Source organism: Pseudomonas sp. RIT-PI-r, from assembly GCF_001297015.1.
GTDB lineage: Bacteria > Pseudomonadota > Gammaproteobacteria > Pseudomonadales > Pseudomonadaceae > Aquipseudomonas.
Genome location: NZ_LIGE01000025.1, coordinates 865,072 through 978,429, shown reverse-complemented (window position 1 = coordinate 978,429; position 113,358 = coordinate 865,072). Strand labels below are relative to the sequence as shown.

Annotated in this window: 102 protein-coding genes and 1 pseudogene (1 of these 103 only partly in view); 39 read left to right on the top strand and 64 right to left on the bottom strand. The window is 60.4% G+C overall.

Annotation, left to right across the window (positions count from 1 at the left end; translation table 11 throughout):
* Nucleotides 1-87 precede the first annotated feature (87 nt).
* Nucleotides 88-1,332: an NAD(P)/FAD-dependent oxidoreductase gene (locus AK821_RS16050; protein ID WP_064390578.1), complete on the top strand. Its 1,245-nt coding sequence runs from the start codon at nucleotides 88-90 to the stop codon at nucleotides 1,330-1,332.
* Between the two features lie 9 nt (nucleotides 1,333-1,341).
* Nucleotides 1,342-2,142 carry a sulfite exporter TauE/SafE family protein gene (locus AK821_RS16045; RefSeq protein ID WP_064390577.1) on the top strand — a complete coding sequence of 267 codons (801 nt, stop codon included), beginning with the start codon at nucleotides 1,342-1,344 and terminating at the stop codon, nucleotides 2,140-2,142.
* 116 nt (nucleotides 2,143-2,258) lie between these two features.
* Here the strand turns inward: AK821_RS16045 and AK821_RS16040 are convergent, their stop codons facing one another.
* The 7 genes from AK821_RS16040 to AK821_RS16015 form a co-directional block, all read right to left on the bottom strand.
* On the bottom strand, nucleotides 2,259-3,539 hold the full coding sequence (locus AK821_RS16040) for a TRAP transporter large permease (protein WP_064390576.1): 1,281 nt from the start codon (nucleotides 3,537-3,539) through the stop codon (nucleotides 2,259-2,261).
* The gene (locus AK821_RS16035) at nucleotides 3,539-4,066 is read right to left on the bottom strand and encodes a TRAP transporter small permease (RefSeq protein ID WP_064390575.1); all 528 of its coding nucleotides are present in this window, start codon (nucleotides 4,064-4,066) and stop codon (nucleotides 3,539-3,541) included. Before AK821_RS16035 ends, AK821_RS16040 begins: the two co-directional genes overlap by 1 nt.
* 75 nt (nucleotides 4,067-4,141) lie before the next feature.
* Nucleotides 4,142-5,113 (bottom strand): TRAP transporter substrate-binding protein, encoded by a 972-nt coding sequence (locus tag AK821_RS16030; RefSeq protein WP_064390574.1) that lies wholly within the window; start codon nucleotides 5,111-5,113, stop codon nucleotides 4,142-4,144.
* A 60-nt stretch (nucleotides 5,114-5,173) separates the two neighbouring features.
* Nucleotides 5,174-6,067: an SMP-30/gluconolactonase/LRE family protein gene (locus tag AK821_RS16025; RefSeq protein WP_064390573.1), complete on the bottom strand. Its 894-nt coding sequence runs from the start codon at nucleotides 6,065-6,067 to the stop codon at nucleotides 5,174-5,176.
* A gap of 30 nt (nucleotides 6,068-6,097) precedes the next feature.
* The gene (locus AK821_RS16020; protein WP_064390572.1) at nucleotides 6,098-6,922 is read right to left on the bottom strand and encodes an NAD-dependent epimerase/dehydratase family protein; all 825 of its coding nucleotides are present in this window, start codon (nucleotides 6,920-6,922) and stop codon (nucleotides 6,098-6,100) included.
* 200 nt (nucleotides 6,923-7,122) lie between these two features.
* A complete protein-coding gene (locus tag AK821_RS30865) occupies nucleotides 7,123-7,272 on the bottom strand; it encodes a hypothetical protein (protein ID WP_162531853.1) in 150 nt (49 codons plus the stop codon).
* 65 nt (nucleotides 7,273-7,337) lie between these two features.
* Nucleotides 7,338-8,624, bottom strand: a complete 1,287-nt coding sequence (locus tag AK821_RS16015; RefSeq protein ID WP_064390571.1) for an OprD family porin — start codon at nucleotides 8,622-8,624, stop codon at nucleotides 7,338-7,340.
* 315 nt (nucleotides 8,625-8,939) lie between these two features.
* Between AK821_RS16015 and AK821_RS16010 the strand changes: the two genes are divergently transcribed.
* Nucleotides 8,940-10,595, top strand: a complete 1,656-nt coding sequence (locus AK821_RS16010; RefSeq protein ID WP_064390570.1) for an MFS transporter — start codon at nucleotides 8,940-8,942, stop codon at nucleotides 10,593-10,595.
* Entirely contained in the window at nucleotides 10,592-11,734 is a 1,143-nt protein-coding gene (locus AK821_RS16005; protein WP_064390569.1) for an HlyD family secretion protein, read from the top strand. The genes AK821_RS16010 and AK821_RS16005 overlap by 4 nt, the downstream gene beginning before the upstream one ends.
* 78 nt (nucleotides 11,735-11,812) lie before the next feature.
* Here AK821_RS16005 and copD read toward each other — a convergent pair whose 3' ends face one another.
* Nucleotides 11,813-12,670, bottom strand: a complete 858-nt coding sequence (copD, locus tag AK821_RS16000; protein WP_064390568.1) for a copper homeostasis membrane protein CopD — start codon at nucleotides 12,668-12,670, stop codon at nucleotides 11,813-11,815.
* Between the two features lie 3 nt (nucleotides 12,671-12,673).
* Complete coding sequence (gene copC, locus AK821_RS15995; protein WP_064390567.1) at nucleotides 12,674-13,036, bottom strand: copper homeostasis periplasmic binding protein CopC; 363 nt, start codon at nucleotides 13,034-13,036, stop codon at nucleotides 12,674-12,676.
* A 138-nt stretch (nucleotides 13,037-13,174) separates the two neighbouring features.
* Between copC and AK821_RS15990 the strand changes: the two genes are divergently transcribed.
* On the top strand, nucleotides 13,175-13,795 hold the full coding sequence (locus AK821_RS15990) for a TetR/AcrR family transcriptional regulator (RefSeq protein ID WP_038365564.1): 621 nt from the start codon (nucleotides 13,175-13,177) through the stop codon (nucleotides 13,793-13,795).
* Between the two features lie 289 nt (nucleotides 13,796-14,084).
* Here AK821_RS15990 and preA read toward each other — a convergent pair whose 3' ends face one another.
* From preA to hydA, 3 genes are all read right to left on the bottom strand, one after another.
* A complete protein-coding gene (gene preA, locus AK821_RS15985; protein ID WP_064390566.1) occupies nucleotides 14,085-15,359 on the bottom strand; it encodes an NAD-dependent dihydropyrimidine dehydrogenase subunit PreA in 1,275 nt (424 codons plus the stop codon).
* The gene (locus AK821_RS15980) at nucleotides 15,360-16,727 is read right to left on the bottom strand and encodes an NAD(P)-dependent oxidoreductase (RefSeq protein WP_064390565.1); all 1,368 of its coding nucleotides are present in this window, start codon (nucleotides 16,725-16,727) and stop codon (nucleotides 15,360-15,362) included. It lies immediately after the preceding gene.
* Between the two features lie 159 nt (nucleotides 16,728-16,886).
* A complete protein-coding gene (gene hydA / locus AK821_RS15975) occupies nucleotides 16,887-18,326 on the bottom strand; it encodes a dihydropyrimidinase (protein WP_064390564.1) in 1,440 nt (479 codons plus the stop codon).
* Nucleotides 18,327-18,952: 626 nt separating this feature from the next.
* On the opposite strand from hydA, the gene AK821_RS15970 reads away from it, so the two are divergent.
* Complete coding sequence (locus AK821_RS15970) at nucleotides 18,953-20,437, top strand: NCS1 family nucleobase:cation symporter-1 (protein ID WP_064390563.1); 1,485 nt, start codon at nucleotides 18,953-18,955, stop codon at nucleotides 20,435-20,437.
* A 134-nt stretch (nucleotides 20,438-20,571) separates the two neighbouring features.
* Nucleotides 20,572-21,855 carry a Zn-dependent hydrolase gene (locus AK821_RS15965; protein WP_064390562.1) on the top strand — a complete coding sequence of 428 codons (1,284 nt, stop codon included), beginning with the start codon at nucleotides 20,572-20,574 and terminating at the stop codon, nucleotides 21,853-21,855.
* Between the two features lie 83 nt (nucleotides 21,856-21,938).
* Here AK821_RS15965 and AK821_RS15960 read toward each other — a convergent pair whose 3' ends face one another.
* The 9 genes from AK821_RS15960 to AK821_RS15920 all read right to left on the bottom strand — a co-directional run bounded on the left by AK821_RS15960 (nucleotide 21,939) and on the right by AK821_RS15920 (nucleotide 31,845).
* A complete protein-coding gene (locus AK821_RS15960; protein WP_064390561.1) occupies nucleotides 21,939-22,148 on the bottom strand; it encodes a hypothetical protein in 210 nt (69 codons plus the stop codon).
* A gap of 205 nt (nucleotides 22,149-22,353) precedes the next feature.
* The gene (locus AK821_RS15955; RefSeq protein ID WP_064390560.1) at nucleotides 22,354-23,742 is read right to left on the bottom strand and encodes an amidohydrolase family protein; all 1,389 of its coding nucleotides are present in this window, start codon (nucleotides 23,740-23,742) and stop codon (nucleotides 22,354-22,356) included.
* Nucleotides 23,743-23,755: 13 nt separating this feature from the next.
* On the bottom strand, nucleotides 23,756-25,123 hold the full coding sequence (locus AK821_RS15950; RefSeq protein ID WP_064390559.1) for a nucleobase:cation symporter-2 family protein: 1,368 nt from the start codon (nucleotides 25,121-25,123) through the stop codon (nucleotides 23,756-23,758).
* 256 nt (nucleotides 25,124-25,379) lie between these two features.
* Nucleotides 25,380-26,441, bottom strand: a complete 1,062-nt coding sequence (locus AK821_RS15945) for a CobW family GTP-binding protein (protein WP_064390558.1) — start codon at nucleotides 26,439-26,441, stop codon at nucleotides 25,380-25,382.
* Between the two features lie 99 nt (nucleotides 26,442-26,540).
* Complete coding sequence (locus tag AK821_RS15940) at nucleotides 26,541-27,164, bottom strand: UbiX family flavin prenyltransferase (protein WP_064390557.1); 624 nt, start codon at nucleotides 27,162-27,164, stop codon at nucleotides 26,541-26,543.
* Nucleotides 27,161-28,546: a UbiD family decarboxylase gene (locus tag AK821_RS15935; protein WP_064390556.1), complete on the bottom strand. Its 1,386-nt coding sequence runs from the start codon at nucleotides 28,544-28,546 to the stop codon at nucleotides 27,161-27,163. The genes AK821_RS15940 and AK821_RS15935 overlap by 4 nt, the downstream gene beginning before the upstream one ends.
* 246 nt (nucleotides 28,547-28,792) lie before the next feature.
* The gene (locus AK821_RS15930; RefSeq protein WP_064390555.1) at nucleotides 28,793-29,698 is read right to left on the bottom strand and encodes an amidohydrolase family protein; all 906 of its coding nucleotides are present in this window, start codon (nucleotides 29,696-29,698) and stop codon (nucleotides 28,793-28,795) included.
* 4 nt (nucleotides 29,699-29,702) lie between these two features.
* Complete coding sequence (locus AK821_RS15925; RefSeq protein ID WP_008081962.1) at nucleotides 29,703-30,632, bottom strand: amidohydrolase family protein; 930 nt, start codon at nucleotides 30,630-30,632, stop codon at nucleotides 29,703-29,705.
* Between the two features lie 322 nt (nucleotides 30,633-30,954).
* Nucleotides 30,955-31,845, bottom strand: a complete 891-nt coding sequence (locus AK821_RS15920) for a LysR substrate-binding domain-containing protein (RefSeq protein WP_064390554.1) — start codon at nucleotides 31,843-31,845, stop codon at nucleotides 30,955-30,957.
* 118 nt (nucleotides 31,846-31,963) lie between these two features.
* Between AK821_RS15920 and AK821_RS15915 the strand changes: the two genes are divergently transcribed.
* The 7 genes from AK821_RS15915 to AK821_RS30925 all read left to right on the top strand — a co-directional run bounded on the left by AK821_RS15915 (nucleotide 31,964) and on the right by AK821_RS30925 (nucleotide 38,196).
* Entirely contained in the window at nucleotides 31,964-32,428 is a 465-nt protein-coding gene (locus AK821_RS15915; protein WP_064119992.1) for a (2Fe-2S)-binding protein, read from the top strand.
* Nucleotides 32,428-34,641, top strand: a complete 2,214-nt coding sequence (locus tag AK821_RS15910; protein ID WP_064390553.1) for a xanthine dehydrogenase family protein molybdopterin-binding subunit — start codon at nucleotides 32,428-32,430, stop codon at nucleotides 34,639-34,641. The genes AK821_RS15915 and AK821_RS15910 overlap by 1 nt, the downstream gene beginning before the upstream one ends.
* A gap of 6 nt (nucleotides 34,642-34,647) precedes the next feature.
* Entirely contained in the window at nucleotides 34,648-35,538 is an 891-nt protein-coding gene (locus tag AK821_RS15905) for a LysR substrate-binding domain-containing protein (protein WP_064390552.1), read from the top strand.
* Nucleotides 35,539-35,735: 197 nt separating this feature from the next.
* On the top strand, nucleotides 35,736-37,232 hold the full coding sequence (locus AK821_RS15900; RefSeq protein WP_064390551.1) for a helix-turn-helix transcriptional regulator: 1,497 nt from the start codon (nucleotides 35,736-35,738) through the stop codon (nucleotides 37,230-37,232).
* Between the two features lie 137 nt (nucleotides 37,233-37,369).
* Entirely contained in the window at nucleotides 37,370-37,627 is a 258-nt protein-coding gene (locus AK821_RS15895; RefSeq protein WP_064390550.1) for a DUF1652 domain-containing protein, read from the top strand.
* Between the two features lie 177 nt (nucleotides 37,628-37,804).
* On the top strand, nucleotides 37,805-38,017 hold the full coding sequence (locus tag AK821_RS30340; RefSeq protein ID WP_146117574.1) for a hypothetical protein: 213 nt from the start codon (nucleotides 37,805-37,807) through the stop codon (nucleotides 38,015-38,017).
* Between the two features lie 35 nt (nucleotides 38,018-38,052).
* On the top strand, nucleotides 38,053-38,196 hold the full coding sequence (locus AK821_RS30925) for a hypothetical protein (RefSeq protein ID WP_177330953.1): 144 nt from the start codon (nucleotides 38,053-38,055) through the stop codon (nucleotides 38,194-38,196).
* Between the two features lie 3 nt (nucleotides 38,197-38,199).
* Here AK821_RS30925 and AK821_RS15890 read toward each other — a convergent pair whose 3' ends face one another.
* From AK821_RS15890 to AK821_RS15880, 3 genes are all read right to left on the bottom strand, one after another.
* On the bottom strand, nucleotides 38,200-39,306 hold the full coding sequence (locus tag AK821_RS15890; RefSeq protein WP_064390549.1) for a Gfo/Idh/MocA family protein: 1,107 nt from the start codon (nucleotides 39,304-39,306) through the stop codon (nucleotides 38,200-38,202).
* Between the two features lie 218 nt (nucleotides 39,307-39,524).
* Nucleotides 39,525-40,292, bottom strand: coding sequence for an SDR family oxidoreductase (locus AK821_RS15885; RefSeq protein ID WP_064390548.1), 768 nt, complete (start codon nucleotides 40,290-40,292; stop codon nucleotides 39,525-39,527).
* A 22-nt stretch (nucleotides 40,293-40,314) separates the two neighbouring features.
* Nucleotides 40,315-41,382, bottom strand: coding sequence for a phosphotransferase family protein (locus AK821_RS15880; protein WP_064390547.1), 1,068 nt, complete (start codon nucleotides 41,380-41,382; stop codon nucleotides 40,315-40,317).
* 190 nt (nucleotides 41,383-41,572) lie between these two features.
* Here AK821_RS15880 and AK821_RS15875 point away from each other — a divergent pair, with 190 nt between their 5' ends.
* Nucleotides 41,573-41,968 carry a DUF4280 domain-containing protein gene (locus tag AK821_RS15875; RefSeq protein WP_064390546.1) on the top strand — a complete coding sequence of 132 codons (396 nt, stop codon included), beginning with the start codon at nucleotides 41,573-41,575 and terminating at the stop codon, nucleotides 41,966-41,968.
* Between the two features lie 233 nt (nucleotides 41,969-42,201).
* Here AK821_RS15875 and AK821_RS15870 read toward each other — a convergent pair whose 3' ends face one another.
* The 10 genes from AK821_RS15870 to tssB all read right to left on the bottom strand — a co-directional run bounded on the left by AK821_RS15870 (nucleotide 42,202) and on the right by tssB (nucleotide 53,865).
* Complete coding sequence (locus tag AK821_RS15870) at nucleotides 42,202-42,744, bottom strand: toxin-antitoxin system YwqK family antitoxin (RefSeq protein WP_064390545.1); 543 nt, start codon at nucleotides 42,742-42,744, stop codon at nucleotides 42,202-42,204.
* A 12-nt stretch (nucleotides 42,745-42,756) separates the two neighbouring features.
* Nucleotides 42,757-44,766 carry a type VI secretion system Vgr family protein gene (tssI, locus tag AK821_RS15865; RefSeq protein WP_064390544.1) on the bottom strand — a complete coding sequence of 670 codons (2,010 nt, stop codon included), beginning with the start codon at nucleotides 44,764-44,766 and terminating at the stop codon, nucleotides 42,757-42,759.
* A 55-nt stretch (nucleotides 44,767-44,821) separates the two neighbouring features.
* Nucleotides 44,822-45,385: a hypothetical protein gene (locus AK821_RS15860; RefSeq protein ID WP_064390543.1), complete on the bottom strand. Its 564-nt coding sequence runs from the start codon at nucleotides 45,383-45,385 to the stop codon at nucleotides 44,822-44,824.
* A gap of 58 nt (nucleotides 45,386-45,443) precedes the next feature.
* Nucleotides 45,444-47,984: a type VI secretion system ATPase TssH gene (gene tssH / locus AK821_RS15855; protein WP_064390542.1), complete on the bottom strand. Its 2,541-nt coding sequence runs from the start codon at nucleotides 47,982-47,984 to the stop codon at nucleotides 45,444-45,446.
* Between the two features lies 1 nt (nucleotide 47,985).
* The gene (gene tssG, locus AK821_RS15850; RefSeq protein WP_064390541.1) at nucleotides 47,986-49,011 is read right to left on the bottom strand and encodes a type VI secretion system baseplate subunit TssG; all 1,026 of its coding nucleotides are present in this window, start codon (nucleotides 49,009-49,011) and stop codon (nucleotides 47,986-47,988) included.
* Complete coding sequence (tssF, locus tag AK821_RS15845) at nucleotides 48,975-50,768, bottom strand: type VI secretion system baseplate subunit TssF (protein ID WP_064390540.1); 1,794 nt, start codon at nucleotides 50,766-50,768, stop codon at nucleotides 48,975-48,977. Before tssF ends, tssG begins: the two co-directional genes overlap by 37 nt.
* The gene (gene tssE, locus AK821_RS15840; RefSeq protein WP_064390539.1) at nucleotides 50,752-51,195 is read right to left on the bottom strand and encodes a type VI secretion system baseplate subunit TssE; all 444 of its coding nucleotides are present in this window, start codon (nucleotides 51,193-51,195) and stop codon (nucleotides 50,752-50,754) included. The genes tssF and tssE overlap by 17 nt, the downstream gene beginning before the upstream one ends.
* Nucleotides 51,196-51,210: 15 nt before the next feature.
* Nucleotides 51,211-51,708 carry an Hcp family type VI secretion system effector gene (locus AK821_RS15835; protein ID WP_064390538.1) on the bottom strand — a complete coding sequence of 166 codons (498 nt, stop codon included), beginning with the start codon at nucleotides 51,706-51,708 and terminating at the stop codon, nucleotides 51,211-51,213.
* A 102-nt stretch (nucleotides 51,709-51,810) separates the two neighbouring features.
* Entirely contained in the window at nucleotides 51,811-53,292 is a 1,482-nt protein-coding gene (tssC, locus tag AK821_RS15830; RefSeq protein ID WP_064390537.1) for a type VI secretion system contractile sheath large subunit, read from the bottom strand.
* A 30-nt stretch (nucleotides 53,293-53,322) separates the two neighbouring features.
* The gene (tssB, locus tag AK821_RS15825) at nucleotides 53,323-53,865 is read right to left on the bottom strand and encodes a type VI secretion system contractile sheath small subunit (protein ID WP_064390536.1); all 543 of its coding nucleotides are present in this window, start codon (nucleotides 53,863-53,865) and stop codon (nucleotides 53,323-53,325) included.
* A gap of 177 nt (nucleotides 53,866-54,042) precedes the next feature.
* On the opposite strand from tssB, the gene AK821_RS15820 reads away from it, so the two are divergent.
* Genes AK821_RS15820 through tssA form a run of 5 tightly spaced genes read left to right on the top strand, consistent with a single transcriptional unit; the run spans nucleotide 54,043 to nucleotide 61,598 of the window.
* Entirely contained in the window at nucleotides 54,043-54,540 is a 498-nt protein-coding gene (locus AK821_RS15820) for a hypothetical protein (RefSeq protein ID WP_064390535.1), read from the top strand.
* 46 nt (nucleotides 54,541-54,586) lie between these two features.
* Entirely contained in the window at nucleotides 54,587-55,918 is a 1,332-nt protein-coding gene (tssK, locus tag AK821_RS15815; RefSeq protein ID WP_064390723.1) for a type VI secretion system baseplate subunit TssK, read from the top strand.
* Between the two features lie 18 nt (nucleotides 55,919-55,936).
* Nucleotides 55,937-56,701 (top strand): DotU/TssL family secretion system protein, encoded by a 765-nt coding sequence (locus tag AK821_RS15810; RefSeq protein WP_064390534.1) that lies wholly within the window; start codon nucleotides 55,937-55,939, stop codon nucleotides 56,699-56,701.
* Nucleotides 56,698-60,519: a type VI secretion protein IcmF/TssM N-terminal domain-containing protein gene (locus AK821_RS15805; protein ID WP_064390533.1), complete on the top strand. Its 3,822-nt coding sequence runs from the start codon at nucleotides 56,698-56,700 to the stop codon at nucleotides 60,517-60,519. The genes AK821_RS15810 and AK821_RS15805 overlap by 4 nt, the downstream gene beginning before the upstream one ends.
* Entirely contained in the window at nucleotides 60,516-61,598 is a 1,083-nt protein-coding gene (tssA, locus tag AK821_RS15800; protein ID WP_064390532.1) for a type VI secretion system protein TssA, read from the top strand. Before AK821_RS15805 ends, tssA begins: the two co-directional genes overlap by 4 nt.
* On the opposite strand, the gene AK821_RS15795 is transcribed toward tssA, so the two are convergent.
* From AK821_RS15795 to AK821_RS15785, 3 genes are all read right to left on the bottom strand, one after another.
* A complete protein-coding gene (locus AK821_RS15795) occupies nucleotides 61,595-62,563 on the bottom strand; it encodes a 2-hydroxyacid dehydrogenase (RefSeq protein WP_064390531.1) in 969 nt (322 codons plus the stop codon). The two genes, tssA and AK821_RS15795, sit on opposite strands and share 4 nt — an antisense overlap.
* A gap of 139 nt (nucleotides 62,564-62,702) precedes the next feature.
* Nucleotides 62,703-63,227 (bottom strand): cysteine hydrolase family protein, encoded by a 525-nt coding sequence (locus AK821_RS15790; RefSeq protein WP_064390530.1) that lies wholly within the window; start codon nucleotides 63,225-63,227, stop codon nucleotides 62,703-62,705.
* A 222-nt stretch (nucleotides 63,228-63,449) separates the two neighbouring features.
* Nucleotides 63,450-63,833 (bottom strand): tautomerase family protein, encoded by a 384-nt coding sequence (locus AK821_RS15785; RefSeq protein WP_064390529.1) that lies wholly within the window; start codon nucleotides 63,831-63,833, stop codon nucleotides 63,450-63,452.
* Nucleotides 63,834-64,058: 225 nt separating this feature from the next.
* Between AK821_RS15785 and AK821_RS15780 the strand changes: the two genes are divergently transcribed.
* Both AK821_RS15780 and AK821_RS15770 read left to right on the top strand, forming a co-directional pair.
* Nucleotides 64,059-64,277 (top strand): hypothetical protein, encoded by a 219-nt coding sequence (locus tag AK821_RS15780; RefSeq protein WP_330219031.1) that lies wholly within the window; start codon nucleotides 64,059-64,061, stop codon nucleotides 64,275-64,277.
* A gap of 484 nt (nucleotides 64,278-64,761) precedes the next feature.
* Complete coding sequence (locus tag AK821_RS15770) at nucleotides 64,762-66,042, top strand: HAAAP family serine/threonine permease (protein WP_064390527.1); 1,281 nt, start codon at nucleotides 64,762-64,764, stop codon at nucleotides 66,040-66,042.
* Between the two features lie 210 nt (nucleotides 66,043-66,252).
* On the opposite strand, the gene acnB is transcribed toward AK821_RS15770, so the two are convergent.
* On the bottom strand, nucleotides 66,253-68,862 hold the full coding sequence (gene acnB / locus AK821_RS15765; RefSeq protein ID WP_064390526.1) for a bifunctional aconitate hydratase 2/2-methylisocitrate dehydratase: 2,610 nt from the start codon (nucleotides 68,860-68,862) through the stop codon (nucleotides 66,253-66,255).
* Nucleotides 68,863-69,272: 410 nt separating this feature from the next.
* Here acnB and AK821_RS15760 point away from each other — a divergent pair, with 410 nt between their 5' ends.
* Complete coding sequence (locus tag AK821_RS15760; protein WP_045123298.1) at nucleotides 69,273-69,743, top strand: DUF1289 domain-containing protein; 471 nt, start codon at nucleotides 69,273-69,275, stop codon at nucleotides 69,741-69,743.
* A 202-nt stretch (nucleotides 69,744-69,945) separates the two neighbouring features.
* Here AK821_RS15760 and AK821_RS15755 read toward each other — a convergent pair whose 3' ends face one another.
* The gene (locus AK821_RS15755) at nucleotides 69,946-70,809 is read right to left on the bottom strand and encodes a universal stress protein (protein ID WP_064390525.1); all 864 of its coding nucleotides are present in this window, start codon (nucleotides 70,807-70,809) and stop codon (nucleotides 69,946-69,948) included.
* A gap of 158 nt (nucleotides 70,810-70,967) precedes the next feature.
* On the opposite strand from AK821_RS15755, the gene AK821_RS15750 reads away from it, so the two are divergent.
* From AK821_RS15750 to AK821_RS15740, 3 genes are all read left to right on the top strand, one after another.
* Complete coding sequence (locus AK821_RS15750; protein ID WP_064390524.1) at nucleotides 70,968-71,576, top strand: tRNA-(ms[2]io[6]A)-hydroxylase; 609 nt, start codon at nucleotides 70,968-70,970, stop codon at nucleotides 71,574-71,576.
* Between the two features lie 210 nt (nucleotides 71,577-71,786).
* The gene (locus AK821_RS15745) at nucleotides 71,787-72,494 is read left to right on the top strand and encodes a response regulator (RefSeq protein ID WP_064390523.1); all 708 of its coding nucleotides are present in this window, start codon (nucleotides 71,787-71,789) and stop codon (nucleotides 72,492-72,494) included.
* Complete coding sequence (locus tag AK821_RS15740; protein WP_064390522.1) at nucleotides 72,495-73,781, top strand: ATP-binding protein; 1,287 nt, start codon at nucleotides 72,495-72,497, stop codon at nucleotides 73,779-73,781.
* A gap of 151 nt (nucleotides 73,782-73,932) precedes the next feature.
* Here AK821_RS15740 and AK821_RS15735 read toward each other — a convergent pair whose 3' ends face one another.
* Together AK821_RS15735 and AK821_RS15730 are read right to left on the bottom strand one after the other, a co-directional pair.
* Entirely contained in the window at nucleotides 73,933-76,125 is a 2,193-nt protein-coding gene (locus tag AK821_RS15735; RefSeq protein WP_064390521.1) for a TonB-dependent siderophore receptor, read from the bottom strand.
* 203 nt (nucleotides 76,126-76,328) lie between these two features.
* Nucleotides 76,329-76,817 (bottom strand): GFA family protein, encoded by a 489-nt coding sequence (locus AK821_RS15730; RefSeq protein WP_064390520.1) that lies wholly within the window; start codon nucleotides 76,815-76,817, stop codon nucleotides 76,329-76,331.
* A 214-nt stretch (nucleotides 76,818-77,031) separates the two neighbouring features.
* Here AK821_RS15730 and AK821_RS15725 point away from each other — a divergent pair, with 214 nt between their 5' ends.
* The 3 genes from AK821_RS15725 (at nucleotide 77,032) to AK821_RS15715 (ending at nucleotide 80,240) form a co-directional block, all read left to right on the top strand.
* Nucleotides 77,032-77,916: a LysR substrate-binding domain-containing protein gene (locus AK821_RS15725; RefSeq protein ID WP_064390519.1), complete on the top strand. Its 885-nt coding sequence runs from the start codon at nucleotides 77,032-77,034 to the stop codon at nucleotides 77,914-77,916.
* Between the two features lie 99 nt (nucleotides 77,917-78,015).
* Nucleotides 78,016-79,140, top strand: a complete 1,125-nt coding sequence (aguA, locus tag AK821_RS15720; protein WP_064390518.1) for an agmatine deiminase — start codon at nucleotides 78,016-78,018, stop codon at nucleotides 79,138-79,140.
* A 2-nt stretch (nucleotides 79,141-79,142) separates the two neighbouring features.
* Complete coding sequence (locus AK821_RS15715) at nucleotides 79,143-80,240, top strand: extracellular solute-binding protein (RefSeq protein WP_064390517.1); 1,098 nt, start codon at nucleotides 79,143-79,145, stop codon at nucleotides 80,238-80,240.
* Between the two features lie 299 nt (nucleotides 80,241-80,539).
* On the opposite strand, the gene AK821_RS15710 is transcribed toward AK821_RS15715, so the two are convergent.
* From AK821_RS15710 to AK821_RS15700, 3 genes are read right to left on the bottom strand one after another with little or no spacing between them, the layout of a single operon-like run.
* Nucleotides 80,540-81,157, bottom strand: coding sequence for a DNA-3-methyladenine glycosylase family protein (locus AK821_RS15710; RefSeq protein WP_064390516.1), 618 nt, complete (start codon nucleotides 81,155-81,157; stop codon nucleotides 80,540-80,542).
* Nucleotide 81,158: 1 nt separating this feature from the next.
* A complete protein-coding gene (locus AK821_RS15705) occupies nucleotides 81,159-81,956 on the bottom strand; it encodes an isocitrate lyase/PEP mutase family protein (protein ID WP_064390515.1) in 798 nt (265 codons plus the stop codon).
* Between the two features lie 33 nt (nucleotides 81,957-81,989).
* Nucleotides 81,990-83,072, bottom strand: a complete 1,083-nt coding sequence (locus AK821_RS15700) for a bifunctional transcriptional activator/DNA repair enzyme AdaA (protein WP_064390514.1) — start codon at nucleotides 83,070-83,072, stop codon at nucleotides 81,990-81,992.
* A 182-nt stretch (nucleotides 83,073-83,254) separates the two neighbouring features.
* Here AK821_RS15700 and AK821_RS15695 point away from each other — a divergent pair, with 182 nt between their 5' ends.
* A complete protein-coding gene (locus AK821_RS15695; protein ID WP_064390513.1) occupies nucleotides 83,255-83,668 on the top strand; it encodes a VOC family protein in 414 nt (137 codons plus the stop codon).
* Here AK821_RS15695 and AK821_RS15690 read toward each other — a convergent pair.
* Entirely contained in the window at nucleotides 83,665-84,285 is a 621-nt protein-coding gene (locus AK821_RS15690) for a LysE family translocator (protein WP_064390512.1), read from the bottom strand. The genes AK821_RS15695 and AK821_RS15690 overlap by 4 nt on opposite strands.
* 275 nt (nucleotides 84,286-84,560) lie before the next feature.
* Between AK821_RS15690 and AK821_RS15685 the strand changes: the two genes are divergently transcribed.
* From AK821_RS15685 to AK821_RS15675, 3 genes are all read left to right on the top strand, one after another.
* Nucleotides 84,561-85,175, top strand: a complete 615-nt coding sequence (locus AK821_RS15685) for a biliverdin-producing heme oxygenase (RefSeq protein ID WP_064390511.1) — start codon at nucleotides 84,561-84,563, stop codon at nucleotides 85,173-85,175.
* Nucleotides 85,172-87,409 carry an ATP-binding protein gene (locus AK821_RS15680; RefSeq protein ID WP_064390510.1) on the top strand — a complete coding sequence of 746 codons (2,238 nt, stop codon included), beginning with the start codon at nucleotides 85,172-85,174 and terminating at the stop codon, nucleotides 87,407-87,409. The genes AK821_RS15685 and AK821_RS15680 overlap by 4 nt, the downstream gene beginning before the upstream one ends.
* Nucleotides 87,410-87,780: 371 nt before the next feature.
* Nucleotides 87,781-88,368, top strand: coding sequence for a LysE family translocator (locus AK821_RS15675; RefSeq protein WP_064390509.1), 588 nt, complete (start codon nucleotides 87,781-87,783; stop codon nucleotides 88,366-88,368).
* 28 nt (nucleotides 88,369-88,396) lie between these two features.
* Here AK821_RS15675 and AK821_RS15670 read toward each other — a convergent pair whose 3' ends face one another.
* From AK821_RS15670 to AK821_RS15650, 5 genes are all read right to left on the bottom strand, one after another.
* Entirely contained in the window at nucleotides 88,397-89,230 is an 834-nt protein-coding gene (locus AK821_RS15670; RefSeq protein WP_064390508.1) for an AraC family transcriptional regulator, read from the bottom strand.
* Between the two features lie 35 nt (nucleotides 89,231-89,265).
* The gene (locus AK821_RS15665; protein WP_064390507.1) at nucleotides 89,266-89,769 is read right to left on the bottom strand and encodes a VOC family protein; all 504 of its coding nucleotides are present in this window, start codon (nucleotides 89,767-89,769) and stop codon (nucleotides 89,266-89,268) included.
* A 95-nt stretch (nucleotides 89,770-89,864) separates the two neighbouring features.
* The gene (locus AK821_RS15660; RefSeq protein WP_064390506.1) at nucleotides 89,865-92,291 is read right to left on the bottom strand and encodes a TonB-dependent siderophore receptor; all 2,427 of its coding nucleotides are present in this window, start codon (nucleotides 92,289-92,291) and stop codon (nucleotides 89,865-89,867) included.
* Between the two features lie 91 nt (nucleotides 92,292-92,382).
* On the bottom strand, nucleotides 92,383-93,345 hold the full coding sequence (locus tag AK821_RS15655; protein ID WP_064390505.1) for a FecR domain-containing protein: 963 nt from the start codon (nucleotides 93,343-93,345) through the stop codon (nucleotides 92,383-92,385).
* 4 nt (nucleotides 93,346-93,349) lie between these two features.
* A complete protein-coding gene (locus tag AK821_RS15650) occupies nucleotides 93,350-93,874 on the bottom strand; it encodes a sigma-70 family RNA polymerase sigma factor (protein ID WP_064390504.1) in 525 nt (174 codons plus the stop codon).
* Nucleotides 93,875-94,161: 287 nt separating this feature from the next.
* Here AK821_RS15650 and AK821_RS15645 point away from each other — a divergent pair, with 287 nt between their 5' ends.
* Nucleotides 94,162-94,413: a hypothetical protein gene (locus tag AK821_RS15645; RefSeq protein ID WP_064390503.1), complete on the top strand. Its 252-nt coding sequence runs from the start codon at nucleotides 94,162-94,164 to the stop codon at nucleotides 94,411-94,413.
* Nucleotides 94,414-94,577: 164 nt separating this feature from the next.
* Here AK821_RS15645 and AK821_RS15640 read toward each other — a convergent pair whose 3' ends face one another.
* The 9 genes from AK821_RS15640 to AK821_RS15600 all read right to left on the bottom strand — a co-directional run bounded on the left by AK821_RS15640 (nucleotide 94,578) and on the right by AK821_RS15600 (nucleotide 102,083).
* Nucleotides 94,578-95,246: a class I SAM-dependent methyltransferase gene (locus AK821_RS15640; RefSeq protein WP_064390502.1), complete on the bottom strand. Its 669-nt coding sequence runs from the start codon at nucleotides 95,244-95,246 to the stop codon at nucleotides 94,578-94,580.
* A gap of 55 nt (nucleotides 95,247-95,301) precedes the next feature.
* Entirely contained in the window at nucleotides 95,302-96,195 is an 894-nt protein-coding gene (locus AK821_RS15635; protein WP_064390501.1) for a LysR family transcriptional regulator, read from the bottom strand.
* Nucleotides 96,196-96,276: 81 nt separating this feature from the next.
* A complete protein-coding gene (locus AK821_RS15630; protein ID WP_064390500.1) occupies nucleotides 96,277-97,329 on the bottom strand; it encodes an alpha/beta hydrolase in 1,053 nt (350 codons plus the stop codon).
* Nucleotides 97,330-97,378: 49 nt separating this feature from the next.
* Nucleotides 97,379-98,323 carry an alpha/beta hydrolase gene (locus AK821_RS15625; protein WP_177330958.1) on the bottom strand — a complete coding sequence of 315 codons (945 nt, stop codon included), beginning with the start codon at nucleotides 98,321-98,323 and terminating at the stop codon, nucleotides 97,379-97,381.
* 121 nt (nucleotides 98,324-98,444) lie between these two features.
* Nucleotides 98,445-99,218, bottom strand: coding sequence for a carboxymuconolactone decarboxylase family protein (locus tag AK821_RS15620; RefSeq protein WP_064390498.1), 774 nt, complete (start codon nucleotides 99,216-99,218; stop codon nucleotides 98,445-98,447).
* Nucleotides 99,219-99,446: 228 nt separating this feature from the next.
* A complete protein-coding gene (locus tag AK821_RS15615) occupies nucleotides 99,447-99,914 on the bottom strand; it encodes a (R)-mandelonitrile lyase (protein WP_064390497.1) in 468 nt (155 codons plus the stop codon).
* Between the two features lie 68 nt (nucleotides 99,915-99,982).
* The gene (locus tag AK821_RS15610) at nucleotides 99,983-100,573 is read right to left on the bottom strand and encodes a flavodoxin (RefSeq protein WP_064390496.1); all 591 of its coding nucleotides are present in this window, start codon (nucleotides 100,571-100,573) and stop codon (nucleotides 99,983-99,985) included.
* Nucleotides 100,570-101,559, bottom strand: a complete 990-nt coding sequence (locus AK821_RS15605; RefSeq protein ID WP_064390495.1) for an aldo/keto reductase — start codon at nucleotides 101,557-101,559, stop codon at nucleotides 100,570-100,572. The genes AK821_RS15610 and AK821_RS15605 overlap by 4 nt, the downstream gene beginning before the upstream one ends.
* A gap of 158 nt (nucleotides 101,560-101,717) precedes the next feature.
* A complete protein-coding gene (locus AK821_RS15600) occupies nucleotides 101,718-102,083 on the bottom strand; it encodes a DUF6124 family protein (protein WP_064390494.1) in 366 nt (121 codons plus the stop codon).
* Nucleotides 102,084-102,777: 694 nt separating this feature from the next.
* Between AK821_RS15600 and AK821_RS15595 the strand changes: the two genes are divergently transcribed.
* Nucleotides 102,778-103,170 carry a GFA family protein gene (locus tag AK821_RS15595; protein ID WP_008086717.1) on the top strand — a complete coding sequence of 131 codons (393 nt, stop codon included), beginning with the start codon at nucleotides 102,778-102,780 and terminating at the stop codon, nucleotides 103,168-103,170.
* Between the two features lie 516 nt (nucleotides 103,171-103,686).
* Here the strand turns inward: AK821_RS15595 and AK821_RS15590 are convergent.
* On the bottom strand, nucleotides 103,687-104,517 hold the full coding sequence (locus tag AK821_RS15590) for an alpha/beta fold hydrolase (RefSeq protein WP_064390493.1): 831 nt from the start codon (nucleotides 104,515-104,517) through the stop codon (nucleotides 103,687-103,689).
* 264 nt (nucleotides 104,518-104,781) lie between these two features.
* Here AK821_RS15590 and AK821_RS15585 point away from each other — a divergent pair, with 264 nt between their 5' ends.
* From AK821_RS15585 to AK821_RS15570, 4 genes and pseudogenes are all read left to right on the top strand, one after another.
* A complete protein-coding gene (locus tag AK821_RS15585; RefSeq protein ID WP_003224136.1) occupies nucleotides 104,782-105,237 on the top strand; it encodes a (2Fe-2S)-binding protein in 456 nt (151 codons plus the stop codon).
* A 19-nt stretch (nucleotides 105,238-105,256) separates the two neighbouring features.
* Nucleotides 105,257-107,418, top strand: a pseudogene (locus tag AK821_RS15580) (molybdopterin cofactor-binding domain-containing protein).
* Nucleotide 107,419: 1 nt separating this feature from the next.
* The gene (locus AK821_RS15575; protein ID WP_064390492.1) at nucleotides 107,420-107,998 is read left to right on the top strand and encodes a hypothetical protein; all 579 of its coding nucleotides are present in this window, start codon (nucleotides 107,420-107,422) and stop codon (nucleotides 107,996-107,998) included.
* A 63-nt stretch (nucleotides 107,999-108,061) separates the two neighbouring features.
* Nucleotides 108,062-109,027, top strand: coding sequence for a sensor domain-containing diguanylate cyclase (locus AK821_RS15570; protein ID WP_064390491.1), 966 nt, complete (start codon nucleotides 108,062-108,064; stop codon nucleotides 109,025-109,027).
* 367 nt (nucleotides 109,028-109,394) lie between these two features.
* Here the strand turns inward: AK821_RS15570 and fabI are convergent, their stop codons facing one another.
* The 4 genes in view from fabI to AK821_RS15550 are tightly spaced (at most 19 nt apart) and all read right to left on the bottom strand, a layout consistent with a single transcriptional unit that may run on beyond the window.
* Entirely contained in the window at nucleotides 109,395-110,189 is a 795-nt protein-coding gene (fabI, locus tag AK821_RS15565; RefSeq protein ID WP_007910591.1) for an enoyl-ACP reductase FabI, read from the bottom strand.
* Between the two features lie 19 nt (nucleotides 110,190-110,208).
* Entirely contained in the window at nucleotides 110,209-111,819 is a 1,611-nt protein-coding gene (locus AK821_RS15560) for an ABC transporter ATP-binding protein (protein WP_064390490.1), read from the bottom strand.
* A 1-nt stretch (nucleotide 111,820) separates the two neighbouring features.
* Nucleotides 111,821-112,840: an ABC transporter permease gene (locus tag AK821_RS15555; protein ID WP_064390489.1), complete on the bottom strand. Its 1,020-nt coding sequence runs from the start codon at nucleotides 112,838-112,840 to the stop codon at nucleotides 111,821-111,823.
* Nucleotide 112,841: 1 nt separating this feature from the next.
* Nucleotides 112,842-113,358: the final stretch of a microcin C ABC transporter permease YejB gene (locus AK821_RS15550; protein WP_008088514.1), read on the bottom strand. The gene runs 557 nt beyond the window's last position; only the last 517 of its 1,074 coding nucleotides appear in the window; its start codon lies beyond the right edge, outside the window; it ends in the stop codon at nucleotides 112,842-112,844.

Below are 113,358 nucleotides of genomic sequence, written 5' to 3'. Positions count from 1 at the left end.
TACACCGCTATCGCGAGCAGGCTCACTCCTACAATGGATCTGTGTGATGGCTGACGAAATCCTTGCGTGCAGCAAAAGGAACAAGCAATGAACGATCAACACTGGGGCCCATCCATCAGTGCGGACATCGTGGTCATCGGCGGTGGTACGGCCGGCATCGGTTTTGTCGCCAGTCTGCTCAAGCGTGATCCAGGACTGAGTATCACGGTCATCGAGCCGAGTACTCACCATTACTACCAACCGGCGTGGACGCTGGTCGGCGGTGGCGCCTATGACGTGAAAAACACCGCCAGACCGATGAGCAAGGTCATGCCCCGGCAAGCGAACTGGTTACAAGCGGCGGTCACCGCGATCGACCCGGACCAGCGCCTGCTCACCCTCAACGATCAACGCACCGTCAGCTATCAAAACCTGATCGTTTGCCCCGGCCTGCGTCTGGCCTGGGAGAAAATCGAAGGTTTGCAGGAAAGCCTCGGCCACCATGGCGTCACCTCCAACTACAGCTATCAACACGCGCAATACACTTGGGATCAGGTGCAGAAACTGCGCGGCGGCAAAGCCCTGTTCACCCAGCCGGCGATGCCGATCAAATGCGCCGGCGCGCCGCAAAAGGCGTTGTATCTGTCCTGTGATCACTGGCGCAAAGCCGCTGTGCTGACCAACATCAATGTCGAATTCAATCTGGCCGGCGCCGCGTTGTTTGGGGTGGCGACGTTCGTGCCGCCACTGATGAAGTACATCGAGAAATACAACGCGCAACTGGCGTTCAATTCGAACCTGGTCAAGGTTGACGGCCCGGCGAAAACCGCGTGGTTCGAGATCAAGGATGCCGACGGCAACCTCACTCGCGTGGCGAAAATCTTCGACCTGCTGCACGTGGTGCCACCGCAGGTTTCGCCCGACTTCATCGCGCAAAGTCCGCTGGCCGACGCAGCCGGCTGGTGCGAAGTCAACCCGCACAGCCTGCAACATCCGCGTTATCCCGAGGTGTTCGCACTCGGTGATATCTGCGGTACCAGCAATGCGAAAACCGCCGCAGCGGTGCGCAAACAAGTGGTCGTGGTCGCGGAAAACCTGCTGGCCCTGCGTCAGCAATTACCGCTGCCGCTGAAGTACGACGGCTACGGCTCGTGCCCGCCGACAGTGGAGAAGGGCAAGGTGATCCTCGCCGAGTTCGGTTACGCCGGCAAGTTGCTGCCGACCTTCCCGATGGACCCGACCGTGGCGCGGCGTTCCGCGTGGTTTCTCAAGGCGACGCTGCTGCCGTGGTTCTACTGGAACGGCATGCTCAAAGGCCGCGAGTGGCTGACAGGTCTGTCAAAGGTCGACTGAGAAAACCCTATGTTGCTGGCAAGTCTGTTTGGTGTGGTGATGGGATTGCTCCTCGGTTTGACCGGGGCCGGCGGTGGGATTCTTGCGGTGCCGGCACTGGTGCTCGGCCTTGGCTGGACGATGACGCAAGCCGCGCCGGTGGCGTTGTTTGCGGTGGGCAGTGCGGCGGCAGTCGGCGCTATCGACGGCCTGCGTCATGGTCTGGTGCGCTATCGCGCGGCGTTGTTGATTGCGGCGTTGGGCGCAGTGTTTTCGCCGTTGGGGATCTACTTCGCGCATCAGTTGCCGGAGAAGATTCTGATGATTCTGTTCAGTCTGCTGATGGTCATGGTGGCCTGGCGCATGCTGCGCCGCGAGCGTCAGCAGGAGGGGCCGAGCGATCATGGTCACGCCAGTTGGGGCCAGAAGAACTGTATGCTCAACGAAGAAACCGGGCGCCTTGACTGGACGGCCAAATGCACCGCGACCCTGGCGGCTTTAGGCGCGATCACCGGGGTTGTTTCCGGTTTGCTCGGTGTCGGTGGCGGCTTTTTGATTGTGCCGGCGTTCAAGCAACTGACCGATGTGCAAATGCGCGGGATTGTTGCGACGTCATTGATGGTGATCAGCCTGATTTCGGCGATTGGCGTGATCGGATCGTTTCACGCCGGTGTGCGAATCGACGGGCAGGGCGCGGCGTTCATCGTCGCCAGCATTGTCGGCATGATCATCGGCCGCAAGCTCTGTGCGCGAGTGCCGGCGCGGGCGTTGCAGGTGGGGTTTGCCAGTGTCTGTCTGGTGGTGGCGGGGTATATGTTGTTGCGGGCGTGAGTATTGGAAGATCAAAAGATCGTCCGATCGCGGCCCGAGCCTTCGGCAGCTCCTACAGGGATTGCGTTTCCCTGTAGGAGCTGTCGAGTGAAACGAGGCTGCGATCTTTCAGGTTGTTACAACACCAGGTGCGGCAACCACAGCGAAAGTGCCGGCACGTAAGTCACCAGCATCAACACCAGGAACAGCACGGCATAGAACGGCAGCAACGCTTTAACAGTGCTTTCAATACTCACTTTGCCCACCGCCGAACCGACAAACAGCACCGCACCCACCGGCGGCGTTATCAGCCCTATCCCCAGATTCACCAGCATGATCATGCCGAATTGCACCGGGTCCACACCGATGCCGAGAATCACCGGCATCAGGATCGGCGTCAGGATCAGGATCAGTGGCGCCATGTCCATCACCGTGCCGAGCAACAGCAGCATGACGTTGATGCACATCAGGATCACGTAGCGGTTGTCCGACAGGGTCAGGAACAGCGTGGTGATTTTCGCCGGGATCTGCATCAGGGTCATGATGTAGCCGAAGCTCGCGGCGAAACCGATCAGGATCATCACGATCGAAATCGTCCGCACCGTGCGGTGCATCAGTTTCGGCAGCTCGCGCCACTTGTAGTCGCGATAGATGAACATGGTGACGAAGAATGCCCAGAGCACGGCGATCGCCGCCGACTCGGTCGCGGTGAAGATACCGGACAGGATGCCGCCGAGGATGATCACCATCGCCATCAGGCCCCAGAGGGCTTCGCCGACGATTTTCAACGCCTGGCGCATCGGGATCACTTCACCCTTGGGATAATCGCGTTTTCGCGCGAAAATCAGACACAGCACCATCAGGCAGGCGCTCATCAGCAAGCCCGGCACGATGCCCGCCATGAACAGCGAGGCAATCGAAACCGTGCCACCGGCGGCCAGGGAGTAAAGCACCGAGTTATGGCTGGGCGGGGTCAGCAGGGCTTGCACCGAACCGCTGACGGTCACGGCGGTGGAGAAGTCCCGTGGATAGCCCTTGCGTTCCATTTCCGGAATCAGCACCGAACCCACCGACGCGGTGTCGGCCACCGACGAACCGGAGATCGCGCCGAAAAAGGTCGACGCGACGATGTTGACCAGCGACAGACCGCCGCGGACAAACCCCACCAGCACCCCGGCACACGCCACCAATCGACGGGACATGCCGCCCTCGGCCATGATCGCACCGGCGAGCACGAAGAACGGAATGGCCAGCAGCGAGAATTTGTTCACCCCCGAAGCGACCTGGATCATCACCGCCTGGAACGGAATGTCGATCCACCATGCACCGATCAGCGCGGCCGCGCCGAGCGCGTAGGCGACCGGCATACCGATCAGGATCAATACGATAAAACTGCCCAGCAGTATCAGAGCGTCCATTAAGCGGCACCTTCACTTTCTTCAACCAGGTCGAACTGCACGACGCGTCGTTTGCTCTGGTCACCGAGCAAGAGTTTTTCCACAACGAAAATCAGCGTTAGCAAGCCGCCCAGTGGAATCGGCAAATAGGTCACGCCAACCCGCAGGTCGGGCAGGGCGGCCATGAACTGGTTCCAGGTGGACATGCACAGCTGGGCGCCCCAGATCGTCATGAAAATGCAGATCGCCGCCATGAGTAACTGGGAAAAAATCGCCGCTGCGGATTTCAGTTGCGGCGGCAGGCGGGCGGTGAGCACCGCCACCGCCATGTGCGCGCCAGCGCGATAACTGGCGGCAGCACCGATAAAAGTGAACACCATCATCAGCAGAATCGCTGTGGGTTCCGGCCAGCTCGAGCCGGTGCCCAGCACATAGCGGGCAAACACGCCCCAAGGGATCATCAGGGAAATCGCCAGGACGGAAAGGCCGGCGACCCAGATGCACGTCATGTAAATCTTGTCGTTGATACGCAGCAGCAAATTCTTCATCGGGTTCCACCGTAACCGGACGCGCCTCAAACATCGGGCGCGTCGGGCCTTTTCATGAGTATGGAGTGGGAGGCGTTACTGAACGGCTTCGATCTTTTTGATCAGATCGGCATACGGTGCGCCGTATTTCTCCCGAACCGAGGCGGTGGCGTCGTAGAAGGGTTTCTTGTCGACGGTGATGAACTCGACGCCGGCAGCCTTGAGTTTTTCTTCGCTGGCAGCGGATTTCTTGTCCCACAGCACGCGTTCTTCAGCCTGGGCAGCCTTGGCGGCTGTTTTGACTAGCGCCTGTTGATCCGGGGTGAGTTTTTCCCAAGTGATTTTCGACATCACGATCGGCTCGGGCAGGATCAGGTGACCGGTCAGGCTATAGAATTTGGCGTTCTGGAAGTGGTTGTGTTCAAGCAGGGTCGGCGGGTTGTTTTCGGCGCCGTCGATCACGCCGGTCTGCAGGGCGCTGAAGATCTCGCCGGTGTCCATGGCGATGCCGTTACCGCCCATGGCGTTCATCATGTCGATGAACATCGGGTTGCCCTGGACACGGATTTTCATGCCTTTGAGGTCTTCGAGTTTGCGTACCGGTTTCTTGGTGTAAATGCTGCGTGTGCCGCCGTCCATCCACGCCAGGGCCACCAGGCCGAATTCGGAGTTGGTGATTTTGCCGAGGATTTCGTCGCCTACCGGGCCATCGATGACGTCACGCATGTGTTTCTGGTCGCGGAAGATGAACGGCATGTTGAACACGTTCACGTCCGGCACTACTGGGCCGACGATACCCAGGCTGACGCGCGACAGCTGCACCGCGCCGACCTGCATCTGCTCGATGACTTCCTTTTCCGAACCGAGCACACCGCCGGGGAAGTACTTGAAGGTCAGCTCGCCGTTGGATTCTTTGGTCAGGGTCTTGCCCATGCTTTCTTCGGCTACGACGGTCGGGTAACCGGCGGGGTGAATGTCAGCGAATTTGAGTTCCAGCGCCTGAGCGGCACCGGCAAAGGTGAACATCAGTGGAAGTGCAGCGGCGAGCAAGGTGCGTTTGAAGTTCATGGGGGTGAGTCTCCAGTCTTGTTATTGTTGTGTTCAAGGCGCAGCGGTGCAGCAGAGGGTTTAAAGCCAATCGTTGAACAAGGGTTCCGGAAGGCCTTTGACGCCTGGCTTCAAGGCGAACACGCCGCCGGCCAGAGATTGCGGATCGAGGTCATCGCCGGGACGGATCGAGGCGACGAACAAGGTGTCCATCCCGCTGCCACCGAAGGCGCACATGGTGGGTTTTTTCACCGGTACGGGCAGCGAGTAGTCAAGGCGCCCATCCGGCGTGTAGCGATGGACGAGGCCGGCGTCGTTGGCGCAGATCCAGTAGCAACCTTCGGCGTCCACGGCGGCGCCATCGGGGCGACCGGGGAAATGGTTCATGTCGACGAAAACGCGACGATTCGACGGTGTGCCAGTGTCCGTGTCGTAATCGAACGCCCAGATCAGTTGCACGTCGGGATGCGAATCGGACAGGTACATCGTCTTGCCGTCGGGGCTGAAACCGAGGCCGTTGGGCACGATGAAGCCGTCGAGTTGCGCTTCGACCACCCCAGACTGCCCGGCGCCGTAACGATAGAGCCGGCCTTCGGGAGCATTCAGGCCCATGTTCAACACCATGCTGCCAGCCCAGAACCGGCCCTGACGGTCGCAGCGACCATCGTTCAGGCGCATGTCTTGGCGGCTGTGCTCGACGCTGGCCAACAGCTCACTGTCGAGGCTGCCGTCGCTGGGCGGGTGCAGATGGAAGAATCCGCTTTCCCTGCCGGCCACCCAGCCGCCACGGCTGTGGCGGGCAATGCAGGCGAGCATTTGCGGGGTTTTCCAGGCATGCACATGCCCAGTGTCGGCGCTCCAGCGTTGCAGGCCGCCGTTGGGAATATCGACCCAGTACAGCGCATTTTCCTCTGCCACCCACACCGGGCTTTCGCCGACGGCGTTGCGGGCATCGACGATCAATTCGGCTTGCATACTCATTCCTTTGCGTCGTTGTCAGGGTGATCAGTCGCCGAACGGACCTGCCGCGACAAACGCGCCGCCCTGGTAAATCCGCGCCGGGTCATCGGCGGCCGGCATCGGTTGCGCTTCGACTTTTTCACGGAACACTTCCGAGCTGTCCTTCGCTTCAAAACCGAGGTGGCTGGCGAAGCGGTTGTCCCACCAGACGTCCTTGTTGTCGGACATGCCGTAGACAATCGTGTGACCGACGTTCGGCGTGTACAGCGAGTGTTCGAGCAATTGCGTGAGGTCGTCGAAGCTCAGCCAGGTGTGCATCATTCGACGGTTTTGCGGCTCGGGGAACGAGGAGCCGATGCGGATGCTGACGGTCTCGATGCCGTAGCGATCGAAGTAGAAACTGGCCATGTCTTCGCCGTAAGACTTGGACAATCCGTAGTAGCCATCGGGGCGGCGGGCGGAGCCGGCATCGAGCGGCTCGTCCTGTTTATAGAAGCCGATCACATGGTTGGAGCTGGCGAAGATCACCCGCTTCACGCCATGTCGGCGCGCGGCTTCATAGATGTGAAAGACGCCGCAAATGTTAGCGCCGAGGATTTCTTCGAACGGGCGCTCAACGGAGACGCCACCAAAGTGCAGGATTGCATCGACGCCTTCGACCAATTGGTGCACGGCGTGTTTGTCGGCGAGGTCGCAGACGACGATTTCTTCGCGCTCATCGCTAGCCGGAGCGAGGGCGGCGATGTCGGACAGACGCAGCACATTGGCATAAGGGCGCAGGCGTTCGCGCAGAACTTTGCCCAGGCCACCGGCAGCGCCGGTCAGCAGCAGGCGATTGAATGGAGCGCGGGGAGTAGAGGTAGACGTCATGGCAATCCCTGGACATATTGTTATTAGGGTTGTTGTAGGTTGTCGTATGACTGCGCTGAAGTATCGGTAGGGTTTCCGGAACTTGTCAACGCGACTTTTGGTGTAGATGACGGAAGGCCTGGTTGTCTTTTCGATCACCACCGTTCCGTATTTGCAATGCAATCCCATGTGGGAGCGAGCCTGCTCGCGAAAGCGGTGTGTCAATCAACATCAATGGTGAATCTGCCGCCGCCATCGCTGGCAAGCCAGCTCCCACAGGTATCAGCGTTGTTTTCAATTACTGCATTCACCACAAAATCCTGTGGGAGCTGGCTTGCCAGCGATGAGGCCGGTCCAGGCAACACTTGCATCGACTGACACGCCGCCTTCGCGAGCAGGCTCGCTCCCACAGGGAAACTCGGTGTGGCGACTGGCTTTACAACAACGAAATCGGATAACTGATAAAGATCCGGTTCTCATCGAACTCGTTGGTGCTGAAGTCCCGGCGAATCGTTGCGTTACGCCATTTCACGTTGAGATTCTTCAGCGGCCCGCTCTGCACGGTGTAGGCCAGTTCCGACTCGCGGCCCCATTCCTTGCCGTCAGTAATTGTTCCGGTGTGCACGTTATCGCCGCTGATGTAGCGGTTCATCAGCGTCAGGCCGGGAACGCCGAGGGCGACGAAGTTGTAGTCGTGACGCAACTGCCACGAGCGTTCCTTGGCGTTGTCGTAACTGGCGTTGTAACTGTCGTTGGCGAGGGTGCCGCCGCTGGTGCCGTTGACCCGCATCCACGCGTCGTCGCCGCTGAGTTTTTGCAGGCCGACGTAGAAGGTGTTGCCACCGTATTTGGCCGAAAGCAGGGCGAACGCGGTCTTGTTGTCGAGGTCGCCGGCCTGGGCGCTGCCGTCTTCCTTGCCGGTGAAGAAACCGAGGTTGGCGCCCAGGGTCCAGTCGCCCAACGGCTGGCTGTGGCTGAGGTTGAAATACTGCTGTTGGTAGATGTCGCTGAGTTCGGCGTACCACACGCCGACCAGGGTGCGCTTGTCGTTGAAGGTGTATTCGCCGCCGCCGAAGTTGAAGCGGTCTGATGTGAACGCGCCGCGGCCGTTCATCGACATGTCTTCCATGCTCGCGTCGTTGCGTGGGCTGTTGCCGCGGAACTGGCCGCCGTAGACGCTCAGGCCATTGATCTCGGTAGAGGTGATCTGGCCGCCGCGAAAGGTCTGCGGCAGGGAGCGGCCATCGTCGGAGCGCAGGATCGGCAGCACCGGCATCCATTCGCCAACCTTCAATTCTGTCTTCGAGACCTTGGCTTTCAACGCCACGCCGAGGCGGCCGAAATTATCCGCCGGACGCCCGTCATCGTGGATCGGCAACAGTTGCGTGCCGCCGGTGCCTTTGCCGCCATCAAGCTTTTGCGAATACATCCCCAGCACATCGAGACCGAAACCGACGGTGCCTTGGGTGAAGCCGGATTTGGCGTCGAGGATGAAGTTCTGCGTCCACTCTTCGGCCTTGCCCTGGGCATTGGCCGGGTTGACGAAGTTGCGGTTGAAGTAGGCGTTGCGCAGGTTCAGCGTGGCTTTGCTGTCTTCGAGAAAGCCTTCGGCATCGGCGCTCATCGGTAGGGCGAGGGCCAGGCTGCTGCAGCCGATCAGGCTCAGGGTGGAACGGTTGGAGAAGCGAGTTGGGCGGACGGAATTGCGGACAAGTGTGCTCACTGTGACGCTCCCTGTTTCGTTTGTTGTTTTTATTATTTGTCATACGTCGTCGTACAACATTGGTGCGGATATTTCCTAGGTTTTGCGGGAATGTCAACAGCAAGTTATACGATGACTTGCCGTCGCGACGCAGATCACTTTGTAGGAGCTGCGGCACGCTGCGATCTTTTGATCTGGCTTTTTAAAAAAACAGGATCAAAAGATCGCAGCCTCGTTTCACTCGACAGCTCCTACAAGGATCTGTGTTGTCCATGGGATGTGTGTTGCCGGTGAATTTGCGGCAAACTTCACCCACGTTCCGTACAAGGCCTTTCCATGGATCAATACGCCCCGCGCAACTGGCAGCCCCACGAAAAGCCCAGTCTGCCCGGTTCCCCCTCGACGCCGTTGCACTCCAATCCCAAGCGCCTGGCCTATGCGCTGGTCGGTGTGCTGGTGGCATTGACCGGTGGTTTGGGTAATTCGCTGGTGGTCGCCAACCTGACGTATCTGCAGGGCGCCCTCGGCGCAACCACCGCAGAAATGGCCTGGCTGCCGGCGGCGTATGTGATGACCAACGTGTCGATGAACCTGCTGTTGGTGAAGTTTCGCCAGCAGTTCGGTTTGCGCGCATTCACTGAAGTGTTCCTGGTGCTGTATGCGCTGGTGACCTTCGGCCATCTGTTCGTCAACGATCTGAATTCCGCCGTCGCAGTGCGTGCGGCGCACGGCATGGTGGGCGCGGCGCTGAGTTCGCTGGGCCTGTATTACATGGTCCAGGCATTCCCGGCGAAGTGGCGGATGAAGGCGCTGGTGCTGGGTCTTGGCACCTCGCAACTGGCGTTGCCGCTGGCGCGCTTGTTCTCCGAAGACTTGTTGCAGATTGCCGAATGGCGTGGCTTGTACCTGTTCGAATTGGGCATGGCGCTGCTGTCGCTCGGTTGCGTGTTGATGCTCAAGTTGCCGCCGGGCGATCGTTTCAAAACCTTCGAAAAACTCGATTTTCTGACCTTCGCGATTCTGGCTACGGGCGTGGCGTTGTTGTGCGCGGTGCTGTCGTTGGGGCGGATTGACTGGTGGCTGGAGGCGGACTGGATCGGTGTTGCCCTGGCTTCGTCCATCGCGCTGATTCTCGCCGGCCTGGCCATCGAACATAACCGTAGCAACCCGATGCTGATGACCCGTTGGCTTGGCAGCGGAACGATGATCCGCCTGGCGCTGGCGGTGACCCTGATTCGTATGGTCACCTCGGAGCAGTCCACCGGGGCGGTGGGCTTCATGCAAAACCTGAACATGGGCTACGAGCAGTTGCACAGCCTGTACGTGGTCATGCTGATTGGCAGCGTCGCGGGGCTGTTGACCAGTGCACTGACGATCGACCCCAAACACCTGTTGATGCCGTTGATCATCTCCTTGGGTCTGATGGCCACCGGGTCGGTAATGGACAGTTTTTCCAACAACCTGACCCGCCCGCAGAACCTGTATTTCAGCCAGTTCCTGCTGGCCTTCGGCAGCACGTTTTTCCTCGGCCCGACCATGGTTCTCGGCACGCGCAACGTGCTGACCAATCCGCGTAACCTGGTGAGTTTTTCCGTGCTGTTCGGGATCTGCAATAACCTTGGCGGCCTGCTTGGCGCAGCGCTTCTGGGAACTTTCCAGATCGTCCGGGAAAAATTTCATTCCAGTCAAATCGTTGAGCATCTGACGCTGTCTGACCCTTTAGTGGCAGCACGCGTGCAGAGCGGCGGCTCGGCGTACGGTTCGCTGTTGGCCGATCCGAGCCTGCGCAATCTCGCGGGTATTCGCACCCTGTCCAATGCCGCTACCCGTGAGGCCAACGTGCTGGCCTATAACGACGTGTTCATGCTGATCGCCGTGATTGCGGTGCTGACCATGATCTGGCTGTCCATTCGTGCGCTGTGGCTGATGAGCACCACCAAAGCCGTCGCCCCTGCGCCATCCACACCTTCGAGCGGTGCCACTTCTTCATGACCGAACCGACCACCACGACCACCAATGCCATTGCCGCGACGCCCGAGGGTGTGGCGCCGCCGTCATCGCCGAACACCGAGCCACGCTCGCTGCGAGTGCGGATCATCTCTTCGCTGGGCTTCGCCGCGATTGCCATCGTTGGCGTGCTGATCGTGCTTTATGCCTGGCAATTGCCGCCGTTCAGCAGCGCGGTCGAGACCACGGAAAACGCACTGGTGCGCGGGCAGGTAACGATCATCGGCCCGCAGCTCGCCGGCTATGTGTATGAAGTGCCGGTGCAGGATTTCCAGTACGTGAAGGCCGGCGATCTGCTGGTGCGTCTGGACGACCGCATTTATCAGCAGCGCCTCGATCAGTCGTTGGCGCAACTGGCGGTGCAAAAGGCTTCCCTGGCCAACGTGGTGCAGCAACGCAACAGCGCCGAGGCGACGATAAAATTGCGTCAGGCCGTGCAGGCCGACAGCGAAGCGCAATTGCGCAAAAGCGAGGCCGATCTGCGCCGAAATCAGGAATTGGTACGCGACGGTTCAGTGTCCAAGCGTGAGATGGATGTGGCACTCGCAGCCAATGCGCAAAGCATTGCGGCGGTGGCGCAAGCCAAGGCCAATCTGGAAATCGCCCGGCAGGATCTGCAAACGGTGATCGTCAATCGCGGCTCGCTGGAAGCGGCGGTGGCCAGCGCCGAAGCGGCGGTGCAACTGGCGCGGATCGATCTGTCGAACACGCGCATCGTCGCCCCGCGTGACGGTCAGCTCGGGCAGATCGGCGTGCGCCTTGGCGCCTACGTCAACTCCGGGGCGCAGTTGATGGCGTTGGTGCCAAACCAGAAGTGGGTGATCGCCAACATGAAGGAAACCCAGATGGATAACGTGCGGGTCGGGCAACCGGTGCGCTTCACCGTCGATGCGTTGAACCACCGCAAATTCACCGGGCATGTGCAGCATATTTCGCCGGGCACGGGGTCTGAATTTGCCTTGTTGCAGGCGGATAACGCCACCGGCAACTTTGTGAAAATTGCTCAGCGGGTGCCGGTGCGGATCACTATTGATCCTGATCAGCAGGAAGAGGAACGGTTGCGTCCGGGGATGTCGGTGGTGGTCAGCATCGATACCGCAGCGGGCAACACCCAGCCCCATTAAGATCAAAAGATCGCAGCCTTCGGCAGCTCCTACATGGATCATCTGTAGGAGCTGCCGAAGGCTGCGATCTTTTGATTTTCAGGCAGTGATCATCGGGGGCAGGGTGCCGAGTAGCGAGACGGCGGCTACGGCGCCAATGCCGAGCAACCATTCAAGCATCACGCTGCGTCGCAGGGTGCCCATTCGTTGTTCGCAGTCATCGATGCGCAAGCGGTTGAACAATGCCAACCCGAGCATCGCCAGCACAATCATTGCCTTGATCAGCAGAATCAAGGCAAACCCGCTGAACAACGGCGTCGGCCACCACTGGCCGGTCAACACGCGCACGTTGATCAAACCGGTGATCAGCAGCCCGGCGACCAGCGCATAACCGACCCCGCTGAAACGCCGCAAAATCGCCGGCATCGGCTCCGTCGGCTGACGCAGAATCAGCACCAGCAACAACAGTCCGCCGAGCCACGCGGCCACGCAGGTCAGATGCACGATCTGGTTGAGAATCAGCAATTGCCCACTCAGCCCGTTGAGCATCGCCCCATGCCCGACCGGTGCCAGGGTCGCCAGCAACAACGCGCTCAAGCCCAATCGCAATGGCGTGCTTGAACGCCAAGGTGTGAACAGCAACGCCAACAGCACAGCATTGATCAGCAGATGCCAACGCCACACCTGACCAAAAAACGTGTGGCCCAGCACCAGCGAAACTGTGTCCGGATCAAACGCCGCCGCTGCCGAACCGGCCATGCTCGCAGTAATCAAAAGTGCCCAGGCAATTCCGCTGAGCAGCGCCACAGCAGCCAGCCAACGCGCCAGTCGCGCCAGGTGCCGGTCCACTTGCGGCGCTTCATCCTTGAGCAGCAACGGCCTGAACAGCCAGGCCCCGAACAGCATCAACACCACGATGAAATGCACAAAGCGGCACAGCACCAGCGCTTCACTCATGAATTACTGGCCAACCTTGAACTGATAAGCGCCTTCGCTTTTGTGCGTATCGACCGACACCGCGTGCCATTCGACTTTGTATTCGCCAGCGCTCAGCGGTGCGGCCGGGGTGACGATCAGGGTTTTCTTGTCGCCTTCGGTGGTCAGCGGCTTGATCGCGACCGGCGCGCCATCCTTGGTCACGGTGACTTTGGTGAAACTGGCCTCGACACCTTCGGAAAAGGTCAGGCGCAAATCGGCCGGGGCGGCGACGGTACTGTCGGCGGCCGGGATCTGGCTTTTCAGGTGAGCGTGGGCGAATACCGAGGATGCGGCGAACAGCGAAGCGAGCAGGGCAGTGGTGGTCAAGACGTTCTTGAACAGCATCGCAAATACCTCTGAGACAGGATCGAAGAGCCTCAGTTTAGCCATCCAGCTGCGTCAGTACGAAGTTTTGTTTACAGCGTTCGCCCGCGCACCAGAGCGGATGCTAGTCTTGGGCAACGCTGTTGTCAGGGAGCCCTCATGGGCAATCACAAGATCGAGATTCGTCGCAGTAACGTCGAAAAAATCCTCCTGGCGGCGGAGAAAGTCTTCGCCGAAAAAGGCTTCGGTGGCACCGCCATGGCGGATATTGCTGCCGAGGTGCAACTGCCGCGTTCCAACCTGCATTACTACTTCAGCACCAAGAGCGAGCTGTACAGCGCGGTGCTGTTTGATCTGCTGGAAGTGTGGAAACAGGACGCGCTGTGCTTCGAGATGTTCGACGACCCGCGCGTGGTGCTCAGCAGTTACATCCGCGCCAAGATGAACCACTCGCGCAGCCGCCCGTACGGCTCGAAAGTCTGGGCCAATGAAATCATCCACGGCGCACCGACGCTGGGCGAGGCGCTGGATGTCAGCCTGTATGACTGGGCGAAGATGAAGGAGGCGAAGATTCGGCAGTGGGTCGAGGACAAGCGGATTCTGCCGGTGGAGCCTTCGAGTTTGCTGTACATGATTTGGGCGTCGACACAGCATTACGCCGACTTTGATCATCAGGTGAATATTCTCAACGAGCATCAGCCGCTGTCGGACATGCAGTTTGAGCGGGCGGTGCAGACGGTGACGAGTGTGATCTTGCGCGGGATCGGGTTGGAGCCCTGAAGCAAAAGCTGACCCTCACCCCAGCCCTCTCCCAGAGGGAGAGGGAGCCGATCGAGGTGTATTTAGAGGTACATCGACCTGAAAAACCGGGTTGATTATGGATTCAAAGCAGTCCTTGCCAGTTCATGCATCGGTTATGGATTCAAAGCAATCCTTGCCTATGAGTCCTGTCGATTATGGATTCACAGCAGCACTATCAGGTCGGCGGAGTTTCGCAGCATCCCCCAATCAGTCCCCTCTCCCTTTGGGAGAGGGTTAGGGTGAGGGTCTTTCAGGATCAGCCCCCGATTCAGACCGCAACGTGATACGGATTGCGCGGATCATGATTCCAGTCCAGAAACGGCTTGCCAGTCTCCATCGGCACCATCTCGATACAGTCCGCCACCGGACAAGTGATCTGGCACAAGTTACAACCCACACACTCCTCATCAATCACTTCATATTTATGCGTGCCGTCCGCCTGCTTCAGACTACCGATCGCCTGGTGTGAAGTGTCCTCGCAAGCAATGTGACAGCGCCCGCAACCAATGCACGCGTCCTGATCAATCTTGGCGATCACCTGATAGTTGATGTCGAGGTACTTCCAGTCCGTGGTGTTGCCCACCGCACGCCCGGCAAACTCGGCAATATTGGCGTAACCCTGACTGTCCATCCACCGCGACAACCCGTCCTTCATCTCCTCGACAATGCGGAAACCATGCAGCATCGCCGCCGTGCACACCTGCAAGGCGCCGCTGCCCAACGCCATGAATTCCGCCGCGTCGCGCCAACTGCCGATGCCGCCAATGCCGCAGATCGGCAAGCCCTGGGTCTGCGGATCGCGGGCAATCTCGGCGACCATGTTCAGCGCAATCGGCTTCACCGCCGAGCCGCAATAACCGCCATGCGTGCTTTTGCTGCCGACGGTGGGCAGGGCGACCATGTGTTCCAGGTCGACGCTGGTGATCGAGTTGATCGTATTGATCAGCGACACCGCATCGGCGCCGCCGCGATGCGCCGCCCGGGCCGCGACACGAATATCCGTGATGTTCGGCGTCAGTTTGACGATCACCGGCAGCGAGCAATAGGTCTTGCACCAGCGCGTGACTTGTTCGACGTACCCCGGCACCTGACCGACCGCCGCACCCATGCCACGTTCAGGCATGCCGTGCGGGCAGCCGAAGTTCAGCTCGATACCGTCAGCGCCGGTGGCTTCGACCAGCGGCAGAATGTGTTTCCACGACTCCTCTACGCACGGCACCATCAGCGACACGATCAACGCGCGATCCGGCCAGTCCTTCTTCACCTGAGTGATTTCGCGCAGGTTGATTTCCAGCGAACGGTCGGTGATCAGCTCGATGTTATTGATGCCGAGCACTTCGCGGTTATTGCCGTAATGCGCTGAGTAGCGCGAGGAGACGTTGACCGCCGCCGGATCCTCACCGAGGGTTTTCCAGACCACGCCACCCCAGCCTGCTTCAAAGGCGCGGACGACGTTGTAGGCTTTGTCAGTAGGCGGCGCGGAGGCCAGCCAGAACGGATTCGGCGCCTTGATGCCAGCGAAGACTATCGAGAGATCGGCCATTTACGCAGCCTCCACGTTGAGCATCAGTTGCGCGTTGATCGCCTCGGCGGCGAGTTTGCCGTGCTGTACGGCTTGCACGGTGAGGTCTTGATCGAGGCTGGTGCAATCGCCGCCGGCATACACGCCGGGGACGCTGGTGCGCAGGTTTTCATCGACGTAGATGCGTTCACCCTGACGCTTGAGCTCACGGGCCAATGGGTCAGCGAGGGCGCAGCCATCGAACGCCTGGCCGATGGCTTTGAAGATGGCATCAGCGGCCAGTTCGAAGGTCTCCCCGGTGGTTTGCAGGCGACCGTCGACCAGATCGGTACGAGCGAAACGCATGCCGCGCACCTGGCCCTGAGCGTCGAGCAGCACCTCTTCCGGTTGCGCCCAGGTCAGCAGGCGCACCTGGTTGGCTTTGGCGATGTCTTGCTCATGGCCGGTGGCGCCCATGTCCGCCGCGCCACGGCGATACACCAGATTCACATCACGGGCGCCGAGGCGGGCCATTTGCACAGCCATGTCGATTGCCGTGTTGCCGGCGCCGAGGACGATGCAACGTTCGGCCAGCGGCAGTTGCGTCAGATCATCGGCCTGACGCAGTTCGCGGATGTAATCGGTGGCAGCAAGCAAACCCGGCGCATCTTCGTGTGCCAGGCCGAGTTGTTTGCTGGCATTGAGGCCGAGGCCGAGGAACACCGCGTCGAACTGCTGATGCAGTTCGCTGAGGGTCAGATTCTCGCCAAGCTTCTGCCCGTGGCGGATTTCGATGCCGCCGATTTGCAGGAGGAAATCCAGTTCCTTCTGCGCGTAGTCGTCGACCAGTTTGTACTTGGCGATCCCGTATTCATTGAGGCCGCCGGCTTTTTCCCGCGCCTCGAAAATCACCACGTCATGACCGTGCATGGCGCTACGGTGCGCACAGGACAAACCGGCCGGTCCGGCACCGACCACGGCAATGCGTTTACCGCTGGCGGCGGCACGCTGGAACGGGTGCTCGGTGAAGTTTGCGTTGTCGACGGCATAGCGCTGCAGCAGGCCGATCAACACTGGCGCGCATTCGTGGGCGTTGTTGCGCACGCAGGCTTGCTGACAGAGGATTTCGGTCGGACAGACTCGTGCGCAACTGCCGCCGAGGATGTTGGCCGAAAGGATTTTCTGCGCAGCGCCGGGGACGTTGTCCTGATGGATATTGCGGATGAACGAGGGAATATCGATCTCGCTCGGGCACGCATTCACGCACGGTGCGTCGTAGCAATACAGGCAGCGCGAGGCTTCCAGATGCGCTTGCCGATCGTTGAGCGGTGGCGCCAGATCAGTGAAATGCCCGGCGAGGGCGGCCGCACTTTCGTGCGGGTGGGGGAGATGGTTCAGGGTCTCGATCACGGTTTATGGCCTCACGGTTATTTGAGGTGCTGCCTCTGATGGGCAGATCGTTCCCACGCTCTGCGTGGGAATGCCTCTAGGGACGCTCCGCGTCCAGTGACGCGGAGCGTCACGGGCTTCATTCCCACGCAGAGCGTGGGAACGATCATCTTCTGGGGATCAGCGTTTAACGGCTGTTGGCCGGTGCATCTCAGCCCGCTTGCTCAGCAAATCAAACACCGCCGGATACGCCGGCCGTTCGATATACCGCCCGGCACCGCGCTCGGCGCGCAGGTCGCCATCGGCCCAGACCACGCGGCCCTGGCTGACGGTATGGCTCGGCACGCCGCGTACGGTCTTGCCTTCGAAGATGTTGAAGTCCACCTGCTGATGGTGGGTCTTGGCGGAAATGGTGCGCGTACCCTGCGGATCCCACAGCACCAGATCGGCATCGGCGCCAACGCGAATCGCACCTTTGCGCGGATAGAGATTGAAGATTTTCGCGGTGTTGGTGGAGGTAAGCGCGACGAAATCCTGCATCGACAAACGCCCGGAGTTAACCCCCTCATCCCAAAGCACCGCCATGCGATCTTCAATGCCGGCGGTGCCGTTGGGAATCTTGCTGAAGTCATCACGGCCGGCGGCTTTTTGCTCGGCGCAGAAGCAGCAATGGTCAGTCGCGGTGGTGTGCAGATTGCCGTTTTGCAGACCGTGCCAGAGCGCTTCCTGATGACCGCGCGGGCGGAACGGCGGGCTCATCACGTAACCGGCAGCGGTCTGCCAGTCCGGGTGTTGGTAGACGCTGTCGTCGAGCAGTAAATGCCCGGCGAGGACTTCGCCATACACCGGCTGGCCTTTGCTGCGCGCATAGGTGATTTCGTCGAGGGCTTCCTTGGTCGAAACGTGCACCAGGTACAACGGCGTGCCGATGGTTTCAGCGATACGAATCGCCCGACTGGCTGCTTCACCTTCAACCTGCGACGGCCGCGACAGCGGATGCGCTTCCGGCCCGGTGATGCCCTGGGCCATCAACTTGCGTTGCAAGTGATAAACCAGCTCGCCGTTTTCCGCGTGCACGGTCGGCACTGCGCCGAGTTCCAGGCAACGTTCGAAGCTCGCCACCAGCGTGTCGTCGGCGGCCATGATCGCGTTCTTGTAGGCCATGAAGTGCTTGAAGCTGTTGATGCCGTGATGGCTGACCAGCTCGGCCATTTCCTCACGCACCTGCTCGCTCCACCAGGTGATCGCGACGTGGAAGCCATAGTCGGACGCGGATTTTTCCGCCCAGCCGCGCCACTGATGAAACGCTTCCATCAGCGACTGTTGCGGATTGGGAATCACAAAGTCGATGATCGATGTGGTGCCACCGGCCAGTCCCGCGGCCGTGCCACTATAAAAATCTTCACTGGCCACAGTGCCCATGAACGGAAGCTGCATGTGGGTGTGCGGATCGATGCCGCCGGGCATCAGGTATTGGCCACTGCCGTCGAGCACTTCGGTGCCGGCGGGAATATCCAGGTTTTCACCGATGGCTTTGATCACGCCGTCGGCGCAATAGACGTCGGCGCGATAACTTTCATCATGGGTAACAACGGTGGCGCCACGGATCAACAGAGACATTCCGAGTTCCTCGCAGGCATTGACCGACTTGTGCCGGTTCTAGATGTTTTATTGATGTACGGCGTTGCAGGGTGTATTCCTGTCAGCGCTGTCAGGAATAGAAACTAGTCGCAGATTTGCAATAGATCAAGATTATTTTTTATAAGCTTATGACTGTTTTAAGTGATTGAAAAATAAAGATAAAACCGATGAATCACCAAAATGGTGAGGCCGTTCACCATTTTGACGCACTTGACAGGATGGAAATATGAGCAAGATTTTGTATGTGAAATCAGCCGCTTGAAGTTGAGCTGCGGCTGCTCGCGCACATTGAAAATAAATGCAGTGCACCAGATTGAGTCCTGACAGTTCGAACAACTTGCCCGACGTTTAGCCTGAGCGTTCAGACAAGTTTTCGCGGACTCCCAAGGTGAATAATTAAAACTGATGAATATCAGAAAGTTGCAAAGCGTTTGCAGTACCGCCCGATGCGAAAGCGGGGCACCCGGCACGTTTATTGATGCCGCCGCTGACACCATGGCCGGTGCACGAAAGTTGTCAGTTCCTCCGGCCATCGTCCGGTTTGCACCTGCGAGTGCCAGCCGCCTGATGAGCAAAAAAATAATCAGAAGAACAGTGGAGCGGCCATGCAACAGAACAGATCGCAAGTGACCGAGCGCGACGGCTTGTTCGAACTCGAAGCCGGCAGCGATGTCCTCGACAGTCCCCGTTACAACCACGACATGGCACCGACCAAGGTGCGCGAACGAACCTGGAACAAATGGCACATCACCGCGCTGTGGGTCGGCATGTCGATCTGTGTGCCGACCTATACCCTCGGCGGCGTACTCACCGCGTACTTCGGCTTGAGCGTCGGCGAAGCGCTGCTGGCGATTCTGTTCGCCAACGTCATTGTGCTGATTCCGCTCACGCTGAACGCCTTTCCCGGGACCAAGTACGGCATTCCGTTCCCGGTGCTGCTGCGTTCATCGTTCGGCATTCTCGGCTCCAACGTGCCGTGCCTGATTCGCGCGTTGGTCGCGTGTGGCTGGTTCGGCATTCAGACGATGTTTGGCGGGTTGGCGATCCACCTGTTTCTCGGCTCGGTGTTCGAGGGCTGGAAATCCCTCGGTGGCACCGGGGAGGTGATCGGCTTCATGGTGTTCTGGGCGCTGAACCTGTGGGTGGTGATTCGCGGCGCCGAGTCGATCAAGTGGCTGGAGACGTTATCCGCGCCATTGCTGGTGGCGGTCGGCATCGGCTTGCTGGTGTGGGCGATGCCCAATGTGTCGATGACCGAACTGCTGGCGATCCCGCCAAAACGTCCGGAAGGCGCCAGTGTGGTGAGTTACTTCGCCGCCGGGTTGACCGCGATGGTGGGTTTCTGGGCGACATTGTCGCTGAACATTCCGGACTTCAGTCGTTACGCCAAGAGCCAGAAGGATCAGATCCTCGGACAGATTTTCGGCCTGCCGCTGACCATGTTTCTGTTCGCTTCGCTGGGCGTAATCATGACTGCGGCGTCGGTGAAACTGGTCGGCGTGACCGTTTCCGATCCGGTCAGTCTGATCGGCCATATCCAGAGCCCTGTGTGGGTCGCGGGGGCGATGGCATTGATCATCATCGCCACGTTGTCGACCAACACCGCCGCGAACATTGTCTCGCCGACCAACGACTTTCAGAACATCGCGCCGAAGGTGATCAACCGCACCAAAGCGGTGTTGCTGACCGGGTTGGTCGGGCTGTTGCTGATGGGCCATGAGTTGCTGAAAAAGCTTGGTTTGATTGTCTCCGATGTCAGCCTGGAAACCGTGTATTCCAATTGGCTGCTCGGGTATTCAAGCCTGCTCGGACCGATCGCCGGGATCATGGTGGTGGACTATTTCCTGATCAAGAAACAGCAACTCGATCTGGCCGGGTTGTACCGCGATGACGTCTATCCGGCGTGGAACTGGGCGGGGTTTCTTGCGTTCGGGGTGCCGGTTGTACTGACCTTGTTGTCGCTGGGCAGCGATGCGTTCAGCTGGTTCTACAGCTATGGCTGGTTCACCGGCTCGGCGCTGGGCGGGATTATTTATTACGGGTTGTGCGTGATGCGTGCGCAGCCCTCTGCCGTTAAAACAGCGGTGTAGCGAATGGCCTCATCGCGAGCAGGCTCACTCCTACATTTGGAATGCGTTCCCCTGTAGGAGTGAGCCTGCTCGCGATAGCGGTCTACCCGACACCACAGCAATATCCATAAGAAAAGCAGCCTGAGGAGATCCCCATGAACGCAGCCGTAGACGTTCTGCAATCGAGCCATCAGCACATCAACCGCGACCGCTTATGGGCGTCGCTCATGGAGTTGGCCAGACTCGGCGCCACGGTCAAGGGCGGGGTCTGTCGTCTGGCCCTGACCGATCTCGACCGCCAGGCCCGCGACCTGTTTGTGCAATGGTGCAAGGACGCCGGATGCAGCGTCACGGTCGATGAAGTCGGCAACATCTTCGCCCGTCGCCCGGGGCGCAATCCCGACCTGCCGCCAGTGATGACCGGCAGCCACATCGACACCCAACCCACCGGCGGCAAGTTCGACGGCTGCTTCGGTGTACTCGCCGGTGTCGAGGTGCTGCGTACCCTCAACGACCTCAAGGTGGAAACCGAAGCGCCACTGGAAGTGGTGGTCTGGACCAACGAAGAAGGCTCGCGCTTTGCGCCGTGCATGATGGGCTCCGGCGTGTTTGCCGAAAAATTCACCCTCGAAGAAACCCTCGCCAAGGTCGATGCCGAGGGCGTCACGGTCGGCGAAGCGCTGAACGCCATCGGCTACGCCGGTTCGCGCAAGGTCAGCGGACATAAAGTTGGCGCTTACTTCGAAGCGCACATAGAACAAGGCCCGATCCTCGAAGACGAGCAGAAAACCATCGGCGTGGTGCTCGGCGCGCTGGGGCAGAAGTGGTTCGACCTCAAGCTGCGCGGCGTCGAGGCTCATGCCGGACCAACCCCGATGCACCTGCGCAAAGATGCCTTGGTCGGCGCCTCGGTTATCGTCGGCGCCGTCAACCGCGCAGCCCTCGGCCATCAACCGCACGCCTGCGGCACGGTCGGTTGCCTGCAAGCCTATCCCGGCTCGCGCAACGTCATCCCCGGCGAAGTGCGCATGACCCTCGACTTCCGGCATCTGGAACCGGCGCGGCTGAATTCGATGATCGCCGAGGTCAAACAAGTTATTGACGCGACCTGTGAGGAACATGGACTGACTTATGAACTGACACCTACCGCCGACTTCCCGCCGCTGTACTTCGAAAAAGGCTGCGTGGAAGCGGTACGCGGCGCGGCCAAGGGCCTGGGCCTGTCGCACATGGACATCGTCAGCGGCGCCGGTCACGACGCCATTTTCCTCGCCGAACTCGGTCCGGCGGGGATGATTTTCGTACCGTGCGAAGGCGGCATCAGCCACAACGAAATCGAGAATGCCGCGCCGGATGATCTGGCGGCGGGGTGCGCGGTGTTGTTGCGGGCGATGCTGGCGGCGTCGGCGGCGGTGGCAGCCGGTAAAGCCGCCGCATAAACATCAACAGTTCGCAGCCTGCAACTGTGGGAGCGAGCAAGCTCGCTCCCACAGGGTTTTATGTGTTCGGTTAAGTGAAGTGATCAGCCGGAACGGTCGTTTTTGCTTGCGGCACTCGTGCGCCGGTCATTGCCATTCGGATTGCCGATATCCAGCAAGCGCCTCTCCACCAAGACATTCTCCAACGCCTGACGCTCGAACGGCGCCATCTGGTGTTCGCGCTTTTTCAGCTCCAGCAGAATGGGGCTGGACCAGGTGCGATAGGTCTGTTCGATCGTGCGACGCGACGTCATCAGTCTCTCCTTGATCAAGAGCCCTGGGGCTCAGTCCGATGAGGGAGTAACGTTAGTCGACAAACCCGGAAGGCGCGAATACACCGCGATCCCCTGTAGGAGTGAGCCTGCTCGCGATAGCGGTCTGTCAGCCACGTTAACTCTGACTGATACACCGCTATCGCGAGCAGGCTCACTCCTACAAGGGGTTTGTGGTGGGTTTTGATCAGTCGTCGACGTTCATCAATTGCTGCACGCCTTCCCACGCTTCGGCGCGCATGCGTTCGATGTCCAGGCCCGGAATCCCGCCGTTGTCGACGACGATCCGGCCGCCCACCAGGCTGTATTTCACCGTGATCGGTTCGCCCGCGACCACCGGCGCGACGGCGCTGTCGTGGAAGCCATAGAACCGAGGATGGTCGAGGCTGTAGACCACCAGGTCCGCCGCTTGCCCGACTTCCAGCGTGCCGACGGCGCCAAGCCCCAGCACCTGCGCGCCGCCCGCCGTGCCCCAGTGAATGACGTCTTCAGCAGTGGTCGCCGAGGCGCCTTGTTCGGCGCGGTGGATCAGCCACGCGGTGTTGGCTTCGCCGACCATGCTTCCGGATTCGTTGGAGGCGACACCGTCGACACCGAGGGAGATCGGCACGCCGGCCTCGTACATTTGTGGGATCGGCGCGACGCCGCTGCCCAGCCGGGCGTTGCTCACCGGGCAGTGGGACACGCCGGTGCCGGTCTGCGCGAGCATGCGGATTTCTCCCGGTTGCAGGTGTACGGCGTGGGCGAACCAGACGTCCGGGCCGAGCCATTCGTGTTCGGCGACGAATTCCACCGGCAGGCAGTTGTATTTTTCCCGGCAGAAATTCACGTAGTTCTGCGTTTCCGACAGGTGCGTGTGCAGGCGCAGGCCGAGTCCGCGCGCGGTATGGGCGAGTTCGCGCAGCAGGGTTGGCGGCAAGGAAAAGGTCGGCGTGGTCGGGGCGACGACCACGCGGCGCATCGCGTCTGGGGTGTCCTGGTGATACAGCGCTTTCAGCCGTTCGATATCGCCGACCATTTGTTCGAGGCTTTCTGGTTGCAGCGCAGTTTTCGAGAAGCCGGGATGCGCGCTGGCCGACTCCAGCGCGCCGCCACGGCACAGCACAAAGCGCAGGCCAAATTCATCGGCCATGTCGAACAGCAAGTCGCCGGTCTCGGTGCTGCCGTGGGCGTGGTAGAGGTAGTGGTGATCGGCGCAGGTGGTGACGCCGGACAGCAGCAACTCGACCATGCCCAGCCGTGCGGCGATCCGCGCCAGTTGTGGGGTGAAGCGGTTGAGGCGCGGGTAGGGCACGCTCGCCAGCCAGCCTTGCAGATCCTGATTCAGTCCTTCGGGCACGGCTTTGAGCAGGTTCTGGAACAGGTGATGGTGGGTGTTGATCCAGCCTGGATAGACCACGCTGTTGCGCGCGTCGATCAGCCGTTCGCCGGGTTGTGGTTCAAGGTTCGCGGCCATTTCAGCGATGCGACCATTGACCACGCGAATGTCCACGGCGCCGGCCCGCGCGCGAGGGCCGCGCAGGCCGGTCATCACCGCGACCGGGTTCTTGATCAGGATGTTCTGAAGTTGAGTCATGGGCAGCTCCAAACTAAAGGATGTGCGAGGCGGATTTGCTGGCGGTGGTTTGCGCCACGCTGACGCCATTCAGCGCGGCATTGAGCAGCACCGACACCAGGCAAGCGATAACCACGCTGCTGTGCAGGAACGGCTGCGACCACTCGGGAAGTTGCTTGAACAAGGTGGGGGCGAGCACCGGCACCAACGCGGCGGCGAGGGTGAAACCGACGATCAGCACGTTGTAGCGATTGCGCTCGTAATCGACTTTGGCGAGGGTTTGAATGCCCGCCGCCGCGACCACGCCGAACATGGCAATACCGGCACCACCGAGGGCGGCGGTCGGCATCGAGGCGATGATCGCGCCGGCCTTCGGCACCAAGGCAATCGAGCACATCAGCAAGCCGCTGACCGCGACCACCCAACGGCTGCGCACGCCGGTAAGAATCACCAGGCCGACGTTTTCCATGAAGGCGATAAACGGAAAGGCGGCGAACATGCCGGCGATGGTGCTGGCCAGACCGTTGGCGCGCAGGCCGTTGATTACTTGTTTGTCTTCCACCGGTTTTTCGACGATATCGCCGATGGCCACAAACAGCCCCATCGATTCGACCATCTGCACGACCATCACCACGACCATGGTCGCGATGGGAATCAGGCTGAAAGTCGGCAGCCCGAAATAGAACGGGTAGGGCACGGTCAGCCACGGCGCTTCTTCGACGCTGTGAAAACTGCCCATGCCCAGACCGTAGGCCAGAGCGGCACCGATCAACATGCCGACCAGCACCGCCATGTTGCGCAGCAACGGGCTGCCATAGCGGTTGACCAGCAGAATCGTCAGCAACACCACCACCGCGACGCCGAGAAACGTCGGGGCGCCGAAGTTGCTCGCATTGCGCCCGCCACCGACCCATTCATAAGCAATCGGGAACAGCTGCAAGCCGATCACCGTGACGATGCAACCGGTCACCACCGGCGGAAAAAATCGCCGCAATCGACCGACGAACGGCGCCATCAGCATGGTGAACAATCCCGCGCCGATGACCGCGCCGCAGACCCCGGCGAACCCCACTTCCGGGTTGCTGCCGATGGCGATCACAGGTCCCACGCTACTGAACGCCACGCCTTGCAGAATCGGCAGACGCACGCCGAATTTCCAGAAGCCGACGGTTTGCAGAAGGGTGGCGATGCCTGAGCAGAACAGCGTGGTGCTGATCAGCACCACCGTGTCGGCGTGGGACATTTTCAGGGCGCTGGCGACAATCAACGGCACGGCGATGGCGCCGATGTACGAGACGGCCATGTGCTGCAGGCCGAGGGTGAGCATCTGTCGCACCGGCAAAACGCGGTCGACGGGGTGCACGGTGGATGCGGTTTTCGATGGGGATGTGGCTGACGACATGGGGAAACACCTCTGGCTGTTTTTATGCGGTAGAGAGGGGTATTCGTCTGATGCCGATCAGCTCAAGAACACAGTGGAACCCTGTGGGAGCTGGCTTGCCAGCGATGGCGATTTAGCAGTCACCATTTTTATAAACTGACAGTCCGCTATCGCTGGCAAGCCAGCTCCCACAAGTTTTGTGTTGTGCAAAAAACTGGCATCAGTCATTCGTACACATGTGCCCGAAGCCGCCATCCACCGGCTCCGATGCCTTGTTTCAGCCTGCCAGGCAGGCGGCGAAGCCCTGGTTCAGCGCCGCGCGGTCCAGGTCGCGGCCGATGAACACGATCTTGCTCGAGCGGGGCTCCGTGCCCCACGCGGTCGAGGCGCGAAATTCCACCAGGCTGTGCACGCCTTGCAGCACGTAGCGCTGATCTTCGTTGGCGACCGCAAGCACGCCTTTCATGCGGTACAGGTTGTCGGCCTGGGAGGAACGCAGTTCGCTGATCCAGCGGTGGAACGCCATCAGGTTGACCGCGCCGTCCACGGCGATGCCCACCGATGACACGCTTGGGTCGTGTTGGTGGTCCTGCTCTTCAGTAGAGTGCTCAGCGTGATGCTCATGGTCGTGATGATCGTGATCGTGCTGATCCGCGCCGATTTCCATCAGCTTCTGCGTGCATTCAAACGCGCCGATGCCGAGGATTTTCGTCAGGTCGATTTGCGCATGGGTCGAGGTCACCAGATCCGCCGTGGCGTTCAAGCCACGGATTTTGCCGCGCAGGGTTTCAACTTCTGCAGGGCTGACCAGATCGACCTTGTTGATGACGATCCGGTCGGCGCAGACAATCTGATCCACCGCCTGATTGTCGACGCCATCGAGTTGCAGATCCTCCAGATGCTGAGCGATGTGTTTGGCGTCGACCATGGTTACGATCGCGTCGAGTTCGACTTCTTCGGCGATCGGGTCATTGATGAAGAAGCTCTGTGCCACCGGATACGGATCGGCCAGGCCACTGGTTTCGATGAGGATGTGATCGAGGCGCACCGGCCGCGCCACCAGTTCGCGGACGATGCGCACCAGGTCCTCACGAACCTCGGCAGTGCAGCACACGCAGCCGTTGACCATCTCGTAGATTTCTTCGGTCTCGGAGCTGAGGACGAGGTCGCCGTCGATACCGACTTCGCCGAACTCATTTTCGATCACGGCGATCTTGCGGCCGTGGTTTTCCTTGAGGATGTAATTGAGCAGGGTGGTTTTACCCGCGCCGAGGAAGCCGGTGAGGATGGTCACGGGGATTTTCGTGTTGCGGGTTGGGGCGTTGAATGGGGTGTTCATGGTGAGGCTCCTTTGATTGACCGGTGCACACTGAATTCGGGTGGTGCTGCTTTTCTGTAGGCCTTCGCCTGCTCGCGATAGCGGTGTATCAACTGAGATTTACTTCACTGACACTCCGCTATCGCGAGCAGGCGAAGGCCTACAGGGAACTATGTGTTCTTGATCTCTCCAGCGGGTGGCGACGCCGGCATCGAGGCCGAACAGGTCGAGCACGCGGCCGAGGCTGTGGTCGACCATTTGCCCGAGGCTTTCCGGGCGGGCGTAGAACGCCGGTACCGGCGGGGCGATGATCCCGCCCATCTCGGTGACGGCGGTCATGTTGCGCAGGTGCGCGAGGGTCAGCGGCGTTTCGCGGGCCATCAGCACCAGGGTGCGGCGCTCCTTGAGCGTGACGTCGGCGGCGCGGCCGATCAGCCCTGATGAGGTGCCGGTGGCAATCTCTGCCAATGTGCGCATCGAACACGGCGCCACCACCATGCCGAGGCAGCGAAACGATCCGCTGGCGATCCCGGCGGCGACGTCATCGGCGCGGTGGTAGTGGCTGGCCAGCGCGGTGACGTCGGCGAGTTTGTAGTCGGTTTCGTGGGCCATGGTCAGCAGCGCCGCGCGGCTGATGATCAGGTGGCTTTCGATGTCCAGCTCGGCGAGCAATTGCAAAAGGCGTACGCCATAGATGAAGCCGGACGCACCGCTGATGCCGACCACCAGCCGTTGCCGGTTCACGAATCAAGCCCTTTGAGCAAAACCCGGGCGCGCTCCAGTACATCCTGATCGAGCTGCGCCTTGATCCCGTCAAAGCCTGAACCGCGAGTGGCATCCAGGCCCATCCGCGAAGTCGTGCCGTTGACCGAGGACGATGGATCCAGCGGACTCCCGGGCAAACCGTCAATGGTGAAAATATCCAGGTGCGGCTGAAAGTGCGTGGCCAGTGCCCACAACACCTGGCTGTCATCGCTGATGTCGATATCGCTGTCCACCGCGATCACGGTTTTCAGATACGGATCCCAGCCGAGCAAGGCCAGCATGATCTGCCGCGCCTCGCCGTCACGGCTCTGATCCAGCGCCACATAGCAGTGAAAATGCGTGCCGGAATTCGGGTAATGCACGGCGGTGACGGCGGGGAAACGCGCCTTGAGTTTTTCGCTCATCTCGGCTTCGCGGGGCAGGCGGGCGAGGGTCAAATGTTCGGCGTAGCGGCCGCCCATCACGTCAACCAGCCAGGCATCTTTGCGCTTTAACAGGGTGTCAACGCGTAGCACATTGTTGGTCGAGCGATCCGAGGAATAACCGCTGAACTCGCCGAACGGACCTTCTTCGGCGTAGGCCGCCGGGTCGATGGCGCCCTCTAAAACAAACTCCGCGTACGCCGGTACACCGATGCCGTAGCGTGGGGTTTTCACCAATTCCAGCGGCGCCCCGAACAAGCCGCCAGCGACGGCGCGTTCATCGCTGCCATACGGCAGGCGTGCAGCAGCGGCGAGCATGAATAACGGATGCGCACCGACCACCATGGCCACGCGCAATTCTTCGCCACGTTCGCGGGCGGTCTGCAGCATCCGCCACAGGTGACCGCGTGAATGCAGGCTGGTGGCGAGGGCCTGACGGGCGTGGCGCATCGAGCGGTGGTAGCTCATGTTGGCGATGCCGGTCAGCGGGTCTTCGGCAACGATGATCGCGTTGGTGATGTACGGACCGCGATCACTGTCGAAATGCTTGAGCATCGGCAGCAGCGCGAGATCCAGCGCTTCACCTTCGAATACCTCATCGAGGATCGGGCCGCTTTCCACATAACGTGGGGCGATGGGCTGGTTGGCGCGGGTCTGGAAGGTTTCGTGCAGTTGCGCCGGAGTGACGCCAAACAACCGGGCGATGCGGGTGCGAGAGGCGAACAGATTGGTCGCCACCGGCACGCCGAGGTTGCCAACGTTTTCGCAGATCAGTAGCGGATCGCGGCCCTGAGCGGCGAGGGCGTCGACCAGGGCGGTGACGTCCTGGTCGGCGGAAATCGGTTGGGTGACGGTCAGCACATCGTCCGGGTACTCACGGCGATAGGCGTCGATGAACACGTGAAAGTCCTGAGAATCGCCGAGCGTCGAACGGGTCATGGTGTCACCTCGTAAAAAGCAGGCACGCAGGGGTGAGAGGCGTTCGCGCGGCCAGCCGTTGGCCTGCCGGGCGAGCGAAACGCCGGGTCATCTTCGTGCCTGTAAAGTCGCTGTGTGCTCTGTGTTGAACACCGCTCCCCTGTAGGAGTGAGCCTGCTCGCGATAGCGGTGTGTCAGTCACTATCACCGCTAGATGACACACCGCTATCGCGAGCAGGCTCACTCCTACAATGAGATTGGCGTTAGCTAGAGATAAGTGGTGGTCAGGCGAATGTCGGCCTCGGCCAGATCTTTGGGTGGTGGTGTCGGTTCGATCCCGCACAACCGGGCGATGTTATTGCCCAGGTAATCCTCGAGATGATCCTCATCAATCCCCAAACCCTGCGGTGCCGGTGAGCACAACACCTCAAGTTCCCTCAGCCACATCCCCGGCTCATTCGGCGGCGAATCGGTGCCGAACACGATCTTGTTGCGCGGCAGTTCCTTGGCGAACTCGACGATCCTCGACTGGAAACACCAGCCCGATTCGCAGTACACGTTCGGCGTATCCATCGCCATCCAGAACGCTTCGAACGAGTAGTTGCCGCCGGTCTGGATACCGAAGTGGCCGATGATGAAATTGACCATCGGGAACTCGCGGATGATCGGGTAGAACATCGTCGGAATCGTGTACGGACCGTCGCCGGTGTGGATCAGCACAACAATGTTGTACTTGGCGCAGACCTTCATCGCCGGACGCAGCCAGTCGAGTGCGCGATCCGGGCGATAGCCGTGCATGTTGGCGTGCAGCTTGAGCATCTTGAAGCCGTATTCCTTGATGTGGAATTCCAGTTCCGCCGCACCGTTTTCCGGTCCCCAGCGCGGGTTGAAGTTGAAGTTGCCGATGAAGCGGTCCGGGTACTTCACACAGAGTTCGGCGATGTACGACATGTAGTCGCGCACGCCCTCGCGGCCGCGGCGGTTGCCGTCGCGATAGCCGGTGTTGCCTGGTGGCGGCTGGATGAAACCCATGTCGATGCGGCGTGGTTTGCCGTTGATCATGTACGGGCCGTCCATCAGCTTGAGCATGCGCTCGCCGGTGAATGGTTCGCCAGTGTGGCGCCAGGCCTCGTCGACCAGGTTGGTGGGGTGCAGATGGGTGTCGATGATCATCGGTTCAGCTCCTGGCCAATTGAGTGGTGACGGGACGCTTGAGTTGCGCCTCTGCTTCGGAAACGGAACGCGGTGGCGGGGTCGGTTCGAGGCCGATCATCCGCGCGGTGTTGTTGCCCAGGTAGTCTTCGAGGGTGTCCTCGTCGAGGTTCAAGCCTTGTGGCGGCTCGTGACAGAGCACTTCGAGCAGGCGCAACCACATGCCCGGTTCGTTCGGCGGCGTGTCGGTGCCGAAAAGGATTTTGTGCGTCGGCAGAACCTTGGCGAATTCGACGATCCGCGATTGCAGGCACCAGCCGGATTCGCAGTAGACGTTGGGCAACTCCATCGCCCATTGCATCGGTTCGAACACGTAGACGCCGCCGGTCTGCACGCCGAAGTGGGCCATGATGAAATTGACGTTGGGGAATTCCTTGATCATCGGCACCCATTCCGACGGGATGCTGTAAGGCCCGTCGCCGGTGTGCAGCTTGACCGGAATGCCCAGCTCGGCGCATTTCTCGAAGCATGGGCGCACCCAGTCGAGTGCGCGGTCAGGACGGTAGGCATGCATGTTGGCCTGCATCTGCACCATGCCGAAACCGTGTTCCTTGACGTAGCGCTCGATTGCCTCGACGCCGTTTTCCACACCGCAGCGCGGGTTGTAGACGAAGCAGCCGATGAAGCGGTCCGGGTAGGTCTGGACCATTTTCAGGGTGTAGGCCATGTAGGCGTCGATGGATTCACGGCCGGTCAGGTCGCCGTCGGTCCAGGTGTAAATCGTGTTGCCTTGCGGTGGCTGGATGAAGGCTTTGTCGATACGGCGCGGCTTGCCGTTGACCATGTACGGGCCATCCATCATCTCCAGCAGACGCTCGCCGGTGAACGGGTCACCGTCATGCCTCCAGGCGAGGTCCACGAGATCCGTGGGATAGCAGCTGATATCGATGATCATTGCAGTCGATCTCCTGATAGCGGGGAAGGGAGCCTTGCGGCTCTCGGCATCCACGTCCCGGGCAATCGGCCGTTGCTATGCGCAGGATTCGCGCATTCCCTCGCCTGTTCGCATCCGGCCCGGGTGGGTGGCTGCTGAGGGCGAGTATTGGAAAGGGGGGAGGGGTTCGTACAATATTAATTGGGCGGGGTGGTGATATGCGTTCGATATGGCTGCATCAAGATCAAAAGATCGCAGCCTTCGGCAGCTCCTACACCGTTCAATGTAGGAGCTGCCGAAGGCTGCGATCTTTTGATCTTCAATGGTTGTGCCAGCGCTGTCGTCAGGATTGCGTCCGCATAGCCAACTGTTTGATCGCTTCAACCACCGGCGCCACACGATCAGCCTGGCCAGGCGGCCACACCGCGTAAAGGTTGTAATGCGCGGCAATCTGCGCCTCGTTCAACGCCACCAAGCGCCCACTGCGCAGCGCATCAGCCGCCAGTAATCCACGCACCAACCCCGCGCCAACGCCAGCTTCTGCAGCGGCGATAAGGTTGGCCGCGTTATCAAAAATCACCCGCGCCGGTGGTTCGCTCGGGGTCATGCCGGCGGCATCCAGCCACGGAATCCATGAACGCCGCGTATACCCCAACAACGGTAATTGGAGAATCTGCGCCGGGCTCAACGGCACCTGCAAACCATAGCGTTCCAGCAGATCAGGCGAAGCCACCGCCAACACCCGATCGCCACAAATCTGCGTGATTTCGCAGTCGTCCCAATCGCCATAGCCGTAGCGCAACGCCAGATCGACCCGCTCAAACGTGCTGCGATCACTGCGCGGCATCGACAGCAACGTCACCTCGTAATCCGGCAGGCCATCGAGCAACTGCGGCAGACGTGGATTGAGCCAGCTCTGCGCCAGTTCGCTGTCGACATCGAGCGTCAACCGTTGCGCGACGCTGCGGTTTTTCACCGACGAGATCGCCCGATCAATCTGCGCCAGACCGTCCGACAAGACACTGGCAAACAACTGCCCGGCATCGGTCAGGTTGCTGCCACCACCCTCACGCACGAACAACGGCTGGCCAATGAAATCTTCCAGCGCACGAATCTGCTGGCTGATCGCGCTGTGGGTCAGATCGAGTTTGCGCGCAGCGCTGGAGAAACTGCCGCTGCGCGCGGCGTGGATAAACGCGCTCATGGACTGCACCGACGGGTATCGCTTGTACATGTTGTTAGTCCTGCTTACAGCGGTTGGCAGAAATCGTCGCTGGCCGGGTTTTGCTCGGGGTTCCAATAATCGGTCACCAGGCCCGCACAAAGACGGGCCGCTCTTTTGGAGCCTGACAATGATTGCATTCACGGTTAACGGCGAACGACGCGAGCTGGATGAAGCGTCCTCCTCCATGCCCTTGTTATGGGTACTGCGTGATCAACTGAAACTCACCGGCACCAAGTTTGGTTGCGGCATGGGCCTGTGCGGTGCCTGCACCGTGCACCTGGACGGCGTCGCGGTGCGTTCCTGCCAATTGCCGGCGGCCGCCGTCGCGGGCCACAGCATCACTACCATCGAAGGCTTGTCGCCAACGCAAAACCATCCGTTGCAACTGGCCTGGGTCGCCGAAGATGTGCCGCAATGCGGCTACTGTCAATCCGGACAGATCATGTCCGCCGCCGCGTTGCTCAACACCGGTGCGGCGGTGACCGACGATTCGATCCGCAATGCGATGTCCGGAAATATCTGCCGCTGCGGCACTTACGGACGTATCAACAAAGCGATCAAACGTGCGGCCAATGCGCCGAAGGAGGCGTGATGAGCCTCATTGACGACAGCCGCATTGAACTGCCGCGGCGGGTTTTTCTCAAGCAAGCGGCGACCATCGCTTCAGGTTTGGCAATTGCCCTGTATCTGCCGAGCGCAATAGCGGCGACTGACCCGAAAGCCCCGGCTCCGGCCAGCGAGTTCGAGCCGAATGCGTGGGTGCGGATCTTTCCCGACGGCACGGTGAAACTGGTGGTGCACAAGCACGATTCCGGCACTGGCACGCAAACGGCATTGGCCGCGTGCGTGGCGGAAGAGCTGGATGTCAACCCGATGACGGTGCAGGTGATCACCCCGGAAGATCCGTTCTTCGAAACCTACATTCATCCGGTCTGGAAAGTCTTCTCCACCGGCGGCAGCACCAGCGTTTCTCTGGAATACGATCGCCTGCGCATGGCCGGCGCCACGGCGCGGGCGCTATTGATCACCGCTGCCGCGAAACAGTGGAAAGTCAGCCCCGACAGTTGCACCACCGAGGAAGGTCGAGTGATGCACACGGCGAGCAAGCGCAGCCTCGGTTACGCCGAACTGGTCGGCGTCGCGGCGAATCTGCCCGCGCCGACCAACGTCACGCTGAAGGACCCGGCGCAGTTCAAGTACATCGGCAAGCTGCGCCACAAACGTGATGCGGCGGCCAAGGTGTGCGGGCGTTTCAAGTACAGCATCGACGTGCAATTGCCGGGCATGCTGGTGGCGGTGATCCTGCGTGCGCCGGTGGTCGGCGCGAAGGTTGTCAGCGTCGATTCGGCGGCGGCCCTGCAAGTGCCGGGCGTGCGTAAAGTGCTGGCGATTCCGGGCCGCCCCGATGTGCTCGGCGGCAATCTGGAAGGCGTCGCGGTACTGGCGGACACGTTCTGGGCCGCGCAGCAGGGCCGCAAAGCGCTGGAGATCCAGTGGAGTGACTCGCCGCTGGCCGGGTTCGACAGCGAGCAGCTATTCAGCGCTCAAGCCAAGGCCATCGGCGATCCGCAAGCACAAACCGTCAAAGCCATGACCCAAGGGGATGTCGCCGGGCAATGGGCGGGCGCGGCGCAGCTGATCGAAGCCGATTACACCATGCCCTACAAGGTGCAAAACCCGCTGGAACCGATCTGCATCACCGCGCAGGTCAAGGACAAGGCGATCACTTATTGGGGCGGCGTGCAGGTGCCGTCCTCGGCGCTGGAAGCGGCGCAAACCGTGTGCGGGATCGACAAGGCCAACGTGACCATTCATGAGTTGGTCTCCGGCGGCAGTTTCGGTGCGCGGGAGGCCAAATACTGGTTGTTTGAAGTCGCGTATCTGGCGCAGAAAACCGGCGTGCCGGTGAAACTGCTCAACAGCCGGGAAGATGAAATGCACGCGCTGTTCTATCATCCGGCGACGCTGCATCGGGTCAAAGGCGCGCTCGACGCCCTAGGCAAACTCAGCGCGCTGCAACTGCACGCGGTGTCGCCGGCCTCGCCGGAGCAGTGGGAGCCGGGGTATTTCGAACGTCCAGACAAGATGGATTACAGCACCACCGAAGCGATCACCGCGTGGGACTTCGCCTATCGCCCGCCGCATCTGCAGCTGAATTGGGTCAAGCACGAAAGCAACGTGCCAAGCGGTTGGTATCGTTCGGTGAGCTTTATCCCCAACGTGTTTGCCGTCGAGAGCTTCATGGATGAGCTGGCGCATGCGGCCGGTGCAGATCCATTGGCGTTCAGGCTGGCCAACATGCAGGAAAGACCCCGCCATGTGGCGGTACTCAAACAAGCCGCCGAACGTGCCGGTTGGGGTAAACCATTGCCGCCGGGCACAGCGCTGGGGATCGCGACCAATCAGGGCTACACCAGTTTCATCGCGGTGGTCGCGCGCGTGGCGACGGTTGACGGCAAGCCGAAAGTCGAGAAGCTCACCTGTGTGGTCGATTGCGGTTTGGCGGTGTCGCCCGGCGGCGTTGAAGAGCAGATCTACGGCGGTTTGATGTGGGGGTTCGGCCACGCGGTGTTCGATCGGCTCGATATCAAACAGGGCCGGGTGGTGCAGAGCAATTTCCACGACTATCGCGTCACGCGCATGTCCGACATGCCGGCCACCGACATCCTCGTGCTCGACGGTGAGCCGAGCAAACCCGGTGGTGTCGGCGAATTGGGCAGCCCTTCGGTGGTGCCGGCCATCGCCAATGCGTTGTTCGCGCTGACCGGCGTGCGCCAGCGTTCGACACCGCTGAGTCTGGGGTAAGCCGCCATGGACTTGCGTCTGCTCCGCTACTTCATGGCACTCGCCGATGAGCTGCATTTCGGTCGCGCCGCCGAGCGCTTACACATCTGCCAGCCGCCGCTGAGCCAGCAGATTCGTTTGCTGGAGGAAGAACTCGGCACACCGCTGTTCGAGCGCAGCCATCATCGGGTTGAACTGACCGCAGCGGGGCAGATGCTCAAGGAGCAGGCGCCGCTGGTGTTCGAACAGCTCGAACGGGCGCTGGACCTGACGCGACAGACCGGGCGCGGGCAATTGGGCGAGCTGGAAATCGGCATGATCAGTTCGGTGATGGTCGGCGTGCTGCCCAAGGCCTTGCACCTGTTTCGCGAGCGCTACCCGCAGGTCAACTGGCGCTTGCATGAGATGACTCCGGCAGCGCAGGTCAAGGCGTTGAAGGAGAAGCGTATCGATGCCTGCGTGTTTCGCGTCGGCTATGACGACCCGTTGTTACGCAATGAGTTGCTGATCTACGAGCCAATTCATGTGGTGATGCCGACGGACCATCCGCTGGCGCAGCGCGAGGTGCTGGCCCCGGCGGATCTGGCGCAGGAGCCGTTTGTGGCGCTGGAATTGAAGCAGTCGCGGTTCGCCAATTTTCTCTATCAGTGCTGCATTCAGGCCGGGTTCACCCCGCAGATCCGTCAGCAGGTGATCGAGGTACAGACCTTGCTCAGCCTGGTGCGCGCCGGGTTTGGCGTGGCGCTGTTGCCGGCGTCCATCGAGCAATTGGCGCCGGCGGGGCTGGTGTTTCGGCGGTTGACGCCAGCGTTGCCGGAGGTGCCGTTGTATGCCACTTATCGGGCGGATGATGCTTCGCCAGTGCTCAAGCTGTTTCTTGACACGCTACGGGAACTCAAGACGCAAAATTCGAACTGAAATCCAATCCCTTGTAGGAGTGAGCCTGCTCGCGATAGCGATGTGTCATTCAACGGCTCTGCTGGCTGACACACCGCTATCGCGAGCAGGCTCACTCCTACAAAGGGATTTGTGCCGTTGCGAACATTTATGCTCGGCACGATCAGAGGGCGCTGCGGTCGTACTCTTCACATGGGCGTATCACTTGTGGAGATCCAATGAGCCAGGAAGTCCTGACCACCGAAACCAACCGCCGCCAGTTGCAGCAGATCATCGCCGGGCTGTCCGACGGGGTGATTCTGCTGGAGCTGGATCAGAGCATTCTCTGGGCCAACGAAGCCGCGCTGTCCATGCACGGTGTCGGCCGGATCACCGATCTGGGCCACAATGCCGACGAATACGCCAAGAAATTCAACTTGCGCTATCGCAATAATCACTCGATCACCGCCGAAAACTACCCGATCAGCCGGGTAGCGCGCTGTGAGAGTTTCAATGACGTACTGATCGAAGTGTCGCCGACCGATGATCCTGAACGTATCTGGGTGCACAGTGTGCGCAGCATGATCCTCACCGATCGCGAAGGGCAGCCCGAGTCGCTGGTGCTGATCATGAGCGACGTCACCGACTGGGCCAACGCTGAGCAACGCTTCGAAAAGACTTTCAACGCCAACCCGGCGCCGGCGGTGATTTGCCGTCTCAGCGACCTGCGCTACATCAAGGTCAATCTCGGCTTTCTCGAAATGACCGGCTATACCCGCGAACAAGTGATCGGCACCTCGGCCTATGAGATCGACATCTTCGAACAGGCCGAGAAAAAGGATCTGGCGATTCAGCGTCTGCGCGATATTGCGACCATTCCGCAGATGCAGTCCGAATTGCGCCTGCCTGATGGCGGCAGCAAGCAAGTGATCGTGGCCGGCCAGCCGCTGACGCTCAACGATGAGGATTGCATGCTGTTTTCCTTCGTCGACATGGAGCCGAGGCACAAGGCCGAGGTGGCGCTGCGTCAGAGCGAGGAGCGTTTTGCCAAGGCCTTTCGCCTGACGCCGGTGCCGATCCTGATTTGCAGTGCCGATGAGCAGCAGGTGATCGACGTCAATCAGGCCTTTCTCGAAACTCTGGCCTACGACAGCGAAGACGTGCTCGGCAAAACCGTGACGCAGCTGGATTTCATCGATGACAGCGGTGCGCGCACGCGTTTGCTGACCGCTCTGGCGAAAAACGGTCGAGTGGATCGGGTGGATGTGCGGGTGCGCAAGAAGGATTCGGAACTGCTTGAGTGTGCGCTGTCGGCCGATACCGTGAATATTCAGGACACACCGTGTTATTTGCTGGTGTTGATGGACATCACCGAGCGCAAACGCACCGAGCTTGAACTGGTGGCGGCGATTGAAGAGGTGATGAAGGATGCTTCCTGGTTCAGTCGTACGCTGATCGAGAAGCTGGCCAATGTGAAGAAGGTCAATTCGCCGCAACTGCCAAGCGTGTCGTTCACCGATCTGACGGCGCGTGAGCGCGATGTGCTGGGGTTGATCTGTGAAGGGCTGGCGGACAAGGAGATCGCGGCGCGGCTGAAACTGGCGCCGAATACCGTGCGTAATCATGTGGCCACGGTGTATTCCAAGCTGGATGTGCACAGCCGCAGTGAGGCGATTGTCTGGGCGCGGGAGCGTGGTTTGTTTTCTGGGGAGCCGGGTGGCAAGGGGCAGCGATAGGGTGCAAATGCACTAGTTGATCTGGTGCAATTTGAGGTGTTGGTGTCGGGTGGCTGTTCTTAGTCTGTTGGGGTGCGGCGCGAGCCTTTTGAGGTTTGTGGTCGCGTCCCTTCGAAGTTGCTAAAGGAACCGCCGTAATGATGAATCTTGCGCAGTTACGCGCACAGCTTGAGCGCAGTTTTTCGCCGCTGGCATGTGAATGTCTGGTGGATGGTGATCATTCGCTGACCGTGAAGTTATATCACCCAGTGTCGGGGCAGGTGGATCTGGTGATCAGTGGGCTGAAACTCGATGCGCTGCGCACGCCGGAGTCGGTGGAGGCGTTGATCGACGAATTACGCTACGAGCTCGAAAGCAACTCCCTGCGCTCCTCACGGGACCCCGACCTGGCATAACCCGTGTACGCGCTGCCCGTGAAATCAGCGGCGTGCGTAAAATCGACAGCCCTGGCAGGCTGATCAGGCGTCTTTACTGGCGCTTGCGGTGACCTCGGCTATAAAGAATGAGTGGTCAGGTCTTGCGTGGCCGGTCGGGGCGCGCAAGTAGGTCTTCAATTTACCGCGGGTCGTCCTATGAACAATCCTGGGAATCGCGTGTTGCCGTTGGCTTTTTTTGCCGTGCTGCTGGCAGGCTGTGCCAGTCCGCCGCCACCGCCACCCGTCACGCCACCTCCACCGCCGGAACGTACTTGCCAGGTTCTCGAAAATACTGAGGTCGCCGGCGACATGTACGTCGACGGGCAAGTGACTCGACACATCACCACCACCCGTTGCGTCACTCAGTAACGTCGGCGGAGCAAAAGTCCCGGGTTGAGCGGATCGTGCTGATCGCCGATCTGCTCGGCACGGCAGTGTTTGCTGTGGAGGGGGCCATTGCGGCGTTGCTGGCAGGCGCAGCGTGTTTGCTGCTGCGCCTGTTGTCAGTGCATTTTGGCTGGCAGTTGCCGAAAGTCATGGGTGCCTGAAGCTTAAACTTCTTCGAGCCTGACCCAGCGCCGCTCGTGTGCGGCGAGGCGAATTGCCGTGGCCAGACGCTCGACCGCCCAGGCCTGTTCGAAGTCGGTGCCACCCTGATGGGAGCCGGCCAGTGCCATCAATAGGTCATGTACCTCTAGCGTCTTCAGTTCGTTGTAGCCCAGTTGGTGGCCCGGGGCCGGGCTGAAGGCGGCGTAGCCCGGCAGGTCAGGACCGGCAAGCAGGCGCTGGAAGCCGTCTTGTCCGGCGCGGAACAGACGCAGTTCGTTCAAACGCTCCTGATCGAACGTCAGGGTGCCGCGCGTGCCGCTGATTTCAAAACTCAGGTGATTCTTGTAGCCATGTTTGAGCCAACTGCTGCTGAACGTGCCGCGTGCGCCGTTGGCGAAACGCAGCAAGGCATGTACCTGATCGTCGACGTTGATCGGTTTTTGCGTGGTCCCGGCCGGGCGTTGGGTATGCACGGTCTGGGTGTCGGCGCAGACGGCTTCGATGTCGCCCAGCAGATAGCGCGCCATTGCCAGCAGGTGACTGCCGAGATCGGCCAATGCGCCGCCAGCATGGTCCGGGTCGCAGCGCCATGACCACGGCGAGTCGGGGTTGGCCATGAAGTCTTCGCTGAACTCGCCCTGAAAGCTGATGATCTCGCCGAGTTCGCCGTCGCGTATCAAGTCGTGCGCCAGGGTGATCATCGGATTGTGCTGATAGTTGTAGCCGACCCGGGTGACTACGCCGGCGTCTCTGGCGGCCTGGCACATCGCGCTGGCTTGTTCGAGATTCACCGCCAGGGGTTTTTCGCAGTACACCGCTTTGCCGGCAGCCAGGGCGGCCATGGCCATCGGGTAGTGCAGGTGATTAGGGGTAGTGATGGCGACCAGATTGACCTTGGGATCATCGATCAATTGTTGCCAGTCGCTATGATGGCCGGCAAAACCCCAGGCTTCGGCACAGTGGCGGGCACGCTGCGGGTCGGCGTCGGCGAGGGCGGCGAGGGTGAGTCTGAACGGCAGTTCGAACACTGCACTGACATTGCGAAACGCCAAGGCATGGGCACGCCCCATGAAACCTGTGCCGATGAGACCGATACCGAGTTCGCGCATAGCCGTCTTCCTTTGGATTTTTATTTTCAGGAAGGCTATTTATGGAATAAAAATTCCGTTAATGCAAATATCAGAATAAATATTCAGGCCGTGCAGGGGCTGCCGAAGGCTGCAATCCTTGATCTTGTCTCTAACAACAAAATCAAAAGATCGCAGCCGTCGGCAGCTCGTGCATGGGTCAGTCGTGATCCGCGATCAGCACATGGGGTGGCAGGAGGTCAGGAGAGGAAACCGCCGTCCACGTTCAGCGCTACGCCGGTGGTGTAGCTCGATGCATCACTGGCCAGATACAACACGGCGCCAGCCATTTCACTTGGATCGGCCACGCGCTTGAGCGGGATCTGCGTCAGCGCCTGCTTGAGGATCGCATCGTTCTTTACCAGTGCCGAGGCGAATTTGGTGTCGGTCAGGCCCGGCAACAGGGCATTGCAACGGATGCCGAACTGCGCGCATTCCTTGGCGAAAACTTTGGTCATGTTGATTACCGCCGCTTTGGTCACCGAGTAGATGCCCTGGAAAATCCCCGGCGAAATGCCGTTGATCGACGCGACGTTGATGATGCTGCCGCCACCGTTTTCGCGCATCAGCTTGCCGGCTTCGACCGACATGAAGAAGTAGCCGCGAATGGTTACGTCAACGGTCTTCTGGAACGCGCTCAGGTCAGTATCCAGCACGTTGCAGAACTGTGGGTTGGTCGCGGCGTTGTTGACCAGAATGTCGAGGCGGCCGAACTGTTCCTTGATCCCGGCGAATACTTGGGCAATCTGCTCCATTTCACCGATGTGGCAAGCCACGGCTGTGGCTTTGCCGCCAGCAGCGACGATCGCGTCGGCAACGTGTTGGCAGCCATCGAGTTTGCGGCTCGAACCGATCACGTGGGCGCCTTGCTGGGCCAGCAGGTTGGCGATGGCTTCACCGATGCCACGGCTGGCGCCGGAAACGAAAGCGATTTTGCCGTCGAGGTCGAACAACTGAGTCTTGGACATAGGGGTTCCTTGGTGTGGGCCGTCAGAGGCTCGATTTCGCGATGACTTGCAGGCTCATCTGCTCCAGCAGTTTGTTCATGTGAATGAACTGCGCGAAGCGTTTGTCCTGGGTCTGGCCGTGGTAGAAGCGGTAGTAGATCTGCTGCACGATGCCGGCCAGGCGGAACAGGCCGTAGGTGTAGTAGAAGTCGAAATTGTCGATCTGGATGCCCGAACGTTCGGCGTAGTAATCGACGAACTCGCGGCGGGTGAGCATGCCCGGCGCATGGCTCGGCTGGCGGCGCATCAGTTGCACCGGTGCCGGGTCATCGGCCTGAATCCAGTAGGCGAGGGTGTTGCCCAGATCCATCAGCGGATCGCCGAGGGTGGTCAGTTCCCAGTCGAGCACGCCGATGATCTGCATCGGGTTGTGCGGGTCGAGGATGACGTTGTCGAAGCGGTAGTCGTTGTGGACGATGCTCGAGGTCGGGTGGTCGGCCGGCATCTTGTCGTTGAGCCAGGCTTTGACCTTTTCCCAGTGTGGCGCATCGGGGGTCAGGGCTTTCTCATAGCGCTCGCTCCAGCCTTTGATCTGACGGGCGACGTAGCCTTGCGGTTTGCCCAGGTCACCGAGGCCACAGGCGTTGTAGTCGACACGGTGCAGTTCGACGAAGCGGTCGATGAAGCTCTTGCACAGCGCTTCGGTCTTTGCCGAATCGAGGCCCAGTTCCGGCGGCAGTTCCGAGCGCAGGATGATGCCGTTGACCCGTTCCATCAAATAGAACTCGGCGCCGATCACTGATTCGTCGGTGCAGTGCACGTAAGCTTTCGGGCAATACGGGAAACCGTCGCGCAATTGATTGAGGATGCGGAATTCGCGGCCCATGTCGTGTGCGGATTTGGCCTTGTTGCCGAACGGCGGACGGCGCAGAACGAATTCCTGCTCCGGGTATTCCAGCAGGTAGGTCAGGTTCGACGCACCGCCGGGAAACTGGCTGATCGCAGGTGTGCCGCTGAGGCCGGGAATGTGCGACTTGAGGTACGGATCGATCAGGCTGGCATCGAGTTCTTCGCCGGAGCGGATACGGGTGGACTGGTCAGTAAGCGCCATGCTTATCCCTTCTGCTTATTTTGGAGGCCAGACATCATTGGCTAATCTAATGGTGCGCTCGGGCGGTCACAAGCGCAGGGCGGTCTTATAGGTTAGCGTGTTGCCGGATAATCACCTTTGAGAATGTGCGCGAAGGGCAGCGGCAGACTAAGGTTTAGCGGGTATGCCATGGTCGAAAAGGAGCTTTGAAATGGGCTGCCCACAAGTCTGTGCCTCGGCCACGCTGCAGTGCAGCTTCGGCGCTGCGCCGTCGATGCTCAACGTGTTGCCGGTCAACCGCACGCTGACCGGCGGGATGCCGGCGGCGAACATCATGGATCACATCCCGCTGGTCAACATCCTGCCGTTCGGCGTGTGCATGAGCCTGGCCAATCCGATGGTCGCTGCTGCGACGGCCGCCGCTCTGGGTGTGTTGACGCCGATGCCGTGCATCCCGGCGACGGCCACGCCGTGGATTCCTGGCGGGGCGCCGACGTTGCTGCTGGGCGGGATGCCGGCGATCGATGCCAACTCGACGTTGATGTGCAACTGGGCGGGGGTGATCAAGATTGTGGTGCCGGGGCAGATGCAGATGCTCATCCCTTGAGTTTTGTGCTCGGCGTGAAATCCAAACCCCTCACCCCAGCCCTCTCCCAGGGGGAGAGGGAGCCGATTGGGGGATATTGATGAGCTACGCCGACGTGAAAATCTAGCTGTGAATCCATAATCGACTCGGTCTTGCAGGTCGATGTATGAAGCAAGACAGCTCGGTCGGTCCCCTCTCCCTCTGGGCGGTCCGACGTTTCGGGAGGGCTAGGGTGAGGGGCTCTTCCGGGGTTTTCAGGCCTGCTGCGGATCCGCCCACTGCCGATACCACCAGCGCACCCGCGAAATCGGCTTGCCATCGGCGCCCAGCGGCCGCCCGTCCTCGGCATAGCCTTGCTCCGGTTCCATCAATTGCCCGTTCAGATAACGCGCTTCCACCGCCGGTTTGCCATTCGGATGAAAGCGCTGATAACGCCCCTCACGTACGCCATCGCGATAAAACTCCGCCTCCGCCACTTGCCCATCCGCGAAGTAATTGAACGCTTCGCCATGCAGCAAGCCTCGCCGATACGTCGCCTTGCGCTGTAAAAAACCCTCCGGCGCGTAAAAACTCGCGACACCTTGCAGCTTGTCGTGCACAAACGGCATTTGCGCCGAGACCTTGCCATTGGGGTGATACAGCAGTGACGTGCCCTGCAACTCGCCCTCGCGGTAATGCAGATCGGCCTGCTTGCGCCCGTCATCCTTGATGTTCAGCGGTCCATCAAGCTGGCCGTCCTGCAAACGGCCCTTGAGCTGCTTGTCAGCCTGCTGCAGATCCAGCGGTGTGATTGCCATGGCTTCTCCTTGTCAATTGACCTGCACCAGACCGCCCTTGATGGTCAGCATGCCGCCACCGTCGACGGTCTGCGAGGCAGCGCCCTTGTTGGTCAGACTGATGCCGGCGTCGTTGGTCAGCGTCGTGCCGGCCTTGTTGTCCAGCGAAGTTCCGGCCTGATTGGTCATCGCGGTGCCGGCTTTCTGTGTGATTGAAGTGCTCGCCGACGTCGCCAGATCAGCGCCGCTCTTGATCGTGAAGCTGCCGCCACTTTGCAGGGTGAGGGTGCCGCTGACCTTGATGGTCAGGTTGCCATCCACGGTCAGGCTGTAATCACCGGTGACTTTGTCGGTGTAGTTGCCGCCGGTGCTGTGGTTCTGATCAGCACCGACTTTCACCGTACGGCTGTCTTTCACATCGAGGCTGTCGCTGCCGGTCTGGATCGTGACGCTGCGCTTGCCTTTTTCCAGCGTGACGGTTTCGTCGCCGTCCTTCACCGTGCGCGTGCGGGCGTTTTGTACGGTGAGGGTTTCGTCGTGGCCAACGATGGCGGTGGCGTCGTTGAGCACGTTGATGTTCAGATCTTTTTGCGCCTGCAAGAACACTTCTTCAGCGTCCTTTTTGTCTTCGAAGCGCAGCTCGTTGAAACCGCCGCCACCTTTGGAAGACTGGGTCTTGATTCCCGATTGTGTCTGATTGGCCGGGAGAGCATAGGGCAGGGCGTTGTCGCCGTTGTAGACGCAGCCAGTGACCAGTGGACGATCCGGATCGCCGTCGATAAACGTCACGATGACTTCCTGGCCGATGCGCGGGATGAACTGCATGCCGAACCCTTTGCCACTCCACGGCAACACCACGCGCACCCAGCAGGAGCTGGTTTCGTCATTCTTGCCATCGCGATCCCACGGAAACTGCAACTTGATCCGGCCGTATTCGTCGGTCCAGATTTCTTCACCGGATTTGCCCACGACGATCGCTGTTTGCGGATGCATGCGTGGTTTCGGCGTGGTGCGCTGCGGGCGAAACGCGGTGCTTTTGGGGATCGCTTCGAAGCGGTTGCGATAGCTCTCGTGGCTGGCGTCGTGAGTGACGCGGGTCACCACCCAATCGATGTTCAGGCTGCTGTCGTCATGCCCGTCGAGGGTGAACCAATGCCCGGGAATCAGCCAGCGACAGTCACTCTCGCCAACAAAACGCTTCTCCTCGCTGCGCAAGCCATCCACCCGTTGCTTGGTCAGGGTATCGCCGCGCGCCTTGGCGTTGTAACCACCCGGATGCGCATAGATCGAGAGTGGCCCGGCCACGGCTTCTGCCTGTCCATAAAGAGAAGTTGTTGGGGTGGTGAATTCATAATCCGTCGCCCGGTACACTCCGGACACGGCCTGTAAACTGACTTGGCCGCAACGGATGCCGTGCAATTCTCGTTCGCCCAATCCTTGACCCAGGTACTTGACCGTCGGCCCGTTGGGGATCTGTACGAAAGCGTCGTTACTGTCGCCGAGCACCAGCGTGTGCGTGCCGGCGTCATGGGTAAAAAACCAGAAAATCCCGTCCTCCTCCAACAAGCGCGAGACGAAAGCGAAATCCGTTTCACCGTACTGCACGCAGTACTCGCGCGGCGTGTAACTGCCGGTCAGCGACAGCTTGAAGTCAGTGAAACCGTAAGCCTTGAAAATGGTCGTGACGATGTCCGCTGTCGCGAGGTTCTGGAACACACGGTTGTTGCTGGCCAGAGTCAGCCACCAGAGCCACGGCCTGAGTACAAGCTGATAGCGTTCGGCCGTGGCGTCGGCGGGGAGTTGTCGGATCTCGGCGACCAAGGCGTCAAAGGGGCGTTGTTGGGCATCGTTGTGCAGGGTGGTGGTGACGTGTGTAGCGACGGCCGAAGTCAGGGTGAGGGGCGCGCCGTCATTGAGCCCGTTGAGGGTTTGCACGCCCAGCATATTGAGCGCTTCGTTACCGGAAAGGGATTCAGGGTAAAGCGCCGACAGCGAGGCGGCGGTGAGGGAGAGGGTGGTGGCGCTGTCGGAGGAGCGGGGCATCGAAAATACTCACGTGATAATCAATATTCAGTGCCAACATTGAATAATCAACGGACTAGTTGATTGGATCCGCTTGATGTCGTGAAACCAAGTGCGCGAACGCGGTTATATGTTCGGATGCGTTGAACTGCTGTCGTGCTTCTGCGTTATTTATAGGGTCCACAGGGCCGGGGTGCGGAAACTGCAATCTGAACTGTTGTAAGATCCAATCGATAAGCGCCGCCAGATTGGACAAGTCAGGAACTGGTGCTGCATTCATGTCGAGTAAAAGCACGTCTCCGGTACCTTCCTGGTAACTGGGCATGCCTGCCTGAGCAACAGACAGCACTGCCGCGGGGTAATAATGGAAACCCGTGGCGTAATAGTAAATATAGTGAACGGCGCCCACTTTGGTAGTCCAGAGGAGTTTGAAAACAGCCGAATCGAGCTCAACTTTTCTGTGGGATTCCTCGGTAGCCTCTTTGGCGCAAGTCACGTAAGTATTGTCATCATCATCGTTTCCGCCAAAAACACTAGGGAACCCCGCACAATATGCGGCGCCCCCGGTATAGGGGTTGAGCAGGGACTTTACACCCCAATAAGCAACGCCATTGCTAACAGGGAAAACGTAAACTTTCATTTTAATACTCCATTTCAAAATGTTGATTAAAATTTACTGCGCAAGACGCTGACACTGCTCATTCCAACACCCACTCCGCCAGCTTTCCCGTCACCTGCGTCATCAACACATTCTCGACATCCCGTGCACCCGCTGCGCTGCACCTGGCGAGTACGGCTTTGACGATTCCTGAATCAAACTCGAACTGTTTGCCCGTTGCCGCCTTGTAACGTCCGCGCAATTTCTCCAGCTTGGCCAACACGATGCCTTCCAGCGTTGCCTCGTCCAGCGGTCGATAGGCAACCACGGTCATGCGCGCCAGAAACGCGGGACGGAAGGCTTGTAGCAGGACGTTGTGCAGGGCTTCGTTGAAGGCTTCCGTGCCGAGTTGTGCCACCGGCGTATCAAGTAAAAGCTCAGCGCCGACGTTGCTGGTGGCGAGCATCACGGTGTTCTTGAAGTCCACCACCAACCCGGTGCCGTCCTCCATCAGGCCCTTGTCGAAGACGTTGTAAAACGCCTCCAGCACATCCGAGTGCGCCTTCTCGATTTCATCCAGCAAGACCACCGAATACGGTTTGCGCCTTACTGCTTCGGTGAGTACACCGCCACTGCCATAACCGACGTAACCGGGCGGTGCGCCCTTGAGTTGGCTGACGGTGTGCGCCTCCTGATATTCCGAAAGATTGATACTGATCAGGTTGCGTTCGCCGCCGTATAACGCGTCGGCCAGCGCGTAAGCGGTTTCGGTCTTGCCCACACCCGTGGGCCCGACCAACAGGAATACACCGACCGGCTTTTGCGGGTCGGTGAGGCCGGCACGATAAGCCTGCAAACGCTGAGCGATGGTATTGAGCGCGAGGCTCTGGCCCATGACCCGTTGGCCCATGCGCTGGCCGAGTGTGCGCACGGCGTGCGCTTCGTCGGCGAGCATCTTGCCGACTGGGATGCCGGTCCAGCCGGCGATCACGGCGGCGACGGTTTTGGTGTCGACCTGCTCCGGCACCAGTGGATCGTCCTGGCGAATCGCGTCGAGCCCGGCTTCCAGACGCAGCAGTTCGGCGGCCAGATAATCGATGCGACTGTCGGTGGCTTCATCGGGTTTTTCGCTGTCGGCGCGTTCGCTCAAATCCAGCAGTTCACGGCGGGTATCGAGCAGTTCGCGTACGGCGACGCGCTCTTCGCTCCAGCGGGTTTCCAGTTCGCGAATAGCCTGAACGTTGGTCTTCGACTCACTTTCCAGCAGCGTGATGCGTTCGCGGTGATCCAGCCCGGTGGCTTGTTCACGGCGCAGGCGTTCGACTTCTTCTTTCAGGCTTTGCTGGCGATGACGCAGACTCTCCAGCGGTGGCGGCACATCGTGCTGGCCGAGGGCGACCCGGGCGCATGCGGTGTCGAGCACGCTGATGGCTTTGTCCGGTAACTGACGGCCGGAAATGTAGCGGTGCGAGAGCTTCACCGCTTCATGAATAGCGGCATCGAGCACCTGCACGCCGTGGTGCTGTTCAAGTTTGGCAGCCACGCCACGGAGCATTTCCACGGCGGTGATCTCGTCCGGCTCTTCAACCTGCACCAGTTGGAAGCGACGGGCCAGGGCCGGATCCTTCTCGAAGTATTTTTTGTATTCCATCCAGGTCGTGGCCGCGAGGGTGCGCAACTCGCCACGCGCCAGCGCGGGCTTGAGCAGGTTGGCCGCATCGCTGCCGCCTTCGGCACCGCCAGCACCGATCAGCGTGTGGGCTTCGTCGATGAACAGGATGATCGGTTTGTCGGCGCTGCGCACCGCGTCGATCACGCCTTTCAAACGTTGTTCGAATTCGCCTTTGACGCCGGCGCCAGCCTGCAACAAACCGAGGTCGAGCACGCGCAGGCTGACTTCCTGCAATGACGGCGGTACATCGCCGGCCGCGATGCGCAGGGCCAGACCTTCGACCACGGCGGTTTTGCCGACACCGGGAGCGCCGACCAGAATCGGGTTGTTCTGCCGTCGCCTTAACAGAATGTCGATGCACTGACGGATCTCGCCGTCGCGCCCGACAATCGGATCGATACGTCCGGCGTGGGCGTCGGCGGTCAGATCCTGAGTGTACTGATCCAGCACCGAGTCTTGCCGTGGCGTCGGGTTGCCAGCGCAGGCACTGCGCGCGCCGACATGCTCGCGAGAGTTTTCCGTCCACTCCAGCAGGTGGGCGCGCAGGACTTCCTTAGGGATTCTCAGCAGCGACGATGCACTGTTGAGCAGCAGGCTGCGACGCTCATCACGATCAATCAACGCCAGTAACAACAACCCTGAACGAATACTGTCGATGCCCAGCACGCTGGCCTGCACCACCGCGTCTTCCAGCAGTCCCAAGGTGTGCGCAGACAACGCCGGTGTGCGGGTACTGCCAGCCTTGAACAGATCCAGTGCCTTGTTGATTTCGGCCGTCAACGCATCACGTTCAAGACCGAAACGCGGCAGCAGGAAAGCCAGGTCGCCGCCTTCGATGTCGAGCAGTTCGAGGAGTAAATGTTCGATCTCGACAAAGTGGTGACCGCGTTGCAAACACCGTTGCGCTGCACGTTCGAGCGCACGGCGGTTATCCGGGTTGAGGCGTCCGATCAGGCTGGCCAGTTCCATTTCAGGGGATCTCCAGCTGACGCAGACGGGTTTCGATCGTTTGTACCGCGGGGCTGGCCTGCCGCTGCAAACCACCGTTCCAGCTGAGCAGGGACGGCGCCTGGCGCCCCAGCCTCATCGGCCCGGCACCGCGCACCAGCAGCACCAGCTTGACGTCCAGGTCCGGACCGAAATACAAGGCGGCGAGGCTGGCCAGGGCTGGATGTGCTTCGCCGTCCGGCAAAAAACGCCCGGCTTGCGCGGCGGGCAACGGCCCCAGCGTCAAGCGGATACCGGCGTGTTCATCCCAGACCCGTGTTCCCGCCACGGCTGTGCGACCGAGTTGCAGGTTGCGCCCGCCAGCCTTCATCAAACTGCGGCTGGCCCGCGGAATTTCGCGCCATGCACCTTCGTAGGCACTGAGGTCAACCGGCACCGCGAATTGCTCGCGGACGATCGCCGCAAACCCGGCCAACGAACGACGCCCGTCGGCAAACAGCGCGGTACAGGCCAGCACCGCACAATCGGGAACGGCCTGGCGCTCCTGCAGGGATTTGGGCAGCAACCCGGTCAGTGCGCGCAATTGTGCCTGCACGGGCGAAGCACCGGGCGTGACAAAACCCAAGGCGATTCGATGCTTGCGCATCACCTTGTAGAGCAGACTGAGCAGGCGATGCTGGAACAGATCAAGAAATTCTGCGGGTGCATGATCCTTGACCCGTGCCCGCTGTTGCAGCCATTCCTGGTAGGCATAGGGCAGGGGGCCGTCGGGGCCGCCGAGACCGAAAACCGGCGTGTCGATGGTCAACGGCTCGCCGGGTTCTTCGCGCAGATCTTCGATCTGGCTGGCGGCAAACATCGGCGTCAACGGCCCGCGCAGTTTCAGTGCTTCCGCCTGGGGCGCTGTGCCGCTGCCGAGCGATTCGGCTTGCGGCTGTTCGCGCTCCAGCAGCAGCAACGCCTGCAGCAATTCAAACGCCTGCGGATCGCGGCGCAGACGCTGGCTCAAGGTCAGAGCGACAGCGGCATGCCGGCTTGGGGTTGCCATACCTTGACCTCCTTGTCGGCCTGCATGAGCACTGTGCGCACAAAGCGATTGGCTGTGGCGTACACCGAGAAAAACTGCGCCAGCACGGCGGAAAACAACACCGCGCTGCTGCCGACAAAATGCTGTGGATCAAGCTGCAATTGCACCTCCAGACCGTTGCGCCAGCCACGCCAGGCGTCGGCGCCGACATGGCCGATCACCCGCTCGCAACTGAGGCTCAGCAGGCCTTCGATCTGGCGGATTGCACTGGCCTCATCGCGCAGGTTGTGCAGGTGCAGAATCTCCTTCAGCGCATCCAGCGCTTGGGGGCCTTCGACCAGCGACAGGTGATTGAGGGTCAGTTGCGACACCAGTCGCCAGCGCGAATCGCCGTCCAGCCGCGGCAGGCTTTGTGGGCTCGGCGGATTGCGCAGGCGCGCCCAGGCCACCGGGCCGGGACGCTCGAAACCCAAAGGTGTGCCGGCGGGCAAACTCTGCGCCAGATGACGATTGGTGCAGAGCAATTCGGCGGTGAGGCTGTAACCGGGCAGATCGGTCAGTGGGTCGAATCGGGTGTCGACTACGCTCAGCAAAAGATCGCTGCCGAGGCGGTTCGGGGTCATCCCGCTGACGCGCCGCGCATGCCAGTAACGCTGTTGATCGCCGCCGCTGTGCTGACTGCCGTAATACGCCGGCAGCCTTTGCACGCCGGCGCTGGAACTGGCGCGCACGCTGCGAATACTGTGGATCTCGACACTGTTTTCGCGGTGGCTGTCGGCGATCAGCCGGTATTCGCTGCGCGTGCCATCGGGGCGCAACGGTTCGGAAGTACGCGGGAAGAGGTTGATCACTGGCGCACAGCCGAGCGCGATATCACTGGCCTGCAAATGCACGCGGCTGGCGGGTGCACGGTCGAAGACGATGTACAGATACAAGGTCTGGCTGTCGCTGCTGACGCCGCTCAGCGGCAGGTCGAAGAAATGGAATTTGTCCGCGAACGCAAAGTATTCGGCCAGCAGACGCATGCCCGGGTGCACGCCATCTTCATCGGGCAACAGCACTTCGTCATCGCTGAAACCGACGATTTTCGGCAAGCCCTGCACGCTCGTCGGCACACTGCCCGGCGAACCCGCGAGCACCTGCACGGCATGGGCGCCAAGCAAGTCATACAGGCAGGCGTTGATCACCGGCGAGGCGGCCAAGTGAATGCGCAATCGTTCGATGCTCAACTCGCACCACTGGCTTTCACCCAGGCAACTGAGACTCAGGCGCAATGCTGAACGTGATTGCGCCACGCCAGTCAATGCCTGCGCTTCATCGCTGCCCAGCAACAGCGCTTCGGTCACTGCCACCGGCCACAGGCACACCGCGGCAGAGGTGCGAAAGTGCAGGCTGTCGCCCTTGTGAGTGGTGACGAACAGCGGAGTGTCGCGGGGCAGGGGATAGCCTTCATTGAGGTTGCCTTTGCTGGGGTCCGGCTCGAACTGGACGATGGCGCAGGACGGCAGGGGGCGCATTGCCAACGGATAGAGTTGTTCGAGCAGGGCATCGCTGAACTCGGCATAGTCGTCATCCAGGCGCCGCTGCAGCCGTGCGGCAAGCAGAGCAAAACCTTCCAGCAAACGCTCGACATGCGGATCGGGGCATTCACCGGGGGACAATTCCAGGCGCCGCGCGACTTTCGGATAACGCTCGGCGAACTGGCCGCCAGCGTGCCGTAGCCAGGTCAGTTCGCGCTGGTAATAATCGAGCAGTTGCGGGTCAATCGAGTCGCTCATGGCGCACCTCCAGTCCTTGTCCAACGGGCTCGATGACAAACGCGACCGGCCAGTGCTGCTGGCCGCTGCGCAACTCGCCGATCAGGCGAATGCTCATCTGCTGCGGTTGCTCGGGCACGGGGTTGACCTGAACGTCGCCCAGGCGCAGGCGCGGTTCGAAATGGTTGATGGCTTCGCGGATGTCCCTTGCCAATCGACGCCGGTCGTCGCTGCGCTGCTGTTGCAGGGCACTCCAGTCGGCGATGCCGTAGTCGATCACGCTGGGAGGCTGGGTCAGCGTGTGCGGGCCCCGGCGCGTATTGAACAGGCGCCCGAGCTCGGCGTGCACCGAGTCGAGCAGATCCTGTCGACCGAATTCCCGCGTATCGTGCGTCTCGCTGGAGGCGAGGCGTTCGAACAACGGAGGGCGCATGCCGCTGCCTGCCATGGCCGGGACGCCGGGTTAGCTGACAAGCTTGTTGGCGGCCATGTCCCACGTCGACGCGGCGGTGCCTTCCTTGGTGCCGTCGTCTTTCTGCGCGGTGAGTTCCCATTTGATCTTGGTGAAGTTCAGTGACACGGTTTCTACCGGTTTACCGCCGGTGCCGCCGCTGACACTGACGTTGGACAGCACCACGTTGGTGAGGGTGTAGACGATAAAGGGCATCAACTGCCCGCTGCCTTCGGCGGCGTTGCGACCGATGGTGATGATGGCTTCGGGGATCGGTTTGCCGGCGCAGCAGTATTCGTTGAGTGACGGTGTCGAACTGTCGACGAATTTGGTCAGGGTGAACTCGCCGATATGCGGTTTGCCGGAGGTGCGCTCCGAGTTGCTGACATCGTTGGTGACTTGCATGGCGACGTTGTGGCTGTAGGACATGACTTCGATCTTGTCCGCAAAACCTTCGAGCAGGCTGTCGCCTTTGATATCGCCGCCGAGGTCGAGAATGATTGCATCCATCGCTTGAAACTCCTGAAGAAAATCACATTAGGCAAATGGGCTGAACACGAAACCCGTGGCGAGGGGATAAATCCTCCCGCCATCAGGGTTTTCTCTGGGGCTTTAAGCGGCAACCGGCGGCGGTAAGGTCGCCACCAGGCGGATCGACGCCGTCAGCTCCTCAAGCTGGAAGTGCGGCCGCAGGAACACCGTCGCGCGATAAGCGCCCGGCTTGCCGGCCACCTCGGTGACGTCCACGCGGGCCTCACGCAACGGGTACTGCGCCTTGATTTCCTGTGGCGCGTTGTCGTTGATCAGCACGTAATCGGCGATCCAGTTATTGAGGTAGGTCTGCACGTTGTCGCGGGTCATGAAACTGCCGACCTTGTCGCGCATGATCACCTTCAGGTAATGGGCGAATCGCGAGGCGGCGAGCACGTACGGCAACATCGCCGAGATCCGTGCGTTGGCGTTGGCCTCGTTGGTGTTGTAGACCTTGGATTTGTTAGTGGTCTGGCCGCCGAAGAACACTGCGACATCGCTGTTCTTCTTGTGGCACAGGGCGATGAACCCGAGGTCGTTCAGCTCTTTTTCGCGGCGATCGGTGATCGCCACCTCGGTCGGACATTTCAACGACAAATCGCCGGAGCTGGTACGGAACGTATGCGCTGGCAGACCTTCCACCGCGCCACCACCTTCAGCGCCACGAATCGCCGCGCACCAGCCGTACTTGGCGAACGCCTCGGTGATGCGTTGTGACAGCGCCCACGCGGCGTTGCCCCACAGGTATTTGCTGTGGTCGGTGCCGTTGACGTCTTCGACGTAATTGATGCCTTCCACCGGCGAGGTATCCGGGCCGTAGGGCAGGCGCAGGAGGAAGTGCGGCAGCACCAGAGAGACGTAGCGCGAATCTTCGCTCTCGCGGAACGAGCGCCACTTGATCAGCTCCTGGCTCTCGAAGACTTTCGACAGATCACGCGGCACGGCCAGTTCGGTGAAGCTGTTCATGTCGAACAGGCGCGGGCTGGCGGCGGCAATGAACGGTGCATGTGCAGCGGCGGCAACGTTCGAGAGTTTTTCCAGCAGGCCGATGTCCTGCGGGTGACGGCCGAAGGTGTAGTCACCGACCAGCAAGCTGAACGGATGGCCACCGAAGGTGCCGTATTCCTCTTCGTAGATCTTCTTGAACAGTGCGCTCTGGTCAAATTCGACGGCTTTTTCCAGGTCGTTCTGCAGCTCTTTCTGCGTCACGTTGAGCAGGCGCAGTTTCAGCCGGGTGCTGGTCTCGGTGTTCTGCACCAGCATGTGCAGGCCACGCCACGAGGCCTCGAGTTTTTGCAGGTCCGGGTGGTGCAGCACCTCGTTGAGCTGGGCGCTGATCAGCTCGTCGATCTGGCTGATGCGGTCGTTGATCATCGCCACGGTGTCCTTGTCGATGGCCATGCCTTCGTCAAGTACCTGAGTGGCGAATTCCGCGAGCATGTCACGGGCGTAATCCTGCTGACTGTCATCGTGGGCCATGCGGCCCTCGAGAATAATCTGGTCGAGCAGGGATAAAGTCTGGTTCGTACCTTCACTGGCTTGTTGCTGGGCGGCGGCTGGCATGACGAATTCTCCCTCGATTCAAGTGGACGATCAGGCTTGCGGTTCGGCCGGGGCCTCGGCGTCAGCGGCCGGGGTAGCGGTGTCTGGGCGGGCCGATTTGATTTCCTGCAGGCCTTCGGTATTAGCGATGACATCGCGCAACAGCTTGTCCAGGTCATCGTTGCCGTCGAGCTTGGTCAGCAGATCGCGCAGGCGCTGGCGGGCCTCGAACAAACGGCGCAGCGGCGTGACTTGCTCCACCACCTTGACCGGGTCGAAATCGTCGATGTGTTTGAAATTGAGTTCGATATTGAGCTTGCTGTCGTCGCCGCTGAGGGTGTTGTTGACCTGCAGCGTGGCGCGCGGGCTGATCGAGGCGAGCACTTCGTTGAAGTTGTCGCGGTCGATTTCGGTAAAACGCCGTTCAGTCAGTTTTGCCAATGGCTCAAGCGGCTTGCCCGACAGATCGGCGAGAATTCCGACGACCAGCGGCAATTCTTTTTTCTCGATGGCGTTGCCGATTTCGACGTCGTAGGTGATTTGTACACGGGGCGGACGCACCCGGTCGAGCTTGTGCTGAGTACTTTCTGCCATGACGGCGGACTCCGATGCGATGGGCGGGCGCAATGCATCGGGAGGCCCGTTCATCGCTTTCCCTTACTGGACCGTAGGTTAGAAAGGGGAGCAGATGACCTGTCGTTCCTTTGACAAACCTTCCTCATTCGACAGTGCCTGTCGAACTACCCAAGACGCTAGAACAGGTCTATAAAAATGCAAGCAAAAACATTTTTGGACGGGCTCGGAAAAGGAAAATTCATTTTGTGCGGACGATTTTTTGTAGCGCTCATATTTGCGCTGCTGGCGGGCTGTTCCTTCTTCGGGCCGAAGGTGGACCTCGACAGCCTGATCCTCGATGTCGCCCCCAAGGCCAATGACGACACGCCGATCGCGGTGGATTTCATCGCGGTAGCCGATCCCGATCTGCTCAAGCAGTTGTCGGCTATCAGTGCCAGCCAGTGGTTCGCCGGGCGCGAGCAGTATCAGCGCGACTATCGTCAGTTGATGAGCGTGTGGGGACTGGAGCTGGTGCCGGGACAATTCATCGACCGCCAACCGTTCCCTTTGGGTGGCAAGAAGGCGGCTGGACTTTTGGTCTTCGCCAGCTATAACACTCCCGGAGCGCACCGCTTGCGGCTCGATGATCAGAGCGAAGCGTGGCTGAAATTCGACAGCCGCGAGATGAGTCTGGTCAACGCCACCGAGCACTGAAATGCCACCGCTGCCGCCGGATCGCGGCTTGGTCGAAGGGAGTCGTATGAGTCTGCTACCTGACGCGGTTTGCTGGCACGAAGGCATGCAATTGCTGCCGCAGCATTTTCAGTTGCAAGGGCTGCGCGCCGAAGCGCTCGGCGCACATCTGGCGCTGGCATGTAATCCTTGGTTCTGGGGCGTCAGCCACATGGAGTTCGATCCATCGGCGCTGAGTGCCGGGGTAGTACGGGTGTTGTCGCTGCAGGGCACCATGCCCGACGGTCTGCCGGTGGACTTGCAGGCCGGGGTCGGACCGACACTGGAGCTGGATGTCAGCGCGGCGATCGATGCTACCGACGATGCGACGGTCATCGTGTACCTGGCGATCAGCCCGATGTGGCGGGCCGGGCAGTTGCTGCCGCTCAAGGGCCGCTTGCAGTCGGTGGTCGGCGAGGCGTTGCCGGATCTCACCAGCGGCGAGTTCCCGGAGTCGATCACCGTCTGGCGACCCAACCCGCGGTTATGTACGCAACTGAACAAGGCCGATTCGATCTGCCTGCCGCTGTTGAAAATCCGTAAGGAGGGCGGCGGTTTCCTGCCGCTGTCTTACACCGCGCCGACGCCGACCCTGTTACCGGAATCGGCGCTCGGTCGACGCATCGCCGGCCTCTGTGCGCGGGCACGGGAAAAGTGCCTGTTTCTCGGTGGTCGTTTGCGTCAGGCGCAGCAGGCCGGCAATCAGGATGACGCGCTGGAAATCCGTCGGCAGTTGACCGCGTTGTGGCTGCGCCTGCCGGAAATCGAAGGCCTGCTGAACAGCCGCATCGCGCAGCCGCAGATCCTCTACGTGCAATTGCTCGGGCTGGCTGGTGCGTGGTCGGCGCTCGATCCGCTGGCCGGTGTGCCGGCGTTTGCGCCGCTGGATTTTCTCGAGTTGCAGCGCGGTTATGACCCGGTGCTGCAATGGCTGGAAACCACCCTCGAACTGATCCGCGCCGGCTACCGCAGCTTGCCGTTCGAGCGTGGTGAACAGAGCTTTTCGATTCAATTGCCGGACGAGCAGCCGAGTCAGCGTCTGGTCATTGGTCTGCGCATGCCCAACGGTGCCAGCGAGCAAGCCGCGATCGACTGGTTGCGCGGCGCGATCATCGCTTCGGCGCCGCACATCGCGTTGCTCAGTCGTCAACGCATGAGCGGTTTGAGCCATCAGGCCATGAGCCGCAGCGAACAGGTGGCCTACAGCGTCGGCGAGGACACGCGGCTGTTTGTGCTGGCGGCCGAAGGCGCGTGGTTCGACGCGCAACTGCCGCTGATGATCGCCGCACCGGCGGCGAAGCTGACCAGCAGTCCGTGGCAAGTGGTGCTGTTTGTCGCCCAGAACAGTGAAAGCGCCTGATCACACAAGGAACGCCGTATGTCGCAAGGAAGTGCCGCAAGCCTTGGGTTGCAGGACGCACCGTTGAGCAGCGCGTTCCGCCAGACGTGGCAGCAATGGCAACAGGACTGGGTGCAATTGCCCAAGGACAGCGAGGACGAAGCGGCGTTGGTGGAGACCGTTGTCGAACTTTCGACACAGGCTTCGCAGCGATTGTGGCGCACCGCTTATGCGCGGGTCGGCGATTCGGCGACCGAGCAGGTCAAGGCGCTGGTGTATGCATTCGTCGCGCTGGTCGATGAAACCCTGCTGTTCACGCCATGGCCCGGGCAAGCGGCGTGGCAGGACAAACCCTTGGAGTCGCGGCTGTACGCCAGCCGGCAGGCCGGTGAGCAAGTACCGGCGGCGATTCAGACACTGCTCGACGAGCAGCAGCCGACCACCCGCGATCTGGCCAATGTCTATCTGCAGTGCCTGATCCTCGGCTTTCATGGGCGTCTGCGTGGCGAACACAGCCAGGCGCAATTGGAGAAGTGGCGGTTGGCGCTCTACACCTTCGCCTGGCAGGACGAAGCGAGTTATGGCGGAGTCAGTCAGCGCTTGGTGCAGCCGTCGCTGACCACTCCATTGCAACTGCCGGTGCGCACGGCGCTGCCGGATGGCTTTCGCCTGGCGCTGGGGATTCTGGCGATGCTGCTGTTGCTGACCGGGCTTGGTCAGTTCCTCTGGCGTGACATTCAGTCGGAGCTGGACCCGGTGCTGCAGATCATCGACTCGATGGCGCCAGCGGAGCAAGACTCATGAGTACCCTGACGATAGTCGCGTGGATTGTCGCGTTGCTGCTGGTCGTAGTGATCATCGCCGTGGCGGTGTGGTGGTTGCGCACCCAGAGCGGTGCCGCGATCCGCAGTTTTTATGCGGCCGTGCGGCAAATGGAGCAGGAGCAGGGCAGTCACGACCGCTATCAGATGCCATGGCTGTTGATGCTCGGCGACGAAAACCAGGGCACGCAACTGGTCAGTGAATGGCGTCTGCAACCGACCGACAAACCGGCTTGGTTCGGCCGCTGGTGGTCAGATCCCGAAGGCGCTGTGCTGGTGGTGCCGCAGGCGCTGTTTCTGCCCGACGACGGCATGCATTTGCAGCGCGGCGGCTGGTGGCGTTTGCTGGGTTTGATCTTGCGGATGCGCAGCAAGCGGCCGCTGGACGGGGTGGTCTGGCTGGTGCCGGTCAGTCGCCTGAGCAATCTGGAACAGGCCGCCAGCCTCGGTCTGGCCGCGCGCCGGCGCTTCATCGATCTGCTGCAACGTTTTGGTCTGAGTGTGCCGGTGTACGTGATCATCACCGGACTTGAAGAATTGCCGGGGTTCCAGGAACTGATCAGTGCGCTGCCCGACGAGGCCCGCGAACGTACCCTGGGCTGGTCCTCTCCATATTCCCGCGATGCGGTTTGGCAAGGGCAGTGGAGCGATCAGGCGCTCGATCGCATCCATCGCGCGGTAGCGGAAGCCATTATCGAAATCGGCACGTTGTCCGGCCAGTTGAGCGCCGATCTGTACGCCTTGCCGGAGCGTCTGGAAACGTTGCGGCGTGGTTTGCAGAGTGTTCTGGAACCGGTGTTTCAAGGTAACGCCCAGGGTGAAGCACCGTGTTTTCGCGGTGTCTATTTCAGCGCCAGTCAGGCCTCGGAGGATGCCAAAGACGGATTTTCCGCCGACGACAGCGGCTTGCAGCAAAGCGTGTTCGTGCGCCAATTGTGGCGCCAGCGCCTGATCGGCGAACGCGGGTTGGCGCAAGGCGTGCCGCGCCTGCTGCGTTTGCGTCAGCGTTGGCAGCGGCTGACGGCCGGCGTGGCGCTGGTGGTCGGGGTAATCTGGGCGGTGGCGATGCTTTGGGTCTGGCAGGTGTCGGTCAAGGATGCCCACGAACTGGCGCGGCAGATGCAAGGCGCGCAAAAAGGCTACGTAGCGATCAGCGACGAGGCGCAGCGGGTCGACTCGACCCGACGCAATGTGCAGACCTTTTGGCGGGTGCTGGAGCGTGCGCCGCACTGGAACTACGTTTCTCTGGTGTTTCCGACGTCGTGGTTTTCCTCGCTCGACAATCGACTCGAACAGCAAGTGTTGCAGTCCACCCAGCGCCATATGATGGTGCCGCTGCATGATCTGTTGAGCGCGCAACTGGCGCAGATCAAGGTGATCCGCAGCACCGACCGACGCAGCAGTGTCGAAAGCGACGACCCGGCGCAGTGGCAGAACTATCTGAAGGCGAACGATCTGGTGGATCGGGCCTTGCGTCTGGAACAGCAGAACCAGTTGTTCAACCAAGTGCAGAACAACCCGCGCGCCCCGTTAGACGACCTGGTGCAACTGAGCAACAACGCGCTGTCGCTGAACCTCAACACGGGCACCTTGCCCTATGCATCTTTCTACAATCGGCTGCTCGTGGCCGGAGAAGACGGCAGCTTGCAGGCGCTGGATCTGAGCGTCGACCGACCGCAGATCGTCAGCAATTTTTCCGGGTTGATGCAGCGCTGGCTGGATCAATATTTCCTCGCCGACAACTTTGTCAGCAAGGCTGGCTACCTCAAATTGCATCTGGATCAACTGCAAGCTGGCAGCGGCAACAGCCTGCGGGAGCTGGAAGACCTGACCGCGCTGGTCGACGATCTGCAAGCGGCGATCGCCCTGACCAATTCGACGTGGAGTCGCGGCAAGGGCCAGGAGCTGGTGCCGGGTTATGGTGACTTCCTCGCCAAAGTGGGCAAGAGCACATTGTTGGGCGCGCAAGTCCAACAAGACCTCGACACGCAAGCGTCACGCTTGCAGCAGAGTTTCCGCGATCAATGGATCGCACAGGTCGGCTCGCGGGACAATTTGCTGGTACAGCAAGTCAGCGGGCAATTGGCGTTGCAAGAGCAAGTGGTGAAACTCGATAACGCGATACAGGCACTGTTCAAGCGCGACTTCGTTTCGGTCGCCCTGCGTGCTAGCGAAGACAACGTCAATATGCAAGGCCAGACCGTGGACGGTGATGACCTCAATGAATCGCTGAAATATTTCGCCGACTACAACAGCTACATCGCCGAAGAACTGCCACGCATTCCACCGGACTATCGCGTTGCGGTGCTCAAAGCCGCCGAGCGTGCCGCCGCCCAGGCGATGTGGTTGAGCCTCAAGGATCACAACGATCAGGCGCATCCTTACGCTGTGTTCAATGTGCAGGCCGAGCAAGCCATGGCCCTGCAAAAGGCTTTCGTCGAGGTGCACCGCGCGGATCTCTCCACCCGCCTGCAAGCGGCGCTCAATCGCCGCGCCATGGCGCAGCTTATTGGTGGTCTGGATGAAATCACCGCGCAACCGCTGTTCGGCGGACGGGCCGAAATCAGCCAGTGGGACGGCTCGAAAAACCTCGGACTGGAACTGTTCGGCGCCAGCGACGTGCAGGATCTCAAACTGAGCCTCAAGCAGCAGTTCAACACCATGCTCGGCATCACTGAGCGGCGGACGTCATCGTTGCAGTGGCTGACAACGCAGCAAGCCAATCTGTCGGCACTGGATTACGAACGCGTGACGCAGTTCAGTGCGCTCAACGACGAACTGCGCAAATACAAAGAGGCCAACCCGGCCAGTTCGCCGGCACAGATCGAGCAACTGGTCAGCCGCGATTTCGTCGAGATGGACGTCAATTCCTGCCTGCAAATGTTGCAGACCGCCAACGTCGCCGGCGGGCGCGGCACGTTGGCGATGCGCGCGGTGGAGTTGCAGCAGGAGGCCATGCAGCGTTGCCAGATGCTGCAAGTGCAACAGGCCGCTGCGGCGTGGAATGAACTGGCCAACTACTTCAATCAATATCTGGCGGATCGCTTTCCGTTCGCTAACGGCGTGCAGATGCAGGACGCCGATCCGGCGCGGGTTGAATATTTTCTGCAACTGATCGACAAAAAACTGCCGGTCGCGCAGGCCGGCCTTGCCACCAACCAGACCCCGGAGCGCCTGGCCGCGACGGATTTTCTCAACCGCTTGAAGCAGGCGAGCACTTGGCTGACGCCGCTGTTCGTGCGTGACAAGAGCGGCATCCTTGGCGTCGAGCTGGACGTTCGCTGGCGCACCGATCGCGATGATGAGCTGGGCGCCGATCAGGTGATTGCCTGGGGCTTGCTCGCCGGCAATCAGCAAATCAACTATCCGGCAGCCGAGCAACCGAACCTGCGCTGGATGGTCGGCCAGCCTGTCCGCCTGACCCTGCGCTGGGCGCGTAACGGCAAGGAGCGGCCGGTCATTGATCCACAGCAACCGAATCTGGTGGTGCGTGATCTGGAGGCCGGTTGGGAGTACGGCGGGCCATGGTCGCTGCTGCGGATGATGCGTGCGCACTTCTCGGTGCAGCGTCAGCCAAACGTGGATTACACCGAATTCCCGCTGACGTTGCGTTTACCTGTAACCGGGGCGCCGGACAGCGTCACCAGCGAATTCACGCGGATGTTCGTGCGTCTATCGTTGATGAGCCAAGGTTCGAAACTGCCGCTGTCGATTGCACCGTTGCCGACGCGCGCACCACGCTCGCCGTTTCAGTTGAGCAGTAGCACCGCCGCCATTGAATCGCAGAAGGAGAGCTTGTGAGCCTGCCATCGACCGCATTGCCGGACCTGATTGATCAGTTGCTCGCGCCGATCAGCATGGACACGCCCTGCGGCGTCGATTTGCGCTATGAACGCGAGTTCGACCAACTGCGCGACCTGCGCCGCGAGGATGACGCCAGTCTGCCGACCGGGGTCTGGCAGTCGACGTTGAAACGGGCGAACTGGCCAGAGGTGGAGAAACTCACCACCACGCTGTTGCTGGAGCGCAGCAAGGACTTGATGCTCAGCGCCTGGCTCGGTGAAGCCTGGCTGCACCTGCAAGCGCTGGACGGATTGCCCGGCAGCCTGGCGCTGATCGCCGGTTTGTGTGAGCGCTTTCCTGAGCACCTGCACCCGCAGGCCGAGGACGGTGATCAGTCGTGGCGGGTGATTCCGCTGGAATGGCTGGTGCGTCGCTACAGTGAAATATTGCTCACGCGGGTGCCGCTGTTCGGTGCTCGCAACAGCGATTTCGAGCATTACACGCTTGAAGTCTGGCGCCGTTTGCAGATTCAGCAGGTGCAGACCAACGACAGTAAAAATGCCAAGACCTCAGCAGAATCCGCCCGCAGCGAACAGAAGAAAATCAACGAACAGATTCGTGCGACCCCCCTGGCATTCTGGTTACGCACCCAAGGCAATCTGCTGTTGAGCCTGCAACACTTGCAACGGCTGGAGCGCTGGAGCGATGCCTTTCTGGGTGATCAGGCACCGGGGTTGCGTCCATTGCACGAAACCATTCAAGCGCTGCTGACGCTGGTTCAGGAGTTTATCGCCATGCATCCACAACAACCGGCGCCGCCAGCGCCCGTCATCGAAACGCCTGTCGTGGTGGCGCAGCCTGAAGAGCAAGCGCCGACCGCATCGCTGTTTCGTGAGCCGGCCAACCGTGAAGAGGCCTATCGGCAATTGTTGTTGATCGCCGAATACCTGGCCCGCACCGAACCCCACAGTCCGGTGCCGTACCTGATCCGGCGCGGGGTCGAATGGGGCAATAAACCGCTCAGTGAATTGCTCGGTGAGTTGATTTCTGCCGACGCCGAATCGCGACGCTTGTGGACGCTGCTCGGGGTGCTTTAGTGCACCCGCTGATTGCTGATTTTTGGCGGTAAGGCGATGGGCGTCAGCACTGGTTGTCCGGAGAAGAACGCCATCAGGTTTTGCCCTACCAGCTCCACCGTGCCTTGCATGGCTTCCGGTGACAGGCCCGCGACGTGCGGGGTCAGCAGCACATTGCCGAGCGCTTTCAGGGCGTCCGGCACTTGCGGTTCGTGGTCGAACACGTCGAGTGCGGCGCCGGCAATGCGGCGTTGCTCAAGGGCGCTGATCAGGTCTGCGGTGGCGATCACGCTGGCGCGGGCAATGTTGACGATGAACCCGTTCGGGCCGAGCGCATCGAGCACCGGGCGCGTTACCAGATGCTGCGTGCCGATCCCGCCTGGCGTAGCGACGATGAGAAAATCCGAAGCCCGCGCTAATTCAGTCGGCGTCGAGCAGAACGCGTAAGGCACATCGCTGCGCAACTGACGGCTGTGATAGCTGATGTCCATGTCGAAGCCCAGGTTCGCCCGTTTTGCAATCGCCATGCCCACCGCCCCCAACCCGAGAATACCCAGGCGCTTGCCGGCCAGCGAAGGGCGCATGATTTTCGGCCATTCCCCCCGACGCACCGCGGCATCGCAACGTGGAATGTCGCGCACCAACGCCAATAGCATCGCCATGGCGTGGTCAGCCACCGACGAGGCGTTGACTCCGGCGCCGTTGGTCACGGTGATCCCGCGATCGCTGGCCGCTTGCAGATCGACCTGCTCGTAACCGGCGCCGATCACCGTGATGATTTTCAACGCGGGCAGGGCGGCGATTTCCTCGGCGGTCAGACCCAGCGGGCCACGGGTCAGAACCGCGTCAATTCGCGCGCCGTGGGTGGCGATGGCTTGTGCTCGTTCGGCCGGTGTCGGCGCCAGGATCAGGTGAAAGCCCTGATGTTCGAGAATCGGCAAATAGTCATTGATGGTTTCAACCAGTACCAGAACGGTTGCGGGCATTGCGCGGCTCCTGTGAACGTCGGCGGATTGTTCGCGAAAGTCGTTTCAGAGTGCTGATTCCAGAGCGGTTTGGCAATGGTGGCCGCTACCCCGTATCAGCCAGTGTAGGAGCTGAAACGGGGCGCGCGCGGGCGCTTCGTCAGAACGTCACGTCGGCGCTGTTGATCAATCGGGCGAACGCAGCGCCAAGGGTTGCGTTGTGGTGATCGATGATGGCTTGCGCGGGCAACGCCGCAGTGTCCATACAGGTGTGGGCGTCGGCCACCAGCAGCGGTTTGAAGCCCAGGTCAGCAGCGGCGCGGCAGGTGCTGTCGATGCAGAACTGGCTTTTCATCCCGACGATATAAAGGTCGTCGATCTGTGCGGCACTGAGTTGCTGCGCCAGTTCTGTACCGTGGAAGGCGTTGGGGCGGGATTTGTTGAAGAGGGTATCGATTTCAGCATCCAGGCCAAGTTCAGGCAGCAATTGCCAGAATGAACTGCCGACGGCAATCGGCGAACCCTCCGGGCCGGTATGGCGCACGGCGAACACCGGGACTTTTTTCAGCCGCGCTTTCTTGATCAGCCGCTGAATGTTGGCGAGGGCGTGTTCGCCTTCGTGAGGTTTTTCCGGGCCATGGAACAAGCCGACCTGCATATCGATGATCAACAGTGCTGCGGGCATGGTGTTACTCCTTGGGCGCTGCAGATGCCGCACGGACGGGAGAAACAACCAGGCCCCGTCCATTGCTGGCGGGGCCTTGGGTTTGCTGCGCTGGGTTTACCTCACGCACAAACACCACGACCCGCCGGTGGCGGTCGTCGTGGTGGTGCGGGTGAGGTGCAGCGCGCGAAGGTTCATGAGGCCGATCATGCTGGCGCCGGTAGCTGGCTGTCAATTGCGGGGTCAGGTGACGTACTGAGCAATACCATTGCCGAATGACCAGTTCTCTTTTTTCACCTCGATCAGGTTGATGAACACATCTTGCGGGCGTACCGCCAACTGCTTGTGCATGCTTTCTGCGATGGTTTTGAACAGCAACTGTTTTTTCTCCACCGTGCGCCCTTCACTGATGGTGATCTGAATGAACACTACGCCTTCGCTGCGCTGGATCCCCAGATATTGCGGATCGTAAACGAGGTGCTGACTGTCGTGCTCGGTGAGGATCTGAAAGTTGTCGTGCTCGGGCACATCGATACAACTGCGCAGGGCTGCGTAGATCTGTTCGCCGATGCGTTTGGCGAAGGTGGGGTCGGGGTTTTGTTTGATGTCGACGCGAACGAGAGGCATGGGCAGAGACTCCGGGAGGGGACTCATTCACGCTAGAACATATCAACCACATTGAAAGTGTTGGGTGATGACCTCGCGACTGTTTTTGTATGAGGCTACCTACGAAACTCGCGGATTTTACCTACGCATTTGGCAGAGCCATCTGCTATCGGGCAGACGGTTAACGCGAAATCATGGGGCAGCAATGGGAGGTGGTCGAGGATGGAAAAGCTTCCTGAGCGTTAAATGTCAGCAGCCAAGGAAGGTAAATGCATCTTGATGACCACAAAAATGTGGAGCTCGAAAGGCTACAAACGGAAACCCAAAAGCTCGGCGCGCAGAGGCGCAAAGCTTTTGGCGGAGGAAGCAAAACTGAAACTTGAGACTTTTTTGTATCCCCTTGTGGTGGGGGCTGGGGCATTAACTGCAATTGCCACCGCCGTTGGGCTTTATTTGAAGCTGTAAGAGAGCGCAGCAGGTTGCCGTTGCGCATGCGTGTTGATTCAGAGCACCAAAAAAGGGAAGGGGGCAGTATGAGCACAGAGGAAAGCAGAGCCAGGATAGACCGACTGTATCAAGAGGAGTTTGAGTTCAGAGAAGCCATGAAGCCCTTTCGCAAAGCCGAAAGGCGTGAAACGGTTTTGCTGTTTAGCCTTGGAATGTTGATGGGCGCGGTAGGGATCGCTTTCGTGATGGTGTTGGCCCGAACCATCTGAATACCCTTGCATGTGCCTATTAACGACATCATGAATACCTGTTTACGACAGATAATTTCCCAAAAACGACGCCCCGCTGATCTGCTCCGCACAACCATTCCTCAGCTAAGTCTTTGCTTCTGCTCATTTATCGCGGAGAATCGCGCCCCTGTTTCGGCCGGAGCATGTCTGTCGGTTTTTTCCGACGCGTCCTGACCGAGTGGCAAGTGACCGGAATGCGGAGATCCGACCGGATGAATGATCAGGCCAATAGCGTCGAAGAGCGCTTTGATGCAGCAGCACCCGCTGAACTTTCGAGCTGGAATCGCCAGGACACCACCTGGATGTTGGGACTGTTTGGGACGGCCATCGGCGCCGGCACCCTGTTTCTGCCGATCAACGCAGGTCTGGGTGGCTTCTGGCCGCTGGTGATCCTTGCGCTGCTGGCCTTCCCGATGACGTTCTACGCGCACCGTGGCCTGACCCGCTTCGTGCTGTCCGGTCGTGAGGGCGCCGATATCACGGAAGTGGTCGAGCAGCATTTCGGCATCAAGGCTGGTGCGTTGATCACCCTGCTGTACTTCTTCGCGATCTTCCCGATTCTGCTGATCTATAGCGTCGGCCTGACCAATACAGTCGCGAGTTTCCTCGAACATCAATTGCACATCACGCCGCCACCGCGCGCGCTGCTGTCGTTCGTGCTGATCCTCGGTTTGCTGGCGGTGGTGCGATGCGGCGAGCAGGCGATCGTCAAGGCGATGAGCCTGATGGTGTACCCGTTTATCGTTGCGCTGCTGTTTCTGGCGGTGTACCTGATTCCGCACTGGAACGGCGGCATTCTCGCCACCGCTTCGCATGTGCCGGCCCCGTCTGCACTGCTGCATACACTGTGGTTGGCGATTCCGGTGATGGTGTTCTCGTTCAACCATTCGCCGATCATCTCGGCGTTCGCCGTGGACCAGAAGCGTCGCTACGGCGTCCATGCTGAAGAGCGCAGTTCACAGATCCTGTCCCGTGCGCACCTGTTGATGGTGGCAATGGTGCTGTTCTTCGTATTCAGCTGTGTGCTGACCCTGTCGCCGGAGCAACTGGCTGAAGCGAAAGCGCAGAACCTGTCGATCCTGTCGTACCTGGCCAACCATTTCAGCAATCCGACTATCGCCTTCGCGGCGCCGTTGATCGCGTTCGTGGCGATTTCCAAGTCGTTCCTCGGCCACTACATCGGTGCCAGCGAAGGTCTTAAAGGCCTGATCATCAAGAGCGGCAAGCGTCCGGGTGCCAAGGCACTGGACCGCATTGTGGCGGCGTTCATGCTGGTCGTGTGCTGGATCGTGGCGACCCTGAATCCGAGCATTCTGGGCATGATCGAAACCGTCGGCGGCCCGGTGATTGCGGCGATTCTGTTCCTGATGCCGATGTATGCCATCCGTAAAGTGCCGGCGATGGCGCGTTATCGGGGTCAGGCGTCTAACGTGTTTGTTACGGCGGTAGGTCTGGTGGCGATCTCAGCGCTGATCTATTCGCTGACGGCTTAAAGATCGCAGCAACAAGAGACCGCTGCACTCGATGGGTGCAGCGGTTTTTTTTCGTCTGTTTGAAAGCGAGTTCTATGAAGGTGACAGGGACGCAGAGCGCCCCGGGCTGCATTCCCACGCAGAGCGTGGGAACGATCAACGATTAGTCTGCAGGCATAAAAAAACGCCGCACATCTGACGATGGGCGGCGTTTTTCAGTGCGTTGTAACGTTAGGCTTGAACGACCGGAATGTTGGCGTTCGCAGCAGCTTCACGGAACTCGGCGATCTGGTCGAAGGACAGGTAGCGGTAGATATCGGCCGCCATGCTGTCGATCTTGCCAGCGTATTCCATGTACTCCTCGACGGTCGGCAGGCGACCCAGGATCGAAGCCACGGACGCCAGCTCGGCCGAAGCCAGGTAGACGTTCGCGCCGTCGCCCAGACGGTTCGGGAAGTTACGGGTCGAAGTCGACACAACAGTCGCGTTCGGCTCTACACGTGCCTGGTTACCCATGCACAGCGAGCAGCCCGGCATTTCCATGCGTGCGCCAGCCTTGCCGTAGATGCCGTAGTAGCCTTCTTCGGTCAGTTGGTGAGCGTCCATCTTGGTCGGCGGCGACAGCCACAGACGGGTTGGCAGCTGACCCTTGACCTGATCCAGCAATTTACCGGCAGCGCGGAAGTGACCGATGTTGGTCATGCACGAACCGATGAACACTTCGTCGATCTTCTCGCCAGCAACGCTGGACAGCAGACGGGCGTCGTCCGGGTCGTTCGGCGCGCACAGTACAGGCTCGCTGATGTCGGCCAGATCGATTTCGATGACTTCGGCGTATTCGGCGTCGGCATCGGCTTCCATCAGTTCCGGGTTGGCAACCCAGGCTTCCATCGCTTGAGCACGACGTTCCAGGGTACGTGCATCGCCGTAGCCTTCGCCGATCATCCAGCGCAGCAGGGTGATGTTGGAGTTCAGGTACTCGGTGATCGACTCTTTCGACAGCTTGATGGTGCAACCGGCAGCCGAACGTTCGGCCGAGGCGTCGGACAGTTCGAAAGCCTGTTCCAGGGTCAGACCTTCCAGACCTTCGATTTCCAGGATGCGGCCGGAGAAGGCGTTTTTCTTGCCTTTCTTCTCGACGGTCAGCAGACCGTTCTGGATAGCGAAGTAAGGAATCGCATGAACCAGGTCACGCAGGGTGATGCCAGGTTTCATTTTGCCTTTGAAGCGCACCAGGATCGATTCCGGCATGTCCAGCGGCATAACGCCGGTGGCCGCAGCGAACGCAACCAGACCGGAACCGGCCGGGAACGAAATGCCCATCGGGAAACGGGTGTGCGAGTCACCACCGGTACCGACGGTGTCTGGCAGCAGCATGCGGTTCAGCCACGAGTGGATGATGCCGTCGCCCGGACGCAGGGAAACGCCGCCGCGGGTCATGATGAAGTCAGGCAGGGTGTGGTGGGTGGTCACGTCGATCGGCTTTGGATACGCCGCGGTGTGGCAGAAGGACTGCATCACCAGATCAGCCGAGAAGCCCAGGCACGCCAGGTCTTTCAGTTCGTCACGGGTCATTGGACCGGTGGTGTCCTGAGAACCCACGGTGGTCATTTTCGGTTCGCAGTAGGTGCCAGGACGGATGCCTTTGCCTTCTGCCAGACCGCACGCCTTGCCGACCATTTTCTGCGCCAGGGTGTAACCCTTGGTGCTTTCAATCGGAGCATCAGGCTTCTTGAACAGGTCGAACGGTGGCAGACCCAGCTCGGCGCGAGCCTTCTCGGTCAGGCCACGGCCGATGATCAGCGGGATACGGCCGCCGGCACGGACTTCGTCCAACAGCACCGGAGTCTTCATTTCGAAGGTGGTCAGGACTTCGTCGGTGCCATGTTTGCAGACCTTGCCAGCATGCGGGTACAGGTCGATCACGTCGCCCATGTTCATGTTGGAAACGTCGAACTCGATTGGCAGTGCGCCGGCATCTTCCATGGTGTTGTAGAAGATCGGAGCGATTTTGCTGCCGAAGCAGAAACCGCCAGCGCGCTTGTTCGGCACGTAAGGAACGTCGTCGCCGAAGAACCACAGTACCGAGTTGGTTGCCGATTTACGCGAAGAACCGGTACCGACCACGTCACCGACGTAGGCGATCGGGAAGCCTTGACCGCGCATTTCTTCGATCTGCTTCATCGGGCCGATGGCGCCCTGCTGATCAGGAACGATGCCGTCGCGAGCCATTTTCAGCATGGCCAGGGCGTGCAGCGGGATGTCTGGACGCGACCAGGCATCTGGAGCAGGGGAGAGGTCGTCGGTGTTGGTTTCGCCGGTGACCTTGAACACGCGCAGGCTGATCTTGTCTTCCAGCGTTGGGCGGTTTTTGAACCACTCGCCGTCAGCCCAGGATTGCAGCACGGCTTTGGCGTGAGCGTTGCCGTTCTTGGCTTTTTCCGCGACGTCGTGGAACGCATCGAACATCAGCAGGGTGTGCTTGAGTTGCGCGGCAGCGACTGGCGCCAGCTCGGCGTCGTCCAGCAGGTCAACCAGAGTGACGATGTTGTAGCCGCCCTGCATGGTGCCGAGCAGTTCTACAGCGCGCTTTTTGTCCAGCAGAGGGGAGGAAACTTCGCCCTTGGCCAGTGCAGACAGGAAGCCGGCTTTGACATAGGCCGCTTCGTCCACGCCTGGTGGAATGCGATTGGTGATCAGGTCAACGAGGAATTCTTCTTCGCCAGCCGGAGGGTTTTTCAGCAGCTCGACCAGGCCTGCTGTTTGTTCGGCGTTAAGCGGCTGGGGAACGATACCCAGGGCTGCACGCTCTTCGATATGTTTGCGGTAGGCTTCAAGCACAGTTATTACCCTCATCAGTGGTCCCAAATGGGTGTCCGGGACGCTCATCCCGAAATGGTCGTACTCATGCGCTGCGTGGCGTTGTGGGCCACTTAGCCAGAATTACCGACCATTCCTTACAGAAGCTGCTTTCAAAGTTTTACGCCTGCAGAACGGGGAGCTGATGAGGGTTGGCGATGGGCTTTTCCCCGCTGGAAAAACCCTTCGCCAACACCGCTCTGAAGGAACGACTGTGCTCGTGACGCTTTGAAAACAGCTTCTAACGGACATTGGCGCCTTAAAAGGCTGGCTGATTCTACGGCAAAAAAAATTTAAAGGTAAGTTCGTCCCTGAAGTTTGAGGGGTGATGAATGTTAGACAAAGGGCTAACATGCCGACCTGTTCCGCGTTTCAGTGCCTTTGCCTACCTTATGCCCAATCAGACCATCAAGACCCCCTGCGTCGGCCTCTGCTCCACTGTTTACGGTGATCTGGTGTGCCGTGGCTGCAAGCGTTTCCACCACGAAGTGATCCATTGGAATGGTTACAACGAGGAGGAAAAACGCGCGGTGTGGTTGCGTCTGGAACAATTGCTGTCACAAGTGATGGCGGGCAAGGTCGAAATTTTTGATTCGGCGCGTCTACGTGAACAGCTCGAACAGCGCAAGATCCGCTTCGTGCCGCATCAGTCGGAATATTGCTGGGCGTATCAGCTGATCGCCCGGGGCGCACGGGTGATCATTAATCTGGAAGCGTACGGAATGGTGTTGCTCCCGGAGTTTCGCGAGTGGAACCTGCCGGAACTGCGCGATGCCATTGATCGGGAATTCTTCCTGCTGTCGGAAGCGCACTATCAGCGCTACATCGCCCCCGGTTTCCTTAAAGACGCCTTTGGCGCCTAGAAGCTTCGCGAGCAAGCTCGCTCCCACATTTGGAATGCGTACCCCTGTAGGAGTGAGCCTGCTCGCGATGAGGCCTGTACATTCAACATAGTCTTCGGCCGATACACCGCCATCGCGAGCAGGCTCACTCCTACATTTGAAATGCGTACCCCCTGTGGGAGCGAGCCTGCTCGCGAAGGGGCGGGTTCAGACATCGCAATCCCTAATGTTTCACCGCCAACTCCACCAAATGATCCTCAACCTCCTGCGGCTTGAGCACCAGCACATCACTCTCCAGCGCATCCAGCACCACTTCGGCGGTATTGCCGATCAGCGCCCCTGACAAACCGGTCCGCGCCACCGTGCCGATCACGGTCACCGCCGCCTGCAGCTTGTGCGCCATAAACGGAATCAGCACATCCGCCGGGCCTTCCTCGATGTGCAGATGTTCATCATCGACATCGAATTCCGCCTGAAACGCCCGACACTGCTCGCGATAACGCGCTTCGATGGTTTCGCTCAATTGCAGGGTCGGGTCCGCCGCCGACAGCATCGGTGAAGGATGCGCCGCGATCACATGCAGATGTGCCTTGGCCAGGCTGGCAATGTCATAGCCGTGATCAATGATCGTCGTGTGCAAATGCCGGTGCTCGCCATCGGCATTGCCGACATCGACGGCGGCCAGGATCACGCGGTCTTTCCAGGACGTGGACGTTTTCACCAGCAGCACCGGGGTCGGGCAGTGGCGCAAGAGTTTCCAGTCCGCCGGGGTCAGCAGGGCCTTTTTCAGCGGGCTGTCGGGGAAATGCTGTTTGACCACCAGCCCGCAGCCCTCGGCCTGCTGCACATCGATGATGGTTTCGTGCAGGCTCTCGTTCCACGCCTGTTCGGTGGTCACGCTGTAGCCGTCGGCCAGCAGCGCGGCTTTGAGCACGCCGAGCATGCCGGCATGGTCGTGCTTCCTGTCGCACACCAGCAGGTGTAGATGGGCCTGGGTCACGCCCGCGATCAACTTGGCGCGCTTGAGCGCAAGGCTTTCCGAATGTTCGGGTTCGATGACCACCAGAATGCTGCGAATGGCTTGCATGAGCGGAGTCTCCAGCAAAGAAAAGGCACGGCGTTGCACAACTATAGTTGCTGCTCATGCGCCTGCGACTTGATGCATATCAACGCGGGCGACTGGTGGTCTGTGGGCAGGCCGGTATAATCGGCGCCTTTCGCTCGAATACCTTTACCGTGAGCCCCATGATCCTTCCCGAAATCCACGAATTCCTTGGCTGTCGCACCCCCGATGCCTGGGTTCAGGCTGCACTGGCCGATCAGGAAACCCTGCTGATCGACCACAAGAACTGCGAATTCAAAGCTGCCAGCACAGCGCTGAGCCTGATCGCCAAGTACCATTCTCACGTTGACCTGATCAACATGATGTCGCGTCTGGCCCGGGAAGAACTGGTGCACCACGAGCAGGTGATGCGCCTGATGAAGCGCCGCAAGATCGAGCTGCGCCAGCTGCATGCCGGTCGTTACGCGTCGAGTCTGCGCAAAGTGGTGCGCAGCCACGAGCCGGTGAAGCTGGTCGATACGCTGGTGGTCGGGGCGTTTATCGAAGCGCGCAGTTGCGAGCGGTTCGAAGCGCTGGTGCCACATCTGGACGAAGAACTCGGCAAGTTCTACTTTGGCCTGCTGAAAAGCGAGGCGCGGCATTTTCAGGGTTATCTGAAGCTGGCTTATCAGTACGGCGATGCGAAGGATGTTGCGCAGGTGATCGAGCGAGTCCGCGCTGCCGAGCAAGAGCTGATTGAATCGCCGGATGAAGAATTCCGCTTTCACAGCGGTGTGCCTGCCACCGCATGACTCCGTGTAGGAGCTGCCGAAGGCTGCGATCTTTTGCTCTTGAAAAAGCCGGATCAAAAGATCGCAGCCTTCGGCAGCTCCTACAGAGGTAGCGATCAGTGCATGAATGTTAAAAACTCTTAAGAGCATGAAACATCACCGAAAACCGGCTGCCGCCCGCGAATCCCGCCATAATGTCGGCCCTTACACATGGGTTGGCACACGGTCGTTATGGATAATCTGGGTTTTGGCAAAGTCCTGCTGGTGGAAGACGACGAGCGTCTTGCCGCGCTGATCGCCCACTTCCTCGAACAACACGGCTACGAGGTCCGCTCGGTGCATCGCGGCGATCTGGCGGTGGCCGCGTTTCTCGAATTCAAGCCGAAAGTGGTGGTGCTCGACCTGATGCTGCCGGGGCAGAGTGGCCTGCACGTGTGCCGCGAAATTCGCAGCGTGTCGGATACGCCGATCGTGATTCTGACCGCCAAGGAAGACGATCTCGATCATATCCTCGGGCTGGAGTCCGGTGCCGATGACTATGTGATCAAACCGATCAAGCCGCCGGTGTTGCTGGCCCGCCTGCGGGCATTGCAACGCCGGCAGGTGCCGGACAGCAGCGTGGTCAGTCTGTTGGAGTTTGGCCACTTGCGCATCGACCGCAGTTGCCGCGAAGTGCGCCTGGCCGGAGAAATCATCGAAATGACCACCATGGAGTTCGAGCTGTTGTGGTTGCTGGCAAGTGCAGCGGGCAAGACGCTCTCGCGCGATGACATTCTCAATCGCATGCGCGGCATTGCGTTCGACGGGCTCAATCGCAGCGTCGACGTGTACATCAGCAAGTTGCGCAACAAGCTCAAGGACAATCCCCGCGAACCGGTGTGCATCAAGACCGTGTGGGGCAAAGGTTATCTGTTCAATCCTTTCGCCTGGGAGCTGTAGATGCTGCGGTTATTTTTCGGGCTGTTCCTGGTGATGACGGTCGGACTGGTGCTGGCGTTGCAGACGGTCGAGCACACGTTCGATGCTCTGCTCGATTATCAGCAGCGCGACTACAATCGTGAAGCCGTGCGTGGCCAGGCCTGGACGCTCACCCTGCAGTTGCGTGAACTCGATGGCCCTGCTCGGGAAAGCCAACTGCAATCGATACGTCCGCACTATGGGCTGGGCCTGACGCTGGTCGATGCCGGCCAACTGAACCTGAGTGACGAGGAAAAAGCGGAACTGAGCAATGGCTTGCTGGTTATCCGCGAAAAATACAGCCAATACATTTCAGCCATCGATGGCGGCACGCAGCTATTGAGTATTCGCTTGCCCGCCGAGCCGAGCCTGATGCCTTTTTACATCGTCGCGGCTTACCTGATGATTGCCGTGGTGATCGGCATCGTCCTGTTCTTCTGGGTGCGCCCGCACTGGCGTGATCTGGAGAAGCTGCGGCTGGCTGCCGAGCGTTTTGGCGACAACGACTTGTCGTCGCGTATTCAATTGTCCAAACGCTCGAACATCCGCGACCTTGCCGAGCACTTCAACCTGATGGCGGCGCGTATCGAAGGCCTCATCGCCAATCAGCGCGAACTGACCAACGCCGTGTCCCATGAGCTGCGCACGCCGATTGCGCGGTTGTCATTTGAACTCGATCAACTCAAGCAACAACCCGACGCCAGTCAGAACCGCGAGCTGATCGCCGACATGTACGCCGACCTTGGCGAGTTGGAGGAAATGGTGTCCGAACTGTTGACCTACGCCAGCCTCGAACGCGGCGCGACGGTGATCAAGCGCGAGAATATCCAGGCTGCCAACTGGCTCGACAGTGTGGTCGGCAGCGTCGCGCTGGAGGCGGAAGCGGCGGGGGTGCAATTGTTGATCGGCGATTGCCGGATTGAAACGGTGCGTATCGAGCCACGCTTCATGGCGCGGGCGGTGATCAATCTGCTGCGCAACGCGATTCGCTACGCCGAACAGCGGGTTGAAGTGACCCTGGTGCGCAGCGGCGATTATTACGAAGTGCGCGTCAACGACGACGGACCGGGCGTGCCGCTGGAAGGGCGGGAGAAGATTTTCGAGCCATTTTCTCGGCTGGATGCCAGCCGGGATCGGCGTACCGGCGGGTTTGGTTTGGGCCTGGCGCTGGTGCGGCGGGTGTCGCAGTCCCATGGTGGGCAGGTTGAAGTCGGCGAATCGGAGTGGGGCGGGGCGTCGTTTCGGATGAGCTGGGCGCATCTGGATTGAATTATATTGGCCGTGCTGGCCCCATCGCCAGCAGGCTAGCTCCCACAGGGTTGGTCGGTGTTGCCACTGTATCGGCAACGCCGCAAGACCTTGTGGGAGCCTGGCCTGTCAGCGATGGGGCCGGCACAGGCAGTAAAAAATCAGCTGAAGATCAGAAATCCCATTTGGTCGTCAGCATCACATTGCGCGGCTCGCCGTAGAACGTCGTGTCGAAGTTGCCCAGCCCTGTCAGGTAGCGCTTGTCGAACACGTTGTTGGCGTTGACCGTAAAGCTCAGATGCTCGTTGTACTGATAGCGGCTCATCAGGTCGACAAGGGTGTAGCCACCTTGCTTGATGCGCGTGTAATCGCCGGCCGGCGCACTGTAGATCTTGCCGTAGAACGCGCTCTGCCAGCTCACACCGCCACCGACGGTGACTTTGTCGAGCACCCCGGGCAAACGGTAGGTGGTGAAAGTGCGCACCACGTGTTCCGGCTTGGTGGTCGACAGCGGATAACCGTAGATGCGCTGCTCGTCGGCATCGCGGCTGCGCGCGTAGGTGTAGCCGGCGGAGACGTTCCAGCCGTCGCTCAGTTCGCCGGCCAGCTCCAGTTCCACGCCTTTGGTGGTGGCGCCGTCGATGGCTTTGTAAATGCCTTCGTTGGTCACCGCATTGGTTCCGATCGACTCGGCAACGCCGTCCTGTTCGATGCGGAAGAACGCCAGGCTGGCGTTCAGGCGACCGTCGAAGTATGCGGCTTTAAGGCCGGCCTCGTAGCTGTCGCCCTCGACCGGCGCGAGGGTCGAACCGTTGCTGTCCTTGTAGGTTTGCGGCTGGTAGATGCTGGTGTAACTGGCGTACAGCGAATAGGTGTCGTCCAGATCATAAATCACCCCGGCGTACGGCGTGACCACGCCGTGTTCCTTGTAGCTGGCATGGGTGTCGTCGAGGCCGGCGCCGGCGTTGTAACGATAATCTTCGTTGTATTTGAAGGGGCTCAAACGACTGCCGAGAATCACCGACAGATCATCGGTCGGGTGCAAGCGCGTGGCCACGTACACGCCGTTCTGGCTCTGAGTACGTTGGTATTTACCATTCTTCGGGAAGTCCTGTTTCGGCAGGTCGCCGCTCCAGTCGTAAATGCTCCCCGGGACTTCGGCGAAGGCGCTGGTGTCGTAGGTCGAGCCCGTCTGGCGCGAATGCGCGGTCATCACGCCGGCAATCAACTCATGCTCACGTCCGCCCAAGGTGAACGGCCCGGAGACGTTGATGTCAGCGGTGTTCTGCACACGATGACCTTCCCAGCGACCCCAATACAAAAACATGCCTTCGCCGCTGGCGCGATCCGGATTGCCACCGCTTGCCGAGGCCAATTGTGTGTCGTGGTCGGTGGTTTTTTGATCGAGGCTGACCTTGAACTTCCAGTCATTGGCCAGCGCATGTTCAAGCGAGGCGAAGTAGGTGATGTTGTCGAAATCGCGACGGCTCCAGTCAGCGCCGGAATTGAAGTGGCGGGGGAAGTCGGTTCGGCCGCCGTCGGCGAAATACACCGGGTTGCCGGTCCAGGAGGTGCCGCGCGGGGTAGTGCTGGACTTGTCTATGCCGAACGTCAGCAGCGTGTCGTCACTCAGATCCGCTTCGAGGATGCCGTAAAACAGGTCTTTTTTCTGGCTGTAGTGATCAAGGTAGGAGTTCTGGTCGGAATAGGCACCGACGAAACGCCCGCGCACGTTACCCGAATCGGTCAGCGAACCGGAGATGTCGCCGACGGTGCGGTAGGCATCCCACGAGCCGACGGTGCCGCTGATCGAGGCCTTGAATTGCTTGGTCGGCTTCTTGCGGATCAGGTTGACTGTGGCGGACGGGTCGCCATTACCGGTCATCAGCCCGGTCGCGCCCTTGATGATTTCGACGCGGTCGATGCTCGCGGCGTCGTCACCGTTGTTCGGGTTCTCGCCGTAAACACCGTCGTACGGGATGTTGATGCCGTCGTACTGGAAGTTGGTGATCGCCAGGCCACGCGCGGAAAATTCGCTGCGGTCGCTGTCGTATTTCTGCGTCGAAACACCGGGCGTGTTGCGCAGCGCATCGCCGACGCTTTGCACGCCGCGATCGTCCATCTGCTGACGGGTGATCACGGTGACCGATTGCGGCGTTTCGCGAATCGACAACGGCAGGCCGGTGGCCGAGGACATGCTGCCAGTGGTGTAGGCGTGAGTGTCTTCGGTGGTGGCGCCGAGACCCTCGGCAGAAATGTTCGTGGCGCCCAGTTGCAGGGCGGCGGTTTCCGCCGCGTGGGCATTGAGGCTCAGCAGCGCCAGCGCCAACGGGCACAAGGCAAAACGAAAACGGACGTACGGCATGGAGATCCCTTTGCATCAAATCGATCGGTCGTTGAAGTGCTTCTGAGGGTTAACCGAACGAAAAACACAAAAGGGAACTGCCCCGGCAAAAATCCCCACATCCCCCTGTAGGAGCTGCCGCAGGCTGCGATCTCTTGATGTTGGTTGTTAAAAACAAGATCAACCGATCGCCGCCTTCGGCAGCTCCTGCATTGGGGCGTTTTTCAGGTGCTGATGCCGAGGCGTTCGTGCCACTGGGCGAGGGATTCTTCAGGGTAGACGTCGAATTGTTTGTCCTTGGCTTTGGCGTCGACCTCAACCCACGGCGCTTTCGAGCCGAGCATCAGGTGCGTGTGCTCCGGTGGCACGGGCAGCGGCGTATCGATGGCTGAGGCAAATGGATGGATCAGCTCCGGCCACTGCGGGCTGAACAGCCACAGACCGCTGCCGCACAATGAGCAGAAATGCCGTTCGGCGCTGCTGCGATGAGCACGCTTGTCGCCTTCGTCTTTCATCTTCGCGTGGTAGATGGCGATGTTCTTGCGACCGTGAACCTTGAGCGAGGTCGCGTCACCGCCCAGGTTGATCGCGTAGCCACCACCGCCTTGGGTCTTGCGGCAGATCGAGCAGTAGCAACGTTGATAAGGGTAGGGGTGGGCGCTGGTGAGACTGAAGGTGACAGCGCCGCAGTGGCAGGAGCCTTCTAAGTGCATGACGGGGGCCTCCGGTGGGCTGGATGGGTTCGGTTCAGCCTAGAAGAGTTGTGGTGGATGTGTTGCCGCCATCGCGAGCAGGCTCACTCCTACAATTTGAAATGCATTCCCCTGTAGGAGTGAGCCTGCTCGCGATAAACGATAACGCGGTTGCACTGGACGCCCACTCTTCCCCAAGTCAGCATGTCCCCCTAAAAACAGGGATCAAAAACCCATGCGACGACTTCCCTCACTGGCCGCACTGCGCACTTTCGAATGCGCCGCCCGTCACGCGCATTTTGGCCGGGCCGCCGCTGAACTGTGCGTCACCGACAGCGCCGTCAGCCACCAGATCCGCCAGCTCGAAGAACAGCTCGGCGTTTCGCTGTTCATCCGCGAAGGCCGGCAGATTCGCCCGACCATCGCCGCCGGACGCCTGATGCAGAGCCTGCAACAAGCCTTCGAACTGATCGGCGATGCCTGCGATGAACTGCGCGATCCGTCCTCGCTGGCGGTATTGCGCCTGGCCGTCACCGCTGAGCTGGCGCAGAAATGGCTGATGAGTCGTCTCAGCGATTTCTACGCGCGCTACCCGCACATCACCTTGCACCTCTACGAACAACCGATCGACGCCAGCGCCCCCGGCGAAGACATCGACCTGGCGATCACCTACGGCACCGGCCCGGCCGACAGCAGCGCTTATTTCGTGCGGCCTTTGCCGGCGCTGCAGTTCTTCCCGGTGTGCAGCCCCGGCCTGTTCAACCAGGGCACATTGAAAACCCCGAAGGATCTGGCCCGCCACTGCCTGCTGCACGACGACCAGGACGGCAAGACCTGGACCGCCTGGCTGACCAGTCACGCCGGCGATCAACGCCCGCAGCGTCAGTTGTATTTCGCCCATGCAGGTCTGGCGCTGGAAGCCGCGGCGCAAGGGCAGGGCGTGGCGATGGGTGACAACCTCACCGCGCAGGAGGACTTGCAGAGCGGTCGGTTGGTGCGGCCGTTCCCCTGGAGCATGACCGCGCTCGGCCAATACGCGCTGGTGTGTGAGCGCGTGCGGATGGAGCGCCCGGCCGTTGCACAGATGCTTGAGTGGTTCAACGATCAGCTGGCTGATTGATGAGTTGAATTCAACTGTTCCGCAATAATCATCGTTGGCGAGCCCGCCGCCAACGCCCGTACCTTGTGGTCATTCCTATCGCGAAGACGAGGTTTGACCATGGCACGTTTGCTCGACTCCACCCCTAAACACGACGGCTTCCGTCTGCCCGGCGAATTCGAAACCAAGTCCGGCTGCTGGCTCGGCTGGCCGGAGCGCACCGACGTCTGGCGCAACGGCGCCAAGCCGGCGCAGAAAGTCTGGGTGCAGATCGTCACCGCCATCTCCTACAGCGAACCGGTCACCGTTTGCGCCTCGGCCGCGCAATTTGCCACGGCCCGGCGGCAGTTGCCACCGCAAGTGCGCGTCGTGGAAATGACCTGCAACGACACCTGGTTCCGCGACAGCGGCCCGTGCTTTGTGATCAACGACCAGAGCGGCGAAGTACGCGGCGTCGATTTCGAGTTCAATGCTTATGGCGGTCTTGACGGCGGCCTCTACTACCCGTGGGACAAGGACGACCAGATTGCCAGCAAGATCCTCGAAATCGAGCGCTTCGACCGCTACCGCGCACCTTTGATTGCCGAGCTTGGCGGCATTCAGAGCGACGGTCAGGGCAGCATCCTCACCACCGAACAATGCCTGCTCAACCGCAACCGCAACCAGCACTTGGGCAAGGACGAAGTCACTCGCAGGCTCACCGATTACCTCGGCGCCGAACAAGTCATCTGGCTGCCGCGCGGCTGCAAATTCGACGAAACCGATGGCCACGTCGACGACCTCGCCTGTTTCGTCCGTCCCGGCGAAGTGGTACTGCAATGGACCGACAACCGCGACGATCCTCAGTGGGAAATCTACCAAGAGGCCTACGACATTCTGCGCAGCACCCGCGACAGCCGTGGGCGCGAGTTGACCGTGCACAAACTGCCGCAACCGGACGTGCTCGAATGGACCGCCGAGGAAGCCGAAGGCCTCGACCAGCAAGACAGCACCCACACCCGTCAGGCCGGCACGAAAATCTGCGCGTCGTACATCAACTATTACGCCGGCAACAGCTCGATCGTGGTGCCGCTGTTTGGCGATCGTCAGGATCGGGTAGCACTGGCGACCCTTGCCGAACTGTTCCCGCAACACAAGATCGTCGGCATCGAAAACTCCCGGGAAATTCTCCTCGGCGGCGGTAACGTCGCGTGCATCACCATGCCGCAATACGCCGGCACGCCTGTCGACAAGAAGGGAGCGTGACCATGCGCCTGCACAAACTGACTCAAGCGTTATTGCTGGTGCTTGCACCCTTGTGTGTGCAGGCCGCCGACACCGCGAAACCGGTGGTCAACTTGTACATCTGGGGCGAGTACCTGGCCCCGGATACCTTGAAAAACTTCGAGGCGAAAACCGGTATTCATGTGGTCGCCGACCACTTTGATTCACTGGAAACCGTCGAGACCAAACTGCTCACCGGGCGCAGTGGCTACGATCTGGTACTGACCGCAGGCCAGCACCTGTCGCGAGCCATCGAAAGCGGTGCGATTCAGCCGCTGGACAAGGCGCGGGTGCCGCATTTCGCCGGCGTCGGTGAGGAATTCCGTCAGCACATGGCGGTGTTCGATCCGGGCAATCGTTACGCCGGGATCTACGCGTGGGGCACCACGGGTGTGGGCTATCAGGAGGAGGCCGTCAAAAAGCGCTTGCCCGATGCGCCGAAGGACAGCTGGGCGATGTTGTTCGATCCGGCGGTGGTGTCGAAATTCGCCGATTGCGGGGTGAGTCTGCTCAATGATCCGAACGAGGTTTTTGCGGCGGTCATGAAGTACATGGGCCTGGACATCAACCGGCAGAACCTTGACGACCTGAAACTCGCCGAGCAGCAACTGGCGAAGATCCGCCCGTACATTCGCTACTTCGACAATGATTTGAACATCAGCGATCTGGCCAACGGCAATACCTGTGTGGCGATGTCGTGGAACGGCAACGTGGCGATTGCGGCAGGGCAGGCGCAGGCGGCGAACAAGCCGTTCAAACTCAGTTACCGGATTCCGAAAGAGGGCACGTTGATCTGGTTTGACGCGATGGTCATTCCCAAGGACGCCCCGCACCCGCAGGCCGGGCTAGCGCTGATGGATTACTTGATGACGCCGGAAGTCATGGCGCCGATCACCGACACCATTCACTACGCCAATGCGATCACCGCGGCGGATGGTCTGGTCGATGCAGCGATCCGCAATGATCCGGGGACCTACCCCTCGGCCGACGTCAGGGCCACGCTGTACAGCAAAAACGACAACGGCAAAGCCTTCAATCGCGCGTTGATCCGCGCCTTCAGCCGGTTGAAGTCCGGTCTCTAATCCCACATTTGCCCCTGTAGGAGCTGCCGCAGGCTGCGATCTTTTGATCTTGATCTCAAAATCAAAAGATCGCAGCCTGCGGCAGCTCCTACATGTTTGGGTTTTCAGCACAGTGTGAATCGATGCCATCTGACCCACCCCTGAACCCTGTAGGAGTGAGCCTGCTCGCGATGGCGGTGGTTCACTCGATGGGGATGTTGACTGGACTGGCCTCATCGCGAGCAGGCTCACTCCTACAGGGTTCGGTGTAGCAAAAAACCTGTGGGAGCTGGCTTGCCAGCGATCAACGATAACGCGGTCTAAGTCTTGGCAACGCGCCAAAGGTACCAGGCGGCGACGGTTCTGAACGGGCTCCACTTCAACCCGATCTCGATCATCTGCTTGCGCGTCGGCTGCACCTCCAGCCCCTTCAGCCGCCGATAGCCTTCACGCACACCAAAGTCATCGGCCGGCAGGATATCCATGCGCTCAAGGCTGTAGATCAACAGCATTTCCACCGTCCAGCGGCCGACTCCGCGCAGGCTGATCAAGCGTTCGATCAGCGTTTCATCGTCCATCGCCAATGCCGTGGCGTAATCCGGCACCACGCCGTCGAGCGTCGCCTGGGCGATCCCTTGAATCGTGGCAATCTTGCCTGCTGAAAACCCACAACTGCGCATTCGTTCAAAGTCGGTCGCGAGGATTTGTTCCGGGCGTGGAAATGACTGCGACGGAAACAGCCCCACCAGCCGCCCGACAATCGCATCACCGGCCTTGGCATGCAGCTGCTGATAGGCAATCGCCCGCACCAGCGACTCGTACGGATCGCGTGCCGGGTGCGGTTGGTGCAGGCACGGGCCGACAGCGGCAATGTGCCGCTGCCAGTCGGAGTCGAGGCTGGCGAGGTATGCGCTGGCCGCTTGATAGGCGTCGGGCATGCTATTTCAGCAAGCCGTTGACTTCGCCGTAGGTGAAGGCCTTGAGGTCGTGGGTGTCGAGTTTGCCGCTGGCAAGGAAGCTTTTCACCAGCCCGCCCATCGCCCCGTAGAGATATTCAGCGATGCCGGAACCGGCGCTCAAGCGGCGCACACCCAGGGCCTGCAGCTCTTCGGGGGAGGGCAGGCAGGCGAAGCCGAGCACGTTGACCGGCAGCGTCGTGCCTTTGCAGATCGCTTCGATTTCGTAGCCCGAGGTGACCCCGGCGGCGAACAAGCCATCGGCACCGGCGGCCTGATACAGCGCGGCACGGCGCAGGGTTTCGGCGACGCGATCTTCAGCCGGCACCAGGCTTTTCAGATAGACATCGGTGCGCGCATTGATGAACAGCTTGACCGAACGTTCGTCGGCGATTTGCCGCGCCACCTCGATCTTCCGCGCGAGCAACTCCGGCGCGTTGGAACCGTCCTCGATATTGATCCCGACGGCACCCGCCGCAATGACCGCTTCAAGCACCTCGGCGACACGCCCGAGATCATCGGAATAACCGGCCTCGACGTCCACGGTCAACGGCACGCTGATCACCCGGGCAATCGATTCCACCGTGGATACCAGGCGTTCGAGGGGCAGCGTGTTGCCGTCCGGGTAACCGTGGGCCCAGGCCACCGCTGCGCTGCTGGTGGCGACGGCCTGACCACCGAGCTGTTCGACCAGACGCGCGCCAGTGGCGTCGGCGACGTTGGTCAGGATCAACAGGCCTTGCTGGTGCAACTGGTGAAAGCGGGTGTCGAGCGTGCTCATCGAAATTCCTTGTTGTTGATGGGGCAAAAATCGTCAGAAAGCCAATGGTTGAGTGAGCTGTAGCGCGGCGTTTTCCAGCCTCAGCAAGAATGCCTTGCGCGGTTGTCCTCCACCATAGCCGGTCAGCGCGCCGTCCGCGCCAATCACCCGATGACACGGCACGACAATCGACAGCCGATTGTGCCCGTTGGCCAGCCCGACCGCGCGACTCGCGCCGGGTTTGCCCAACCCGGCGGCGATGGCGCCATAAGTGCTGGTGTGACCGTAAGGGATTTGCAGCAGGGCCGCCCATACCTGTCGGGAAAATTCGCTGCCGGGCAAATGCAATGGCACCGTGAATACGTTCAGTTTGCCGGCGAAGTAGGCCGTCAGTTCTTTTTCGATCTGCTGCAGGTGTGCGTTATGCCCTGGCGCGACCGCGTAGCCATAGCGGCTCTGCAATGCTTCAACTTCGCCGGTCAGCGCCGGTCGATCAAGAAACTCCAGCAACACCAATCCACGGCGTTCGGCCATGGCGATCATCGGCCCCAGCGGCGTGGTCAGCCGGGTGAACAGCAGCGGCTCGCTCTGTTCGGCGCGGCCCGGTGTGATGTGGAACGACTTCTGAAAGGCGTCACGAAAACCGCTGAGCGACTCATACCCCGAGTCGAACGCGGCGTGATCAATCGAGGTGCCTTGTCTGATCCCGCCCAGCGCCATGCCCAGCCGCCGGGTACGCAGCCAGGCGTGGAAGGTCATGCCGAAATGCTGCTTGAACCAGCGCCGCAACTTCAGCGGTTCGATGCCTGCGGCGAGCAATTGCGCATCGCTCCAGCGCAGCTCCGGGTCTGCGTCCACAGCGTTGAGCAGGCGCTGCACCCAGTCTGGCGCAATGGCCGCGGCGTCCAGCGGTTTGCAGCGCAGGCAGGCGCGATAACCGGCGGTCAGGCATTCATCGGCGTGCGCGAAGAACTCGACGTTCTCCGGTTTCGGTTTGCGCGCCGTGCAACTGGGGCGACAGAAGATCCCGGTGGTTTTCACGGCCGTGAAGAACACGCCTTCATAGGCAGTGTCGCGTTCGAGCATGGCGCGAACCATCTCGGCGTGGGGCGGCAGGACAGCGGTTTGTATGTTCATGGCATGACTGTAAAAGCAGATTGTCGATGGCTCCACCGAAAAATCGACAGTGAATTTCCATTACCCCTGAACTACCGTGTAGGAGCTGCCGAAGGCTGCGATCTTTTGATCTTGTTTGTATAAATCAAAGTCAAAAGATCGCAGCCTGCGGCGGCTCCTACAGGTTTGTGAGGTGTTGGTTTATGCATCCGTTTTCCATTCAGCGTATTGATCACATTGTTCTGCGTGTGCAAGACCTGCAGCGCAGCATCGAGTTTTACGGTCAGGTGTTCGGTGCCGAGGTGGTCAAGCGCAACGAACCGCTGGGGCTGATCCATCTGCGCGCGGGCAGCTCGATGATCGATCTCGTCGACCTGCAAGGCGAACTCGGCCGCAAGGGCGGCGGGGCGGCCGGTGCCGAGCGGCGCAACGTCGATCACTTCTGCCTGCGCATCGAGCCTTTCGATGAAGCGCAGCTGAGCGCACATTTGCAGTCCTTTGGTCTGAGCGTTGCCAAAGCCGAGTCACGCTTCGGCGCCGAGGGTAAAGGTTTGTCGCTGTATTGCTTGGACCCGGATGGCAATCAGGTCGAACTCAAAGGGCCGCCCGAGGCTTAAGCGCGTTTGGCCATCAACAATACCGAAGCCGCCGCCGACAGCAGCCCCGCGCAGCAACGATTGAATATCCGTTTGCCGCGTGGCTCGGCGAACCAGCGGCGCATGTGCAGGCCCATCCAGGCATAAGCGCTGATGGCAATCCATTCCAGCAGCAGGAACAGCACACCCAGTACGGCGAATTGTGCCGGCACCGGTCGGGCCGGATCGACGAACTGCGGCAGAAATGCGGTGAACAGCAAAATCGCTTTCGGGTTGCCGGCCGCCACCAGAAACTCCTGACGCGCCAAGGCGAAGAAGCCAACGGTCGCCCCCGTCACGTGCTGCTCGGCCTGCGGATCGGCCCGCCATAGTTGCCAGGCCAGATACAGCAAGTACGCCGCGCCAATGATCTTGATCGCATGGAACAGCCATTCCGACGTCTGCAACACCACCGACAGACCGGCGCCGGCCAGCGCGATCATCCCGGCAAACGCCAGAATACGCCCGATGCCCGCCGTGCAGGCGCGGCGAAAACCGTAGCGGGTAGCGTTGCTCACCGACAGCAGGTTATTCGGGCCGGGGGCCATGTTCAGAGCGAAGCAGGCCGGGAGAAACAGGCTGAGGGTGGCGAGATCCATGACGGCACTCCAGAAACGATAAGGCCATTTTTATCACAGCCCACGCGCCGCCAGACCCATACAGTCAGGCCCCGCTGTCGCGGTACAGCGCCCGGCCGTGCAGGACAACGCCGTCGAACTTTTTGCTGACGGCGCAACTCTGAAACAGTCAGAGGGCGAGGGTTTCGTCAGAAAAAGTTATCCAGCCGGTCAGAAATACCGATTGCCGTGTAACATTTGCTCCCTGTTTCAAACATCCCGCACGGCCCCAGGCGGCCCCACCAAGAGCGATCTACATGCAAGCAAAGGCCCGTGAAGTTTATGTGCCACCGGTGCTGCAAGATCTGCGGGCCGGCACTGCCGAACTGCACATCGCACTGGAAAAACGCCTTCCATTTTTCTCCGATACTCTCGATACCCCAGCATTTGTGCAGTTGATGCAGGCTTATTACGGCTTCTATCTACCGCTGGAAGACGCGCTGCTGAGCAGTGGCGCGATTCCCACTGATTTTGATCTGACGCCACGACTCAAGGCGCCAACCTTGCGCGCCGACCTGCATGCCCTGGGCTTGAGCAGCGAGGCGCTGGCACGTCTGCCACAGTGTGAAGACTTGCCCCTGATCAATTCCGCGGCTTGCTGCCTCGGCATACTGTATGTGCTCGAAGGTGCGACGCTGGGCGGGCAGATCCTGCGCCGGGAAATCGCCAGCCGACTCGGCCTGGAAGCCGACAATGGCGCGGCGTTTCTCGATATCTATGGCGCCGCCACTGGCCGCTGCTGGCGCGATTTCATTGAATACCTGAGCCGTCGCCCGATGGATGCGGACGAGCGCAAGGCCGTGGTTGCGGCCGCACACACCACATTCAGCTGTTTCGAGCGCTGGCTCGAAAGCCGGGAGGTACTGGCATGACCCCGCAAGACAAAGAAGCCTTTGAAGAACTGCTGGCCAATTGTGCCGACGAGCCGATTCGCTTCCCCGGCGCGATCCAGCCCCACGGTTTGCTGCTGACCCTGAACGAACCTGCGCTGGAGATCGTTCAGGTCAGCGCCAACGTTGCAGCCCTGCTGGACCGGGAGCCGCTCGGACTGATCGGCCAGCCACTGGCGCAACTGATCGGCGACGCCGAGGCCGCGCAAGTGCGCGAGGCCTTGCTGCAACCGGCATTGTCCGACACGCCGCCGCTGCACTTTCGCCTCAATGGCACGGCGTTCGATGGCTTGCTGCACCGGCATCAGGGCGTGCTGATTCTGGAGCTGGAAATCCACGTCGAAAACTTCCAGCCACGCAATGTCGCCGGCAACCAGACCCATCTGGGGCGCATGCTCCAGCGTCTGCACGCGGCCACCTCGTTGCAGGCGCTGTACGACATCAGCGTCAAGGAAATCCAGGCCATGACCGGTTACGACCGGGTGCTGATCTATCGCTTCGAAGAGGAGGGACACGGCCAGGTGATCGCCGAAGCGTCCGACCCGTCGATGGAAGTGTTCAACGGTCTGTTCTTTCCAGCCTCGGACATTCCCGAGCAGGCCCGCGAGTTGTATCGGACCAATTGGCTGCGGATCATCCCCAATGCCGATTACCAGCCAGTGCCGTTGCTGCCGAAGCTGCGCCCGGACACCGACACACCGCTGGATTTGAGTTTTGCCACCCTGCGCAGCGTGTCGCCGATCCACTGTCAGTACATGAAGAACATGGGCGTGCTGTCGTCGATGAGTATCTCGCTGCTCAAGGGCGACAAGCTCTGGGGCCTGATCAGTTGCGGCAACCGTCAGCCGCTGCACGTGCCGCATGAATTGCGCGCGGCGTGCCAGACCATCGGCCAGGTACTGTCGCTGCAGATCAGCGCGATGGAAGCGCTGGAAATCAGCCGTCAGCGTGAAGAAAAAGTCGAGGCGCTGGCTCTGCTCAATCAAGCGATGATCGATTCGCCGCAAAACGTTTTCGATGGCCTGGCCAACCAGCCGCAAGTGCTTATGGCGCTGAACAACGCCGGTGGTATCGCGATCATTGAAGACAACCAATTGCACCGTTACGGCAACTGCCCGGAGCCTGCGCAGATCCGCGCCCTGCACAAGTGGCTGCAGGACAGCGGCGAGCCGGTGTTCGCCAGTCATAATCTGGCCAGCGTGTATCCACCGGCCGCCGAGTATCAGCAAGTGGCCAGTGGCGTGCTTGCCATGAGCCTGCCCAAACCGGTCGACAACGGCGTGCTGTGGTTCCGCCCCGAGGTCAAAGAGAACATCAACTGGAGCGGTGATCCGCGCAAGCCACTGGACCTGGAAAACTCCGACGCCGGCTTGCGCCTGCGCCCGCGCACCTCGTTTGAAATCTGGAAAGTCGAGATGGCCGGCATCTCCACCAAGTGGAGCCATGGCGATCTGTTCGCCGCCAACGACCTGCGTCGTTCGGCGCTGGAAAACGATCTGGCGCGCCAGGTGTGCCGCGAACAGGAAGCCGTGCGAGCCCGCGATGAACTGGTGGCGGTGGTCTCCCACGACCTGCGCAACCCGATGACCGTGATCTCGATGCTCTGCGGCATGCTGCAGAAGGCGTTCAGCTCCGATGGGCCGCACACCTCGCGGCGCATCTCCACCGCGATCGACACCATGCAGCAGGCGGCCGGGCGCATGAACACGCTGCTCGAAGACTTGCTCGACACCTCGAAGATTGACGCCGGGCGCTACTCCATCACCCCGCAGAAACTCGACGTCGGGCAGATGTTCGAGGAAGCGCAGGCGCTGCTCGCACCGCTGGCGCTGGACAAGGACATCAGCATTTCCTTTGCCGCTGATCCCGATTTGCGCATTCACGCCGATCCGGAGCGGCTGTTTCAAGTGCTGTCGAATCTGGTCGGCAACGCGATCAAGTTCACTCCGCGCCTGGGCACCGTTGGCGTGCATGCCAAATCAGTCGGCGATGAAATCGTTTTCACCGTGCGTGACAGCGGCGAAGGCATCCCCAAAGAGCACCTGCCGCACGTGTTCGACCGTTACTGGACGGTAAAGGAAGGCAATCCCAACGGCACCGGCTTAGGTTTGTACATCACCCAAGGCATCGTCGAAGCCCACGGCGGCCGGATCGTCGCCGAGAGTGAGCCGGGGCAGGGCAGCGAATTCCGCTTCACCGTGCCACGCCTCGACTGACCCCTGCAGGACCTGCCGCAGGATGCGATCTGTTGATCTGATCGTTCCCCCGCTCCGCGTGGGAATGCCTCAACGTACGCTCTGCGTTCGGCTCTGGAAGGGACGCGGAGCGTTCCGGGCTACATTCCCACGCAGAGCGTGGGAACGATCAGGATCAAAGGGGCATTTTCTTTTGATCGTTCCCACGCTCCGCGTGGGAATGCCTCAACGGACGCTCTGCGTTCGGCTCTGGAAGGGACGCGGAGCGTCCCGGGCTACATTCCCACGCAGAGCGTGGGAACGATCAGATCACAGGGGCATTTTCTTCAATACCGGGGATTGGGCGCTCGATACCGTGAGCACCTTGTTCCTCGATTTGAAGCAGGTGTGCGATGAGTCTGATTGTTTCGATGGCGGCGTTTGCGTTGGCGGCGTCGATCACGCCGGGGCCGGTGAATATCGTGGCGTTGAGTTCGGGGGCGCAGTTCGGCTTCCGCGCCAGCCAGCGGCATGTTGCCGGGGCAACATTGGGGTTTGTGTTGTTGCTGGTGTTGATGGGCCTGGGCCTGCACGAGGTTCTGCAACTGTGGCCGTTCATGACCCGCGTGGTGCAACTGGCCGGGGTGGCGTTTCTGCTGTTCATGGCCTGGAAACTGGCCACTGACGACGGGCAATTGAACGCCAAGGATGCCGCGCGGGCGCCGTCGATGCTGTACGGCGCGGTGATGCAGTGGCTCAATCCGAAAGCGTGGCTGGCCTGCGTGGCGGGGATGGGCGCGTTCGTGGCGGATGGCGAGGCGCAGCTGGTCTGGCAGTTTGCAGCGGTGTATCTGGTGATTTGCTATGTGTCGGTCGGCTGTTGGGTGTATGCCGGGACGTTTTTGCGTGGGTATCTGAGCAACGCGGCGGGGATGCGCTGGTTCAATCGGAGCATGGCGCTGTTGCTGGCTGTCAGTGCGATCTACCTGCTGTTCACCTGACCCTGCCACAACCTTTGTGGCGGATCGGTCAGCCGCGATATTGCCCAGGTGTTGCGGCCAGATGCTGTTTGAAGGCCCGCTGAAAGTGCGCCTGATCGGCAAACCCGGCCGCCAGAGCGACGTCGGCAATCAACTGACCGCTGCGCAAACGCTCGCGGGCGAACTGGATGCGCTGATTGACCAGAAACGCATGCGGGGTCATGCCGTAATGCTGCTTGAACGCGCGGATCAGGTACGACGGTGACAGCTGCGCTGCGACGCAGATGTCATCGAGGCTGAGCAGGTCGGTGCAATGTTCGCGGATGAAATCTGCGGCGCGCTCAAGTTTGAAATTAGGTTCGCGCAACGCTTGCCCGGCAGGGTTCAGGTGCAGTTGCAGATCGCTGAAAAACTCCACCGCTGCGCTCTGCTTGCGTAGTACATCCTGTTGCTCGTCGATCAGCACTTGGTAAAGCGCGATCAAGTCGTGAAACAGCGCTGCATCCTGCAGGTGCGTGGCAGAGAACGGTCGAAATTCCAGATCCTTGGCAAAGCCCGACTGATGCTGCAAATCCGTCAGCCACGGCGTCTCGACATACAACATCACGTACGACCACGGCTGATCATCAATCGGATTGCAGGCGTGCACATCGCCGGGGTTCATCAACACCACCGTCCCTGCCGCCACCTCGAATTGCGCATGCTCGTGCACGTAAGTACTGCGCCCGGCAGTAATCGCACCAATCGAGAAGTGCGCGTGGGAATGGCGGGCGTAACAGACTTCGCGGCCATCGGCGATGGCCCGCGCTTCGATGAAGGGCAGGGCGTCGTCGCGCCAGAAGCGCGGGGCTTTTTCAGGGTTTTTGGCGGCAGCGTGTTTCATTGTGATTACTCCCGGCAGGCCAGCGTCCGAGTGTATTAGCTCTGGCCGGCAAAGGCTCGTTCCAGTTCGGCGATGTCGAGTTTTTTCATCTTGAACATGGCCTGCATCGCCCGCTGCGACTTGCTGGTGTCGGCGTCCAGCATCATGTGCATGAACGCCACCGGTACGATCTGCCACGACACGCCGAATTTGTCTTTGAGCCAGCCGCATTGCTGGGCTTCGACCGGGCCACCCTCGGACAGGTTGCCCCAGAAATGGTCGACTTCTTCCTGGTTCTGGCAATTGACCTGAAACGAAATAGCTTCGCTGAACTTGAACATCGGCCCACCGTTGAGGCCGGTAAACGTCTGGCCATCCAGCTCGAAACTGACGGTCATCACCGCACCTTCCGGCTTGCCGTGAAATTCCTGACCGACCTTGCTGTAGTGGGTCAGACCGGTGATTTTCGCGTGATCGAAGATCGAGCAGTAGAACTTCGCCGCCGCTTCGGCCTGATCATCGAACCACAGGCAGGGCGTGAGTTTTTGAAAGCGTTGCATGGCAGTTATCCTCGGCAGGTCAGACACGCTGGACTATCAGCGTAGACAGTCCTTGGTCGACTGGCTGCGCCGTAGATCGACAAGTTGCCGGCTTATCAGAAATCCCAGCGCGCCGTCAGTTGCAGGCTGCGCGGTTCGCCATAGAACCCGGTGCCGAAATTGCCGAGTCCGGTGTAGTAGGTCTTGTCGAAGAGGTTTTTGACGTTGAGCGTAGTGCTCAGGTGGTCGCTGAAGCGGTAGCGTGCCATGGCATCGACCAGGTAATAGCTGTCCTGAGTGATGCGTACGTTCTGGCCGGCATCGGGCTGAAAGACGTTGCCGAAAAATTCGCTCTGCCAACTGATGCCGCCACCCAGGGTCAGATTCTGCCAGACACCGGGCAAGCGATAGCTGCTGAACAGCCGTACCAACTGCTCCGGCGCGGTGGTTTGCAGGATCGATGCATAAACCGGATTGCCCTTGGCATCGCGGGTGTGGTTGTAGGCGTAACCGGCGGAGAGGTTCCAGCCCTCAGCGATTTCGCCGGCCACTTCGAATTCGAAACCTTTGGTCGTCGCACCCTCTACGGCGCGGTACACGGCCTGCGTGTCGAAGCCGCTGACCTGCTCGGCGACGTTGTCCTGCTCGATGCGGAACACGGCAAGACTGGCGTTGAGCCGGCCCTCGAAGTATTCGGCTTTTATCCCCGCTTCATAGCTGTCGCCTTGCACCGGGTCGAGCAACTGGCGCGCGGCGTCCTTGCTCAGTTGCGGTTGATAGATTCGCGTGTAGCTGGTGTACAGCGAGTCCGTGTCGTCGAGGTCGTAGACCGCGCCGGCGTAGGGTGTGACCACGCCGGTCTGGCTATAGCCCTCGCGGACATTGGCGGTGTTCGGGTCGTGATAGTCGAGGTGGTCGCTGGCGCTGAAATCACTGACACGTGCGCCGAGGATCAGCGCCAGATCGTCGCTGGCCTTCAAGCGCGTCGATACGTACGCGCCGGTCTGGCGTTGGCTGATGGCGTCGGTGCCGATCTGCGGGATGTCGGGTTTGGCGAACTCGCCGTGCCAGTCGAAAATGCTGGCGTTCAGCGCCGGATAAACCGAGCCGTACACGGGGTTGTCCTGACGGGTGTTCATCGACATGAACCCGACGATCATCTGATGCTCGCGCCCGAACAGGCTGAACGGCCCGCCGAGGTTGAGATCGATATTGTCCTGCACTTCGTCACCCTTGAATTTGCCCATGTACAGGAACATGCCGTCGCCCGTCAGCGGATCCGGATTGCCGCCACTGGCGGAGCCGAGCAGGGTGTCGTGCTCGCGGTGTTTGCGGTCGTAGCTGAGCTTCAGCGTCCAGTCGCTTTGCAGTTGCCGGGTGAGGGCGGCGAACAGCGTCTGATTGCTGAAATCCCTGCGGCTCCAGTCGGTCGCCGGGTTGAACGAGCGCGGGAAACGAGTCCGCGTACCGTCGCTGTAGAACATCGGGAAACCGGTCCAGCTGGCGCCGCGTGAGCGGGTGTTCTGCTGATCGAAACCTACGGTCAGCAGGGTGTCCGGGGTCAGATCGGCTTCGACGATGGCGTAGGCGATGTCCTTGCTGTTCTGGTAATGATCGGCGTGGGCGCTGCGTTCCTGATGGACGCCAACGAAGCGCGCACGCAGGTTGCCGCTCGTGGTTAACGGGCCGGAGACGTCGGTCTCGCTGCGGTAGTTGTCCCATGAGCCGACGCTGCCGCTCAGTGATGCCTTGAAAGCTTGCGTCGGGCGTTTGCGGATCAGATTGACCGTGGCGGAGGGATCGCCTGAACCGGTCATCAAGCCAGTGGCTCCCTTGATGATTTCGACCCGGTCGAAGGTCGCCATGTCGGTGCTGGTGGTGCCGTAATCGTAGACGCCGTCGTAGTCGGTATTGACCCCGTCGTACTGGAAATTGGTGATCGGCGCACCACGGCTGGAAAACTCCCAACGCTCGCTGTCGTAGTTCTGCACGCTGATGCCCGGCGCGCGGCGCAGCACGTCGGCGATGCCGGTGGCGCCTTGATCGTCGAGTTGCTGGCGAGTGATCACGCTGATCGATTGCGGGGTTTCGCGCAGGGACAGCGCCAGGCCGGTGGCGGAAGAGGTCTGGCCGGTGGTGTAGGCGTGTGTGTCTTCGCTGATGGCACCGAGGGTTTTGCCGTTGATGGTGGTGGCGTCCAGTTGCAGCGGTTCTGCAGTGGCTGCGCTGCGCAAGACATAACCGCCGCCACTTTGTGGCTGGGCTTGCAGGCCGCTGCCCTTGAGAAGAATTTTCAGGGCTTGTTGCGCGGAGTATTCGCCGTGAAGACCGGGGCTGCGCTTGTCGGCGGCCAAGTCGTTGTGGCCGGCGATGAACACGCCGCTCTGTTGCGCGAAGCGGTTAAGCGCTGAAGCCAGTGAGCCGGCAGCGACCGAATAATGCTGCTTCTGCGCCTCTGCTTGCGCAATCGACGCACTCAACCCTGGCACGGCAAATGCCAAGGCCAAGGCGAAACGGGGGCGGGCGAGGGGGCAGCGCAACATGCAGTTTTCCGGGACGCGAGCAACGAAGTGCGGGCTGTTATGGGTTAACCGAATGAACGCGCGAAAAGGGAACCGTGAAGTGAAAAAAACCTCAGGTTTTCGGTCCGACGCTAACCCACCAGTTGAAAGTCTTGTCGACGCGAATCGGCAATGCCGCTTCGAGCAGGCGCAAGGCCTGATCGGTATCCTTGAGCGGGAACGAACCCATCACTGGTAAGTCGGCCACGGCCGGATCGCAATGCAAATGCCCTGGACGGTAGCGGCTGAGCTCTTCGATCAGCTCACCCAGCGGCAGGTTATCCGCCAGCAACAGCCCCTGGCGCCAAGCCTCGCGTGACGGGCTGGCCGTGGTTGCGGTACCCAATCGAGCCATGCTGAATGTCAATTGCTGGCCGGCCTCAACCACTTGAGTCTGGCCTTGCTGGTTGCGTACTTCGACGGCGCCTTCATAGACGTTGAGCAGGGTGTTGCGATCGTTCTGGCAGACGCTGAAGCGCGTGCCCAATGCGCGCATCCGGCCATGTTCGGTGTCCACCAGAAAAGCCCGGCCTGGATCCCTGGCGGTGTCGATCAGCACTTCGCCGGCGCGCAGCAGCAGCAAGCGGCGCGTCGCGTCGAAATGCACATTCAGCGTGCTCAACGCATTGAGCCAGATCCGGCTGCCATCGCTCAGTGTCGTTTCGCGGGTTTCGCCAGTGCCGGTCGACAGGTCGGCACTCAGCCGTTCGATCAGCGGTGTGCTGCGCCAGGCGGCCAAACCGGTCAGCCCGGTCGCGGCAACAATCAGCAGGCCCTTGAGCGATTGTCGGCGACTGATCGAGGTGCGACTGCTGGTCCGCAAGGCGTGGCTGATGGCGTGAGTTTCGCTGTCGCTTTGCAGCGGCGCGAACCTTTGGCCGACGCGTTCGACATAGCTCCAGGCCGCCTGATGCTCAGGGCTTTGTGCCAGCCATGCCTGCCAGCGCAGCTGTTCCTGATCGGCGACCGGCGCGTCATGCAATTGCACGTACCAGTGCGCCGCCTGCTCAAGGCTGGCGTGGCTGAGTTTGTTCATGGCGTTACTCAATCAGCAGGCCGTCGAGTTCGGCCTCAAGAATCGCGCAATGCATCATCGCTTGGGCGAGGTATTTTTTGATCATTCGCTCGCTGACGCCGATCTGTTCGGCGATCAATCGGTAAGGCATGCCGTGCAACTGCGCAAGAATGAACGCTTCACTGACCCGCTGTGGCAGACGCTGAAGCATGGCATCTACCTCGTGCAGGGTTTCAACGATGATCGCCTGCTGCTCGGGGGAGGGCTGCAAGGCTGGCGGGCGGCTGGCGAGGGTGTCCAGCCAGGTCTGTTCCAGTTGCCGACGGCGCCAGTGATCGACGCACAAACCGCGGGCAATGGTTGCCAGATGTGAGCGCTCGTGAACCTGATCAGTGAAGATTTGCGGGCGCTTGAGCACGCGGATGAAGGTGTCATGGGCGAGATCGGCGGCATCCATTGCGTTGCTCAGGCGTCGACGCAATAGCTCGTGCAGCCAGCGGTGGTGGCTGAGGTAGAGATTCTGCACAAGTGAGGAGTCGGCGACCGTCATCAGAGCAAGCGTCCAGAACGACCGTGACCGGTCTAAATGGGAATGGGTCGCGATTAAAACAAAAGGCAGGATAGTGTGCAAATGATATTGGTTTGCTTTTAGCAGTTGGGTTCGAGATTTTTATGAGATGTGGTCGTAATGACTTTGTGTCGAGTCAAAATGACCTGTTTCTTTCTGTGTCAAATTGACTCTTTGCAGTGCGGGTGCCCGGTTTCACTGGTTTAAAAAGCTGGCACAGGATTTGAAGTACTTAACGTACCCATCGAGCCGATCAGGAGTACGCCACCATGTTCACCTTCTTCGAAAGTCCGCTGCACGTTCTGCATCTGTCGAGCAAAGTCCTCGTCGTCGGCCTGATCATGTTGCTGGCCGGCATCTTTGGCGCCTACCTCTACAACGGTCACATGCCGATTGCCCTGCTGGTAGCGATGCATGCGCTGACCATCCTCGGCCCGACCCTGATCAAAATCGGCTACGTCATGCGCCTGCTGGCGCAATACCGCCTGCGCGGGCCACGACTGGTCCCGCAAGCTGCCTGACTCCCACAGGTTTATGGGGTGCCCACAAATCCCGATGACAACTGAAATCACTGTGGGAGCTGGCTTGCCAGCGATGAGGCCGTTCCCTTCAACATCAATGTTGCCTGACCCGACGCCATCGCTGGCAAGCCAGCTCCCACAATGATTGGTGGTGTTTTTGAGAGTCAGCGTCGCTCAGCGACGATCAGTAGCGCCTGCGGCACCGGGCTTTGTGGGTGTTGGGGTTCCTGCAGGCTGATCAGGCGGAAGCCGGCCATGTCCAGCGCATTGCACCAGCTCGACAACGTGCGGAAATACCACGGCATCGGCTGCCACTGGCCTTTGAACCCGGCGAACGATTCTTCGCGCCAACCATCCTGATAATCGCCTGCCGCTGCCGCCCATGGATGCAATGTCTGAATCACCAGCGCACCACCGGGAACCAGCAGCACATTCATCGCGGCCAGTAGAGGAATAATGTCCTGATGCAGCAGCGAGAAATTCGCGCAGATCAAATCGAAGTCACAACCGATATCAACCTTGGCTTCGACCAGCGAGTCGTAGTCGGCGACATGCACGGTTGGAGAACCGGCCAGACGCGCCGCTTCAACCAGCGTCGCATCACCGTCCACGCCCACCGCAGCAATGCCCAGGTCCGCCAGCGCCCGCAACAACCAGCCTTCGCCGCAGCCCAGATCCAGCACACGCTGCGGCTGGCGGCCCATGATCGCCAGCAGAATTGCCTGATTGGTCACCTGTTGACGGCTTTCGATGGCGCCGCTGCGGATTACCTCGATCCAGGCATCAGCGTTGTCGTGCCAGCTCTGCAACAGGCTGGATTCGGGGGAGGGCATGGCGGATTCCCGACGATTGAAAAAACCAGTATGGACGCTGATCGCAGGTGCGCCGCTAGGGCTTGTAGATCAGTGCATCCACCACAACCCCGAACGCCGACGAATGCTCACGACGATTCGGGTAATAAAGATGATAGCCGGCAAAGGGCTGGCACCAGTCCTCCAGCACCCGCACCAGACTGCCGTCGGCCAGATTCCCGGCGACCATGTCTTCGGGCAGAAACCCCAGACCGCATCCCGCCACCGCTGCGCGCAGAATCGGCACACTGCTGTTGAACGTCCATTGCCCTTCAACGCGCGCCTTGAGTTCGTGACCGTCCTTTTCGAAATCCCATTGCATCAGGCTGCCATGCGTCGGCAGACGCAGATTGATGCAGTTGTGCGCGGCCAGATCACCGGGCTCCAAGGGTATTGGCCTGCCGTTGAAATACTCTGGCGAGCCGACAACCGCGATACGCAACGACGGACCGATGGGCACCGCGATCATGTCCTTGGCCACCTGATCGCCCAGCCGCACACCGGCGTCATAGCGTTGCGCAACGATGTCGGCGAGGGCGTAATCGACGGTGATTTCGACTTTGATGTCCGGGTAATCGGGCAATACCTTCAGCAGCTTCGGCCAGAGAATATTGTTCGCCGCATGCTCCGACGCCTGGATACGCACATTGCCGGCCGGGGTGTCACGAAACTCGCTGACCGCGGCCAGTTCCAGTTCGATCTCGTCAAAGCGTGGCGCCATCGATTGATACAAGCGTTGACCGGCCTCGGTCGGGGAAACACTGCGCGTCGTTCGCGTCAGCAGGCGCACACCCAGTCGGCTTTCCAGTGCACGCATGGTGTGGCTCAACGCCGACTGCGAAACGCCCAGTTGCGCGGCAGCGCGGGTAAAACTGCCTTCGCGAGTGATGACCACGAAGGCTTGCAGGTCGTTGAGGTTGGCGCGGGACATTGATGAGAACCTCTCATGAGGGGCGCGGGATTAATCCATGTAAGCAGGTCGCGCACGGATGCGCGACCCTCAAAGCGCTCATCACAGGGTGCGTGCGTAGAACTCGCTCAGTTTGCCGATCGCCGCATCGACATAACGCGGCACCCAATAGGTTTCGATATGCGTGGCGCCGTCGAGGATAAACACTTCCTTGTCGGTCGTGCCGGTGGCTTTGGGGAACGCATCCTGAGTCATGTATAGGCTGTCGGCCTTGCTGCCGGCGATCATCAGCAACGGTTGGTTGATCAACTCGATCTGATCGGTAGCGTCGAACCGCATCAAGTCGATCAGGCTGCTGGTGGTGTATTTGAAGGTCGAGTTCGGGTGCGCGTGAGTCTTCCAGTAGTACTCGTAGCCTTGGCGATACAGTTCGAAGGGCAGTTTCGCGATCTGCTCATCGGTGAGGTTGGCATCACCGGAATACAACACCGTGCCGCCGGCCGCTTCTTGCGCGCGGGCTTCTGATGCCTGTTGCAGACGTTGCTGGATGCTGTCGATTTGCGAGTCGTTGTAGCCGTTGCGGCGTACCCGGCCCGAGTTGAACATGCTCACCGTCGCCAGCGATTTGAAGCGTTTGTCGGTTTGCGCCGCCGCCAACGAATAACCACCGCCGCCACAGATGCCGAGCAGGCCCAGACGCTTGTCATCGACGCCGGCAAACTGACTGATGAAGTCGGCCATGCCGTGGATGTCTTCGATGCGATATGGCGGGTTATCGATGCTGCGCGGCTGACCACCGCTGGCGCCCTGATAGGCCGCATCGGCGGTGATAGTGATGTAGCCCTGTTCGGCCAGGCGCTGGGCATACAGACCGGCGACTTGTTCTTTTACGCCGCCATTGGGGTGTGCGATGACCACGGTCGGGTAGGTCTTTTTCGCGTCGTAATTGGCCGGGGTGTAAACGTTGGCGGCGATGTCCAGACCGTTGAGCTTGTAGCTGACCGGGTGGATGTTGACCTTGCCCGCTTCGTTCTTGCTGATCGCGCCGTCGTAGGCGAGGGTGAACGGGTTCTTTTTGTAGTCGGCGGCCAAGGCTTCGCCGCCCGAGAGGCCGACCAGTGCCGACATGAGCGTGGCTTTGAGGGTGTTTTTCACGTGAAGCTCCTGAGCAATAAAAAGGGCGGCAGTTCAAACGAAGGGCGGGTCAATCCAGCTGTTTTTCTTTGAGGAATTGCGCCACCAGGTCAGCGATCTGCACGTTGTTCAGATCCGACATGGGGAAGTGGGTGTTGCCGTGGATGCCAATCTCCGGCAGATGGATCAGGCGCACATCGCCGCCGTGGCGATTGACCGCATCACGCCACAGGCGGGCCATCTTCAGGCGCGCGCGCCAACTGTCCTGCGCGGGCAGGTCGACCGCCTGTTCAGGGATGTTGTCGCCGTAGAGGATCAGAATCGGAATGCGCGTCAGGGCCATGAACTGCTCCATCGGCACCGCTGCGCCTTGCACCGTGTCGAACGCGCTGGGGACCGGCGCCGGCACTTCACCTTCGGCAAACACGAAACTACTACCCGGCTCGAACGCCACGATGGCTTTGACCTTGTCGTTTTTGATCGCTGTCAACCAGCCCGGCCCGCCACCCTGAGAATGTGTAAACAGGATGCCGGGGCCGATTTTATCGAACAGCGCCGACACACCATCAGAGACCACGCCCATGTCGAACGGTCCGGTGTTCGGCGTCATCGCGCGGAAAAACTGCTCGCGGGTCTGGGCGTCCTGTGCCACTTGCACGCCGTTGAAGTAGCGGGGCCACAGGCCGATGCGGAACTGGTTGAACCACAGTTGTTCGTCCGGCACCGGTTTGATTGTGGTCTCGACCATGCTGCGCCCGGCGTCGCCACGCCGTGGTTGATCGATCAGATAAACGCCGTAGTGGCGACGCAGGAAAATGTTCTGAAAACCTTCGCGGCCATCGGCGGTGGTTTCCCAGGTCTTGGAAAACTGACCCGCGCCGTGCCACATGACGATGGGCAGTTTCCGCGCGTCGGCCGGGATCTGGTAGAACGCGTAGGCGTGATCACCGTGATAGGTCTGACCGTCGGGCATCATCGGTTTGCGTGGATCGAATGTGCCCGGCGCGGTGGTCATCGTGCCGCCAGCGGCGAAACTGCCTTGCTTCTGAATCAGCAACGGGCCTTCGGGATGGTTCGCACACGCGGCCAATGCGCCGAACAGGGTGATCCCCAGCAGATGTTTTGCCGATTTCATGTCATTTTCCCGAGGCCGCGACGGCCTGGGTCAGCGCGGCGTTGGCCCGCTCAGTTGTCTGCGCATCGCCATGTTTTTTCAGCAGTTCGGTGACTTGGCGCAACTGTGCCGCGCTGAGCCCGACGCGCAGGCTCGCCGCCATGTGCGAGCGCAATTGCGATTCCACGCCCGGCGTCGCTGCCAGCGCGCCGACGGTGGCCAGTTCGCGGCTTTGCCAGTCGAGGTTGTCGCGCTCGAAGATATCGCCGAACAGGTGGGTTTGCAGAAACTGGTTGGCCACCGGCGCGAACTCGAATACCGGGCCTTTGACCGGCGCACCGGAGATCTTCGTTTGATTCGCGGTGCCGGCGGCCAGCAGCTCATCACCGACTGGAATTGCCCGGCTCGGCTCACGCCCCGGCGCATCTTCGATGCCGCGTTGTTTGCGCGCCTGCACCACGGTCATCAGCTCGTTCAAGGCATTTAGGCTGCGCGGGAAACCGACGTAGGCGTAAAGCTGTACGAGAATCTCCCGGGTTTCGCTGATGCTCAGGCCAGCATCGAGACCTTGATTGAGGGCTGCGTTGAGGTTGGGCATGTCGCTGGTCGCCATGAACGCGGCGATCAGTGGAATGGTTTGTTGTTTATCCGACAGTGCTGCTGTGTTGTTTGGCGTGCTGGTCATGGTTTGCGATGCCTCGGCTGCTTGAGTGGTAACGCTGAATATCGCCCCGACGCTCAGGCAGAGCGCCATGAGTGCGGGGAGGGCAGTGCGGTTGCGTGCGTCAGTGTTCATCGTGAAAGGCTCCATCCATTGCAGGTCACTGCGGTGTCGCTGGATCGTACGGAGGATGGTTGGGGCGATTAACCCCGAAAATGCGCATGGACTCCTGAGTAGTACTCATGAGTGGGCTTTGCAATTACCGCTGAAATCCCGGCGTAACCCCGCAGCTGCGGGGCTTTGAGGTCGTGTGGCAATTTCTGGGACAGTGCCGGGCGAGATGCTTCGACACATTCCGTAACTTCATTGGCCTGCGTATTGCGCCTCTGAAACCTGTTCTGCCCAAGTGACGGTCTTGCCATCCTCGGCTTCAGCGATGGCGATGTGGGTCATGCCGTTGCTGGCGGAGGCGCCATGCCAATGGCGGGTATGCGGCGGGATCCAGACAATGTCGCCCGGGCGAATCTCCTGACGCGGGCCACCTTCTTGCTGCACATAGCCGACGCCAGCAGTGACAATCAGCGTCTGGCCCAGCGGATGGGTGTGCCACGCCGTGCGTGCGCCGGGTTCAAAGGTCACCGTGCCGCCACCGATGCGCGCTGGCAGTTCTCCTTTGAACAGGCCATCGACGCGTACGGAGCCGGTAAAGTTTTCCGCTGCGCCCTTGATCGAGGGCTGAGCGCCGTTCGGGGTAATGCGGATTTCGCTGGCGGCCCCGGCCTCCGCGGTCATGAGCGACAAGGCAACAAATGGTGCAATTAATCGATTCATTGGATGAACTCCGGTCAGACAGTGAAGTGATCCGTGCAGGGAATCGCCGTGGCAGGGCAAGTGATCGCCTAGCCCTTGAGAGGGTTATCCGATAGCCAGCCGTTTACGCGTTCCATGGTTCTGCGCTCCTGCTCGCCCTCCATTACAAAACCTTCGATCAGCCTGGCATTGGGCGCGTGCTGTTCGAGGACACTGCGGCTATTGCCCAAACCATATCCACCATGGGTGTTGAAGGGGATGAGGGTCTTGCCGGTCAGGTCGTGGGTGCTGAGAAAGGCACGCACGATCGGTGGGGCGGTTTCGCCCCAGATCGGAAAACCCAGATAGATCGTGTCGTAGTCGCTGAGGGCGTGAACCCTGTTTTGCAGCTCGGGTTCGAAGCCGCTGTCGCGCTCCTGACGTGCCTGCTCCACGGTTTGCAGATAGTCCTCGGGGTAGGCGTGGGCCGAGCGAATCTCGAACAGATCGGCACCCAGTCCACGCTGAATCAGCCCAGCGACCACGCGGGTATTACCCGAGCGCGAGAAGTACGCGACCAGAATCCGCGAGCCTGAGCGCGGTGTTTCACTGGCACTCTGCGTGTCGGCGAGCGACAGCAGCGGGGCGCTGGCCAGTGCGGCGATTACCGTGCGCCGCAGCGGATCGTGATCGTGGCTCATCGGCCGACGCGCGCCTTGAGGGCCTCGGGATAACGCTCGCCTTCGATGCGAATCTGCGCCAGCGCCGTATCAATGGCCTTGAGTTCGGCGGCGTCGAGGGTGATGTCCGCGCCGCCGAGGTTTTCTTCCAGGCGATGCAGTTTGGTCGTCCCCGGAATCGGTACGATCCACGGTGCCTGCGCGAGCAGCCAGGCCAGCGCGATCTGCGCCGGTGTGGCTTGTTTCTGCGCGGCGATCTGACGAATCAACACGACGAGGCCCTGATTGGCTTGCAGCGCGGACTGGCTGAAACGCGGGACGATGCTGCGGAAGTCATCGCTGCCGTAAGTGGCCTCGGCCGACACCGTGCCGGTGAGAAAACCTTTGCCCAATGGGCTGAACGGCACGAAGCCGATGCCCAGCTCCCAAAGCGTCGGCAGGATTTCCTGCTCGGGCTCGCGCCACCACAGCGAATATTCGCTTTGCAGCGCCGTGACCGGTTGCACTGCATGGGCACGGCGAATGGTTTGCGCACCCGCTTCCGACAGGCCGAAGTGCTTGACCTTGCCTTCGCCAATCAGATCTTTCACCGCGCCGGCGACGTCCTCGATCGGCACGTCCGGATCGACGCGGTGCTGGTAAAGCAAATCGATGTAGTCGGTTTTCAGTCGGCGCAACGAACCCTCGACGGCCATTCGAATGTGCTCGGGGCGGCTGTTGAGAATCTGCTGCTTATTGTCATCGCCGAAGGTGAAGCCAAACTTGGTGGCGATGACCACTTGATCACGAACCGGCGCCAGCGCTTCGCCGACCACCTGCTCGTTCAGGTAAGGGCCGTAGACCTCGGCGGTGTCGAAGAACGTCACGCCTCGGTCAACGGCTGAGCGGATCAGTGCGATGGCTTGTTGGGTGTCCGTGGCCGGACCGTAGCCATGGCTCAGGCCCATGCAGCCAAAGCCGAGGGCGGATACTTCGAGTGAACTGTTGCCGAGTGTGCGCTTGTGCATGTCGATCTCCCGTTGGGCGTGGGGAGAACAGTAAGCGAGGTGACTGGTGAGGACTAGACGGGTAAAACGGGATGGCTTGATGAGTTCTGTTCATTAATCGACAGAGGGGGGCAAACGCGAAAGTGAGGGGGTAACCCCTCACTTATTCGGTCAGGTGATTATTGCGGGATGCGCAGTTTGTCCAGCAGATGGTTGACCAACAGCTCGTTCAGCATGATCACCTGTTGCAGCGCCAGCAGCGGTTTGCGCTCCGGGCCGCCTATTGAGTTGGCGATGTTACCGGCCATGGAGTGGGCGTAGGAAAGCGACTCACAGGCTTCGACCAACAGGGTTTCTTCATCCAGCGTAGGGTCGACAAGGTAGACGGGGCGAAACGGGGGCGAGCTTGGTGGAGCACCCAGGGCTTCGGGTCGCAGGTAGTAGTCGAGGGCGCGGTCGGTGGCTTCTTTGACCTTTTGCGGATTGAGCGCGGGGTCGTGAGGGATTGGATCGGTGGGCGGTGGATTTGGCGTGATTTTGAACATGGATGAAACTCCTATCGCAGTTTAAGGAGCCATCACTCTCGCTACCAAACGAGTGGGTGGTGGCCATACGCGGGTTGGTAGACCGGCTGCAATAGGAACCCGGCGCTCACGAGTGAGCCCCACGCATGACTACCATTGAACTGAGCCTCCACAAAGACACAGCACTGGGTGTTGTCACACGGCTATTACAGACGGGCTACCAAACCCGATCACTGTTTTGCAGTGACAGGCAAACGATATAGCCCGGCCCATAGCCGTGTAAGCCGGCGGATTCTGGCGTACGCGTAGGTAACGGCGCAAGGTGTTGTAGGGAGGATGGCGTAACGGTTTGTGTGCTTTAAACGTGATAACCGGATGACGTTTACCTAAGTACGAAGTTGAATGGTCAGAGTCCAAACCAGGGCACCTTCTGGACTACAGGTTTGTACTCCACGCCCTACGACTGTTCCAGATTCCACCGACTTGCCCGTCTGAACGCAGAATTCTATTGTTTGCTGCACAGAGCTTTATCAAACCAGTCAGTCAGTATTCAGAGGCTACGATGGCCACCACCGGAAAGAACGACAAACCTTCCAAAAAAAAATCTGTTCGTGAAGAGCTGACATTTCTTGATGTTCGGCAAGCCGCGCGTGATGGGCGAAAAGTTTTCAGAAAATTTCTGATCACTGGCAGGCTGCCTTAGAGGAGGTGTGACATGAATCGATTGACCGGCGGCTGCCTATGCGGCGATGTCCGTTTCGAAGTGACAGGTCAGCCCTACCGCGTCGGCATCTGCCACTGCCTCGACTGCCGCAAGCGCCATGGCGCGCTGTTCGGCACCTCGGCCATATTTCCCGAGGATGCGCTGAAAGTCACCGGCGAAACCCGCGACTACAACGGACGCTTTTTCTGCCCGCGCTGCGGCTCTCCGGTGTTCACGCGTTCGGCAGATGAAGTAGAGGTCAACGTCGGATCGCTCGATGAGCCTAATCAGTTCAAACCCACTTACGAACTCTGGACTATTCGCCGCGAGTCTTGGCTACCTGCGCTGCCACTGGCTCACCACTACGAGCGTGATCGCGAGAGCACGGAGCGCACCGAAGAATAATTGCAACCCTCAGCCGACCTTTTTGGGACCACAGCTAGCCTGCTAGCGAATGCGCTAGGTCAGCCAACACCTTCTTTGGCTGACCCGTCGCCATCGCCAGCAGGCGGGCTCCTACAAGGGATTGGTGTGGATCACAGAGTTGCGGGTTGGCACAAAACACTGTGGGAGCTGGCTTGCCAGCGATAGCGGTAGGTCAGGCAACAAGGATGTTGAATGTGCCGCCGCCTTCGCTGGCAAGCCAGCTCCCACAGGGGGAGTGTATGGCTGCCGCTCAACTCAACCGCGAATAAAGGCCAACATCAGTCAACACCTTCTTTGGCTGACCCGTCGCCATCGCCAGCAGGCTGGCTCCTACAAGGGATTGGTGTGGATCACAGAATTGCGGGTTGGCACAAAACACTGTGGGAGCTGGCTTGCCAGCGATAGCGGTGGGTCAGGCAACAATGATGTTGAATGTGCCGCCGCCTTCGCTGGCAAGCCAGCTCCCACAGGGGGAGTGTATGGCTGCCGCTCAACTCAGCCGCGAATAAAGGCTAAAAGATCCGCGTTGATCGTTTCGGCCTCCGTCGTCGGCATCCCGTGCGGGAACCCCGGATATGACTTCAGCGTGCCATTGGGCAGCAACTTGGCCGACAACGGTCCAGAGTTCGCATACGGCACAATCTGATCATCCTCGCCATGCATCACCAGCACCGGCACCGTGACCTTCTTCAAGTCCTCGGTGAAATCCGTCTGCGAAAACGCCACGATCCCATCGTAGTGCGCCTTCGCCCCACCGATCATGCCCTGACGCCACCAATTGGCAATAATCCCCTCCGATGGCGTGGCCCCGGGCCGGTTGTAGCCATAAAAAGGCCCTGTCGGAATATCCCGATAAAACTGCGCACGATTCGCCGCCAACTGCGCCTGAAAATCATCGAACACCGATTTCGGCAACCCACCCGGTTTGCTTTCGGTCTGCACCATCAACGGCGGCACCGCACTGATCAACACGCCTTTGGCGACGTTGTCCTGGCCATGCCGGGCGATGTAATGAATCACCTCACCACCACCGGTCGAGTGGCCGACGTGCACGACGTTCTTCAGGCCCAGATGATTGACCACCGCCAGCGTATCGTCGGCGTAATGATCCATATCGTGCCCGTCCCAGACCTGGCTCGAACGCCCGTGCCCACGGCGATCATGGGCAACCACCCGGAAGCCTTTGCCGAGGAAGAACAGCATCTGCGCATCCCAATCGTCCGAGCTGAGCGGCCAGCCGTGGTGGAAGTGGATCACCGGCGCGTCTTTCGGGCCCCAGTCTTTGTAGAAGATTTCGACGCCGTCTTTGGTGGTGACAAATCCCATGTTCGCGACTCCAGACCAATGTGATGGATAACCCGCGCGGCAAGCGCGGACCGTTTTGCTCAGGATGGATTTCTGCTGCGCTGGCTCAGTGCGAGCCGTTATCAACTGTAGGATTAAAGTCGACATCTGCATGACCGGTGGTCGCAACGTCTGGCTTCGTGCGCAAATTAGGCTTTGCTGAAAGGGATAAGCCGAGGCGCGCGTAGGCATTGATGGCCACAGCGACGCCCCTTCAGAACACCGTGAGTCTGAGGAAATCCCCCGATGCTGACCTTGAATATCAATGGCAAGGATCAGGAGCTCGATGTCCCCGCGGACATGCCGTTGCTCTGGGTCCTGCGCGATGTCGCGCACCTGACCGGCACCAAATTCGGCTGTGGCATGGCCCAGTGCGGGGCCTGCACCGTGCACGTTGACGGGGCGCCATTACGCGCCTGTATCACGCCCGCAACCGCCGTAGCCCATGGACAAAAAATTCTTACCATCGAAGGCCTGTCCACCGACGGCTCGCACCCGGTGCAGCAAGCCTGGGCCGAACTCGACGTGGTGCAGTGTGGTTACTGCCAGTCGGGGCAGATCATGTCGGCCGCCGCCTTGCTGGCGAAAATCCCCAAACCCACCGACAGCGATATCGATCAGGCGCTCTCCGGCAATATCTGCCGCTGCGGCACCTATCCGCGCATTCGTGCGGCAGTGAAGCGTGCTTCGGAAATCGGCTGATTTTGCGGGGAGATAGACGATGAACAGTCCTGTATCGCGTCGGGGTTTTCTCAAAGGCAGTGCCGTGTTGGGCGGTGGGTTGGTGGTGGCGTTTGTCGTCCCCGGCGGCCACAAGTTTGCCTATGCGGCCGAAAATGAGGGCAAGGTTTTCGCGCCAAATGCGTTTTTGCGCATCGCGGCGGACAACAGCGTCACCGTGTTGCTCGGGCATTCGGAGATGGGCCAGGGCATCTGGACCGGCCTGACCATGTTGATTGCCGAGGAACTGGACGCGGATTGGTCGAAGATCCGCGTCGAACACTCGCCGGCGTCAGCGGCGGATTACGGCATGCCGGGGTTTGGCGGCATGCAGATTACCGGCGGTTCGACGTCGACGTGGATGGAGTTTGATCGCTATCGTCTGGCCGGCGCGACGGCGCGGCAGATGTTGGTGGAGGCGGCGGCGAAGCGCTTTGAGGTCGCACCGTCAACCATTCGTACCGAATCCGGTGTGGTGATTGCGGGCGATAAACGTGCAACTTATGGCGAGCTGGCGGACGCCGCCGGACAACTGCCGGTGCCGGATCCGAAGTCGATTACTTTCAAGGAGGCCAAAGACTGGAAAATCATTGGCAAACCGACCAAACGCCTCGATACGCCGGAAAAAATCACCGGCCGCGCCAAGTTCGGAATGGACGTGCAATTTGAAGGTTTGATGACTGCGATGGTCGCCCGTGCACCGGTGTTCGGCGCCAGTGTGAAATCCTTCGAAGGGGCTGAAGCGCTGGCGGTGCCGGGCGTGCACAAAGTGCTGCAAGTGCCGACGGGCGTGGCGGTGATTGCCGATCATTACTGGGCAGCGAAGCTGGGTCGTGATGCGCTGAAGATCGATTGGGATCTGGGCCCGCATGCGGATCTGAGCAGCGAGAAATTGCTGGCGAGTTTCCGCAAACTGGCCGCCACGCAAGGCACGTCGGCGAGTCAGGCCGGGGATGCCAAGGGCAGTTTTGGCAAGGCGGCGAAGAAGATCGACGTCGAATACAGCGTGCCCTATCTGGCTCACGCGCCGATGGAGCCGCTCAACTGCACGGTGAAGATCAGTGCCGAGAAATGCGAAATCTGGACCGGCACACAGTTTCAGACGCTCGATCAAATGGTCGCCGGCAAGATCACCGGGCTGAAGCCGGAGCAGGTCGAAATCCACACGGAATTTCTTGGCGGTGGTTTTGGACGCAGGGCCAATCCGACGCAGACTTTGTCGCCGAAGCGGGGCAAGTGGCGAAAGCCGCCGCCATGCCGGTAAAAACCGTGTGGTCGCGGGAAGACGATATTCGCGGCGGTTACTACCGCTCGATGTTCCTGCACCAGGCCAAGATCGGTTTGGGCGCGGATGGTTTGCCGTCGAGTTGGCAGCATGTGTTGGTCGGGCAGTCGATCATGGCCGGCACCATGCTGGAAAAAACCATGGTCAAGAACGGCGTTGACGCGACGTCGGTCGAAGGCGTCTCTGACAGCCCTTACGTCAAAGGCCTGGCCAATCATCAAGTCGATCTGCATTCGCCGCAGACCGGGATCAATGTGCTGTGGTTGCGCTCGGTAGGCCATAGCCACACGGCGTTTGTCATGGAATCGCTGATCGATGAAATGGCCACGGCGGCCGGCAAGGATCCGGTCGAATACCGACGAACGTTGCTCAAGGATCATCCTCGGCATCTGGGTGTGCTCAATCTGGCGGTTGAAAAAGCCAACTGGAAAGCGCCGCTGCCGGATGGCCATAGCCTCGGCGTGGCGGTACACGAATCATTCGGCAGCTACGTCGCCCAGGTCGCCGAGGTGTCGCAGGACAATCTGAAGATTCGCGTGCATCGCGTGGTTTGCGCCGTGGACTGCGGGATTGCGGTGAACCCGCAGAGCATCGCTGCGCAGATGGAGGCGTGCATCACCTTCGGCCTGGGTATGGCGCTGCACAGCAAACTGACGCTCAAGGACGGCGCGGTGGTGCAGTCCAACTATCACGATTATCAGGTGCTGCGGCTCAACGAGATGCCGGTGGTCGAGGTGCATATTGTGCCGAGCAGCGACAAACCCGGCGGCATCGGCGAGGCCGGTGTGCCGCCGACCGCGCCAGCCGTGGCCAACGCCGTGTTCGCCCTGACCGGGCAACGTCTGCGTGAGTTGCCGCTGCAACTGTCGGGGGTGTGAGATGAAGCGACATCTAGTGTTGGGCACGGTGATTCTGTTGGGACTGGGCGGTTACGCCTCGGATCTGTTTGCCGATGATCAGGAAGCCTTGAAAGCCTTTGGTACGGTGCAGAAAGTCTTCCAGAGCCCGCGTTGCCAGAACTGCCACATTCCCGGGGATGCGCCGCTGCAGTTCGACGCCGGCATTCCCCATGCGATGAACGTGGTGCGCGGCATGGACGGCAAGGGCGCCGCCGGTTTGCCGTGCGCGACCTGTCACGCGGAAAACAATCCGCCGGCCAGTTACGGCCCGCATGCGCCACCGGGGGCGCCGCATTGGAGCCTGCCACCGGCGGCGCACAAAATGGCCTGGATCGGCCTGCCAGCGGACAAACTCTGCGCGATGATCAAGGATCGCTCGAGCAATGGTGATCGCGATTTTGCCGCGCTGATCAAACACGTCAGCGAAGACAAACTGGTGCTGTGGGGCTGGAACCCCGGAGCAGGGCGCGCGCCCGTGCCGGTGCCGCACGATATTTTTGTCGCGCAATTCAAGCTGTGGGCCGATGCCGGCGGGCCATGTCCGGTGGCGGGGATCTGATGAGAAGAACTCACGCGGATTTAACGCTACGCTGAAGAGCATTGATGCCAACGGAGTGTGCGAATGCTGGTTCCTGGAAAACCCGCCAATGAGGATAAACGTCTTCAAGCGCTGCACGGCCTTGACCTGCTTGACTCGGCGCCGGAGGAGCGGTTCGACCGACTGACACGGCTGGCCAAGCGCCTGTTCAACGTGCCGATTGCACTGGTGACGCTGGTCGACAAGGATCGTCAGTGGTTCAAGTCCTGCGTGGGCCTGGATGCCACTGAAACGCCACGGGATGTTTCGTTCTGCGGCCACGCGATACTGCAGAACGAACTCCTGCTGGTGCCCGATGCCCGTGAGGATGTGCGCTTTCATGACAATCCGCTGGTCACTGGTGCGCCGAATATCCGCTTCTACGCCGGTTACCCATTGACCGTGCCCAACGGCAATAAAATGGGCACGCTGTGTCTGATCGACACCAAACCCCGCGAACTCGACGATGAAGAGCGCGCGTTGTTGCGCGACCTGGCGGAAATGGCCGAGCAAGAACTGACGGCTGTGCAGATGGCGAGCATGGACGAGCTGACGCTGCTGTCCAATCGCCGCGGTTTCAAGCAGTTGGCCCAGCATGCGCTGGACGCCTGCGCCCGGCTTGATCGGCCCGCGACGTTGCTGTTTTTCGATCTCAATGACTTCAAACAGATCAACGATCTGTATGGGCATGCCGAGGGTGACAGTGCGCTGAAGACTTTCGCCGACGTGCTGCGCATTGCCTTTCGCGAAAGCGATGTGGTCGGGCGTTTGGGCGGGGATGAGTTTGTTGCGCTGCTGACGGGGTCGAGCCATATCGAAACCACGACGATCATGGCGCGGCTCAAGGAAATCCTCGAAGAGCGTAATGCCACGCTGCACCGGGGCTATGCGATTCGCTTCAGCGTCGGCCAGATCGAATACGACGCCAAACGCCATGAGACCGTGGATCGGCTGCTGGCGGATGCTGATGGCGCGATGTATGCGCACAAGCAGGCACTGAAGGGTTGTTAGTTCGGGCCTCATCGCTGGCAAGCCAGCTCCCACAGGGATCTGCAGTGAACCGGGATTTTGTGAACACCCGAGAAACCTGTGGGAGCTGGCTTGCCAGCGATGGCGTCCGCACATTCAACATCGTCATCGGCTGACCCACCGCCATCGCGAGCAGGCGCACTCCTACAATGGTGTCGGGTGTTTTCAAAATCCCGGTTCACCACAAATCCCTGTGGGAGCGAGCCTGCTCGCGAAAGCGTTGGGTCAGGCAATGAACAGGGGACTGAATGGACGCCATCGCGAGCAGGCTCACTCCCACAGGGGGGCAGTGTTGCAGGCATAAAAAAACCCGCCTGAAGAGGCGGGTTTTTTATCGGCTAAGCGAAGATCACTCTTCGATGTTGCCCATGGCGGTGGTGTTGAAGCCGCCGTCGACGTACATGATTTCACCGCTGATGCCCGACGCCAGGTCGGAGCACAGGAAGGCGCCGGCGTTGCCGACTTCGTCGATGGTGACGTTGCGACGCAGCGGGGTTTGCGCTTCGTTGGCGGCCAGCATCTTGCGGAAGTTCTTGATGCCCGAAGCTGCCAGGGTACGGATCGGGCCAGCCGATACGCAGTTGACGCGGGTGCCGTCCGGGCCCAGGGAGCCGGCCAGGTAACGTACGCCAGCTTCCAGCGAAGCCTTGGCCATGCCCATCACGTTGTAGTTCGGCATGGTGCGCTCGGCGCCCAGGTACGACAGGGTCAGCAGGCTGCCGTTGCGGCCTTTCATCATTTCGCGACCGGCTTTGGCCAGGGCCACGAAGCTGTAGGCGCTGATGTCGTGAGCGATGCGGAAACCGTCACGGGTGGTGGCTTCGGTGAAGTCGCCGTCCAGTTGGTCGCCCGGGGCGAAACCAACGGAGTGGACGATGCAGTCCAGGCCATCCCACTTCTTGCTCAGTGCTTCGAAGACCTTGGCGATTTCTTCATCGCTGGCCACGTCGCACGGGAAGCACAGCTCAGGGCTCGAACCCCAGCCTTGGGCGAATTCTTCAACACGACCTTTCAGTTTGTCGTTCTGATAAGTGAAGGCAAGCTCAGCGCCCTCGCGATGCATGGCGGCAGCGATGCCGGATGCGATGGACAGCTTGCTGGCGACACCGACGATCAGTACGCGCTTACCGGCGAGAAAACCCATGTGTTGCTCCTCTTTCAGGTTATTGCGCAGTGGCTGGTGCCAAAAAAGCGGCTTCCAGCAACTGCTGTGTATACGGATGTTGGGGGGCGGCAAAAATACTTTGCGCGTCTCCCTGTTCGACCACTTGGCCATGCTTGACCACCATCAACTGGTGGCTCAGCGCTTTGACGACAGCCAGGTCATGGCTGATAAACAAATACGTCAGGTTGTACTTGGCTTGCAGTGAACGCAACAGCTCCACCACTTGCCGCTGCACCGTGCGGTCGAGCGCCGACGTCGGCTCGTCCAGCAGGATCAGCGCCGGTTTCAGCACCAAAGCCCGGGCAATGGCGATTCGTTGCCGTTGCCCACCGGAAAATTCGTGGGGGTAGCGGTGCCGGGTTTCCGGATCCAGACCTACCTCCTTCAATGCCGCAATAATCGCCGCTTCCTGTTCCTCGGCGCTGCCCATCTTGTGAATCCGCAGGCCTTCGCCAACGATATCGCTGACGCACATGCGCGGGCTCAGGCTGCCAAACGGGTCCTGAAACACCACCTGCATCTCCCGACGCAACGGGCGAACCTCGTTCTGCGTCAGGCAGTCTAGCTGCTTGCCTTCAAAGCGGATCGCGCCTTTGCTGCCGATCAGCCGCAAAATCGCCAGACCCAGCGTGGATTTGCCGGAACCGCTTTCCCCCACAATCCCCAAGGTCTGACCCTGAGGCAGGCTGAAATTGATGCCGTCCACTGCCTTGACGTGATCCACCGTGCGCTTGAGCAGGCCTTTCTTGATCGGGAACCAGACTTTCAGGTCCTCGACTTCAAGCAGCGGCGCGCCGATTTTATTGCTCGCCGGGCCTCCGCTGGGCTCCGCGCCGAGCAATTCCCGAGTGTACGGATGCTGCGGCGAACGGAACAGCCCTTCGCACGATGCCTGTTCGACGATGCAACCGCGCTGCATGACACATACGCGATGCGCAATTCTTCGCACCAGGTTCAAATCGTGACTGATCAGTAACAGCGACATGCCCAATCTGGCCTGCAATTCCTTAAGCAAATCGAGGATTTTCAGCTGAACGGTCACGTCCAGAGCGGTGGTCGGCTCGTCGGCAATCAGCAGTTCCGGCTCGTTGGCCAGCGCCATGGCGATCATCACGCGCTGGCGCTGACCGCCGGACAATTCGTGGGGCAGGGCCTTGAGGCGCTTGTGCGGCTCGGGGATGCCGACCATCTCCAGCAGCTCCAGCGTGCGCTTGGTCGCGACTTTGCCGGTCAGGCCCTTGTGGATGCCGAGCACTTCGTTGATCTGCTTCTCGATCGAATGCAGTGGGTTCAGCGAGGTCATTGGCTCCTGAAAAATCATTGCAATGCGATTGCCGCGAATATGGCGGATGGTCTTTTCGCTCATCCCCAGCAGATTTTGCCCGGCGTAATTGATGCTGCCGGCCGGATGGCGGGCCATCGGGTAGGGCAGCAGGCGCAGAATCGAGTGCGCCGTAACTGATTTGCCCGAGCCGGATTCGCCGACCAACGCGAGGGTTTCGCCACGCTTGATGTCGAAACTCACGCCTTCAACGACCCGGTGTACGCGCTCGCCGAAACCGAATTCGACGGCGAGGTCGCGCACTTCGATCAGATTGTCCTGATTCATTTCACTTCCTCGGGTCGAAGGCATCGCGAGCGGACTCGCCGATAAACACCAGCAAACTCAACATCAACGCCAACACGGCAAAGGCACTCATGCCCAGCCACGGCGCTTGCAGGTTGGATTTGCCTTGGGCGACCAGTTCACCCAGCGACGGACTGCCGGCCGGCAAACCGAAACCGAGGAAGTCCAGCGCGGTGAGGGTGCCGATGGCGCCGGTGAGGATGAACGGCATGAACGTCATGGTCGAGACCATCGCGTTGGGCAGGATATGGCGGAACATGATCGCGCCGTTCTGCATGCCCAGCGCCCGCGCCGCGCGCACGTATTCGAGGTTGCGGCCACGGAGGAACTCGGCGCGCACCACGTCGACCAGGCTCATCCACGAGAACAGCAGCATGATCCCCAGCAGCCACCAGAAATTCGGCTGCACAAAACTGGCGAGAATGATCAGCAGGTACAGCACTGGCAGCCCCGACCAGATTTCCAGAAAACGCTGCCCGGCCAGATCAACCCAGCCGCCATAGAAACCCTGAAGGGCGCCGGCAATCACGCCGATAATCGAACTCAACACGGTCAAGGTCAGCGCAAACAGCACGGAAATGCGGAAACCGTAAATCACCCGCGCCAGCACATCGCGACCCTGATCGTCGGTACCGAGCAGGTTGTCCGCCGAGGGCGGGGCAGGGGCCGGGACTTTCAGGTCGTAGTTGATGCTTTGGTAGTTATAAGGAATCGGCGCCCACAGCACCCACGCATCCTTGGCCTTGAGCAGTTCGCGGATGTACGGGCTCTTGTAGTTGGCTTCCAGCGGAAATTCGCCGCCGAAGGTGGTTTCCGGGTAGCGCTTGATCGCCGGGAAGTACCAGTTGTTGTCGTAATGCACCACCAGCGGCTTGTCGTTGGCGATCAGTTCGGCACCGAGGCTCAGCCCGAACAGGATCAGAAACAGCCACAGCGACCACCAGCCACGCTTGTTGGCCTTGAACAGTTCGAAGCGGCGGCGGTTGAGAGGGGACAGGTTCATCTCAATGCTCCCGGCTTTCGAAGTCGATGCGCGGATCGACCAGGGTGTAGGTGAGGTCGCCGATCAGTTTCACCACCAGCCCGAGCAGGGTGAAGATGAACAGGGTGCCGAACACCACCGGGTAATCGCGGTTGATCGCCGCTTCGAAACTCATCAGGCCGAGGCCGTCGAGGGAGAAGATTACTTCGACCAGCAAGGAGCCGGTGAAGAAAATCCCGATGAACGCCGACGGGAATCCGGCAATCACCAGCAGCATGGCGTTGCGGAACACGTGGCCGTAGAGCACGCGGTGGCGGGTCAGGCCTTTGGCCTTGGCGGTGACCACGTACTGTTTGTTGATCTCGTCGAGAAAGCTGTTTTTGGTCAACAGGGTCATGGTCGCGAAGTTGCCGATCACCAGCGCCGTCACTGGCAATGCCAGGTGCCAGAAGTAATCGAGGATCTTGCCGCCGAAGCTCAGCTCATCGAAGTTGTTCGAGGTCAGCCCGCGCAACGGGAACCAGTCGAGATAACTGCCG

What these genes read in the sequence shown, in the direction of transcription:
- AK821_RS16050 (WP_064390578.1), top strand. Translation starts at nt 88, where the DNA reads ATGAACGATCAACACTGGGGCCCATCCATCAGTGCGGACATCGTGGTC.
- AK821_RS16045 (WP_064390577.1), top strand. Translation starts at nt 1,342, where the DNA reads ATGTTGCTGGCAAGTCTGTTTGGTGTGGTGATGGGATTGCTCCTCGGT.
- AK821_RS16040 (WP_064390576.1), bottom strand. Translation starts at nt 3,539, where the DNA reads ATGGACGCTCTGATACTGCTGGGCAGTTTTATCGTATTGATCCTGATC.
- AK821_RS16035 (WP_064390575.1), bottom strand. Translation starts at nt 4,066, where the DNA reads ATGAAGAATTTGCTGCTGCGTATCAACGACAAGATTTACATGACGTGC.
- AK821_RS16030 (WP_064390574.1), bottom strand. Translation starts at nt 5,113, where the DNA reads ATGAACTTCAAACGCACCTTGCTCGCCGCTGCACTTCCACTGATGTTC.
- AK821_RS16025 (WP_064390573.1), bottom strand. Translation starts at nt 6,067, where the DNA reads ATGCAAGCCGAATTGATCGTCGATGCCCGCAACGCCGTCGGCGAAAGC.
- AK821_RS16020 (WP_064390572.1), bottom strand. Translation starts at nt 6,922, where the DNA reads ATGACGTCTACCTCTACTCCCCGCGCTCCATTCAATCGCCTGCTGCTG.
- AK821_RS30865 (WP_162531853.1), bottom strand. Translation starts at nt 7,272, where the DNA reads ATGCAAGTGTTGCCTGGACCGGCCTCATCGCTGGCAAGCCAGCTCCCA.
- AK821_RS16010 (WP_064390570.1), top strand. Translation starts at nt 8,940, where the DNA reads ATGGATCAATACGCCCCGCGCAACTGGCAGCCCCACGAAAAGCCCAGT.
- AK821_RS16005 (WP_064390569.1), top strand. Translation starts at nt 10,592, where the DNA reads ATGACCGAACCGACCACCACGACCACCAATGCCATTGCCGCGACGCCC.
- copD (WP_064390568.1), bottom strand. Translation starts at nt 12,670, where the DNA reads ATGAGTGAAGCGCTGGTGCTGTGCCGCTTTGTGCATTTCATCGTGGTG.
- copC (WP_064390567.1), bottom strand. Translation starts at nt 13,036, where the DNA reads ATGCTGTTCAAGAACGTCTTGACCACCACTGCCCTGCTCGCTTCGCTG.
- AK821_RS15990 (WP_038365564.1), top strand. Translation starts at nt 13,175, where the DNA reads ATGGGCAATCACAAGATCGAGATTCGTCGCAGTAACGTCGAAAAAATC.
- preA (WP_064390566.1), bottom strand. Translation starts at nt 15,359, where the DNA reads ATGGCCGATCTCTCGATAGTCTTCGCTGGCATCAAGGCGCCGAATCCG.
- hydA (WP_064390564.1), bottom strand. Translation starts at nt 18,326, where the DNA reads ATGTCTCTGTTGATCCGTGGCGCCACCGTTGTTACCCATGATGAAAGT.
- AK821_RS15970 (WP_064390563.1), top strand. Translation starts at nt 18,953, where the DNA reads ATGCAACAGAACAGATCGCAAGTGACCGAGCGCGACGGCTTGTTCGAA.
- AK821_RS15965 (WP_064390562.1), top strand. Translation starts at nt 20,572, where the DNA reads ATGAACGCAGCCGTAGACGTTCTGCAATCGAGCCATCAGCACATCAAC.
- AK821_RS15960 (WP_064390561.1), bottom strand. Translation starts at nt 22,148, where the DNA reads ATGACGTCGCGTCGCACGATCGAACAGACCTATCGCACCTGGTCCAGC.
- AK821_RS15955 (WP_064390560.1), bottom strand. Translation starts at nt 23,742, where the DNA reads ATGACTCAACTTCAGAACATCCTGATCAAGAACCCGGTCGCGGTGATG.
- AK821_RS15950 (WP_064390559.1), bottom strand. Translation starts at nt 25,123, where the DNA reads ATGTCGTCAGCCACATCCCCATCGAAAACCGCATCCACCGTGCACCCC.
- AK821_RS15945 (WP_064390558.1), bottom strand. Translation starts at nt 26,441, where the DNA reads ATGAACACCCCATTCAACGCCCCAACCCGCAACACGAAAATCCCCGTG.
- AK821_RS15935 (WP_064390556.1), bottom strand. Translation starts at nt 28,546, where the DNA reads ATGACCCGTTCGACGCTCGGCGATTCTCAGGACTTTCACGTGTTCATC.
- AK821_RS15930 (WP_064390555.1), bottom strand. Translation starts at nt 29,698, where the DNA reads ATGATCATCGACACCCATCTGCACCCCACCAACCTGGTCGACGAGGCC.
- AK821_RS15925 (WP_008081962.1), bottom strand. Translation starts at nt 30,632, where the DNA reads ATGATCATCGATATCAGCTGCTATCCCACGGATCTCGTGGACCTCGCC.
- AK821_RS15920 (WP_064390554.1), bottom strand. Translation starts at nt 31,845, where the DNA reads ATGTACAAGCGATACCCGTCGGTGCAGTCCATGAGCGCGTTTATCCAC.
- AK821_RS15915 (WP_064119992.1), top strand. Translation starts at nt 31,964, where the DNA reads ATGATTGCATTCACGGTTAACGGCGAACGACGCGAGCTGGATGAAGCG.
- AK821_RS15910 (WP_064390553.1), top strand. Translation starts at nt 32,428, where the DNA reads ATGAGCCTCATTGACGACAGCCGCATTGAACTGCCGCGGCGGGTTTTT.
- AK821_RS15905 (WP_064390552.1), top strand. Translation starts at nt 34,648, where the DNA reads ATGGACTTGCGTCTGCTCCGCTACTTCATGGCACTCGCCGATGAGCTG.
- AK821_RS15900 (WP_064390551.1), top strand. Translation starts at nt 35,736, where the DNA reads ATGAGCCAGGAAGTCCTGACCACCGAAACCAACCGCCGCCAGTTGCAG.
- AK821_RS15895 (WP_064390550.1), top strand. Translation starts at nt 37,370, where the DNA reads ATGATGAATCTTGCGCAGTTACGCGCACAGCTTGAGCGCAGTTTTTCG.
- AK821_RS30340 (WP_146117574.1), top strand. Translation starts at nt 37,805, where the DNA reads ATGAACAATCCTGGGAATCGCGTGTTGCCGTTGGCTTTTTTTGCCGTG.
- AK821_RS15890 (WP_064390549.1), bottom strand. Translation starts at nt 39,306, where the DNA reads ATGCGCGAACTCGGTATCGGTCTCATCGGCACAGGTTTCATGGGGCGT.
- AK821_RS15885 (WP_064390548.1), bottom strand. Translation starts at nt 40,292, where the DNA reads ATGTCCAAGACTCAGTTGTTCGACCTCGACGGCAAAATCGCTTTCGTT.
- AK821_RS15880 (WP_064390547.1), bottom strand. Translation starts at nt 41,382, where the DNA reads ATGGCGCTTACTGACCAGTCCACCCGTATCCGCTCCGGCGAAGAACTC.
- AK821_RS15875 (WP_064390546.1), top strand. Translation starts at nt 41,573, where the DNA reads ATGGGCTGCCCACAAGTCTGTGCCTCGGCCACGCTGCAGTGCAGCTTC.
- AK821_RS15870 (WP_064390545.1), bottom strand. Translation starts at nt 42,744, where the DNA reads ATGGCAATCACACCGCTGGATCTGCAGCAGGCTGACAAGCAGCTCAAG.
- tssI (WP_064390544.1), bottom strand. Translation starts at nt 44,766, where the DNA reads ATGCCCCGCTCCTCCGACAGCGCCACCACCCTCTCCCTCACCGCCGCC.
- AK821_RS15860 (WP_064390543.1), bottom strand. Translation starts at nt 45,385, where the DNA reads ATGAAAGTTTACGTTTTCCCTGTTAGCAATGGCGTTGCTTATTGGGGT.
- tssH (WP_064390542.1), bottom strand. Translation starts at nt 47,984, where the DNA reads ATGGAACTGGCCAGCCTGATCGGACGCCTCAACCCGGATAACCGCCGT.
- tssG (WP_064390541.1), bottom strand. Translation starts at nt 49,011, where the DNA reads ATGGCAACCCCAAGCCGGCATGCCGCTGTCGCTCTGACCTTGAGCCAG.
- tssF (WP_064390540.1), bottom strand. Translation starts at nt 50,768, where the DNA reads ATGAGCGACTCGATTGACCCGCAACTGCTCGATTATTACCAGCGCGAA.
- tssE (WP_064390539.1), bottom strand. Translation starts at nt 51,195, where the DNA reads ATGGCAGGCAGCGGCATGCGCCCTCCGTTGTTCGAACGCCTCGCCTCC.
- AK821_RS15835 (WP_064390538.1), bottom strand. Translation starts at nt 51,708, where the DNA reads ATGGATGCAATCATTCTCGACCTCGGCGGCGATATCAAAGGCGACAGC.
- tssC (WP_064390537.1), bottom strand. Translation starts at nt 53,292, where the DNA reads ATGCCAGCCGCCGCCCAGCAACAAGCCAGTGAAGGTACGAACCAGACT.
- tssB (WP_064390536.1), bottom strand. Translation starts at nt 53,865, where the DNA reads ATGGCAGAAAGTACTCAGCACAAGCTCGACCGGGTGCGTCCGCCCCGT.
- AK821_RS15820 (WP_064390535.1), top strand. Translation starts at nt 54,043, where the DNA reads ATGCAAGCAAAAACATTTTTGGACGGGCTCGGAAAAGGAAAATTCATT.
- tssK (WP_064390723.1), top strand. Translation starts at nt 54,587, where the DNA reads ATGAGTCTGCTACCTGACGCGGTTTGCTGGCACGAAGGCATGCAATTG.
- AK821_RS15810 (WP_064390534.1), top strand. Translation starts at nt 55,937, where the DNA reads ATGTCGCAAGGAAGTGCCGCAAGCCTTGGGTTGCAGGACGCACCGTTG.
- AK821_RS15805 (WP_064390533.1), top strand. Translation starts at nt 56,698, where the DNA reads ATGAGTACCCTGACGATAGTCGCGTGGATTGTCGCGTTGCTGCTGGTC.
- AK821_RS15795 (WP_064390531.1), bottom strand. Translation starts at nt 62,563, where the DNA reads ATGCCCGCAACCGTTCTGGTACTGGTTGAAACCATCAATGACTATTTG.
- AK821_RS15790 (WP_064390530.1), bottom strand. Translation starts at nt 63,227, where the DNA reads ATGCCCGCAGCACTGTTGATCATCGATATGCAGGTCGGCTTGTTCCAT.
- AK821_RS15785 (WP_064390529.1), bottom strand. Translation starts at nt 63,833, where the DNA reads ATGCCTCTCGTTCGCGTCGACATCAAACAAAACCCCGACCCCACCTTC.
- AK821_RS15780 (WP_330219031.1), top strand. Translation starts at nt 64,059, where the DNA reads ATGTCAGCAGCCAAGGAAGGTAAATGCATCTTGATGACCACAAAAATG.
- AK821_RS15770 (WP_064390527.1), top strand. Translation starts at nt 64,762, where the DNA reads ATGAATGATCAGGCCAATAGCGTCGAAGAGCGCTTTGATGCAGCAGCA.
- AK821_RS15760 (WP_045123298.1), top strand. Translation starts at nt 69,273, where the DNA reads ATGCCCAATCAGACCATCAAGACCCCCTGCGTCGGCCTCTGCTCCACT.
- AK821_RS15755 (WP_064390525.1), bottom strand. Translation starts at nt 70,809, where the DNA reads ATGCAAGCCATTCGCAGCATTCTGGTGGTCATCGAACCCGAACATTCG.
- AK821_RS15750 (WP_064390524.1), top strand. Translation starts at nt 70,968, where the DNA reads ATGATCCTTCCCGAAATCCACGAATTCCTTGGCTGTCGCACCCCCGAT.
- AK821_RS15745 (WP_064390523.1), top strand. Translation starts at nt 71,787, where the DNA reads ATGGATAATCTGGGTTTTGGCAAAGTCCTGCTGGTGGAAGACGACGAG.
- AK821_RS15740 (WP_064390522.1), top strand. Translation starts at nt 72,495, where the DNA reads ATGCTGCGGTTATTTTTCGGGCTGTTCCTGGTGATGACGGTCGGACTG.
- AK821_RS15735 (WP_064390521.1), bottom strand. Translation starts at nt 76,125, where the DNA reads ATGCCGTACGTCCGTTTTCGTTTTGCCTTGTGCCCGTTGGCGCTGGCG.
- AK821_RS15730 (WP_064390520.1), bottom strand. Translation starts at nt 76,817, where the DNA reads ATGCACTTAGAAGGCTCCTGCCACTGCGGCGCTGTCACCTTCAGTCTC.
- AK821_RS15725 (WP_064390519.1), top strand. Translation starts at nt 77,032, where the DNA reads ATGCGACGACTTCCCTCACTGGCCGCACTGCGCACTTTCGAATGCGCC.
- aguA (WP_064390518.1), top strand. Translation starts at nt 78,016, where the DNA reads ATGGCACGTTTGCTCGACTCCACCCCTAAACACGACGGCTTCCGTCTG.
- AK821_RS15715 (WP_064390517.1), top strand. Translation starts at nt 79,143, where the DNA reads ATGCGCCTGCACAAACTGACTCAAGCGTTATTGCTGGTGCTTGCACCC.
- AK821_RS15710 (WP_064390516.1), bottom strand. Translation starts at nt 81,157, where the DNA reads ATGCCCGACGCCTATCAAGCGGCCAGCGCATACCTCGCCAGCCTCGAC.
- AK821_RS15705 (WP_064390515.1), bottom strand. Translation starts at nt 81,956, where the DNA reads ATGAGCACGCTCGACACCCGCTTTCACCAGTTGCACCAGCAAGGCCTG.
- AK821_RS15700 (WP_064390514.1), bottom strand. Translation starts at nt 83,072, where the DNA reads ATGAACATACAAACCGCTGTCCTGCCGCCCCACGCCGAGATGGTTCGC.
- AK821_RS15695 (WP_064390513.1), top strand. Translation starts at nt 83,255, where the DNA reads ATGCATCCGTTTTCCATTCAGCGTATTGATCACATTGTTCTGCGTGTG.
- AK821_RS15690 (WP_064390512.1), bottom strand. Translation starts at nt 84,285, where the DNA reads ATGGATCTCGCCACCCTCAGCCTGTTTCTCCCGGCCTGCTTCGCTCTG.
- AK821_RS15685 (WP_064390511.1), top strand. Translation starts at nt 84,561, where the DNA reads ATGCAAGCAAAGGCCCGTGAAGTTTATGTGCCACCGGTGCTGCAAGAT.
- AK821_RS15680 (WP_064390510.1), top strand. Translation starts at nt 85,172, where the DNA reads ATGACCCCGCAAGACAAAGAAGCCTTTGAAGAACTGCTGGCCAATTGT.
- AK821_RS15675 (WP_064390509.1), top strand. Translation starts at nt 87,781, where the DNA reads ATGAGTCTGATTGTTTCGATGGCGGCGTTTGCGTTGGCGGCGTCGATC.
- AK821_RS15670 (WP_064390508.1), bottom strand. Translation starts at nt 89,230, where the DNA reads ATGAAACACGCTGCCGCCAAAAACCCTGAAAAAGCCCCGCGCTTCTGG.
- AK821_RS15665 (WP_064390507.1), bottom strand. Translation starts at nt 89,769, where the DNA reads ATGCAACGCTTTCAAAAACTCACGCCCTGCCTGTGGTTCGATGATCAG.
- AK821_RS15660 (WP_064390506.1), bottom strand. Translation starts at nt 92,291, where the DNA reads ATGTTGCGCTGCCCCCTCGCCCGCCCCCGTTTCGCCTTGGCCTTGGCA.
- AK821_RS15655 (WP_064390505.1), bottom strand. Translation starts at nt 93,345, where the DNA reads ATGAACAAACTCAGCCACGCCAGCCTTGAGCAGGCGGCGCACTGGTAC.
- AK821_RS15650 (WP_064390504.1), bottom strand. Translation starts at nt 93,874, where the DNA reads ATGACGGTCGCCGACTCCTCACTTGTGCAGAATCTCTACCTCAGCCAC.
- AK821_RS15645 (WP_064390503.1), top strand. Translation starts at nt 94,162, where the DNA reads ATGTTCACCTTCTTCGAAAGTCCGCTGCACGTTCTGCATCTGTCGAGC.
- AK821_RS15640 (WP_064390502.1), bottom strand. Translation starts at nt 95,246, where the DNA reads ATGCCCTCCCCCGAATCCAGCCTGTTGCAGAGCTGGCACGACAACGCT.
- AK821_RS15635 (WP_064390501.1), bottom strand. Translation starts at nt 96,195, where the DNA reads ATGTCCCGCGCCAACCTCAACGACCTGCAAGCCTTCGTGGTCATCACT.
- AK821_RS15625 (WP_177330958.1), bottom strand. Translation starts at nt 98,323, where the DNA reads ATGACCACCGCGCCGGGCACATTCGATCCACGCAAACCGATGATGCCC.
- AK821_RS15620 (WP_064390498.1), bottom strand. Translation starts at nt 99,218, where the DNA reads ATGAACACTGACGCACGCAACCGCACTGCCCTCCCCGCACTCATGGCG.
- AK821_RS15615 (WP_064390497.1), bottom strand. Translation starts at nt 99,914, where the DNA reads ATGAATCGATTAATTGCACCATTTGTTGCCTTGTCGCTCATGACCGCG.
- AK821_RS15610 (WP_064390496.1), bottom strand. Translation starts at nt 100,573, where the DNA reads ATGAGCCACGATCACGATCCGCTGCGGCGCACGGTAATCGCCGCACTG.
- AK821_RS15605 (WP_064390495.1), bottom strand. Translation starts at nt 101,559, where the DNA reads ATGCACAAGCGCACACTCGGCAACAGTTCACTCGAAGTATCCGCCCTC.
- AK821_RS15600 (WP_064390494.1), bottom strand. Translation starts at nt 102,083, where the DNA reads ATGTTCAAAATCACGCCAAATCCACCGCCCACCGATCCAATCCCTCAC.
- AK821_RS15595 (WP_008086717.1), top strand. Translation starts at nt 102,778, where the DNA reads ATGAATCGATTGACCGGCGGCTGCCTATGCGGCGATGTCCGTTTCGAA.
- AK821_RS15590 (WP_064390493.1), bottom strand. Translation starts at nt 104,517, where the DNA reads ATGGGATTTGTCACCACCAAAGACGGCGTCGAAATCTTCTACAAAGAC.
- AK821_RS15585 (WP_003224136.1), top strand. Translation starts at nt 104,782, where the DNA reads ATGCTGACCTTGAATATCAATGGCAAGGATCAGGAGCTCGATGTCCCC.
- AK821_RS15575 (WP_064390492.1), top strand. Translation starts at nt 107,420, where the DNA reads ATGAAGCGACATCTAGTGTTGGGCACGGTGATTCTGTTGGGACTGGGC.
- AK821_RS15570 (WP_064390491.1), top strand. Translation starts at nt 108,062, where the DNA reads ATGCTGGTTCCTGGAAAACCCGCCAATGAGGATAAACGTCTTCAAGCG.
- fabI (WP_007910591.1), bottom strand. Translation starts at nt 110,189, where the DNA reads ATGGGTTTTCTCGCCGGTAAGCGCGTACTGATCGTCGGTGTCGCCAGC.
- AK821_RS15560 (WP_064390490.1), bottom strand. Translation starts at nt 111,819, where the DNA reads ATGAATCAGGACAATCTGATCGAAGTGCGCGACCTCGCCGTCGAATTC.
- AK821_RS15555 (WP_064390489.1), bottom strand. Translation starts at nt 112,840, where the DNA reads ATGAACCTGTCCCCTCTCAACCGCCGCCGCTTCGAACTGTTCAAGGCC.